Source organism: Plectonema cf. radiosum LEGE 06105, from assembly GCF_015207665.1.
In the GTDB taxonomy this organism is placed as follows: domain Bacteria; phylum Cyanobacteriota; class Cyanobacteriia; order Cyanobacteriales; family Nostocaceae; genus Rivularia; species Rivularia radiosa_A.
The window spans coordinates 1-115,343 of record NZ_JADEWL010000001.1; the positions used below are offsets into that span (position 1 = coordinate 1).

Sequence of the window (115,343 nt, forward strand, 5' to 3'; positions counted from 1 at the left end):
CCCCCCCCATCTCCCCAGTTCCAACTCCCGTGCGGGTGGTGGTAAATAGTAATGCAGATGGTCCGGTAACAGCGGATGCTCAATTAACTTTGCGCGAAGCCATTGAAGTTGTCAACGGAACTTTAACCCCCCAACAACTCAGTAGTGCTGAACAACCTCAAATTACTCCCGCGACTGGTGGAAGTACGATTGCATTTAATTTACCCACTGGGGGGACAACCATCGAGTTACAAACGGTATTGCCCGATTTAGCGGTACCAGGATTAACAATTGATGGAAGTACCCAACCGGGATACGATCCCAACACTTCCGCAACTGCGGAAATTGAGATTCCCATTCCCTTGGTGACAATTAAACCCGCAACGGGACAAGAAGTCTTTCGCGGTTTAACGGTGGTCGCAGATAATATCACCATACGCGGTTTGAATCTTTATGGTTTTAATGCCGAACCCATCAAACAGCAGTTGGGAAGTGCATTAATTTATGACGGTGAACCCGAACCCGCAACCCTGACAACTCCACCGGGGGATATTGTCATTGCTCACCGCTTTCCCCCTCCCGATATCAGTCAGCAAAGACCACCTAACGATGATTTTCCTTTTTATGAAAGGAACGAACCCCCCAAAAATGTAGTTATTGAAAATAACTGGTTGGGAATCACTGCTGATGAACGAGTACCCGAACAAATTTCCGCTTTTGGGGTTTATTTATTTAATAGTCAAGGTGCGACAATTCGCAAAAACCGAATCTCTTACCATGCCGGCAGTGCAATTATTACTTCGGTAAGAGCAGAAAATACTCAGGTAGAGCAGAATATCATTATTGGTAACGGTATCGATGGAATGCCTGATGCTTTGCGGTTTGAAGGGGTTGTGGACAATTCGCAAATTCTAGGTAACTTAATTTGTGCTAACGACGGCGCTGGTGTCTATTTATTCAAACCCCAAGGCAAGATACTCGTACAAAACAATAAAATTACTTATAACGGTAGAAGACTCCGACGAGCAGCAGTTTTCGTGATGGGCAGCGAACATCAAATAATTGGCAACGAAATTGACCATCAAACCGGACCTGGAGTAGTAGTTACCGCATTCCCTCATAACGATATTGGCAAAAGCGGACCTGCGATACGTAACGATATCCGTAACAATAAATTCGCGGCTTTAGAAGGATTAAGTATTGACCTCAACAGTCAGCGAAACTTGGGGGTAATTGACTTTCAGCGGGGAGATGGTCCCAACCCCAGACGTACCTCAGTAAATCGCCGTAAAGAAACCGGAAACGCCGCAATTAACGCTCCCGAATTCACCGAAAAATACTTTTTACCCAGCGGTAGTAGCGCCATCGTCACGGGGAAAGCCGATGAAGGTAGCGAAGTGACATTTTATCGATTGGGCGACTATCAAAGGGGACCAAATGCCATATATCAACCGGGATTCGGCGCATTAACAGAACCCCTAACCATAGTTAGCGTGGGAGAAGACGGTAAATTTACCGCTCAACTAGAAAACGTGCAAACCGGGGATGTAATTAGCGCGATCGCCACCGACCCGCAGTATGGAACATCAGAACCGGCGATCGCGACAATTATTGGTGTTGAGGGGACTATACCCAATGTTAAGGTGCAGGCTCCTATCAATCCAATAAAACCGCCTGAGTGCATTTCCAGACCAGTACCACCACCCCCACCACAACCACCAGCACCACCACCAGCACCACCAGAAGCACCACCGGAACCCATCCGCATTCAAGTACCACGCAACGTCCACTTTGCCTTAGATAAATCTTTCATTAGTGACGAAAGTGCAAAAGTACTAGACCAAGTAGCGGAAGTACTTAAACAATATCCATTCATCGTCATCGAACTGCAAGGTCATACCGACCCCCGCGCTAGTGATGCTTATAACCAAGCATTAGGTAGACGACGAGCATTGTCTACAAGGAATTACTTATTACGTCAAGGAATTGCACCCGAAAGAATGACCATACGTTCCTTCGGTGAATCTCAACGTAAAGTTCCTGGTAGTACCGATATTGTCGATTACGCCAGAGATCGACGTACTGAAATCATCTTCAAAGATGTTAGGGGTATAGACCTGATTATTGAAGACCAAGAACAAGATTTGCAAATTGAAAGAAGAAGATAAAAGGTCAAAGGTAAAAGGTCAAAGGTAAAAGGTTAGGAGTTAACAATTACCCATTACCAATTACCAATTACCAATTACCAATTACCAATTCTTTATTTTTCGTTGTTTAGGAAGCAAAAAATGAAAGCTTTATTTAAGCATTTATCGGCAATTACTCAAGGCAAACCCGGTAAGGTGGTGTTAGGGGAGCGTCTCCGGAGCAGATATCATATTTCACCTGCTGTTCACAACATCTCTATACCCTTTCTTTCTACAACTTTATTAGCAGCATTATTGGGTGTACCTCAAGTACCCATATTTGATTCTGGTAAAGCTATTGCACAAACCACAGGTAGTTGTCCTGCGGGTACTGCACCAGAAACAATACAATTAAATCCTACTGACAACCTATCAGATTTAACACAAGAGTATAATATTGGCGGTATCCGTACCATCTTGACGATTACCGAAGAAGTTCCTGGTCAAGTTATTGATAGAACCGAATCAAGAATTGGTACTGATATTTACGGTGGTATTCCCGGACCGAGTTTACGTTTGAATATTGGACCTGGTAAACCTCCGGAAACTGGTAATCTTTCTCCGGGTAGCGCGACTGTTACTCTTACTTTTGCTCAACCAGTTACCTTAGCATCACCTTTAACTTTATTAGATGTTGACCGCGATGGTCCACGAGATAGCGGTCGAACTTTCCAAGATGTCGTTACGGTTACTGCATCCAGTGAAACTTCCAACGTCCCGGTTAATTTACAATCTCTCGGTCAATTCAACAGAATTTCGGGAAATTCTGCTTTGGGTATTGTCGATAATTCATTTCCCGCTAATAGAGATGGTAACGTTTCCATCACACCGGGAGGTACTGTAGATCAAATCCGCATTGAATATCAAGTGGGAAGGGAGTTCGGTGAACCCGGACAAGACCAAACTATCGGTTTAGCACCATTTACGATTTGTGCGCCAGTTCCTAATGCCGCTACAATCGGTGATACAGTTTATCGTGATACCAACGGTGACGGTAGTCAAAATCCGGATGAACCGGGAATTGGTGGAATAAACTTGACTTTGATCGTTCCAGGTGCGGATGGTCAGTTTGGTACTCCCGACGATACTACCCAGACCACTACTACTGACGATAATGGTAGATACAGTTTTCCTAACTTACCTGCGGGTAATTACCGAGTAATTGTCAGTAATCCTCCCGATGGTTTGACTCCTACTCAAACACCACCACAAACTATTGTTGTCGAAGCAGGTCAAAATTTTGATACTGCTGATTTCGGTTATGCACCATCTGCTGTAGGTAGTATTGGAGATACAGTTTATACGGATGCAAATCGTAATAATGTCCAAGATGAAGGTGAACTGGGTATTGAAGGAGCAACGGTCACTCTGACGCTTCCCGGTCCCGACGGTGAATTTGGTACTCCTGACGATACCACCCAAACTACAACTACTAACGCCGAAGGTAGATATAGTTTTCCTAATTTGCCTGCGGGTAATTACCGAGTTACCGCAACGAGTCCTAGAGAAGGAGATACTGCGACTCAAACCCAACCGAATGTTGTCGCGTTACAACCAGGTCAAAATATCGATACAGTTGACTTCGGTTTTGTACCGGGACAATTAGGTCAAGGACAAAGTAGTATTGGGGATACGGTTTACACAGATACTAACCGTAATAATACACAAGATGCAGGTGAAACTGGCATTCCAGGAGTAACGGTAACTCTGACGCTTCCCGGTCCCGATGGTGAATTTGGTACACCTGACGATACCACCCAAACTACAACTACCAACGAAAACGGTAATTACAGTTTTCCCAATTTAGCAGCGGGTAATTACAGAGTTACTATTACCAATCCCCAAGGTCTAACTCCGACTCAAACCCCACCAGGTACAATTAATTTACCAGCCAATCAAAATTTAGATACCATTGATTTTGGTTTAGCTCCCACACAACAAGGTACGGGTACAATTGGTGATACGGTTTACAGAGATATTAACGGCAACGGTCAACAAGATCCAGGAGAACCGGGAATCCCCAATGTAATTGTCAACTATGCCGGTACCGGACCTGATGGTGAATTTGGCAATAGTCTTGATGATGATGATACCAGTGGTAGAACTAGAACAGATGCCAATGGTCGTTATAGTTTCCCCGATTTACCTGCGGGAATTTACAGAGTTACAATCAACGACCAATCTCAGGAACCAATTCGCGGATTGAGTCAAACTCAAACTCCTAATAATCCAATTACTTTAAATCCTGGTGATAATATAGACACCGCTGATTTTGGCTTCACGCAACCCACGGGTACAATCGGTGATACTGTGTATCGGGATAATAACAGTGATGGCACTCAAAACCCAGATGAACCAGGAATTCCCAACGTTCAAGTTACTTTAATTCGTCCGGGTCCGGATAATCAATTGGGTACCCCCGACGATATTACCGTCACTACCACTACCACCGATAACAATGGTAGATATAGTTTCCCCGATATACCTATTGGTAACTACAGAGTTGTAGTAAATAATCCTCCCAACGGTTTAAGTCCGACTCAAACACCACCAAGTATTATTTCTTTACAACCTAATCAAAACTTCGATACTGCTGACTTTGGTTTCTCACCGCAACAAGTTGGGACAATTGGAGACTTTGTTTTCTACGATAACGACGGGGATAGTACTCCTGATTTAAATGAAACCGGAATCCCCGGAATTACCTTAGTTCTACGAAATACTGACGGAAATGAAGTTGCAAGAACCACTACCGGCGACAATGGAGTCTACAATTTTACCGTACCACCAGGTACTTACACCGTCTCAATTGAGAATCCTCCCCAAGGTTTGAATCCGACTTTGACGCAACCAAACCCAGTTACCTTACAAGCCGGTCAAAATATTGATACAGTTGATTTTGGTTTCCAACCACCGCTTCAGGGTTCTATTGGTGATACCGTTTTTGCTGACGTAAATGCTAACCGCATTCAAGATGAAGGTGAACCGGGAGTTAGCGGTGTTTTAGTTAGATTAATTCGTCCCGGAGAAGATGGTGTTTTTGGTACTTCCGACGACCAAATAGATCAACAATTTACCGATAACACGGAAACTGTCGCTTTCAATGAAAATACCCCAGGTAGATATACTTTTAACAATCTTCCACCAGGAAATTATCGAGTAGAAATAGCGCTTCCTGATGGTAGTATTCTCACCACGGGTGCCAATCCGATTCCAGTAACTTTGCAACCCAATCAAAATTTAGATAGTGCTGATTTTGGGGTGAGAATGACTGGACTACCCGGTTCCATCGGCGATACTGTTTTTAATGATACAGATGGTGATGGTGTACAGGATGAAGGGGAACCCGGAATTCCCAATGTTCAATTAACTTTGAGAGATTCCGAAGGTAGGGATTTTGGAACCACAACCACTAACCAAAATGGTAACTATACTTTTGATAATTTACCTCTTGGTACATACACTGTAGAATCTGCAAGACCTACTGACTTTAGTCCTACTACTGAAACAACCTTAAGTGCTGAGTTAACCCAAGCAAATCCCGACACAGATGAAGTTGACTTTGGTTTCCGTCCCGGTCGTTTGGGTGCATCAGGTCCGATAAACTTACGTTTAGTCAAGCGGATTACCAATGTATTAAGAGGTAATCAACCGATTAGTGGAGTTGCTTTCAACCAATTTGAAGATGACCCCAACGATAATGATGATAATATACTCAATTCCTCTCCACAATCTTCACCTGTAGGTATTACTCGTTTAGAAACACCCGTACAAAGCGGTGACATTGTAGAATATACTATTTACTTTTTAAGCGAAGGTGGGGAAAGCTTGCAAAATGTCAAGGTCTGCGACTTAATTCCTAACAATACAACTTTTGTAGAAGGTAGTATTCTTGTCAATGGAGGTGGTGATGGTGGGGATAACGGTACATTCCTATCACCTTTAGCTCCCGTACCCGCAGATTTCCAGAATATTTGCCGCAACGGTACTCCTACAAATGGTGCGGTACTTACAAATCTAGGTACTTTACCCGCTGGTGGACAATTTGGATTTGTTCGCTTCCGCGTCAGAATCAATTAATTTCAATTTTAGGGAGTAGGGAACAGGGAACAGTAAAAAGTAAACAGTCAACAGTCAGCAATTACCAATTACCCATTACCCATTCCCAATTCCATTCCTTGATACAAAAAAAAGTCCGAAGGATTAGGTATTATGATTTTGACTTTTACTTCGTTTGATTGAAATTAATTTTGAATGTCAATGAAAAAAAATAAATTAATTGATTCAGTTATTCTACCAATTGCGGTGATATTACCCGCTCTCTTTCCTTTGGGTGAAGCAACTGCTCAACAGCAAAAACAGATGCGTCCGATTTCTTTATTGAGAGCTAATTGTGTTAAAAGTGGAATCGGTAGTGTCCGTATGCAAAAACTCGATATTTCTATCGGTAAAGCAGTTTACAACAGTAAATTTTATTTGAGTCCCGGCTATCGTTCGGCTGCTCTAACTTGTAAAATTAAACCGGATAATCGCCCTCAAAATGTATTTCAAGCTTTAAATTTGGGTTTTGGGATGCCCGACAATAATGTAAATAGTCCTAGCGTTCAGCTTCGATTTTACTTGGATGGACAACCAACTCAAACTGTTACTGTTAAACCTACACAAGCAGCCAATTTATCCCTTAATGTTAACAATGTGAGTAATGTTGCGATTGAAGCCACTTGTTCTAGTTCTACTCAGTATTGTAGTCGCGTTTATTTTTACAATGCTGACTTACAACGGAAAACTCCCGTTGTAAATACAAATCCTGTACAAGAACAAATTCTAGAAGCACCTAGGAATAATTAATTTAATTGGTAATTGGTAATTGGGAATAGGGAATAGGGAATAGACTGGTTTGGGATGGGTTTTTATAACCCGATTGGGGACTCTTACTCTTAAGAGAAAATGCTACCCATTCATTCCCTGTTAAAAGTCCCCTTCTTCGATAATTAACCATTATCAATTACCAATTACCAATTACCCATTCTATTTTAAATAAAGGCACGAGTTTTTATTCCTGAGTTTTTTCTCCTTGTTCGGTTTTTTGTGTTTCCTCTACTTTTAATCGAGAAAAACTTTTTTTGGTATTTTCAGCAGCTTCTTGAAGTAAAGGATCAACTTTCTTTCGCCAATAATCAATATCTGGCAATTTTTGCGGATTCTTTTGATAATCCTGGACTTTATCCCATTTTTTTTCGGAAATCGCTGTATTTACATCGTTGAAGAAATCTTCTGCTTTAGCCCAATCTTTTTGCCATTGATTAATCATTTCACTCGCTTCTTTGACATTCTTATCATTGGGAGCAAGAGATTCTAAAATTGCGATCGCGCCTTTTAAATCTCCAGATTCATATTTTTCTCTGGCTTGTTCTACAACTTTATCGTCTTGTTGGCTATTTTCGACTGGCTTGACGTTTTCGTATTCAATAACCGGATTCGGTTGGGGTGGAGCTGCAATCAATCCGCTTTCGTCAACGGTTTTAACGGCAACTCCCTTGTCTCGTAGACAAGTAATCCACTCCTGTGGGTTTTTAATCACATCCGAATGCGCCCAAGCAGAATCGTCGGTATTAGCTTTTAGTTCTACCCAACCTTTTTTTGTTCGTTTACCTGTAACTTCAAAAGCAGTGTCCTTAGATACTTTTTTTAAAATATTATTATTAGTATAAATACTAGGTTCGGAACGAATATTAGAATTAGCCGCAACTATTACCGAACAGTTTGCAGATGCTGTCGTACCAGTAAAATTATTTGCAAAGTTGTTTACATTATTTACGATAACGGGAGTTGCAACAGCAGCGCCGCCAGCTAAACAGAATAAAATAAGTATTTGTAAAAAATCGGGACCTTTAGAACCACGAGGAACCTGTTGGGGAACTGCTCTGACTGGTTGATGGGGATTACTAGGTGCAACAGCAATTGTAGCTATCCGAGAATGTTGGGAGGGAAAAGATTGTGTCCGCAGTTGGGGATATTGTTGGGGTACTACTAAATCGGGAGCAAATGAATTTAGGGCTTGCAGGGCTTCAGTAGCACTTTGGTAACGCTCTTTAAAATGATAGCGAACCATTTTACTTAATACCGATTCTAATTCGGGGCTTATAGGTACTAAATGCTCCCAGATTAATTCTCCCGTTTGCGGGTCTTCTTGTAAATCCATTGGTGCAACCCCCGTAAGCGCTTGAATTGCAATAATTCCCAAGGAATAAATATCGCTATTGTGCCTTGGTCTACCTTGTCCTTGTTCTGTAGGCATATAACCGGGAGTACCAATTGCCACTGTAGCAGAAGGATGTTCCATAGCCTCAAAGCAACCCAAACCGTAAGAAGCTCGTAACTTCTTAACTGCACCAAAATCAACTAAAACTAAACTACCATCACTGTAACGACGAATGATATTATCGGGTTTAATATCCCGGTGAATTACACCTTGGCTGTGAACAAATTCTAAAATTGAGAGAACGGACAACAACATTTGAATAACTTGATTTTCATTCCAACGTTCCCCATGAACTAATTCATCAGTCAGAGGATGTCCTTCAATAAATTCTTGTACTAAAAAAAATTCATGATTATCATCAAAATAAGCCAATAATCTGGGTATTTGGTCATGATTACCCAATTTTTCTAAGGTTTCGGCTTCACTTTGAAACAAACGTTTCGCAGTGTCAAACATTTTTTTATCAGTGGTGGTAGGTTTGAGATGCTTGACAACACAGATCGGATTACCCGGTCTTTTGGTATCCTTTGCAATATAATTTTCTCCAAACCCACCCGTTGCGAGAACTTTTACTATTTGGTAACGAGAGTCTAGTAGTTTGCCTATCATATTTCACTACCCAGTTTTAACACCCAACTAATGCGGGACGTACTAAATATCTCCATCTGTACTGCGACAATATCCGCTTTGTAACCAAGAAGATTTTCGCCGTCAGCACAGTATTCTATAAATACACATTGTGAATATTGATTTCAACATTTCTGTTTACTAACAATGCCACCTAAAATCACAAACTCAGTAGCATGGCAACAGGCTGAACTACTCATGCAACCAGCATTTATTCGTGTTGTTGATAATGTTCGCAAGTTACTTGACAATTCTTCCTGGAAAGGAACTTATCATGACGTACTGGTTTGGGCTGCTGACACAAATGACCAAACTAAAGTAATCGTTACTCAATTGATTCAAGAACTCGAAACTGCAACACCCGAACAAGCCGAACAAATCAAAGAAAGATTACGATTGTTGCCAACGCCCCATCCAGGATATCATCTGTGCTTGCAGCGTCAACAGCAGCAAGTAAATGTGGATTTATGGGAATTATGCTACCAGGTTTGCTTTCTCGAATACACCCTTACTGATGACAAAGTTGATATTGATACTAGTTTACTAGATGAATCTGGGGATGTGGAATGGAATTTACTCGATATTAAAGCAAAGCGAGTTGTTGAGGAAATCTTCGCTAATTTACCACAATAACAGGAAACACGTACAATTAATTAAAATCAGCCATAACTCCATAAAATGAGGAACTATGCAACGTATAATAACCCTCGATAGTGCAAACTCCCGCAACTCCAGCATTTAACATTTGTTTCCACTCTACTTTTTGCGTAATCGGATTATACACACCCGCAACGCCAGATTTGAATGCTTCTTTCCATTCTACTTTTTGTTTAATGGGATTATATACACCCCCAACCCCAGAAAAGGCAACTTCTTTCCACTCTACTTTCTGTATCATCGGATTATATACACCTGCAACCCCAGATTTTACAACTTCTTTCCACTCAATTTGTTGAGTAGTAGGGTTATATACACCTGCAACTCCCCCATGAAATACCTGTTTCCACTCGATTTGTTCAGTAGTCGGATTATATACACCTCCAATCCCCGCATGACGAGCTTGTTTCCATTCTATTTGCTCGGTACTAGGATTATATACACCTGCAATTGATGCATTATAAGCATTCCGCCATACTATATTTTGAGAATCAGATACTTCTGTTGCATTAACACTTGTAGAATCAAAGCAATTGACACAAATCAAAATTATCACAATCCCTATAGCACGCCAAAAAATTATCATCATTAACTGTATTATTCTTTAATTAATATTAATTAAAACTAGTGGCTACAGTAATTATAAATACGATTAAATGTTAATTCTATAACCTCTTGTAACAAGTTTGTACTTAAGATATCGAATTTAAATTTAGAAGTCGGATTTTTACAACAAATATCGGTAACACCACAAAACAATCATCAAAACCGACTTCTTAACTCACAACTTCTAAATCTCCAACCTCCGACTGAATCACAATCTCGATAATGTCTCCCTAAAGTTGGTGTAATTCCAAAATTTGAATTGTTAAATTAATACTGTTTGATAAACTGCAATTTTTTTAATTAAGCAGTTTCAATAATTGAATACTGAGGAAATTATTATGAATGAGAACAACCAACCTTTAGAAAATCAAGCAGAAAATAAGAGCTTAGAGCAACAAGAACAAGAACAAGAACAAAAACAGTCTAATTCTGGGGGTTCTGGTATTGGTGCAGCGGCAGCAGGGGCTGCAATTGGTGGTTTACTAGGTGCGAGAAAAGGAATTCTTGGTGCAGTAGCCGGTGCAGCAGCTGGTGCAATGGTTGGCAAGGGTACATCTGAAGCTGTTGATAAAACTGTAGAAGGTGTTGTTGATGCTGCTGAAAGTGTAGCTGAACACGCAAATAGTGCCATAGATACTGTAGGTCATGTAGTAGAGGATACAGCTGAGGAAGTTAAGCCTTCGATTAAAGGTGTGGTAGATGAAGTAAAAGATACAGTTGAGCAAGCCAAGCCTTCTGTAGTGAATACCGCAGAAGCAATTAAAGATACAGTTCAAGAATCTAAGCCTTCCGTAGTTGAAGCAGTTAAAGGTGTATCGGAAGAAGCTAAGCCTGCTGTCAGAAATATTGCTAATTCAGTACAAAGCACGGTTGATGAAACTAAACCTGCTATCAAGAGTGCTGCAAATTCTTTGAAAGGTGCAGCAGAAGAAGCTAAACCTGCGATGAAAACTGTGTCAAAATCGGTTCAAGATGCTGTTGAGGAAGTGAAACCATCCATAAAAGATACTGCAAACTCTGTTAAGGGTGCTGTAAATGAAGTCAAAGAAGATGTCAAACCATCTGTAAAAAACGCTGCTAACTCTATTAAAGGTGCAGTTGATGATGTGAAGTCATCTACCAAGAAAGCCGGAGAAAATGTGAAGTCTTCTGCAAAAAGTATGGGAGACTCTGCTAAAAAAGCAGGTAAAGATGTTAAACATTCTGTAAATGATGCAGCAAAGTCTGTTAAAAATGCATCCAAAGATAGTAATCCACCCTCAGTAAAAGAAGAGGAGGTTGCATTAAAAACAGATACTAATATTCCTGAAACTGATTTACACGATTCCGAAGTTGCAGAAGTAGAAATTAAGGATAAAAGAACCAATATCTAGTAGTATTCTACGACCAGAGCAACACCAAGGGGAAAAAAATACCGTTACGAACCCTCCTTATTTAAGATTTAAGGGGGGTTTGATCTATGTTCTGGCTCTTTACAATATGTCAACTGTATGATATTGGTTCCTATATCACAGGATAGTCAACGAACGTAATACAGATACTTGTGAAGTTGAATGTGGGAGGGAATTTGGGACATAGATAATTTCCAGAGAAGCTTTACCATATATTCCCGAATCTCCTCCCATACCGAAAGACAATAAATTGCTAGAAACAAGGCAAAGCATACAGGAAACAAAAGAGGTTGTATGAAAAAACTGATTCAATTTATTTCAATTTTTTCTTTCCTATTAGCTATATTTTTTATCCAATCATTTGGAAATGAAAGTATTGCTCAAACTTTAAACAATTCAGATACCAAATTCAATTTGAATCCATCTACTGTCTACCCGATAAAAGATTATGGTTTTTCTCAAGGAGTTATGATTCAAACAGGTAAAACAATTTATCTTTCCGGGCAAGTGGCTTGGGATAAAAATCAAAAAGTAGTTGGGAAAGGGGATTTAGGCTTACAGATCCAGAAAGCTCTTGAAAATTTAAAGTTAACATTAAATGAAGCTCAAGCAACCCCAAAAGATATAGTTGAAATGGAAATGTTTGTAGTTGATTATAAACCGCAATATCAAAAAACTCTTATCGAAACTGTGGGTGATTTTTTACAAGGTAGCTCTCCTGCGGTTACTCTTATTGATGTACCATTAATAGCAGCAGATCAAGATTTGTTAGTTGAAATAAAAGCAATTGCGGTAGTTAATTAAGGGCAACAAGGCGATTTTGTGAAAGCAACCACTAAAATCGCGTTGCTCCTAATAGCTATTAAAAAACAACCTAATACTCCAGGTAGCTTTTTCATTACTTTTTCAGCAAGCCCTAATTATTCTAAAATAAATCTAAAATACATTATATTTTTTCAAAACTAAATCCAGAAATGTCTATATCAGCTATTCAAACAGTAGAAACACAAGTTGGTGTCTACAATCGCAGTCACTGGGGACGTATCAAAGTTACAGATAATGACCGTTTGCGCTTTTTACACAATCAAAGTACAAACGATTTTGAAAATCTCAAACCGGGAGAAGGATGTGATACCGTTTTTGTCACCTCTACCGCTCGTACTATTGATTTAGCAACTGCTTATGTTACCGAAGATGCCGTTTTATTACTAGTTTCTCCCAACCGACGTGAATATTTGATGCAATGGTTAGATAAATATATTTTTTTTGCTGACAAGGTACAACTAACCGATTTAACTGAGGAAACTGTAACTTTTAGTCTCATCGGACCAAAAAGTGACGCTATTGTCGAAAAATTACACGCTTCAGAAATTATCGGTAAACCCTATGGTACTCATATTCCTATTCCCCTTATAAATGAAGATAATACACAAAATATTATCGCTGTCGGCAGTGGTTTAGCTTCCCCAGGGTATACTATGATTTTCAATGCCAATCAACAACAAATTATTTGGCAAAAAATCATCGAAGCTGGTGCTGTTGAAATTAGCGATCGCGATTGGGAAATGTTACGAATATTACAAGGAAGACCGCAACCAGAAAAGGAATTAACTGATGATTATAATCCTTTAGAAGTCGGTTTATGGCAAACAATTTCTTTCAACAAAGGCTGCTATATCGGACAAGAAACTATTGCTAGATTAAATACTTACAAAGGTGTAAAACAAAATTTGTGGGGAATTATTTTAAACGCTGCTGTGGAACCAGGAACAATAATTACAGTAAATGATGAAAAAGTCGGTAAAATTACTAGCTGTACTCAAAATGGCGATCGCTATTTCGGATTAGGCTACATTCGCACTAAAGCCGGTGGAGTTGGGTTGAAAGTAGAAGTAGAAGGTTCTGAAGGGGAAGTTGTATCAGTTCCATTCGTTTCTCACGAATATCCGGAAATTAAATCAGTTGACAGTTGACAGTTGACAGTTGTTAACTACTAATCTATAACCTTTAACCTGTTCCCTATTCCCTGATAAACTAAAACGGAATAAAAATAGCTTCTTCTCTATCCCAACCAGTACCTTGACAAAATTCATCTATCCAAGAAGCAAGATTGGAAACTTTTTTGCTTGATGTTGATTTAATCTGTTCGATTTCTTCTGGCGACGATACTTTCACAATTTTTCCTTGTGCTTCGGATTCTTCACACATCGTTAGTAAAGATAAAATTTCTTGTTCGTTTTCTAATTGAGCAATTATGCTTGCTTCCAAAACAGGTTGATGGGGATTTTCTCTGATTAATTCGGAAAAAATTTGGAATTCTCTTTCTACTGATTCTGATGTAGAAATTATTTTTTGCGAGAGACGAAGGTTTTGTATTTTAGTAATTGCTGTTGAAGTTGATAATGGAGATTCGTAAGTTTCTCCATCTTGTTTATTTTGATGTTTATTTTGATGATTATCTGTATTCTTAATTAAATGTAGCTGTTCATCGGGATTAAAATTAAGACCTAATGCAGCAATAATTTCATCGGGATTATTATTTAATTCGAGTATGAAAGGGAAAATTTCATCGAGTTGAGGTTCTAAAACAGATAAAGTTGCCAAAATAAAACCGCTCGAAGGGCGACGATAACCATTGTAAGTTCCCCAAATTCGCATTTTTGCCAACCAAGGACGATTTTGATGGTAGTACATCACCCACTTGATTTTCAAAGATTCCCGTAGTTGCTTAATATTCATCACCATACAAATGCTGTTTTACTACTAAAGGCACTTCTTGCGGACTAACGTGACTGTACCAAACCATTTCGGGCAATATTAATACCATCGGTCCATTACCACATTGTCCCAAACAACTGCTGCTTGTAACCGTCACTTCAGAAACAACATTAGCTTTAAAAGCTGCTAATACTTTAACAGCACCTTGCTTTTTACAAGTACGATTTTGGCAAACTCGAACCCATTTCATATTATTAATTGCTAGTTAATATATAACATCAACAATTAAACAGTATAACTAAATACTATTTTACAAATCTTAATTTTATGAGAGACGTAGTATGATTACGTCTCTAAAATTGTTAACGTGTTATGTTAACATATTTCAAGACCCTTTGATTTTAACCATTCGGGGTTGAATATCCGAGATTGATAACGAGCGCCGCTATCGCAAAGTATAGTTACAATAGTATGCCCAGGTCCGATTTGTTTGGCGATCGCCATAGCAGCAGCAACATTAATTCCAGTAGAACCACCCATTAATAGACCTTCTTTGTTGAGAAGTTGGTAAACGACTCGTAAAGCTTCCTTGTCATCAATACGGATAGCATCATCAATGGGTACATTTTGCATATTAGCAGTAATGCGACTGTTGCCAATACCTTCAGTAATGGAACTACCTTCAATTTGAATTTCACCAGTTTTGATATAACTGTAAAGTCCACTACCCATCGGATCAGCAACAACACATTTAATATCGGGATTTTTTTCTTTCAAGAACATTGATGCACCAGCAAAAGTTCCACCAGTGCCAGTAGCAGCTACCCAAGCGTCAATTTTACCATCGGTTTGCGACCAAATTTCGGGTCCGGTAGTTTCATAATGGGCTTGACGGTTTGCCAAATTATCAAATTGGTTTGCCCAAATAGCATTTTCGATTTCAGAGGCAATTCTACCAGATAATTTTACATAATTATTGGGGTCTTTGTAGGGTACAGCCGGAACAGCACGAACTTCTGCCCCCAAAGCTCGAAGCGCATCCATTTTTTCCTGTGATTGGGTTTCGGGGATAATAATTAAACATTTGTAACCTTTGGCATTGCAGATATGTGCTAAACCAATACCAGTATTACCAGCAGTTCCTTCAACAACAGTTCCACCAGGTTTGAGTAAACCTTTAGCTTCAGCATCTTCAATGATATATAACGCCGCTCTATCCTTAACAGAACCACCGGGATTGAGAAATTCTGCTTTACCCAAGATTTCGCATCCCGTTTCCTCGCTAAAGCTTTTTAATTTAATTAACGGTGTATTTCCGACGGTACCTACAAAACCATTTTTAATATCCATGTTTAATTGACCAATTTTCTTTATTTTAAGAATTTTGACTGACAGCGGTACTTATAATCTGGATTTCTCACTCCTCACTCCTGACTCCTGACTCCAACTTCCTTCTTGTTTGTGAGAAATGTGGGATAAGTAGTTAACCGTTTCACGCCCTTGATTATTTATATATATTTACTGCTCAGTCATATAACGCTTCCCAAACTAACTATTCTTTATTTAAACAAAATCTTGGCACAAGTAATTATTTAACAATTTACAGTTAACAATTATCAGTTAGTTATCAATTCCCTTCCGGGCGTGTATTCCTGGATTTCTCACAAGTAAGTGGTAAGCATTGAGTGACGGATTGATTTTCCCACTCCAAACTCCAAACTCCAAACTCCAAACTCCAAACTCCAAACTCCTAACTCCTAACTCCTAACTCCTAACTCCTAACTCCTAACTCCTTAAGATGTTCACTGATTTAAGTTGTTTTTTGAGTGTAATGGGTAATGGTTCCGATATTCGATTTAGATTCTGGAATATCTGTACTCTCCGTAACCGTGGCACTGAGAAATTATCAGTAATCAAACTTAGTCAAATTCAACTTTTGAGCGAATAAAAACTATTTATCTTGACATATAACCTAAATAGTGAAGAGAGGAAAAATGCGTACAAATACGTATCTGAGGGGTCTAGCACCTTGTAAATTCAGTGAAACAACGAATGGTGTGAAAAGGGATTAGCTTAGAAAATAATTACAGCTTTGATAAAACTTTACTCGGCTCAGTTTTTTTACAGGAAAAAGAGTCCCTAAAGGAAATTATATGGCAGTAATTCAGTCCTCTCTTCGGTCTGATGGTATGGAATTATTATGTCTATATCACCAGAATCCTTCTGTTAAACTTCGTAACAGACTCGTAAAATTGCATAGTGGTTTAGTACGAAAAATGGCTCATAAATTTAGTCATCAATGTAATGAACCTTATGAAGATTTAGAACAAATTGGTTACTTCGGTTTAATTCGAGCAATTGAACGTTTCGATCCGACTCAAGGATACGCATTTAGTTCCTTTGCTGTCCCGTATATTCGGGGTGAAATGCTGCACTTTTTACGCGATCGCAGTACTTTATTAAAAATTCCTCGTCGTTGGCAAGAACTGTACAATGAAGGACAAAAGGTGCGTAAAGAATTAGCAGATACTTTAGGAAGACAGCCCAAAGATTTGGAAGTTGCTCGCGAACTGAAAGTGTCGGTACAAGAATGGCAAGAAACTAAATTAGCGGTTCAAAATCGGATGCCTTTAAGTTTAGATGCAACTGTTGTGAACTATGTTGATTGTCAAATTACCTTGGGTGAAGCATTGCCTTGTCCTCATACAGCCGCTCAGCAACACTTAGAAGAAGAGCGTCAACAACTTCATGGGGCTATGGGAATGTTAGAAGAAAAGCCTCGGATGGCAGTAGAATTGGTATTCTTAAAGGAATTTTCCCGTAAAGATGCAGCCAAGAAAATTGGTACTAGTCCAATGACAGTAACGCGGTATCTACAAAAAGGAATTGATGACTTAATGGGTTTAATGCAACAACCACAACCAGTAGCAGCTACCGTCCGATGATATGGGTAAAATTTTGCCAAATTAATCGGTTTATATATAGCAATTGATTGGTCAATGAAAATTTTATTGCGCCTCAAAAATTTGTCATATATTCAACCCATATATCAATCAATTGACCAAATTCATCACATGGCGATCGCGTATTCGACTTACTCCCTTCCCAAACATCAGCAACAAACTTTTTAACTAAATTGAATATATTCGGTAATGGGGATAAAACAGTTATCAGTTATCAGTAAACAGTTATCAGTGTAGCGCAGCGTGGCACGTAGTGACATATGATATGCTCTCTATCTTATCTCCCACCTTATATGCGGGGAAAATAACTGATAACTGATAACTGATAACTGTTAGGTAATAACGGTAGGTTTATCTCTTCCGGTATTAGCTTTAATTTGAGCAATCTCGTCGGCTAAGGTAATTAATTCTGCTAATGCTTGTTGCGGATCGAGGTTATGTTTTGTACTATCGGGTTCATAGCTTTCTAAATAAACTCTCAAAGTTGCTCCTTGAGTACCTGTACCGGAAAGTCTAAATACAATTCTCGAACCGTCGGTAAATCCAATTCTAATTCCCTGGTTCTGACTGATACTACCATCAACGGGGTCTGTATAACTAAAGTCGTCGGCATATTCGACTTGATATTTACCAAATTGTTTACCCTTCATCGTCGATAACGAACCACGGAGATTTTCCATTAGGGTATTGGCTTCCAGTGTTTCTACTGCTTCATAATCATGTCTTGAATAATAATTGCGTCCGTAGGTTTTCCAGTGTTCGCGGACAATTTCTTCAACTGATTGCTTTCGTGATGCTAAGATATTCAACCAAAATAGAACTGCCCAAAGTCCATCTTTTTCCCTTACATGGTTAGAACCAGTACCAAAACTTTCTTCACCGCAAAGAGTCACTTTACCTGCATCTAAAAGATTGCCAAAGAACTTCCAACCTGTAGGAGTTTCATAACAATCAATTCCCTCACCCGCAGCTACTCGATCTACTGCCGCAGAAGTCGGCATCGAACGCGCCACACCTGCTAATCCCGAACTGTAAGCTGGTACCAGTTTCGCATTGGCTGCTAATACCGCTAAACTATCGCTGGGAGTTACAAAGAAATTTCGTCCCAATATCATATTGCGATCGCCATCTCCATCGGAAGCAGCACCAAAGTCCGGAGCATTATCCCCAAATAAAATATCAACTAATTCATGAGCATAAACTAAATTCGGGTCTGGATGTCCACCACCAAAATCTTCCAAAGGTTTACCATTATGTACAGTTCCCGCAGGCGCTCCCAAACGCTGTTCAAATAAAGCATAAGCGTAAGGTCCGGTTACAGCGTGTAAGGAATCCATACACATCCGGAAATCTCCCGCAGTTAACAGTTGACGAATACTATCAAAATCAAACAGCGACTGCATTAACTCGACATAATCCGCTACCGAATCAATGACTTGAACTGTCATTGAACCGAGTTCAAAACTACCCAATTTATCTAAATTGACATCTTCTGCTTCTAAAATCTTGTAAGCATCAATGGTTTTACTCCGATTGTAAATAGCTTCTGTCACCTTTTCTGGTGCGGGACCACCATTATCAGTATTGTACTTAATCCCAAAATCTTCATCGGGACCTGCTGGATTATGACTCGCAGAAAGAATAATCCCGCCAAAAGCTTTATATTTACGCACAATACAGGAAAGAGCAGGAGTAGAGAGAATTCCGCTCTCACCTACCAATACCCTTCCAAATCCATTAGCCGCCGCCATTTTGAGGATAATTTGGATAGCTTCACGGTTGTAAAAACGTCCATCACCACCCAAAACCAGTGTTTGTCCTTGATAGCCTTCAAGACTATCAAAAATCGATTGCACAAAATTTTCTAAATAGTGGGGTTGCTCAAAAGTTTTAACCTTTTTCCGTAAACCGGATGTTCCCGGTTTTTGATCGGTAAATGCTTGAGTTGAAACAGTACGAATATTCATAAATCCGAATTCTTGGGTATTAATAAATAAAGTACCAGTGAACAGTGAACAATGAACAGTTAGGAGTTATGAGATTTTTATTTCTTCCCCTCTTCACTGCGGCACTTTCCCCAAAGCTTCCCGCACGACTTCGGAACCAACTCCGAAACGACATGAGTTTTCTGTAATATGCTGCTTCCAAGCGCGACTACCGGGTTTTCCGGCGAAGAGTTGCAGCATATGTCTGGTAATTTTATTGAGTTTCAATCCTTTCGCCGTCCATTTATCTATGTAATCATACATATTTTGTACAACTTCGTGTCTACTTGGAGACGGGGATTTGTCAGTGTAAATTTTTACATCTACGGTAGCGAAAAGGTAGGGATTATCGTAAGCCGCACGTCCAATCATGACAGCATCAACTGAGTGTAAATGTTGAATAACCTGTTCTAAAGTTTTAAATCCACCATTAATTTCAATAAATAAATCAGGAAAATCTTGTTTTAATCGATGCACGTCATCGTATCTTAAAGGTGGAACGTCGCGGTTTTCTTTAGGACTCAGCCCTTCTAACCAAGCTTTGCGAGCGTGAACAGTGAAATGCCGACAACCAGCTTGAGAAACTATATTAACGAAATTTACCATGTCCTCGTAACGGTCTAAATCATCAATACCAATACGATGTTTGACAGTAACAGGAATTTTGGTTGCATTAATCATCGCTGCGACACAATCAGCGACTTGTTGGGGTTGTGCCATTAAACAAGCACCGAAATTACCGCTTTGTACGCGACTGCTGGGACAACCGACATTCAAATTAATTTCGTCATAACCCATACCTTCGGCAATGCGAGCGCATTCCGCCAAATCTACAGGATTATCACCTCCAACTTGTAGTGATAGAGGTTTTTCTTCGGCACAGAAACCTAGTAAATGTTCCTTATCTCCATGCAAAATTGCCGCACTCGTCACCATTTCTGTATAGAGTAAAGTGTGACGGGTAATTTGTCGCATAAAATAACGATAATGACGGTCTGTTCGATCCATCATTGGGGCGATACTTAAACGGTTGGGCATGGGAAGAAAGAGTTAGGAGTTAGGAGTTACAAATTTAATTATGAATCAGCGTTTTGATTTCAAATAAAATATATAAAATTATAATAAGTTGTAGGTTGGGTTAGACGCACGAAAAGATTTAATGATTGACGAATTAATTTATATTGCGTCGTAACCCAACATTAGCGTTTTGATTTATACGAAATTACCCTGAAGCGATTTGTTTGGTTGGGTGTTTAAGATTATTTTAAGTTTAGTTATTTAGTTGAATTATCCAGATGATGTTGGGCTTCGTTCCTCAGCCCAACCTACGAACTAAACCAACCTACAAAATGAATAATTGTATTTATTTATCTAACAAAATAAATGGAATACCGTAGAGCAAAAATAGAGGGAGGTACTTTCTTTTTTACGGTTGTCACTCAGAATCGCCGTAAATTTTTGTGTAACGAAGAAAATATTGTATTACTAAGAAAGATATTCAAACGGGTAATGCAGCAGCACCGCTTTACAATTGACGCAATAGTAATTTTACCCGAACATTTGCATTGTATTTGGACTTTACCACCAAATGATGATGACTTTTCAACTCGTTGGAACTTGATTAAAGGTGGTTTTAGTCGTCTGTGTCATCCGAAATATAAAGGAAAAATATCTGCATCGCGGCAGAGTAAAAAAGAACAAGGAGTTTGGCAGCGTCGTTTTTGGGAACATCAAATCCGCAATGAAGCAGATTTTATTTCCCATGTGGATTATATTTATTACAATCCTGTGCGACATGGATATGTCAAAGCACCCAAAGATTGGAAGTATTCAAGCTTTCATCGTGATGTTAAACGAGGTATTTATGATATTGATTGGGGTGCAGGAGTAGAATTAGAATTTCCTGATTCAGTGGGGAATGAATAACATAGTAGGTTGGGTTAGACGCACGACAATATTTAAAAATCAACCAGTGATTGAAATTGCGTCGTAACCCAACATCAGTTATTTGATTATTGTTATGAAGTAGATTTGGACAGGCAGTTTACTTGTAGGTTGGGTTAGACGCACGAAAAGATTTAATGATTGACTAATTGATTGAAATTGCGTCGTAACCCAACATTAGCGTTTTGATTTATACGAAATTACCCTGAAGCAAGTTGTTTCGTTGGATAGTTAACATTGTTTTGATTTAAATTATTTTGTTGAGTTTTCCAGATTATGTTGGGCTTCGTTCCTCAGCCCAACCTACGAACTACGAACTACTAATTGATTGAAATTGCGTCGTAACCCAACATCAGTTATTTGATTATTGTTATGAGGTAGATTTGGACAGGCAGTTTACTTGTAGGTTGGGTTAGACGCACGAAAAGATTTAATGATTGACTAATTGATTGAAATTGCGTCGTAACCCAACATTAGCGTTTTGATTTATACGAAATTACCCTGAAGCAAGTTGTTTCGTTGGATAGTTAACATTGTTTTGATTTAAATTATTTTGTTGAGTTTTCCAGATTATGTTGGGCTTCGTTCCTCAGCCCAACCTACGAACTGAGGAATTAATTTCTTCAGGTATCGCTCAGATAAATTATCAATATCGTTTTCTTTCTAAGGTAGTAAATAAGTTAAGGAAGGAAGTTAATTGATATGGCTTTCTCTTTACATAATTTACTCAGCAGCAAAGGTGTTTCGGGTATCTTCGAGGGGCAGCAAACTATACAAGGAAAGTTATTTGAGGATTTCTCAATTCACATAGCAAAGAATGACGCTAGCAAGTACGATGTTTTCGTGCGTTTTATGCCTGATGCTAAGAATATTTTTCAAGAATCGGATTTGCAGGAAGAAGATTTAGATGCTGCTATTGATAGAGCAAAAACCGTCATTAAAGAAAGATATCCTCAGTATAACGACGAACAATTTGAGGATTTGATGGATCTACTTACCATAAGTAAGGTAGAACCAACTCCTAAGCCAATAGTATCGCCACAGTTTACCCCACAACCTTTGACAGATAATCAGCAGTTTCCAAAAGAATTAAAAGTTAGTTTTGCCTCTACACCCAAGATAGAAGTAGTTTTCCCTGATAAAAATATTTTATTTGAGAAAAATGAAAGAACAGTAAAGATGCCTTTGTCCGTTATAATCGCAATGGTTTTAACTTTTGTACTTAATATACCAATCAGTTATGTGATTGTAACCTTGGTCATTCGACAGCAAAACCAAATAGAAACTTTGGAGCAAAATAAGTAAGTTGGGGTAAATAAAACAAGATATACGATAACAACCAAAAAGCTTGAAACGATTGGGATTACTTAAAAAGTTGATGTTGGGTTACGACGCAATACCAATTAATCGGTTAATTATCAAATATTGTCGTGCGTCTAACCCAACCTACGAACTAACTCCGGTGGTACTAACTTTTGAAATTTGCGATCGCGCCTTTTGTCATTGCGGCGATGGCTTGATCTGTGGCTTTGGGTAGATGATAATATTTACCTCCGGCGTTTTTGGCTAGTTCTTTAGCGAATCCGGTAGAGACAAATTTACTTTCGGTATCAATCACTAATAATTTAATACCTAAAGCCCGAATTTTAGCGGCAACTTGTAATAATTCCCCTTTAATATCTGGCTTTTCTCCAGGTTCTTGAGGTTCTCCTAAAGAACGGGATAATGAGATGTTACCGCGTCCATCGGTGATAGCGACTATGACGACTTGTCCGATATCTCCGCTTCTTTGAGCATTTAAACCAACGTGAGCGGCTTGGGTTAAGCCGTGGGCTAAGGGTGAACCACCTCCGCAAGGCATTTTCTCTAAACGAGTGCGAGCTAAGGTGATAGAACGTGTAGGAGGTAAAACCACTTCTGCTTGTTCTCCTCGGAAGGGAATTAAAGCTACTTGGTCGCGGTTTTGATATGCTTCTGTTAATAACTGCATGACGGCACCTTTGGCTGATTGTATCCGGTTGAGTGCCATTGAACCGGAAGCATCTACAACGAATATGATTAATGCTCCGGCTTTTCTTGCTAAGCGTTTGGCGCGAATATCTCCTTGTTCTACAATCACGTTTCTACCAGGATGTCTTTGTCGTCGTGCTTTTTGATATGGTGCTGCGGCTCTTAATGTGGCATCTACGGCAATACGACGAACTTTTCCTTTGGGTAACATCGGTTTGATATATCGTCCTCTATCGTCGGAAAAGATTAAACCGCGACTTCCGGAGTTACCTTGACGCTGTGCCATTTGAGCAAAATACAGCACACTTTCATCTAAAATTACACCTTCTGGGTCAAAGATGAATTCTTCGGGAATTCCTGGTGGTTCTTGTTCTTGATTTGATTCGTCATCAATATCTTCATCTTCTTTTTCTTGTTGTTCGTCTTGCTCTTGTTCTGATTCGTCTTCTGATTGTTCTTGGCTTTGTGGAGGAGGTGGTGGTGGTTGTTGTTCTTCGGGGGGTGTTTGAATTACTGTCGCACGGGGTACTATGACTAATTCCACTGCACGACGTAAATCTTCGGGGTTGACTTTATCACGTCCATCAAGTGCTGCGGAAGCTTTGGCTACTCGTACTGCAAATAATTCGGCACGATGTCCTTGGACTACACCGCGAATTGCTTCTTCAACTAAGTAGTTAATTTGTTCATGAGTGATAGTAACTTCTTTCAACCATTCCCGCGCTAAAACAATTTGAGTTTTGATTGAGTCGATATCTTCTGTGTACTGCTGAAGAAATTCTTGGGGAGAACGAGAATAAGCAATTGCTTGTTCTACTGCTTCAACTCGTAAATCTAAACCTAAAACACCATCTGCGGAGAGGGAAATGGCAATTCTGTCAAGTAAATGTTCTCGTAAATTTCCTTCTTCGGGATTATAAGTAGCGATAAATAAGGGTTTACAAGGATGTTGAAAACTGATTCCTTCTCGTTCGATTTGATTGCGTCCTTCGGATAGTACAGTTAAAAGTTGATTACTAATTTGCTCATCTAAAAGATTGATTTCATCTACATACAGCACTCCCCGATGAGCTGCTGCTAATAAACCTGGTTGAAATACTGTATCTCCCTGCTTGACAGATTTTTCCACATCTACCGAACCCAAAAGTCGATCTTCGGTGACTCCCAAAGGAATTTGGATGAACGGTGCGGGGATGATTTCCGTTTCTATATCTGAGACGTTAAATTTAACGTCTCTACACAATAAATCGTCATCCCATTCTTGCGGTTGATTGGGATTACAATTACTAATCGAATTTTTGACAACTTCAATTGGTGGTAATAAAGCGTGAATCGCCCGAGCCATCACTGATTTTGCAGTTCCTCTACGTCCTGCGATCGCGACTCCCCCTAATTCTGGATCGACTGCTGTTAATAGTAAAGCTAATTTTATCGCTTCTTGACCAACGACAGCGGTTAAAGGAAAAGTTGTAACACTAGAAATAACACTGGATGCAGCCATTTTTAGATAATAGTTAGTCTAATTAGTCTAAATTTAGCTTACCTTGTTTTACGAGTCGAGAATCATATAGCTAGGGCGATCGCCATCTTCATTTTCACTGGTATCGTGCTATTGATAGTATAACTAGGCTTTTGAAAGCGATATCTGCTTCTGTTGTCAAAATAGCAGAAGAATATAAAATAAGTTTTACTTTTATTAGTTGCTAAATCAATGGAACCAAAACCCAAACAAGATAACTTTTTAGAAATTATTCAAGAAGAAAAATTTCAAGATAATTCACTTTTGCGTCGTGCATTAACTCATCGTTCTTACGTTCACGAAAATCCTCAATCAGGAGAACATAATGAACGGTTAGAATTTTTGGGTGATGCTTTATTAACCTATCTCAGTGGAGACTATCTTTATCGTCGTCATCCAGATATTGAAGAAGATCAATTAACTCGTAGACGTTCAGCATTAGTAGATCAAAAGCAGTTAGCAAGGTTTGCTTTGGAAGTCGGTTTAGATAAAAAGATGCGATTGGGTAAGGGTGCTATTCGTGAAAGAGGATTTCAAAATCCTAATTTACTTAGCAACACTTTTGAAGCTGTAATTGCAGCTTATTATCTCGATAACAATTTCAATGTTGAAGCAGTACGTGATGTTATTGAACCGTTATTTGATTCTGTACCCGAAGAAATACTTGAATCTCGTTCTCATCTCGATCCAATAAATCAGTTTCAAGTCTGGGTTCAACGACACATTCCCCAAAATCCACCATTACTACCTAACTATGTTCGGACTAAAATCGGTGGCTTACCTCATGCTCCAGAATTTCTCTGTGAAGTATTTGTAGATAATCGAAAATACGGCGAAGGTACGGGAAAAAGTATTCCAGAAGCTAAAAAAATGGCTGCGGAAAATGCTTTAACAATTTTAAAGTCAGAGGGTTTTCTTTAAATTATGATATTGGATATTAAATCGAGTAACGTTAAAATTTCCGGTGATTCTCAGAGAGTAGGGACTAAGGAAGGATAATTATTTTTATTTGTACCTACTTACTGATTAATTATTTCTAAAGGCAAAATTACGGTAAATCTAGAACCAATTTCTAATACAGATTCTACTTTAATTTCCCCTTGAATTAGCTGAACAATTTGGGCAACTATTGCTAAACCTAAACCAGTACCATCGATAAAACAAGAATCTCTTTTGGCATTAGCACGATAATAAGGTTTAAAAATATTTAGTAAGTCTTCTTCAGAAATACCTACTCCGGTATCTGAAACGATAATTTCCCATCTATTTTTATTCACCCTGTGACAGTCGATTTCAATTGTTCCGGATTCGGTATAGCGAATTGCGTTACTTACAAGATTTGTCATCACTTGTTGTAATTTTAATCCATCTGTTACTACTAGTTGAGGAGCATTCTCACAATTAACTATTATTTCTATTTTTTTATTTTCTAAAGAAGGTTGTAACATCTCCCGTACTTCGGCAATTAATTGACGCGGATTTATTGATTCTAATTTTAATTTTACTTCTCCCGCTTCCAGACGAGAAATTTCCAATGCATTATTAATCAAACGTAATAACTGTCTACCACTAGTTAATACACGCTCAATGTGTTCTAAATTTCCATAGGTATCTCTAACTTCCGATTTTTGTTTTTGTAACCGTAAAAATAAATCAGAATATCCAATAATTGATGTTAAAGGACTTTTTAATTCATGGGCTAAAAAAGAAAGATTCTCTTGACTTGTGCGAACAAATCGAGTTAATTCTTGATTGTGCAAAGTTAACTGATTTTGTAAATGTTTTAATTCCGCAATTCGTTGTTCTGTATAACTTTTAAAACAACGCGCAACTGCTTCATCAACTACAGTATCAATTGAACGCATTACTTCAACTACTTCTATCGCTGTTGATTGCAATAAATGTTCTTCTAAAGTCGAAAATATAACTTGACGAAACAAATGATATTCTCTAGCTATTTCTGAAGCATCATAACCTTGTTCGGCACGAAGAATTCCATGGTTTAAACTCGCTTCTACTACCGACTCAAAATCATCTTCTTGATTTTTGCAAAGAACCGTTGCTAAAGCTAGCAAAACATATTCAAGATGATTTACTATGGCTAAACGAGATAAACCGCAGCTACTTTCAATTTGATTGTCCTCATGAACTTTTTTAAGCCAGTTTTCTACAATTATTTCTTTTTTATCAATAAGTAACTGACTAAAATCTTTCATACAATTATGACAAGTTAATCAAAATTATAATATATTTTACTCTTATTGTAGTAGTATAATATCTAGGATTTATCCATGTGAAGTCATAAACCAAATTCATTGTTCGCTATCTACTCGTAAAAATCAAGATTTTGCATAAAACCAGATTTATGCAGCCTAGGTCTTGATGGTAATATTTAATTATCCACATGAATCATATAAATAATAATTCTCACATACATTCCCTGGATTTCTCACAAGTAAGTGATAAACGTTGAGTGACGAATTGATTTTCCCACTACTCATTACTTACTACTCACTGCAACTTCCTTGTTGTTTGTGAGAAATGTGGGATTCAGACATCATATTTTTAAAAGGGAATATCGGGTAAGTAATAAAATAAAAAAACATCCTAAACCTCCTAACTGAAAAAGATATTGTTATGTATTTATGTGAAAAAATCTAAAAATGTTTAATTGCAATATTTATATGACTATTTTTGGCAACCTTGCTTTAAATTGCTTAAAAACAATCTATTTACTGCTTTTCGCTGTTATTTATTCCTGATTGTTAATTCAACATCACAATTACGATGAGTGATATCATGTCTAGTCCCATTCTCAACAATCGGAAAAATCAAGATTTTGATCAACTCAGAGTTTTGTAATAAACCCGCTTTTTAGTCCAGACAACTCAATATTATTAATCAAATGTTAATTAAAATTTATTTATTCTAATTAATAATAGTTGTGCTAATAATAATAATTTCTAATGTATAATCTAATCTCAATCTTAAGGAGGATGTTTTTTTGCTGCTATTTTTACGATGCTACCTAGCTGAGTAGTTAAAAATTGTACCTAAGTGCATGAGTATAAGTTACTACGGATTATTGTAAGGGTGTATGAATAAAATTACGACCTTTTTGGCGGAATAAAAAGATGTTATTAGGAATTTGAAGTATGAATTCGTCGGAAGAACACAACAATAATATTTCGCGAGAAGCAGGACAAATAGTATCAACTAGAGATACTAAGGTGCCTGTAGGATATAGTAATCCTGAGATTCATGAAAATAATAGCTTGCATAAAGTTAGAGATATTTTAGTGGGTTCTCAAATGCGAGAATTGGATAAGAAATTTTCTCGTTTGGAAGAGCGTTTAGTTAAAGAATGTACAGATTTAAGAGATGAGACGAGAAAAAGATTAGATTCCTTAGAAACTTATATTAGAGAAGAAGCAGATGCTTTGGGTGCTAAGACGAAAAGCGAACAAGTCAAGCGTGATGAAGCATTGAAAGTGATTACTGAAGAGCAGAAGAAAGTTGCTGAATCCTTAGAGAAAAAGATGGCTGAAATTGATGAGGAAGCAAATAAAATTCAACGAGAGTTACGTCAGCAAATTTTTAATCAATCTCAAAACTTGCATGATGATATTCGCCAAAAATATGAAGAACTTGTCGGTTTATTAGAGCGAGAAACCTACGAACTCAAGAGTGAAAAAACAGATCGTTCCCAGTTAGCTGCTTTATTTTCGGAATTAGCTTTGCGGTTGAATTCTCAATAATCAGTTAACAGTTATCAGTTAACAGTTATCACGGTTAATTGATAACTGTTAAATAAATGAATGACTTTTTTTTGAATTTATTTAAGTTTAATTATTAGAAAATCACAAAATACCGATGAATAATTATAACGGCAATAGATTAGCAGAAGAACCTTTAAAAAATCATCATAATAATCATATTAAAGAGAATAATCAATTCAATGAATTAGATGAATTAAATGAATTGACTGAATTACGGAGTTTACTTTTAGGAATTGAGCAACCAAAACTTGATAAGTTTTATCAAAAATTGGATAATCCTCAAGTTGATGCTGAAGATATCAGTAAGATGCTGCCTGAAGCGATTATTTTGCGGACAATGAAAGATGATCAGTTGTCTGAAGCGATGATTCCTACTGTTGAGCAAGCGATTGAGTCTTCTGTCAAAAAAGATATTAACATACTTTCCCAAGCGATTTTCCCGATTATTGGTCCTGCTACCCGCAAGGCGATCGCCACAACTTTGGATGAAATGTTGCAGTCGTTTAATCGGGCTTTAGAATATAGCGCTTCACCGCAAAGTCTGAAGTGGAGAATAGAAGCAAGACAAACGGGGAAATCCTTTGCCGAAGTTGTGCTATTACGGACGCTAATTTATCGTGTGGAACAGGTATTTCTGATTCACAAGCATAGCGGATTGATTTTACAGCATATAGTAGCATCCAAGGTAGCGGCTCAAGACCCATCTTTGGTTTCGGCAATGTTAACAGCGATTCAAGATTTTGTCAGAGACTCTTTTGAAGTAAGGAAACACGAGGGGCTGCATACTTTAGAATTTGGGGAATTGACAATTTGGATTGAAGAAGGGCCTACAGCAGTTTTAGCGGGTATTATTCGCGGAAATGCACCGGAAGAGTTAAGAATTGTCTTTAAGAATGTTTTAGAAAAAATACATTTAAAATTAAGTAAAGAAATTGAGAATTTTTCTGGTGATACTCAGCCGTTTGTACCTAGTAAACCCTATTTAGAAAATTGTCTAGAATCCCATTATCGAAATCCTACTAACACTAAATATACTTATGCATGGCTTTCTGTGACAATACTGACAATTGTATTAGGTATTTGGGGATTTAATGTCATTAGAGATAATCAACGTTGGAATAATTACGTCAAAATTTTGGCAGATCAACCTGGAATTTTGGTGACTAAAACGGATACAAGAAATGGAAAATATTTGGTTACAGGGATGCGTGATCCATTAGCAGTTGAACCAAATCAGTTCATGAAACAATTGAATATCAATGAAAAAGCAGTTGTTTATCAATGGAAACCTTTTATATCTTTAGAACCAGAAATTATTGTTAAAAGAGCCGAAAATTTCCTACAAAAACCGAAAACAGTTACTTTTACTCTTGATGATAAGGGTGTTTTAAACGCTACAGGTTTTGCTCCTCGTGAATGGATTTTATCCGCTAGACAACAACAATCATCCCTATCTATTTTGGGAATTAATCAATATCAAGATGAAAATCTGACTAACTTAGATATTGAACAACTTAATACTTATAAAAAAGAAATTGAAGAAATAATCTTGCTTTTTGAAAATAATACAACTCAATTTTTACCCGGTGAAACAGAAAAACTCTTAAAATTATTGCCAAAACTACAAAATCTGATTGATGCTGCTAAATCTTTAGAAAAAGATATTTTCATCGAAATTGATGGATATGCAAATAGTTTAGGAGATAAACAAGCAAACATCAAACTTTCTCAAAATCGTGCGGAGAAGATTTTAACTTACCTTACATCCCAAGGTATTAACAAAAATTATTTTCGCACAAAATCTTTAGACTCTGAAAATATTTTACGTCCTGAATCAACCGAAGAAGAAAAAAAACTTAATCGTAGAGTCTCTTTCAAGGTTATCATAGACGACATTACTAAATATAAATAGAGGAGTAAACTCATGCTCCAGAAAAAAATCTGTATGGTGGGTGCATTCGCTACTGGTAAAACAAGCTTAGTAGCTAAATTCGTTTACAGCATATTTTCGGAAAAATATCAAACCACTGTAGGGGTAAAAATTGATAAAAAAACAGTACAAGTAAAAGAACAAGAATTAAGTTTGATTTTATGGGACTTGTATGGAGAAGATGAATTTCAAAAATTAAGAACTTCTTATTTAAGAGGTTCATCTGGTTATTTGTTAGTAGTGGATGGAACGCGAAAAACAACTTTCGAAAAAGCTCTTGAATTACAACAACGAGTTGAAGAGAATTTGGGTAAAGTACCTTTTATTTTAGTGTTGAATAAGTGGGATTTACAAGATGAATGGGAGTTAGATTCTGCCACGATAGAAACCATTGAAAACAAGGGATGGAGTACGATTAAAACTAGTGCAAAAACTGGATTAAATGTAGAGGAAATTTTTAATATACTTGCTTCTAAAATACTGAAAGGATGAATGCATGGATATCCCTTTCCCTGTCAGTAATTATCTTGTTAATTTTCTGAAAGAAAGTCGTTCTCTAGCATATCTATTTGTGAATAAAGATGGATGTTTATCTAGTTGGGGAGGGAATTTAACAGAATATGGAGTTAACAATTTACAACAAGGAGAAAATGCTAGTCAACAAATTTTCTTTCTGGAAGGACTTTTACCACTTGATGATTTTCCATTGTTTTTACCCTGCATCCAAACTAATAACGGAATTTGTGCGGATGTGCATTTGTTTCCTGAAAAAGATGGAGATTGGGTTTTACTATTAGATGCAACTTGGGATGAAATGCAAATCTTTAAAGTCCAACAACAAGTCAATTCTTCTCGGTTAATGCAGCGCAAATCATAGTAATATTATTTCGGTACTAAATATCTAATATCAGTTATCAGTTAACAGGAAACAATAACTAATCATTAGGACTTGATATAAAATATTAATTCTACGACTGTTTAATTATGAGTGAATCAATAACAGCGGAAATTTTTGCTGCTTTAGATATCTTAGTTTTAGAAAGACTTGATTTTGGTAAATTTAAAATTTCTGGAAATATCCCCAAATGGGTGAGACGATTTTGTCGTAAGATTTTTAAACCAGGAATGGAAATTTTAATTCCTGAAGAAGAGTTTCCTTTCCTCGAAAATTTTCTGATTGATGGGGAAGAATATTGGCAGAATAACCATGAAAAACCTTTAAAATCTGGAATATGGACTGATTTAGATATATCGGGGAATGAATTTCATTTTGAAGCTTCTGTTCTTTTCGCAAATCACAAAAAAATATTACTCGTCGAAATGATGAGTGATGCTTACATCGAGAAACAAAGTCTGATTCAACAAGCTAGAGAAAATAAGCTTAATTATCAACATATTCTTAAAGAAAATCAGAAAAAAGAAGTTTTAATTCACTGCATTATACATGATGTTGCCGGACAGTTAAGTGGTATTAATTGTTGTTTGGCTCTGCTAGAATTAGAAAATTTAACTGAGAAAGGTAAAGAACGTTTAGAAATCGGTAGAAAGCAAACTATTAAACAAGAAATGCTGATTCGAGAAATTTTAAACGCATTTTCTCAAGAAATTCAATCTTTAGAAAACTTCACAGATGATGTTGAAACAGCACCAGATGTTTTAGTATCTGTATCTGATGCCATCGAATTATTCACGCCAAGTTTCACACTCAATCAAATGCGGTTACAACTATCGTCGGATATAGATTTAACCGCAGATTGGCGAATAGTTGGTGATAAATCGCGTTTAGATCGGATTTTAGCAAACTTGATCGAAAATGCTTTTCGTCATAGCCCCTCAAACACCACAGTTACGATCAATTTACAACAACAAGAAGATTATATTCTTGTGAGTGTAGAAGATGAAGGAAGTGGTGTTCCAGAAGAAATTGCCGATACTTTATTTCAAAAGTTTACTCAAGGTAAAAAAAAATTTGGTAAATCTGGACTCGGACTTTATTTTTGCAAAATCACGGTAGAACGTTGGGGAGGAGAAATTGGTTTTACCCCTCGTGAAAATGGAGGTTCTCGCTTTTGGTTTACTTTATTAAAAGCAGTAAGAAGCAATGGGGAGTAATCAGTTGTCAGTTATCAGTTACCAGTTATCAGTAATAAATTCTAACTCCTAACTGTCAACTGTCAACTGTCAACTAACTCCTAACTTCTACTTTGTTGAGTGAATAAATATCGACTCCACGTCCAAAAGCAAAGCGTAAGGAAGCAGGTAAATTTTTACTTGATAAAGTCATAAAAATAATTACTGCGATTAAAGCGATCGCAAAGTTAAATCCGAATATGTTGCGATAACCAATGTGTTGAGCGACTAAACCAAAAATTGGTCCTGCAAGAGCAACACCAATATCAAAGCCTACCATACATAAACTAAATATTCTTCCTCTTTCCTGAGGATAAGCTCTATCTGTAATCATCGCTGCAATCATCGGAATTATTGTCCCACCACCAATTCCCTCGATTATCGCTGCAAATAAGAAATCTTCCGAACTATTGGCTGTCCATAATAATAGTAATGCCAAACTATAACAAACTAAACTCAAAGTGATAAATAAACCCCTACCAAATTTATCACTGGCTTTTCCGCAAAATAACCTCGAACAAAAACTGGCGATCGCCACTACTGTGTAAAATAATCCAGGATTTAGCTCTGCTTCGGTTGATTTGATAAATAATGGTACGAAGGTATGTAAACTACCAAGAATCAAACCTATAATTAACAAGATAAAAGCCGGAATCCTCACTCTCGGACTAATCAATTTTCGCCAAAATGGACTGTCGTTATTAACTACTTGCTCCTCTACTGGAACTATGGGATTAATAATTGGTATGGTACATAATAATGCCAGGCAAGCCAAAGCAGTGGATAATATAAATAATGAAGTATAACCAGCAGCTTCCATTAAATAACCACCTAAAGCCGGACCAATTGCTAAACCAACTGGATTAACTAAGCTCATATAGCCGATTAATTCCCCACGATTTTCTACTGGTGCAATATCTGCAACTAATGCCAAAAATCCGGTGGAAAAGGCTGCAATACTAATACCGTGGAAAGCTCTTATTACCATTAACAATGGTATTGATTGCACAAAATTGTAGCCGATGGGAGCTATCACTGCTGATATAATACCAATTATCAACACGATTTTTCGACCGCGTTTATCTGCTATTTGACCTAAAAATGGGCGAAATATCAATAGCCCAATCGCAAAACTACCCATTATTACGCCTATTTGCTGTTTTGTTGCTCCTATATCTTCAATATAAAGCGGTAAAGTTGGCAGTAATGAAGCCAAACTAGCCCAAAATAGCAAACCTGCTGCAAATAAAGCTAGCAGGTTTCGCCGTACTTGGCTATCTACTGATAATAATACTTTCACGGCAGATGCAATTCTTGTGTGAGGTTTGTGATTTGTAGTTTGTTATTTGCTCTTAAATCACTTCAAATAAACAAACTACTATCTCTATGTTACATTACTTTACATATCTCTTTAATTTACTGAAAAATTATTTGCTCTGCATCAAGTGAGGAAAAATCAACTGGCTGTGATATGATTAAAAATAAATAAAACGATATTTTTATAATCGGGTGTAAGTATTTTTTTTTGAGAGGGCAATATTCCCATTATAAAAATAATCTTTCTATAAAAAATATAATATCAGAAAAACACGAAATCTAAAATTTTTTTTCAAATTTTCAAAAATTTTTGTAAAAATACTTGCTTAAGTTAGATTTTTATTGTATTGGTTTTTTTTGATTGAGGATTGAATTGAGCAAAAAAAACGTGCCTTTTTGTTAAGTCTCGTGTTTCAAACAGCCCTACCCGCCTCGACCAATTTCTTGGTTGTACGGCTACTTTTAATTAATTTATGATGTTTTTTTGTTATGGGTTTTTCACCAACATCATGATTGATTTTACCAAAAATATCGTATTGTTAAAACCTGTTGAGTCGCGTTTCATCCCCTGGATAAATTTCAGGGGTTCTCACGCTCCCACTTTATTTTGATAGTTAAGTGTTCGTAGTAATTAAAATCACAAAAAAAGTTGAAATTAAGTATTTTTATTGAGAAAAATCCGAGGTTTTATGAATGGTGGTTGTATAAACAGGTGAGGTTGATTGCGGCTATATAACAATCCTATTTGTATGTATCGAAATCACGGTGTTGAGATACCCGACTTCTTGAAGAAGTCGGGGGTCTAAATTCTCAGACTTATTTAACTGTTTACTGTTCCCTTTGATTTTGTATAACTTCGCGGATGCGATAAATTGGTCTTCCTTGGGATTCGTGGTAAGTACGCATTAATAATTCAGCGAGTAACCCGAAGCAAAATAGCTGTACTCCGGTGACTAAAAGCAACACAGCTAAAATCAATAAAGGGCGATCGCCAATATTTTGACCTAATATTAATTTAGTCCAAGTTAGATGAAGACTTATTGCGCCACCGGACACCATAAAAATCAAGCCCCACAATCCAAAAACGTGCATCGGACGGCTGAGGAATTTTTTCATGAATGCGATAGTAAATAAATCCATCATGACTCGGAAAGTACGACCTAAACCGTATTTACTGCGACCAAAACGACGAGGGTGGTGACGAACTGGGATTTCGGTAATTCTGGCACCTTCAATATAAGCTAAGGCAGGTAGAAAACGGTGTAGTTCTCCGTACAGGTTCATATCTGCTACAAGTTCGCTACGATAGGCTTTAAGAGAACAACCATAATCATGAATATTCACGCTGGTGATGCGACGAATTAACCAATTGGCAATTTTGGAAGGTAACAAACGGGTGAGAGCGGCATCTTGACGATTTTTGCGCCAACCACTGACTAAATCGTACCCTTCATCTAACTTTGTCAATAACATGGGGATATCTACGGGGTCATTCTGTAAATCGGCATCTAAAGTTACAATAGATTTGCCCTGTGCATGGAAGAAACCGGCTGCCATTGCCGCAGTTTGACCGTAATTGCGTCGTAAAATAATACTTTTGAGGTCGGTGCGGATTTGTGCTTGTTCTTTCAATAATTGAATAGAACCATCAGTGGAACCGTCATCAACGCAGATAATTTGGTAATTTAAATGACTTTCAATTAAAGTGGATGAAATTGCTTCGAGTAAATGAGGTAAACTTTCCACTTCGTTATGAACTGGTACTACCACTGAAACATCGAGAACAGGAGATATGGCATCTTCCTTAACCGTCAAACTTCCAGAAACAAACCCATTTCTCATAATTATTTATCCTTAGCCTTTTTGTGGGATGTAACTGCTTACCACCCTTCCTACACCTCGTAGCTGCTGATAATATGACCGACTAACCTCATCTCCCTGTTCCGAAAGACGATCAATTCCAATACCATTTCGTCCTTTATCTTTTCCCGAACTATGGATATAATAACTATCTCCCAAATAAAGACCTACATGAGTGGCTTTTTGAGGAGTGCCAAAAAATATTAAATCACCTGCTTCTAAAGAATTTAAATCAAAATTCTCCACAGTACAAACTTGTTGAACAAAAGCCTCTTGCTGATAAGCATCTCTGGGTAAGCGAATTTCCACCAAAGCAAAAGCCTTTTGCATCAGTCCCGAACAATCATAATTTGGTCCAACGGTACCACCCCAAAGGTAATAATTTGGTTGTTCCATAGCTTTTTGGGTAAAAGCGATAACTGACGGTAAAAGTTGCTTTATTTGAACTGGGGAAAATGATTTAATTTGTAAAGGTTCAGCCGCTGGAGATAATACCTGTAAATCGTCAATTAACACCCAACCGGAGTAATCATCTTCAGATAAGCATACCTTGACTGAACTTTGATTTAACGTTTCTAGGATTACCTGTAAATATCTTCCCTTTTCCGCTTGAGTTGACAAACCTTGACATTCAGGAGAATCGTAGATATTCAAATCAGCTTGGGTTACATATTCAAAATTTGCTTGCAATTCCTCTTGAGAAACCATAAAACTTTGTAAGTAATAACAACGAAGTTTAAATCAAAATCGGACGGTAACGATGTTTTTCTTTAACCGCGACGAACAACTTGAAACACTTGGTAATAGTATATTAGAAGCTACTTGGGCTGAATTTCCTACGTTAGCTCGTAACCAAATTGCTGTAACTTGGATTATCTACGACCCGCCGGTATCTGTAAATACGGGTGGTGCTTTAACTCCAGATGCTTTTTGGAATCATCCAGTTCGTGGTTTTACTTATCGGGGTGTCGAAACAATTTATCCGGCCTCTGTAGTCAAATTATTTTATTTGCTAGCGATACATGAATGGCTAGAAAAAGGTATGGTAGAAGATTCCCCAGAGCTACAGCGAGCCATACGGGATATGATTGTGGATTCGAGTAACGATGCTACGAGCTTGATTGTAGATGTATTAACGGGGACTACTTCGGGACCAGAATTATCACCCGGACCATTTGAAACTTGGAAACAACAGCGTCATATTGTCAACCGCTATTTACAGTCTTTGGGATGGGAAGAATTACAGACAGTAAATGTTTGTCAAAAAACTTGGGGTGATGGTCCCTACGGACGGGAACGAGCCTTTTACGGACAATTTTTAGAAAATCGTAATATGTTAACTACTAATGCGATCGCCAGATTATTGCACGGGATTGTGGGTGGGGTTGCAGTTAGTGCAAGTCGTTCTCAAGAAATGATGAATATCATGAAGCGCAGTTTGAACCCCGAAGAGTTACCACAAGATGTAGAAGAAGACCAAATCACAGGTTTTTCAGGTGGTAGTCTTCCTGTAGAAGCAAAAATTTGGTCAAAAGCCGGTTGGACTTCCTCAGTTCGTCACGATGCAGCTTATATTGAAATACCGGATAAGCGTCCTTATTTATTAGTGGTATTTACGGAAGGGAAATCAAACGCTAAAAGTAGAGAAATTTTACCATTTGTTTCTCAACAGTTTAGGTCAGCTGTTTGTAGTATGCAGTAAGAGGATGGGGGGATGGGGGGATGGGGGGAAATAAACTGTTAACTGTCAACTCTTAACTTCTAATTCCTAACTCCGGTGGTACTAACTCTTAACTCCTAATTCCTAATTCCCCACTCCCAGCCGGTAGGGTGTGTGACGCTACGATTAAATTTGAACGTAGTAATAAAGTTTGTAGAGAATTTGAGGAATTAGTATGATTCAAGCATTGTCAAAACAACAACTATTAACCATTCAAGAATTTTTGGATCAAAAGCCGGATGGAAATCGCTATGAACTACATAATGGAATAATTATTCAAATGGCTCAACCTTCTGGCAAACATGAAAATGTCACGGGTTTTTTAGGTTTGCAAATTGGTATTGAATTTACTCGGTTAAATCTTCCATACAATATTCCGAAAACGGCATTAGTCGCTTTTTCTGATGGAGAATCTGATTTTGCTTACTGTCCCGATATACTTTTGATCAACCGCAGCAATTTAAAAAATGAACAGTTGTGGGAAAAATATTCTACCGTCGAGCAACCAGAATCAATTCCTTTAGTAATCGAAGTCGTTAGTCAAAATTGGCGTGATGATTATTATAAAAAGTTTGCTGATTATGAAAAAATGGGCATTTCTGAATATTGGATTGTCGATTACGCTGGCTTAGGAGGACGAGATTTTATTGGCAACCCCAAACAACCTGCTATTTTTGTTTGTCATTTAGTGGAGGGGGAATATGTCAAAACTTTATTTCGAGGAAATAATCCGATAATTTCTCGGTGTTTTCCACAATTAAACCTGACTGCACAGCAGATTTTCGACTCAGCACTGTAGGGTTTTTTTATCAGTAAGAGAAGCGAGTAATCGCGATCGCGCTCAATCTCCAGTTTTTAGTATTTTTAATTACTACACGCAAAATAAAATAGTATTAATACTTAAAAAACGGGTTTTTATTTTGTTAAAAAGCATAAAAATATACTAAAAGTCCCATCTTAAAATTTATGTAATTTCTTGGGAAACACATAACCTGTAGCCCATATGGTAAAAAACGGCAAAAAAATCGCGTGAACTAACAGAACAGATAAAGCTATGCCGATAACTTTCCAGTTTTTTCCTAATATTAATGTCAAACTATCAACAGTATCGAAATCTAAAAAAGTATTGGCAATAATTGAAATATTAACTCCCATAAATAAGAAGAGAGTAAATAAACTGGTAAACATGACATTCCATCGTAAATCTAAGTGAGGTTTTCCCACAGCTACTAATAATTGAGATGCTGCATCTGCAAAAGGCCTGGGAATCGCTGATAAACAAATTAATATTAAAATTGGGATGGCACTTATCCACTGTTGACCAAAAACAATGGGAACATAAATAGGAGCTAAACTAGCTTGAAACAATACAAAAGGAATAATGATCAAAGCAATAGTTCTGAGACTGTGGAAATAACGATGTTGGAATTCCAGCCATTCTGTACGTGCTGAACATAAATGAGGTAACATTACCGAACTAATGGCATTAATGATACTTAAACTGATTCCTAAACCAGCATTAAAACCAAAAAAGTAGATTCCTAATTCTTCAATCCCGACAAAACGTCCAACTATTAAATAATCTAAATTATTTCTCAAAGTTTTCAGCAATCCCACACCGAGAATATGTTTGCCAAAATTTAATATTTCATCCCAATATACTGTTGTAAATCCTTCACGAGGTCGCCAGGAATGATATTTGTAATATATGATAATTTCTAAGGGAGCAACTATCACAACCGGCAGTGCAAAAGCCCATACTCCCATACCCATAACGGCGAAGATTGCCGTCAATATTCCCGAAATAGAGTATTGAACTACATTGGTAAATGCGATGACTTTAAACCGATTTTCTCTTTGAATTAAAGTTTTTTGAATACCGTGAATCGGCCAAATTAAATAAGCTATTCCAGTAATAATAATGGGAAAAATAATCTCTTTACTTTGATAAAACCAAGCAATAGGAAATGCAGCAATAGCTTGAATCATGAATAAACTGGCAAAAATCAACCAGTTTAACCAAAAAGCAGAACTACATAACTGCGGAAGTTCTTTCTCATCAGCTTGGATAATCTTTGCACCGATACCAACATCAGCAAAAGTAATTGCAAACTCTCGCACCGCCAGAATAATCGCTCCCAAACCGTAATCATAGCGAGTTAAATACCTGGCGATGATGACTACTAATCCTAAACGTAAGACTCTATAAAATATCTCAGCCATACCCAGCCAGCCAAGATTACGAATGAACTGGCTAGATACTTTTTTCTTAATATACCTGGTAATTGGGTTTAAGGAATTCACAATTTGTTTAGTCGGAAGTTATTTAATTTTGATGTATCGGCTTTAACCGATTAATCAGGATTCCAAGGTATTAGTAACTAAACCTAAAATCCGATTACGTCCAGCTTTCAATTCATCCAATGCTGTTGAAAGTGAGGGACGAACAGTTTTACCTAGTCCTACAACCATCAAAATTCCATCGGCATGAGTCGTTAAAATACTGGTATCTAAACGTCCCAAAATATGGGGAGTGTCGTACACTACTAAATCGAAATCAGCTTGTGATCGCTTGACAAAATTTTGCATTCTCGGTGAAGAAAACAGCTTTGCAGGATTGCGAGGTATCTCTCCTGCGGTGATTACAAATAAATTTTCTTCTTCATAAGATTGTCCAATTGCATCATTTAAATCTAAACCTTGGGAAAGTATTTCGCTTAATCCCTGGGTATTTACCAAACCCAAACTGTGATGTACTTGAGGATTTTGCAAATTAGCATCCACTAACAACACCCGTAAACCAGCTTCTGCGGCTGTTTTTGCCAAAGTTGTCGCTACAGTAGATTTACCTTCTCCTGGAGTAGCTGATGTCACAATTAGCGAACAAATCTTAGTTTGCTCTCGAAAAGCTTGGATTCTGGTATACAAAGAGTAAAAAGCTTGTGTATAAGGAGAAGTTTTGTGCTGTTGATTTCTACCACCACCATTTTGTAGAAGCCAGCGTTCTTCGGTTTCGAGGGTATAAACTAGTTCTTGTTCAGTAGGAGTTAATTGTTTGATTTCTTTTAAGTAAGGAATCGTGACTAATAAAGGTAATTTCGCGCTTCGTTTCACTTCTTGAGAATCGTGGAAAACATTCTGAGCATTCTCTAAAAGAAAAGCAACTAAAACACCTAATAGTAAACCTGCAACTCCTCCTAAAATAATATCGAGTTTACCTTTAGAATTATCTGCGATCGCGTTACCATTTTTATCTTGGGGTAGCCTTGGAGGCATAATTAATTCCCAAGGAACTTCTTGCTGAGCAGCATCTACCCGTAGTGCTTCTTGTTTACCTAAAAGCTGCTTGAGAGTATCGCTAGCAACTTGTAATTCTCGTTGCAAATTGGCATATCTACCACTAACTACGGGATATTGCTTAATTTGTTGATTTAATCCGATTAAAGCATCATCGGTAGCTTTCAAGCTTGCTTCTAATAACTGAATTTGGTTTGCAGCTTCAGCCATTGTCTGGATCAGTTGCCGACGAACGGAATTTTGATAAACTCCTACCTGGGGATTCAGTAATTCTTCGGATACATTGGAACCCAAAGCCAATTGTGCTTCCCGCTTTAATAAAGGTATGAGTTTGCCTCGTCGTTCCCTCAGAGACTGCATTACCGGATTGGCATCACTTAGACGTACCGACTCGGTGGCAATTTCCGCTTCTATATCTCGAACTCGTTTGAGTATCTGTTGATACTGCGGTGATTCACTTAAAGCTGAAGCTGCGATCGCGGTATTTTGAGACATTCCCAACTGTTTTTGTAAGGAAGCATAAAGCGATTTGGTTTCTGCGAGTTTTTTTGACGCTTCTATTTTGCTTGCTTGCAATTGATCGACTCTGTTAAGTAATTGTTCTCCTTGAAGTTCAGGATTAAATAAATTGTAATTCTGCTGAAAAAGCTGCATTTGTCCTTGGAGTGTATTGACTCGTAAGCGCAACTTGGGAATCTGCTGTTCGACGAATTTGATTCCTTGACGTAAATTCGTTTGTTCTTGTTCGAGACTGTATTTTCGATAAGCTTGAGAAACTTTATCTAACACATAGAGAACTTTATCAGGATTGGAATCCTTGTAGCGAATTTCAATGACTCTGGATTCAATTTCACCTTGAGAAAGTCGGCTAATGTGTAAAGTACCATCCTTAACTGCGCTAGGAACTTTCCCAGAACTGCTACCACCAGCCAATTTGCCGTAGGTAACTCCGGGATATTTAGCCTGTATTTCCTCAACTACAGGTTCGATAATTTTCGGGCTTTTTAAAACCTCTACCAAAGCCTGATAATCTAAAGCCGTAGTATTGTCTCTTGTAATTTTATTTACATCTTGCTGAAGAGTTTGAGACAGTAAAACTAGCAGTTCGCTTTCAGAATTTCTTAAAGGTTCAACTAGTAATTGAAATTTGCCTTCATAGGAATGAGTACGAGTGGAACTCCAGTAAGCTGCTCCGGTGGTTGCGATGACAGCGACGCTAGCAATTAAAGCTGCTCGACGACGCAAAGTTGAGAAAATGCGACCAAAAGGAATGTTTTCTTCTTCCAAATTTTCCGGTCTTTTTAATAACCAATATGGCTCTCTAGATAAAGAATCAGTTTTACTTAGAGACTGCAAATCTTCTTCTGTGATTGGCATTTGTGTTTCCATTCAAAATCCCATTTCAAACAATTTAATATACGTTTTCGGTAGATAACGCAATTGTAAATATTGTGTTGCTAACCTGTTAGTAAAGATAATTTAAATACTGACTATGGTTATTTTTCACGTATTACTGATTTTCGGCAGCGTCCATAGCATTGTATTAATACAGTAATTAAATTGAGATGTTTCGCTTTAAGGTATTTGCATATTACTACATCTCAATAATTTCTCTGACAGGCTAGGACATATCTTGTTTGAAACTTAATAATAGAGCGATAGGCTGAATATATTTTTCTGAATTAATCAAAACTTTACTGAAATCGGACTAGCTGATGAAGATTAAGTAAAATCTTGGTTTATTAACATTGTTAAAAAGAGTAAAAACACGCATAATGATTTCAATAATATATTCAGTATATATAAAATGTTCTCTTTGCACCGAACTCTATAAATCATATTTTGCATAGTTTATCAGCTTTTTAAAACTTGATATTTAGAAAATAGATGAAGTGATTAAACATAATTTAAACCTTTAGATAAAATCAAAATCATCTATTGACAAAATCAGCGAATTGATTCATTAATTAAAAAACTTCATTAATTAATTCACTTAAAAAAGTATGAAGTTTAACAATACCTGGAAATTTTAGGTATTTTTATTCATAGAAAAATTATATATTAGGAAATATATTCGGTATGCCAAAGTTACCAAAGCTAACCGAAAAGATATTCGTTGTATTTACTCTTTTTCTTTCTACAAGTGCCTTGATACCTGTACTTATAGAAGGTGGAAGTAGTGGGGGAATAAGTAGTGACCCCTACAGTCCTAAATTCTTTACGGCAATCTATACAATAACTTTCTTGTTAATAGCAGCGCATCAGAAAAATTTTGTTCGTGTTGCACAAAAAGATATTTGGATATGGCTATTTTTAGGAATTGTTATAGCCTCAATCTTATGGACTTTCGCACCGGATGTGACTCCAAGACGTAGCGGATTGCTGTTAGGAACAAGTGTATTTGCTGTATACATGGCAATGCGTTTCACTTTAAGAGAACAATTACAACTATTAGCAGCAGCTTTGGGAATAGTAATTGTACTCAGCTTTATATTTGCCATTGCGCTACCAAAATATGGCTTAATGACAGTCCAAGAAGGAGGAATTCATGCAGGTGCTTGGCGGGGAATCATGACTCATAAAAATATTTTGGGTCGATTAATGGTTTTCAGTAGCATGGTGTTTTTATTTGTTGCGATGAGTAATCCCATTCGTAATATTAAATATCGCTGGATTCCCTGGGCTGGCTATATTCTTTCCATCGCTTTAATCGTACTTTCAACTTCCAAGTCCTCTTTAGTTGTTTTTCTATCTCTAACAGTTATTTTGTTTCTTTATAGAAGTTGGCGAAGTAATTACAACCAATTAATACCTTTGATAATTGCACTAATACTGACAGTTGGCAGCATATCTACATTATTGCTAGATAATTTACCAGTTGTCGCCGATGCATTAGGTAAAGATTTAACTCTAACCGGACGCACCGATATATGGAGTGCAATGTTTGATTTAATCAGAGAACGTCCTTGGTTAGGCTATGGATTTAATGCTGTCTGGAGGGATTGGAACAGTGAAATTACAGCTTATCTTTGGCGTACTCTTGCCTGGGAATGTCCTTACGGACATAACGGCTTTATGGATTTATTTGCAGAATTAGGTATTGCAGGCTTATCGGTATTTTTATTGAGCTTTATTACTACTTATTTCCGAGGAGTAATGTGGTTGCGAATTACCAAATGTATAGAGGGTATTTGGCCTTTGATATATTTAACTTTCTTAGTGATGTACAACATCAGTGAAAGCACCCTTGTAGAAACTAATAGTATTTTTTGGATAGTCTATGTTTCTACTGTTTTTTCCCTTGCTATTGAGTATTCTCTTGCCAAAACTTATCAATACAATAATTCTTCTTTAATAGAAGAACAATGGATAAATATAAAAACATTTCCCGAAAATAACTAACAATATGAAGATGACTTTAGTATGTCATGATATCCCTTATCCTGCTATTCACGGCGGACGGATAGATATGTGGCGCAGAATAAAAGCTTTTGCTCAAATTGGCGTTGAGCTACAACTGATATGCTGGTTTGATCGAGTTCCCGATTATGGCGAAATAGCCGAAATCAAAAAATATGTTAATTCTGCTTATTTTATTCCATTTCAATATAATTTATGTGCTAAAGCTAGCAGAATTTTCAATTTATTTCGCTATCCTTTAGAAGTTACTTCTAGACTTGTTAGGGGGCAAAAATTAAATGATTTAATCTCTCAAGTTCGTGCTTTTAAACCTCATATTGTTTGGTTAGATGGTATTCATGGTGGAGATGTTGCATCTCAACTAAGTCAATATTTTAATATACCGATAGTTACTCGCTGTCATAACATTGAACATCTGTATTATCAAAGATTATTTCATTCTGCAATTGGCACAAGTAAAATTAAAAGATATTTATCAGTTTCTCATTTAGAACAATATGAAAAATCCTTATTAAACAATAGTCTTTTATTCTATGACATTTCCCCAGAAGATTTAAAATTCTGGAAGTCTCATGGATTTAAAAATGGACGTTATTTACCTCCTTTAATAGAATTCAATAAGTCTCAAAACCTAGATAATAATTACCAAAATAATCATCATTATTCTCAATATGAAGTTGTGTTTTTAGGTAATCTATATTCTAATAATAATGTAGCTGGTATTATTTGGTTCTTAACTCAAGTTCTGCCTGAAATTCGTTCTCAATTATCGAATGTAAAAGTTTTAATCGCTGGAGCGAAACCGATAAATAAAATTAGGCAGCTATGTGAAAATATCGATGGTGTAGATTTAAGCATTAATCCATCATCCTCCAAAGAAATTTATCATTCTGGAAGAGTATTAATTAATCCCGTTTTAACAGGTAGTGGAGTTAGTATTAAATCCTTAGAAATGTTAATGGCTCGTAAACCCATTGTCTCTACACCCCAAGGAATAGCGGGTTTACCTCTTTCAGTTAAACAGTATTTCAAAATTGCTTCAGATACACAATCTTTTGCAGCAGCAATTGTTAATTTACTATGCAATGTTCAAAAAAGTTATATCGAGGAAAAAGTACTTGAATCACTATTTGGAAATCAAGTTATACATGAAGTCGTATCGGATATTAAATCATTAATCTAAATTTTTCCTATATTTTTAGTTTACTCAATCAATGAAAATTTTGTATTTAACAACCGTTCTTCCCAGTGGGAAAAAAACTGGTGGTGAAATCGCATCTCAATGTTTTATTAACGCTTTAAAATACTCCGGACATGAAGTATTTGTTGTCGGTTATCAGCGCCCAAATGATATCAATTCTGAAAATAGTCATGAAATTGTAGTTGAACAACGATATATAGAAACAGAAAAATCAAAATATCATCCATTTTTGTGGATGGCTTTAAGCCTAGGTCAACAGCTTCCTTACTCAGCAGCAAAATATTATTCTCAAAAATATTTGACAAAAATCAAAGATATTTTACAGGTCAATGACTATGACATTATCATTATCGACCATGCTCAATTAGGTTGGTTATTACCTTTATTAGGTCAAAAATCCCAAATTATATTTATTGCTCACAATGTAGAACATCAACTTTACGAAACACAATTAAAAGCGGCTAAAAAATATGTTTCAAAATACATATACAAAAGAGAAGCTCGTCTGATAAAAAGAATGGAAGACAACTTAGCTGCTTCCTCAAAACAAGTATGGACTTTAACATCTGATGATTCTAATTACTTTTATACCCAAAATAAAAGTAGTAAAGTGTTTCATCTACCTTCTAGCTGGACAATACCATCAAAAAATTCAGCAACCAAAAACTGCGATATTGGAATCATCGGTAGCTGGACATGGAAAGCTAACAAGTCTGGTTTAGAGTGGTTTTTCCAAGCGGTTTATCCTCATTTACCGACAAATATATCAATTCATGTTGCTGGCTCTGGTGCAAAATGGTTAATCGAACGATATCCCAATGTCAAATATTGCGGATTTGTAACTGATGCACAAGCATTTATGGGATTAGCAAAAGTGATTGCGATTCCTTCTGTTAGTGGCGGTGGAATTCAAATCAAAACTTTGGATGCTATTGCTTCTGGAAGCCCCATAGTAGCTACAAATGTAGCCATGCGCGGTATTTCAACCTATCCCTCTGCTATCAAAATAGCCGATGATCCAAAAAGTTTTGCCCGTAGTTTAATGCAGTTATTAGCGTTTAAAAAAGCAGAACAGGAAAAACTGCTTGATAACAGACTTACATGGTCTGTGCTGCGCCGAGAACATTTCTATGACAGTGTAAAGAGTACAATCATTTCTATGTAAAATAATTATGCTGCTTAACTCACCTGTTATCCGTAGTATCTTCAATAGTTTTAAACAGAGTATATGGAGACTATTTAATATTCCTAAAACAAGCCCAAACTTGAGAAGAACTACAAAACATATCCTAACCGGCTTCATACTTGGATGGTTGTGTATAAGTTTAAGTTTTGGCTTTTTTCAATTAATCGGGACATTTAAAGGTAATACTTCTGTCGCAGCTACTACCATTGTGCCTCCCTTTTCTACACGAAGTTCTCATATAGTTGATAGTACTGGTAAAGTAGTGTCCCTGCGCGGTATTAATTGGTTTGGGATGGAAGTTGAAACCCACGCTCCTCATGGTTTATGGGTAAGAGACTACAAACAAATGCTTCGTCATATTAAAAGTTTGGGTTATAACTTAATTCGCTTACCCTATTCAGTGGAAGCACTGCAATCTTCTCAGGTTACTGGTATAGATTTTTCTATTGGTGCCAATGCAGAATTTTATGGCAAAACTCCTCTAGAAGTGATGGATTTAATTATCCAAGAAGCGGGAAAACAGGGATTGCTGATTTTATTAGATAGTCACTGTCTTAAAGATGGACATATTTCAGAATTATGGTATGGAGATGGTTTTACAGAAAAAGATTGGGTAGACACTTGGATTCTTTTAGCAAACCGCTATAAAAATCAACCCAATATTATCGGTGCAGATTTGAAAAACGAACCCCATGGTAGTGCTAGTTGGGGAACTGATTATACTTCAACAGATTGGCGCTTAGCTGCACAAAATGCTGGAAATAAGATTCTTCAGGTAAATCCTAACTGGTTGATTGTAGTAGAAGGAGTGGAAAAAAATGTACCCAATCAACGACAGCATGGCTACTTTTGGGGTGCAAATTTAGAAGGTGTTCGGGAATATCCCATACATCTGAAAAAACCTCACAAACTGGTTTATTCTCCTCACGAATACGGTGGTGCAAAAGTCTCCTGGTTTCAAGATGCAGCATTTCCCAGCAATCTTTATCAACGTTGGGAAATCGGATTTCACTATATTGCCACAAAACGCATCGCTCCCATTTTTGTTGGCGAATTTGGTGGATATTATGTTGACAGTAAATCTAAAGAAGGTATCTGGCAACAAAAGTTTGTAGATTACATTAAACGGAATAATTTGAGTTTCGCTTATTGGTGCTGGAATCCTAATAGTAAAGGTACTGGAGGCATATTACAAAATGACTGGCAAACAGTAAATGCTCCAAAACAAGCACTTTTAAGTAAGCTACTATCTTAATATCAAATTCTTCAATTCATAGATGCCAATAAACACATTGTATAGATTAACAAAATCTTGTAATAAATATTGTAATTATGTTAGAAACTATCAAGCAAAAACTGGATTTCCAATCAAAGTTTAACTCTAATATCCCAAATAACTATATTAATTCTCATCAACAAACCCGTGTTTTAATAATATCAATGCGAGGTTTTCATTCCGAAGCTTTTCGTTCTGCGGAATACGAATTTGAAGATGTAATTACTAATTTTGATTATGCCGATTTAATCTCACCAGTATATGTATCTAATTTTAAATCTAAAATCATAAAAAAAGCGGCTAACTGTGCAGGTTCAACTTTAGGTCAAAGCAAATTATTACACTCCGGTTGTAAAGAATTAATCATCGATAAAGAATATGATTTATTATTCTTTATTTGTCAACATTTTTGGGATATGACCTGTATTAATGCCATAAAAGGATGGCGCGACAAATGTAAAAAAGCAGTATTATGGATAGATGAAATTTGGGCAAAGGAACTTGAAAATCCCAAAACTGCACTTTGCTTAAAATTAGCAAAAGATTTTGATTATATATTTACCACTCAGAGCAAAAGTGTTGATGCTATAAGTCAGTTAGTTAAACGTCCTTGTTATAGTTTGCCTTATGCCGTCGATGCTGTAAAGTTCTGTCCTTATCCACAGCTTCCTCAAAGACATATCGATGTTTATAGTATTGGTCGTCGTTCAGAAATCACACATAAATCTTTACTAGAGCTAACCGAACGAGAAAACTTCCTTTATCTATACGATTCTCTTAAAGGTTTAGAAATGAGGAATTATCAAGAACATCGAATTTTATATAGTAATTTAATTAAAAGAAGTCGTTATTTTATTGCCAATAAAGCAAAATTTGATAGCGGTAATCAAACAGGGGGACAAGAAGAATTAGGTTCCCGCTTTTTTGAAGGAGCCGCAGCAGGAGCAGTAATGATTGGAACACCACCAGTTTGTGAAGCTTATAATACACATTTTGATTGGTCTGATGCTGTAATTGAGGTACCTTATAAAACTACTGAATTAGTAAATATCATTGCCGAATTAGATGCACAACCGGAAAGATTGCAAAAGATACGAAAACAAAATCTAATTAACTCATTATTGAGGCATGATTGGGTATATCGTTGGGAAGAAATTTTAAGTAAAGTCGGACTTAATAGCACACCTCAAATGTTAGTTAGAAAAGCTTATTTGCAGAATTTAGCTGAAATTATTTCGATAGCATAAATTTACTTATTAAGTTTTTATATCATCTTTGCTAAAAAATAGAACTCTTTTATTACCTCAGTATGTCATTAAAATAATAGAAGTCGGGTTTTTACTAAAAACCCGACTTCTTACTTACTCCCTTCCGGGCAGAAGATTACCGATTAAAAAACCGCAGAGACGCAGAGAGCGCAGAGGAAAGAGGTAAAAAGAGATAGGTAATCTTAGAACGGAATAGGAGTAAAAATGTTTGGCTATTCTCAGCATCTTTCTTTATATACAAATTAAGTTTTTGTTTCAAAATTAAGAACAAAAAAGGAATATCATCTAATAAATATCTTTTCCATAATCTTTTTGGTTCACACAACAATCTAAATAACCATTCTAATCCGATTTCACTCATCCATTTTGGCGCTCTTTTGACATTTCCTGCTTCAAAATCAATAGTTGCTCCTAATGCCATAAATATTTTGATAGATTTTAATTTATCCTTATAGTTGTACAACCATTTTTCTTGTTTTGGCGCACCTAACCCTATCACTAATACCGTAGCATCTGAATTATTAATTATATCTACTATTTTTTGACATTCGGCTTCATCTTTCTCAAAACCAAAAGGTGGAGAATAAGTGTTAACAACAATCTTTCTTCCTACTTTATGATTAATTTTTTTTTGTGCGCGATATGCCACACCTTGAGCAGCACCTAATAAAAATATTTTAATCTCTTCATTGTTTTTATGATAATTACAAAAAGCCGGAAATAAATCAGAACCAGATATTTTTTGTTTAATTGGTGTTCCTAAAAATTTAGATGCGTAGATGAGTATTTGACTATCACAAATTTTATAATCTCCAAGGCTATAAGCTCTAAAAAATTCCGGGTCTCTTTGAAGTTTAATGATATGGTCTACATTTGGCGTGAATATTACTCCTGATTTTAAGTTATCAAGTAATTCTTCTATTGACCAATTATCTATTTCCAAGTTCAAAATCTTAACTCTGTTCATGATAGTTTTTAGTAACTCTAATAACTAGTTTTATATTTTTAATATTGAAGGTATTGCTCAAGAGAGTTGAGAAGCAATACCATTTTTATAACTTTAATTCCAAAAGTAAAAAAATATAGTACCTCTGTAACAGAAAACATAAAATCATTTTTTCAGTCAATTAAATTGCACGGTGCGTCAAATTAAGTTTAAATTATTTCCATCAAAATTTATTTTTTTTACACTAATCATACACAAACACAAATACTAATTAGGTTGATTTGTATAGCCTTAAAAAATCAAAATGTAATTAGCTTATTTTTGGTAATTTATGCTTATTTTATGCTGATAAAAACACGACTCAAATAGCATAAAGATTTTTCAAAAAGCTGATATTAGTATTAAATAAAAATACCATAAAACTCTTGCTTTAAATTGCAACTTTACTTATTTTTTATCAAAAATAAATATATTTACTAAAGATTCCTGTTGATATAAAAAAAATGATTATGATAATTAAAATTTTTATTTTTTATGTAAAAAATCAAGGATTTATATGATTTTTATATAAATAATTAATTAAATTATTTTCACTATAATTGCGACAAAAAAACTCATGCACGGTTTTGACTTATTTCTGTAAATTGCATTTTCAAAATATTTGATCAATCCCTTAGATGAAATCAAAAAATCTTCATGAAAATATGACCATAACCTAAAAAGTAACCTCTCAATAACTTTTCGCTCGGTCAAAAGTGCAGTGTAATTTAGCAACCGAAGAGTTGATTGCGGAGCGCTTTCTATGAAAAATAGATTTTTATATATGTATATTATATTTTTGTCAACCGTTTAACTAAGGATATTACAAAGACTTTAAATGTGGTCAATTTACATAAATTCTCCCTAATTATGGATGTAGCTGTATTTTTTTTGATGTTAAATGTTCAATATCGCCAAAAATAGATTAGAAATAAGCTAGTCAATATTTAAATGGCTATATTGTTTTAGGAGTGGACGTGAATACCATCTTTGTTCGTAAAAGCGTTTTTTCGCTGTCGTTGGCAACCCTTACATTATTAAGTGGTGCATTGTCTGTCTCTGCTCAAATAGTAGATGACGCTGCTGATGGTTCTTCAGTACCATCGATCAACCAAGTTGCTTCTGAAAAGGAAAGCGCGGATGTTGAATATTTCAGTCCCAGCTTTTCGGATGGAAGTTCTGAAGAATCAAATTTATCAGCTAATCCCGAATTAGTAACATCTAATACGGATAACCAAATACCTCAAAATGCCGCACCCTTTCCTGGAACAACAGCAACTTCATCTGCGGAACTTGCTCGTCAGTATCAAGAAACAAATTTACAATATCCACAAGCAAATCTAAAACCATCTATACCCGCTTCTTCAGATTTAGCCCAAGCAGATATTGATTTTGGTGGTTCTACCCGTGGTGGTTCGAGCTATGTCGGTATTGCCGGAAATATTGGTTTGGGTGGTGATTCTGCTTTAGGGGATGGTAACTTTATGGTTATCAGTAAACTTGGATTGACAGATATTTTGTCAGTGCGTCCGTCAATCGTTCTTGGTAATGATACTGTAATCTTAGTTCCCGTTACCTATGATTTTTCTTTCGAGCAAGTAACAGATCCTTTCCGTGAAAGATTACCTTTTGCTCCTTATGTTGGAGCCGGTTTAGCTTTAGCAACTGGAAATGATTCACAATTATCGTTCTTAATTTCTGGTGGTGTAGACGTACCGTTATCAGATAAATTTACCGCTACAGCCGCTGTTAATGCAGCATTTTTTAATGAAACTGACCTTGGTCTTTCTGTGGGAGTTGGTTATAACTTCAGAGGTTTTTAAAAACCACTCGATAGTCATAACATAACAACAATGGTGCGTTTAAACTTTAGTTTAAACGCACCATTGTTGTATTTGCTTAATTTAGAAACTAATTTGAATAATTCAAATTTAGAAACGGAGAGAGAGGGATTCGAACCCTCGGTACGACCTTAATCGTACAACAGATTAGCAATCTGCCGCTTTCGACCACTCAGCCATCTCTCCCGGTCTAACAAATATGAATATTAGCAGATAACAAAGAACAAGTCAATATTTAAATTAAAAAAATTTAAATAAAAAAATTGTATACACACTAGGATAAACTTGATATCCCAGTGCGTTGATGTTCTTTATACCTAAGATATTTGCGATCGCAACCAAGCAAAGGGCAGAGTTCCGATTTTTTTCCACTGTGGTACGTAGGCTCGTTGATTGAACACATCGTAGTCATTGCGCTCAATAACGCTTAAGATGCGACTGTAATGAGTTAAAGCCGCCCAAACTGGTAAACGAGCATCGGGAGAGAGGTAACTAATACCTTTCTCTGCTTGGGCGTAAAATTGCCGCGCTCGTTGAATTTGACATTTCATCAAGGAACGCCACCTATCATCTACTATACCTTTAAGTAAATCTTCCTCAGTGTAATTAAACCGGGCTAAATCTTCTGTGGGAATATAAATTCGCCCTCTTTGAGCATCTTCACCGACATCGCGAAGAATGTTGGTGAGTTGAGATGCTATTCCTAAAGAGATTGCTTCTTCATAGGGAATATAAAGCTGCTTATCACGGTTCCAAGCAGCAGTATTTTGCTCAGGGTCTACTCCCATCACCGCTGTTGACATTAAACCTACAGTACCGGCTACGCGATAACAGTAAAGATATAAATCGTCAAAAGTGGAGTAACGACTGCGGTACAAATCCATACGCTGACCGGAAATCATATCCCGAAAGGGTTGAATATCCATGGGATAGCGCTTTAATGTATCCGAAAGAGCTACATCAACATTTTCTTGGGGGTGTTGAGCAAAAATGGATTCGAGATGCTGCTCCCATAAATCTAGAGTTTCGGGAGTGGTCATAGCAGCACCAGGACCGTCCACCAATTCATCAGTACGACGACACCAGGCGTAAATTGCCCAAATTGCGCGTCGCTTTGCTGGATTCATCAACAAAGTGCCTAAATAAAAAGTTTTGGCATACTTTGCTGTGATTTGCCGACAAATTTGGTAGGACTCATCTACAGAGACCGACGTTTTCATGCATGGGGGGGAATCAGACAGTTGCAGCATTCGTTGCAGGCTGGATGGAAGGCATTTGCACGCTGGAAGAACTCTTTACTGAAAATGATTTATTCACACCGAGCGCTGTTAGTTTACCAGAAAGTACTGCTCCTTCCATACTTCCTAAAAATGGTTGCATGGTGTAGCTTCCACTCAAGAAAAAGTTAGAGATGGGAGTAACTTGCTCTGGACGGTACTCCTGACGACCAGGAATCGCTCTGTAAACTGAGCGCGGTGTTTTTACCACATGGTGTTTCAGTAACTTTGCTGGTTCGGACGAGCCGAAGTGCTGAGGAAACAGTTTGGACAATTCGGCAAGAGTTACTTGCAATATTTCCGCATCAGATTTATTAATCCAATCTTCGGCCGGTGCAAGAACTAATTCCAGCATAGAACGGTTTGGGTCACTATATTCGCGACAAGTATTGCTCATGTCAGCGTAAACGCTCAAAAGTGGCGATCGCGAAAATAATAATTGGTCAATATCTGTAAGTTTACGGTCAAACCATAATTGGATATTAATCACCGGCACACCTTCTAATCCATCCAGCTTTTGGAAGCATTCTATATCCTTCCAAGGTTCTGGTAGCATGACTTTCATCACATCAACCGGCATTGCTGAAACATAAGCATCGGCGGTTTCGATATAGTCCGATGCTCCATGCAAACCGCGCATCAGAAATCCTTTGACGCTACCATCTGGGTTAAGCAAGATTTCTTTCAAAGGCGCATTTATCTTTACTTGTCCACCACCAGCTTGAATATAATCTACCAGTGGTTGACAAAGACGTTCGGTAGGAGATCCATCTAAAAAAGCCATCTTTGAGCCGTCTTTTTGCCTGAGAAACCGATTGAGAGCGGTCAACAGCACAACGGCTGATATTTCATCAGGATTAATAAAATTTAACGATTTAGAAGCAGCAATAAAAATATCTTGCTGTACTTCCTCGCTCACTCCTTGAAGCTTGAGCCATTCAGAAAAAGTATATTTATCTGTGGAATCAACATACTTCTGACCCCGGAGCATAGCCGGAACTAATCCTTTGGCTAACTCAATTTTTTCACCCCAGGTCAACATATCGTTATTTCTCAGAATTGCCACAATTCCATTTAACGGTGCTGGCAAATTCGGAAAATCAAAGCGACTGTAAGTACCTGGCTTTTCCGGTTGGTTGAAGATCATTGTGTGTTTTTTCCACTGCAAACGGTCTTCAATACCGAGTTCTTTTAATAATTGCAACATATTGGGATAAGCCCCAAAAAATACGTGCAGCCCAGTTTCATACCAGTCGCCGTCATTATCTTTCCACGCTGCTACTAAACCACCCAATACGTCTCGGCTTTCCAAGACTACGGGAGTATGACCTTGATCGATTAGATATTTGGCACAGGAAAGCCCTGCCAAGCCTGCTCCGGCGATAGCTACTCGCATTTACCAAACTTTATTTAATATTTTTCAACATTTCGTAGTTTTCATTATACTTTGCATTCCGTTACATTTTGCATTTCTGATCTTATGGTTTTGCCAAATTTTGCTTGGCGATCGCCCTTATTTGCTGTTTTCCCCTGCCAAAGTTTTGGCAAACGGGAACAGACTTAGTGGTAAAAAAAAGAATTATCTGGACTGCCTTCACTTACAATGGATTTTCAAATTTCAAATTAAATTAAGACGTAGTGGTCTTTTTGATTTATTCTGACGGGTTCATTTATCCCCAAAACTATCTAGAGACGCGAAATTTCGCGTCTCTACAACCCCGCAGAATTAATGTGGTGGAGTAGTTACCATCAATTTTCTATATTTATATCTATGCCAAAGCCGGTACGGGAACCGTAAGATGTTCATACAAAGGGAAACTTTGGCATAAATCAGCAACCCTTCGCAAACAATCTTCAGCAACCTCTTGAGAATCAGGATTTAACAAACGGTCGGCAATTATATTACCAATCTCTGTAAATTCTGCTACTCCCATTCCTCGCGTTGTCATTGCAGGCGTACCCAATCTCAAACCACTGGTAACAAAGGGTGATTCTGGGTCAAAGGGAACTGTATTTTTATTCGCAGTGATATTCACACCACTAACTAATTGGTCTGCCGTCTTACCCGTCATGGCAATACACCGTAAATCTACGAGCATGAGATGGTTTTCTGTACCGTTAGAGACAATTTTTAAGTCTCTATTTTGTAACTGATTGGCTAAAGCACGGGCATTTTCAATTACAGCCGCTGAATAATCTTTAAATTCTGGCTTGAGAGCTTCCCCAAACGCTACTGCTTTACCAGCTATTACGTGTTCTAAAGGTCCCCCTTGAGTACCAGGGAAAACTGATTTATCAAACTTTTTACCCATTTGGGGGTCGCGAGTTAAAATTAAACCACCCCTGGGACCACGTAACGTTTTATGGGTAGTTGTAGTTACCACATCACAATAAGGAATCGGGTTGGGATGAAGTCCAGCAGCTACTAAACCGGCAATATGAGCAATATCCGCCAACAAGTAAGCACCAATTTCCGAGGCAATACTGCGGAATTTTTCAAAATCAATAATCCGGGGATAAGCTGAATAACCACAAATCAAGAGCTTTGGACGCTCCCTTAGCGCCAGCTCGCGAATTTGTTCGTAGTCTAGCTGTTCTGTTTCTTGATTAACGCCGTAATGACAAACCTCGAACCACTTACCAGAAACATTTACCGGCGAACCGTGAGTTAGATGTCCACCGTGGGACAAATCCATCCCCATGATTTTATCACCTGGTTCCAATAGCGTTAGAAATACCGCAAAATTAGCTTGCGCTCCAGAATGAGGTTGGACATTTGCGTGAGCAGCGCCAAATAGCTGTTTAGCGCGGTCGATGGCTATTTGCTCAATTTTATCGATTACTTCACAACCGCCATAGTAACGCTTGCCTGGTAATCCCTCAGCGTATTTATTCGTCAGTACCGAACCTTGAGCAGCCAATACGGCAGCAGAGGTAAAGTTTTCTGAAGCAATCAATTCTAAGTGGTCTTGTTGACGTTTTAGTTCGCCATTAATTAACTCTGCCACTGTAGGGTCGGAAGAAGCAAGGAAATCTGAATTAGTTTTAGTCACTTGAGTTATCTTTCCCGTGAAAATTTATGCCATCGCACAGAAGAAGATTTTATCTCTTTTTCTGTTGAGTGTGAGCAGTTAAAGGTCAAAGGTTTACTAAGCTAATGTGCAGCTAAATTGTATAAGACGATAATATCAAACTCTTGTAGTGCGGGCTGTTACCCCGCTACTCCAATACAAATTAAATGCGTAGCAGCTTAAGCCTGGATTTGTCACAAGTAAGTGGTAAGCGTTGAGTGATGGATTGATTTTTCCACTACTCACTCCAAATTCCTTGTTGTTTGTGAGAAATGCGGGTAAGGTCTAAGGTCTAAAAAAATTATGTATTACTTTTTACTAAAAATCTGCAATATTTTCATATTCAACGTATAAAATCAAATTAAATCAAATCAAATTTACTTAATATCGATTGCTGAGCGATAAGCTGTATTCACATTTATCTGAAATCGTGGATATCTAAAAATTTAGTTCAGACAAGGTTTTTTCTTTCTCTGTTTGTTTATTCGTCTTCAGATAAATGTGAGTCACTATTAAAACTCATTTAAACGGGTGGTAAAATGTTAGTAATTTTAATCAAAGAGCAAGTTATTGCCCCGAAAAAAGTTTGCCAATCTTGCGTACTTGCCGACAAAAGCGGTCAGCCTCGTTGGTATAACGGTAAATTAGGGTGTGGGCAAGCTATCAGTAAAATTACTGGAGAAAAACCAGATTGGTACGAATGCATGATGGGCTTTCAGATTGCCAATATAGAATAGTGTAATTTAAATAAAAACCAAGCCAAAAACCAAGTGACTGCGTTATTCTAGGTTCATAAGGTCAGTTAAATTAACTATAGGAGAACGCAGCATGACTTGGCGCGGGTCTATAACTGTTAAAGATAAAATTTTTGGTTGTTTACCTTATTTGCTTCCTTTAGTTGAAGGAATCACTTTTGGTGGCTTCTTATTAAGGCAATTTCCGGCTTTGGGTGTAATTTTCATCCCAATTTTACCTGTGGTAGGAATTTATAATAGCTTCCCTCTTGCTGGACTCATTATCTTCTTCGCTTTATTCTTGTTGGTAGTGCGAAATGAGAAAATCAACCGTTTTATCCGCTTCAATACAATGCAGGCTATTCTTTTAAGCATTGTTCTATCTTTATGCGGTCTTCTAATACGTATTTTAAGTCCAGTTCCGGGTGCTGACTTTGCAATAGAAACTCTTGCTAACACTATATTTATTGCCTTAGTCGTAGCTGTTGTATATTCCGTTGCCCAAACTATCATGGGTCGTTACGCAGAAATTCCCGCAATTAGTGATGCAGTTCATATGCAGGTACGTTAAACAAGTACCTTTAAACACAAATGCATTAAATATATTTGACTAAGTATTTATTTGCTCGCTGTTACAGTATTTTCCAAACGACCAATACCTTCGATTTCTACCCGCACGCGATCGCCAAAATGTAATGGACCAACTCCCAAAGGTGTACCCGTAAGTATGATGTCTCCCGGTAGTAGGGTCATTACCTGAGTTATGTAAGCAACTATAGTCTCCGGAGAGAATACCATTTGGTCGATACAAGCAGATTGAACGGGAGTTGGATCATCATTTAAAAAAGTTTGTAATCTCGCACCAGGGCTTAATTCTCTGACAATCCACGGACCTAAAGGACAAAAAGTATCGAAACCTTTAGCACGAGTCCATTGTCCATCAGATTTTTGTAAATCTCTTGCTGTGACATCATTGGCAATGGTATAACCCCAAATTTTGGTTTGAGCAGTCTGAGGGGTGCATTTAGTCGCTAATTTGCCAATAATTAGCGCTAGTTCTCCTTCATAATCTACCCGTTGGCTAGCAGCGGGATACTCAATTTCAGCTTCTGAAGGAATAACACAAGTCGGAGGCTTCAAAAAAATTAGTGGTTCTTTTGGTACGCTTGTACCCATTTCCGCCGCATGGTCTGCATAATTCTTGCCCACCGCGATAATTTTAGAAGGAGAGCAAGGAGCTAAAATTTGGTAGCTATCTGGTGCTAATTTTAAATTAGTTGGCTGACCCTCTAACCAAGGTGGAGCATCGAGTAATTGGACGTTAAGGTCGAGTTGTAGTAAACCATAGTAGATTATACCGTCAGCATTTTGAACCCGCACATAGCGCTGTGCCATAAGCTTAATTACTTCCTTTTGAATATCTTTTGTCAGGTTGTTTGCACGTTCTTCGGGTGTACGTTTCTGTTTTTAAAGTTGAGCTAATGCTCCTCCTCACCCGAAGTGGGAACCAATTCCATAAGTCATGTTCTATCTTCCTTAAAATTTTGCGATCGCGAATAACTTATTTTTAAATTATTCTTCTGAAAAAAAAAATGACCGGGGAACGCCGCCGATCGCCTTTCTGCCCGCCGAGAATCGGCGGAGTAACGGCGACTTTTGCCAAAGACCTGAATAAACATTGGTTTGATTGGATTTTTGTCGATTTAAGCTACTACGGACACAAGGCACTCAACATGAAAATTTTTTTTCATCGCCATGAATGTAAGCGTTTTTGTCACTACTCCCTACTCCCTACTGACTTACAAGTCAGATTTTTAAAGGTTCGTCAATCAAAATCAAAAACTGGTAAGATTATAATTCCTTGCTGCTTCAAATGTTTGTTTGCTTGAGTATTGTAATTTATTCTACTGAGCAGCTTTGTTTGAAATTAGCAGCCAAATGTCCAAAAGGAGACTACAACAAATGGCTACATATTACGAGACAATGTATATTTTGCGCCCAGACTTGATCGACGAGCAAGTAGAGCAGAATATTTCTAAATACGAGAACTTACTCAAAGAGAATGGTGCTGAAAATCTCCAAATTCAAAATCGTGGTAAGCGTCGTTTAGCTTATGAGATTAACAAGCATCGGGATGGTGTGTACGTGCAGATGAACTACACTGCTAACGGTGATGCGATTGCTCCTATGGAGCGTGCAATGCGCTTGAGCGAAGAAGTAATTCGTTATTTGACTATCAAGCAAAAACAACAAACAGTAGAGCAGGAAACACCCACAGAAGAAGTCTCGATTGCGGCTATCGCTCAAGAAAGATAATTATCTTCTCAGTGCAAATTTTACCGGAAATATGGGTTTAAATCTCCGTCCGGTCATGAGCGGCTTGTTGATATAATTGTTTACACAGCGGCGTATTGTCCGTTGGTTTAGGCAATACAAGACGGAAACTGAGGCTCTCATTGCTGTTTGACACAAGATTAAATTTTGGTAATAGGTATTTTGGATAAAATTATCTCAATCAACCATATCCAAAATTTAATCTGTGAAAAAAGTAAAAAAAAGTAAAAAATATATCTCTTTTACCCTTGCCATTACGGCTAAGGATGTTAAATTAACAGATACTTACCTTTAAGCGATCTATCTATATATTTATTGCTCTAAGCGTGGAATAAGATTTATTAAGTAAACTGTAAGACACTGTGAGCCAAACAGATAACTCCACTATCCAAGCTCTCTCCACTGAAGTATCAAAGTTGCGTCAAGAGTTACAGCTTCGAGACCAATTAGTGCAACAGTTGTCTCAAGAGCTATTTCGACTGGTAAAGGGTAATACCGATTTTATGCCCCAGCCAGCAGTTTCTGAACGTCATCAGAACGAGCTAAATGCTTTACGAGAACAACTACAAGCGGTGGAAGAACAGGTAAATTTTTACCAAGAGCAGATTAGCACTCGCGACAGCGAAATTTATCAGTTACGTCAGTCGGTTCAAGAGTTAACTGACCGTAGTAGGATGTTAGAGCAAGTAGTGCAAGAACTACCCCAAATTTATCGTCAGAAGTTTGAGGAACGGATGGCTCCGGTTAGAGAAAAATTAGCTGTTCTACAGCAAGAAAACCGTCAATTGCAAGCAGAATTGCAAAGCGTAAGCTATCGTTTAGCTCTTAAATCTCGCACGGCTTCTCACAGCGGTATTGATTTACCTTCATTTCCTCGCTCTAATCCCCCAGGTGGTATTTCTACGGTACCAAATGTTTAATCTGCTATATAAAAACTAGACAAGTCTAGACTTTTATTTCTTGTTTCAACGGGGGCATGGGAGCGGTTAACCCTCAACAAGCTTACACGGTTAAGCCATCCGCGTGATTGTTAAACATCTTGATGTAGCTACGGTTTTTGCATATCAATCAAGAAAGCTTTTCTAAGATTTTAGCAAAAAACGAAGCATAAAATACATCAAAAAAATATAGACAATTGTCCCGAATTGACATTGCTTGTCTACAAAAAAGGTTACTAGTCAAAGCTCAGCCATTGAACATTAATAATAATTATTAATTTTTTGTCTGGACGCAGCTAATTAGTTAGAAGATAATTAAGTGATTTATCCTCGGTGATTTATCGAAAAACTAAAACAAAAGATATTTAAAAAAATTAATCTTCATTGGGCTAGATATAGAAACTAGCCCTTTAAACAAGAAAGGGCTGGTAGTTGAGATTTATTTTAGCAAAAAGAACCTAAACTCATAAAAAACAGTACATTTTTCATCAGAGAGCGAAGAATTACTTGGGTAAAACGATAAAAATGAGTAGTTATCAATTTTACCCATTAATGAATTCTTCTATTGCTTTAGTATTCAAAATGGAAGAACATTCCATCAACTTAACGGCATCTCTAGCTATTGCTGAGTGCAGTTTATCTGTATGGAAAGTGAATTAGCATGGCGGTTGATATATAATATTCGCTAAGAACAGCCTCAAAGCGTTAGTTTGATTGCTGATGTGTTTAATTACTTACCGGGGCTAAAATAGCTAAAATAAAATTAAACCTCAGCATTTTGATTTCAAATTAACAAAAATTAGTTCGCTACAACCAATTTTTTGTTTTCACAAGATGTTCAAAACGTCTTCGTAAGTATTGAAAATTTCAAACACAGAATCTAGATGAGTAAGTTCCAAAACTAAGCGAACTGGTGCAATAACATTGCAAAGAACAAGACGACAATTCGATTGACGCGCTGTTTTAAGTCCTTTGACCAAGCCAACTAAGCCAGAACTATCCATAAAATCTACCTTACCTAAGTCTATAACCCAAAATTGCCCTGGCTGGGGTACAACTTGATTTATCTTTTCACTCAAGGTATTTCCACCTTGTAAATCCATCGGTCCTTCGGGCTGGAATAGAATAACTTGACGTTCTATTGTGAAAGTCATAAATTTAACTAGGTAGTTGAAGTACTTAAAAAACAAAAACAGACACAAATACTACTTGTTTCTTAACTAGAAGCTCTTCGTGCTTACCTACATATTAGTTCGGGTTTTGAGCAATGCAGTTGAGACAACTTAAATCAGTATTTATGTCGTATAATTTTTCCAAACAATTCTCAGTATATGCATAAGGTATTTGGTTTTTCCGTAACAATCGTTTCTTTTACAAAATTTTTATAATTTTCCCAGAGATTTATGAATTTCTGGTGAAATTTTTATTCTAAATGTTAGAAAATATAAGGCTGTGGTAAATTAATATCTATTGTAAATGTATTATTTATTGCATATAGTTTTGCAAAATAAAAAAAGTAAAACCTTAAAACATATAGCTAATCAAGAATTATTGAATAACTATTTTTGCAAAAAAATATATTTACGTATGATTTTTAGTATAATAAGTAAATTATAAGCTTGTAAGTACTTTATTCAAAATAAATTAAATAAAATAAACTGTAACTTAATTGACACCTCATCTAAAAAAGAGTCAAGATGTAGATATGTAAAATTATGTAAATATGGAAAGGCTGGATGTCTCTCGATTTCATATCATTAGAGAATATTCAGGAAATTGCTCATCAATACGGTTATTGGGCGATTTTTGTGGGGATTTTATTAGAAAATTTAGGTATTCCGCTTCCTGGTGAAACTGTAACTTTGGTGGGCGGTTTTTTAGCTGGTAATGATGAACTTAATTACTGGTTAGTTTTAGCAGATGCAGCATCGGGTGCTGCAATTGGTGGGACTTGTGGCTATTGGATTGGTCGAATTGGTGGTTGGTCTTTGCTGATGAAACTTGCAAGCCTCGTGCGAATTTCTGAAGTTAAGGTTTTGGGTATTAAAGAAAAATTTAGCGAAAATGCTGCTAAAGCCGTATTCTTTGGCAGATTTTTTGCTTTACTACGAATTTTTGCTTCACCATTAGCCGGTATTGCTGAAATGCCTTTTGCTAAATTCCTGCTGTACAACTTTTTAGGCGCTGGTGCTTGGGCTGGTACGATGGTTTCCTTGGCTTTTTTTGCTGGCAAGGTAGTTTCTTTAGAACAGTTGGTAAAGTGGGTAGGTCAATTTACTATTTTGGCATTGTTGATTCTGGTTGCTTTGATAGCCGTACCTTTGTGGCTAGAGTCGCGTCAGGTTGAGGAGGTAACTACTGACAGGTCAAAGGTTTAAGGTTAAAGGTCAAAATGTTGAGTGAGAAGTCGGGTTTTTATAAGGGTTGTCTGATGTTACAGATAATTATCCTAAAAACCCGACTTCTGTTATTTCTGTTGAGACCAAATGCGGGTGGGTAATCCCCAGATGTAAATAAAGCCTTCGGCAGCTTTATGATCGAATTGGTCTTCAGATCCGTAGGTTGCTAATTCAGGATTGTACAGAGAATTATCGGAACGACGACCAACAACGATCGCGTTACCTTTAAAAAGTTTCATCCGCACTGTTCCGGAAACTCGCTCTTGTGTCTTCTCAATAAAAGCATCAAGTGCAGCTTTGAGCGGACTAAACCACAAACCGTTGTAAATTAATTGGCTGTAAGTTTCTTCAATACCCCGCTTATAGTGGCTGACATCTGCTGTCAAAGTTAAACTTTCCAAATCGCGATGGGCTTGAATTAACGCTACCATTGCTGGTGATTCGTAAATTTCCCGCGATTTGATACCTACTAAACGGTTTTCGATCATGTCAATGCGTCCGACACCGTGATTTCCTACCAATTGATTGAGTTGAGAAATTATCTCAATTGGGGTTTTGGATTCACCGTTGAGAGTTGTAGGAATACCTTTGGTAAAACCGATTTCGATGTACTCTGGTTCGTCGGGAGTATTGGCGATCGCCTTTGTCATCTCGTAGATTTCTTCGGGAGGTTCGTATGACGGATCTTCTAACAAACCAGCTTCGATACTCCGACCAAGCATATTTTTGTCAATACTGTAAGGGGAAGATTTTTTGACTGGTGAGGGAATACCAAACCGTTCCCCATAAGCGATAGTTTCTTCCCGACTCATTCCCCATTCCCGTGCTGGTGCGAGTATTTTTAAACGGGGATTCATCGCTGCAACCGCTACATCGAAACGAACTTGGTCATTACCTTTACCAGTACAACCATGGGCGATCGCATCGGCTTCATATTTATGAGCTGTTTCTACTAATGCTTTAGCAATTAACGGACGTGCAAGAGCAGTTGCTAGGGGATAGCGATTTTCGTAAATAGCATTAGCTTGAATGGCTTTAAATGCATAATCTTTGATAAAGGTTTCTCGGACATCGGCTATTAGCGATTCACTTGCACCTGACTTGAGCGCTTTTTCACGAATTGGTTCTAATTCTTCACCTTGACCTAAATCTGCTGCTAGGGTAATAACTTCTTCTACTCCCCATTCTTGTTTGAGGTAGGGGATACATACAGATGTATCTACTCCACCGGAATATGCTAACACAACCTTTTTGGCGCGACCCATTGATTACTTCTCGATGCTGCAAAACGACGATGGTTTATTATCTAATTAATTTAGGTATATTCTCCTCCGTATTTCTACTAGTTAAGTATTTTCTACAGGGTATATATAGGAATCTGGTTTGCTTTTTTAATCAGTTATAGGGGCTAGAGAATCAGGAACAGTTACTTTAAATTATTAAGAAGTCGGGTTTTTTTAGATTAAATATTTATAGATTAAAAATAATCATTGTAAAAACCCGACTTCTCTCCTCACAAGACGGCTATTTAATTACGAGCAAGAAATTTATTTTATATCTGATTGATACGTCACACCACAATAAAGATACAAAAAAGTATTTTTAATGAAAGATTTCAAATTTTTACCTAAAATTTATATTCTTTACAGTATTTATCCGGATAATTAGAAATAAATCAAATTTCAAGGTCAAAAGAGGTTATTTATCATGCATTCGCAAATTAAATGGTTGATTCCATTAGCTTTGACTTGCTTTAACATTGGGTCAAATTTACAAAAGGCTGCCGCAAATACCATATTTCCATTTGATACTGTATACGACACAGAACTAACTATTACACCTATTCCTGATTCAGATGTTGTAAAAGCGTTTGTTACAGCTACGAACAGTAATGCTCCTTACGGTCTAACTAACTTTACGAGCGAAAACTATAGTCGTATAGATCCTGAGACTGGTATAGGCACCTTTAGTGCAAATCCAGAAGATTTAGGTTTAGACCCAGCAGTTTTCCCTTTCCTTTCAGAAGAATACTTTGGTAGTGGTGATGATAAGCTGTTTGGATTTAGTAAAGCTACAGCTGTATTTGACTTTGAAAACCTTACAGTATCAGGTAGAGGTACTATAAATATCACTGGTGGTGCCGGTAGATTTATTGGTGCTACTGGTACGTTGACTTTTACACAAGAAGACGAATTTAATCCAAATCCAACTGCTCCGATTGTAGGTGAGGCTTTTATCAGCGGTTCTTTCCAAGTTCCCCACCAAATTCCAGAACCAAGAGATACTTTTGGATTAGCTATAGGAGTGGTGGGTAGTGGTTTGTTCTTACAGAAGCGTCGTAAATCGATTTTGAAGCGATAAGAGTTAATTATAATTATTTGATATTTTACACCAATTTTTGTTGGTGTAATTTAATTAGTTTATATGAAAAAAATCCTAGATTTAGCTAAAAAATAAATAAAAATTATCGACTTAACTTTGTGAGTTTTTAATGTTGATGATTAATAATATTAAATGCAATATGTAAATATAGGAGTCCGGTTTCATTTTTGAATAACTTGTAAGGACTAGGGGACAGGAAGAAGTTAAGTATACTGATTTTTTCAATATTCAATTAGAATTCCTATATAAAAATAAAAAATATTTTGTTGCAAGTAATATATATTTGAATTTAATGAATAATTGAATTATTTTTAGATGTTTTTGAGAAAAATTTAGTTACCCAATAATTTTTATTTAAAGTAAATATATAATTAATTTATATTAATTTGAGCATTTAATTAGATAATTATAAATAAGCAAAATTACTTTTTGATTAATCCAATATTACTGATTAACGAAGAAAAGGATAATTAACTATGTTGCATTCACAGATAAAATGGGTGATGGCCGTAGCTTTAACTAGTGCGGTATTTGGGTCAAATATACAAAGCGTTAAAGCACAAACAAGCGTCAATAATGAATTTGAGATTACATACGATGCCCTAACTGTAATAGCACCAATTGAAAACCAGCCTGGTTTTTTCACAGCTAATATTGCCGGTACTTCTCAAGATAATAGTCCTTTCGGTTTAACTAAGTTTGAAAGTAATGCATTCGGGAAATTAGTATCTCAGGAAACTGTTACCGATGAAAATGGAAATATTTCTGAGGTACAAAAATTAGAATTCAATGCAAATCCCGATATTTTAGGACTAGCGAACCCACCACAATCTATCATCGATAGACGTATTGAACTGGGAATACCAAACCCAGAAGAAAATTCTGATATATATTTTGGTGACAGCGGTAATAAATTATTTGGACAAGCTGCTGATCAAGCTACGCTTAACTTGTTTCCTCCCGGTTCTCCAGACTTTCCAGGTACAATTAGGGGTGGAGGTATTATTACTATTACCGGAGGAACAGGTATATTTGAAAATGCTAGTGGTGAAATAACTTTTGAGCAGAGCGATCGACTTCCTGAAGATCCAACTGCTCCAGCACTAGGTAAAGCAACATTGAAATTTACCGTACAAACTCCTCAACAAGTACCAGAATCAGCTAATGGTTTTGGGTTAGCGATGGGAATAGTTGGAACCAGTTTAATTGTGCGTCAAAATCGTCGTCAAGCTAGATTCAAGCAATAAACAAGTTAAACAGGGAATCTTATAGATAATTTTAGAGTGCGAAGGGAGTAATTACCTAGTTATCAATCAACAATTCCCTACTCCCTACTCCCTATGTGTATCATTCTCAAATAACAAATTCCGTAACCGCAGTCAGTTAAGGAACAGCAGTATAGTTGTAGCTGTCCTATGCTGAAGGGAATAGTGTTGGGGGTGAAACTGTGTTTTTTAGTGTTGTTATTCCGACTTACAATCGCAAACCGATTTTAGAAAAGTGTCTCAAAGCTTTAGAGGTACAAGTTTTGAGTCCGAAGAGTGTGGTATCAGATTACGAAATTGTGTTGGTTGATGATGGTTCTACTGATGGTACCTTAGAGTGGTTGGAAACACACAAAGATGAATTTCCCCATGTCCGAACCTTCGAGCAAGAACACATGGGTCCGGCTGCGGCGCGTAATTTGGGAGTAGAAGAAGCCAAAGGTGATATAATTATTTTTATTGATAGTGATTTAGTTGTTACAGAAGTGTTTCTTCAAGCTCATGCGGATGCGCTGACTGAGGGACAAAAAAAGTTAGGAAATGATCGGTTTTTTACTTATGGTGCGGTAATTAATACTGCCAATTTCGAGAATCCTACTTCTGAGCCATATAAATTAACTGATTATTCTGCTGCTTTTTTTGCTACAGGAAACGTGGCTATTCCTAAACATTGGTTAGAAAAAGCTGGACTTTTCGATACTGGTTTTCAACTTTATGGTTGGGAAGATTTAGAATTAGGTGTGCGGCTGAAAAAGTTGGGATTAAAGTTAATTAAATGTCCGGAAGCTGTGGGTTATCATTGGCATCCAGCTTTTAATTTAGAGCAAATTCCGAATTTAATTGATAAGGAAATTCAACGGGGACGAATGGGAGTTTTGTTTTATCAAAAGCATCCTACTTGGGATGTTAGGATGATGATTCAAATGACTTGGTTACACCGTTTACTTTGGGGTGTGCTTTCGTTGAATGGTGCGGTAAATGAGCGGACAATGGCTCCATTATTGCGGCAGTTAATTAAATCGGGTAAATCACAATTAGCTTTGGAATTGGCTCGGATTTTCTTAAATTGGTATAACGTCCAAGGTGTTTATGCTGCTTATGTAGAAGCGAAAAAGGAACAGAAAATATAGTTAGAATATTATTAAAATTGCGGATATCGTTTGCGATGCATTTAGAAAAAGCTCTGTCTTCTGTTAATAGGAAAGGTAGAGCTTTACCAATTGTGATAAGAAAGCAGAAGAAAAATATTTTTGATAATTACTTAACGTAAATCCTCGATTACTGAATCAGAAACGAAAAAGTATCGGTTTCAACAATTGACAATTGATCATAACATCTCCCGATACCGGGTAGAGGATTGGAATAAAAAACAATTGATAACTGACAATTATCCATTATCAATTGGTAAAAGCTTAATTTTTCGTCGGGTAAGAAGTCGGGTTTCTATGACTGTTTTCTGATATTACGGATATTTATCGTAAAAACCCGACTTCTCAGCAATTGAAATTAAACTCAAGTTTGTTCGCTGTCAAGTCGAGCAAAAATAGGATTAACAGTGAAATTCGGTTTTCCCCCTCAAAGGCAGCATTTTTATGTGGTAAATTAGAAAAGTTTTCTAATCTCGCACATCTAGTAATTCGGGTGTTTCCAACAAGGAAATGCAACTAGATGGAGGTTTAACCCGAATAGGAGAAAAAATATGCCTGTTGTTTCATTGGCTCAAATGATGGAGTCAGGAGTTCATTTCGGACATCAAACCCGGAGATGGAATCCGAAGATGTCTCCTTATATTTACACTTCTCGCAATGGAGTGCATATCATTGACTTGGTGCAAACAGCCCAGTTGATGGAAGATGCATATTCTTATATGCGAACTAATGCAGAACAAGGTAAGAAGTTTCTGTTTGTTGGCACTAAGAGACAAGCTGCGGGAATCATTGCTCAAGAAGCAAGTCGCTGTGGAGCGCATTATATCAACCAGCGCTGGTTGGGTGGAATGCTCACCAACTGGACGACGATTAAAACGCGAGTAGATCGGTTAAAAGATTTAGAGCGTCGTGAAGACAGCGGTGCGCTGGATTTATTACCGAAGAAAGAAGCTTCAATGCTGCGTCGGGAATTATCAAAGCTGCAAAAGTACCTCGGTGGGATTAAAAATATGCGGAAAATCCCCGATGTGGTGATAATTGTAGACCAACGCCGGGAGTATAACGCAGTTCAAGAATGTCAGAAGTTGGGATTGCCGATTGTATCTATGTTAGATACAAATTGTGACCCAGATGTGGTAGATATTCCCATTCCTGCCAACGATGACGCTATTCGTTCGATAAAATTAATCGTAGGTAAATTAGCGGATGCTATTTATGAAGGTCATCACGGTCAATTGGATAGTGATGAAGAGTACGATTATGAAAGCTCTGAAGAAGAATACGATTACGAAGATGAAAGCGAATCAGGTGATGATTCCTATGGTTATAGTGACGACGAAGATGATTCTGAAGAATAAAGTTTAAAGTTTAAATAAATTTTATTAGTTCAGCAATCAGCAACAAAGCACTCAAGATGAAATTTTTTTTCATCGTCATGAATGTAAACGTTTTTCTCACTACTGACTACTCCCTACTCACTTACAAGTCAGGAGGAGCGATAAAAGTATTAAGGTTTTCGGTTTGACATCATCAACAACAACAACCTACTCTTTAAATTCCTCCTGCTTTTTATACTTTTGGTTTGGATAAAAAAATTTTTGGATATCCCACGGCACGAGTAATATAGAAATACTCAATACCCCAGAGCTATTACAACTGTCATTGACGTACTCCGGGGCATGAACGCACGCACGGGCGAGGCTTTAAACTCATTAATGTTGGTAAAGTAGAAATTGAGGCAATATGGCGGAAATATCTGCAAAATTAGTCCAGGAGTTACGGCGGAAAACTGGCGCTGGCATGATGGACTGCAAAAAAGCACTGAAAGAAACCGACGGTGACATTGAAAAAGGTATCGAATGGTTACGTCAAAAGGGCATTGCTGGCGCAACTAAAAAAAGCGATCGCATTGCTGCTGAGGGTTTAATTGAGACTTACGTCGAACCAAATGGTCGTGTTGGCGTATTATTAGAAGTTAACTGTCAAACTGACTTTGTTGCTCGCAATGAAGCTTTTAAGGCTTTAGTCCAGAATTTGGCTCAGCAAGCGGCTACTGCTGATAGCGTCGAGTCTTTATTAGCTCAACCCTATGCAGAAAGCAAAGATAAAACGGTTGAACAATCTATTGCTGAAACAATTGCCACTCTAGGTGAAAATATCAAAGTCCGACGTTTTGTTAATTACTCTTTATCCGGAGATAAGCAAGGTGTTGTAGACAGCTACATTCATACTGGTGGTAGAGTTGGTGTGCTAGTTGAACTGAAGTGCGATTCGGAAGCTGCTACTACCAACGAAGAGTTTCAAACTTTAGCAAGAAACGTGGCGATGCAGGTTGCTGCTTGTCCCAATGTTGAGTATATCAGTGTAGACCAAATTCCTGCCGAAATCTCCGAGAAAGAAAAAGAAATCGAAATGGGACGGGATGATTTAGCGAAAAAACCTGACAATATTAAAGAAAAGATTGTTCAAGGCAGAATCGATAAGCGTCTTCAAGAAATGACTTTGTTGGATCAGCCTTACATCCGCGATCAAAGTACTTCGATTGAAGAATTAGTCAAACAAACTGGTTCTAAAGTCGGCGGAGAAATTTCTATCAGTCGCTTCGAGCGTTATATTCTTGGTGAAGGTATTGATAAAAAAGAAGAAAACTTTGCTGAGGAAGTTGCCGCACAATTAGGCAATAAATAATTCAGCTCAGAGTAGTTTAGTTTTTATACGGGTCAATCTTCCGTTCGGTTGGCCTGTTTTTTATATATTAACTATTAATAACTATTAATTCAAATCTTAGAAGCGATTACCTGGGAATAATTGCGTACTTTTGTACCACAACTAAGATAAAATGGAAAAAATATATGGCAAGACCAATTGAGCGAATAGAACAGGATATTGTGGAGCTAGAAAAAGCCATCAGCGCCATCGCAATACAATTGAAAAATGCTTATGAGAGTTATTTGTCGGTTTTGGGAAAAGCTGTATGTCAGCAATTGATTTTAGCAAGCTATCATTTGTGTACTCAAGGTTATCCAGAAAAATTTCTGAAATTATCTTTAAATCAACGCCAGAAATTGCAGCAAGCTATGCGTAATTTAGCAAAATCTGCATCCCAAGATATGCAAGCTTTAATTGATGATGAGGAGTTAAAAGAAGAAGAAGAAGAAGAAGAAGAAGAAGAAGAAGAAGAAGTTGTTGATCAACATGAGCCTAAAGAAACAATAGAAGAAAATAATCAAGAACATCTAGAGGAAAAATTAGAGATTGAGGAAGAAGATTTAGTAGGAATTATTCAAGAATTGGATATGGAAGATGATGAAGATTTAGCAGAAATTGCCCGAGAATTAGAAGCAGAAGATGATGCACAATTGACAAATAATTTGTCTCAAACTGCTCCCTATACTTCAATTCCCCCAAATGTTAAAATACCATCTTTTTCTGAGAATTTTTCTTTTCCCATGTTGTCCTTAGAACCCTCACTTAGTAAAGATTGGAAAAACTGGTTTAGCCCCAATACTTCCAATCCTATGGAATTAGCTGCTTGGCAAAAAAACTTAGAAAGAGCTATTAGTTATATATTGAAAAGTTTGTCCCGCGATGGCAATCGTTTATTACAAAAGGCTAATATTTTACCTCAGAAATTGCCTGAACCTATTTTAGAAGCAGCAGCAGCCTCAGTCGAAGCATCTACGGAAATGATTCCTGGGCCTCCAAATTTGCTTAGCTTGGTTGTTGGAATTGAAAGTGAAGAAAAGCAATTGGATGCGGAAAGCTTGACTCAAGTCATGGCTTTAAATCTACGGTTAGTTGAAATCGAGTTTGCTGATGTTAAACTTTCTTCTGAACGCAAGCAGATTCGCAATATTTTGAATCAATTAGCCAAATTGGGTAGAGAATATCAAAAGAAACAGCGAGAGCGTTCTGTAGCTAATGCAGAGGCTGCTTGGCGTGCTAGTTGGTATGAGGATTAGATCAAAGGTTATAGGTTATAGGTTAGAGGTTATAGGTTATAAATTGGTAATAAACAACTAGTAGTTCACCACATAAGTTATGAGGGGTTTGTTCGTCTACCGACGTGCTGTAGAGACGTTATACATAACGTCTCTAGACAATTTTGGGAAAAACTAACCATTCAAAATTAATGTGGTGAAGTACTAGTAGTCCACCACATAAGTTATGAGGGGTAATCAATGTAATATTGTAGGTTGGGCTGTTCGCGCAAGCGTTGCGAAGCAAAACGTAGTGGAGCCTCGGCACCCGCGTTGGGTTAAGCGAAGCGCAACCCAACCTACGAAGAGGTATTTTAACTCCTCAAAATTAATGTGGTGAAGTACTAGTAACTGTCAACTGTCAACTATCGCAGATGAATAATGACAAACCAGATTGGATAAGATTGCAAAAAGCCTTGACGGTGGAAACGGAACAAGGTTTTATTAACTTGCAGGGTAGACAATATCTATTTAATGAGTTTCTGACTTTAACTTTTGGTCAATTCCCCGTCGGCTTACCTACAGATGAACGTCGTCGGTGGCAGGAGTTTGCTATTAAATTTGCAAATTATCCTAATCTGGAAACTGAAGATAGGCAGCATTTGGTGGCGGAAACTCGCCGATATCTTTACAGGTTGCAACATCAAGGGGAAGAGGAAAGCACTGTCAATAATGTCAATAATTATGATTCCCAGTCAAAAGTCCAAATTCCTAAAACTAAAATTGTCGCTGAGGTAAATCGCCGACTTGTACCGGATTTAGACCAAAAACTCCACGATTTACCCCAAATTGGCTTTAAAAAAGCCGGTCAATTACAGCGTCTTGGTTTGGATACGGTGCGCGATTTACTATTTTACTTTCCCCGCGACCATATTGATTACGCCAATCAAGTATGTATTGGTGAACTACAAGCAGGTGAAACAGTTACTTTAGTGGCAACGGTGAAGCGCTGTAACTGTTTTTGTAGCCCTAAAAATAAGAAATTATCGATTTTAGAAATTCACTTAAAAGATAACTCCGGTATTTTAAAAATTAGTCGTTTTTACGCAGGCGCTCGTTACAGCAGTCGCCCTTGGCAAGAAAGTATGAAGCGTCGCTACGCTGTAGGTAGTACTTTAGCTGCTTGTGGATTAGTCAAGGAAAGTAAGTACGGTTTAACTCTTGATAATCCAGAATTAGAAGTTTTAGCAAATCCGGGAGATGCGATTGAATCCCTGACTGTCGGTAGAGTTGTGCCAGTATATTCCTTGACCGAAGGATTAGTTGCAAATACGCTGCGACAAGCGGTAATTGCGGCTTTACCGGCAACCGCGCAGTTGAAAGAACCTTTACCAAAAGGTTTATTAAAGAAATATCAATTAATGGAATTAAAAGACGCAATTAATAATATCCATTTTCCCCCCGATAGCGACAGTTTACGAGCCGCACGTCGTCGTTTGGTATTCGATGAATTTTTCTACCTGCAACTGGGTTTACTACAACGTCAACAAAAAGCGCGTCAAATTCAAACTAGCGCAATTCTAGCCCCCCAAGGTGAGTTATTAAAACAATTCCATGAAATATTACCGTTTCAATTAACAGGAGCGCAACAGCGAGTTATCCAAGATATTCTCAAGGATTTACAAAAACCTACACCAATGAATCGTTTGGTACAAGGAGATGTGGGTTCTGGTAAAACTATTGTCGCGGTGATTGCAATTATTGCGGCGATTCAATCCGGTTATCAAGCTGCTTTGATGGCTCCCACAGAAGTCTTAGCAGAACAACATTATCGTAAGTTAGTTAGCTGGTTTAACCTGTTGCATTTACCAGTAGATTTACTGACAGGTTCGACAAAAGTGGCAAAACGGCGACAAATTCACGCTCAGTTAGAAACGGGAGAATTACCGCTTTTAGTCGGTACTCATGCTTTAATTCAAGACCCAGTAAACTTTCAGCGATTGGGTTTAGTGGTAATTGACGAACAGCATCGCTTTGGAGTACAGCAACGAGCGCGGTTACAGCAAAAAGGTGAACAACCTCATGTCTTAACCATGACTGCAACTCCGATTCCACGAACTTTAGCCCTGACTATTCATGGTGATTTAGATGTGAGTCAAATTGATGAGTTACCACCGGGAAGACAGAAGATTAAAACTACAGCTTTGAGGGGAAGTGAACGCAGTCACGCTTATGACTTGATTCGCCGAGAAATTGCTCAGGGAAGACAAGTTTATGTCGTTTTACCCTTGGTAGAAGAATCGGAAAAATTAGACCTACGCTCCGCAGTAGAGGAACATAAAAAGTTGCAGGAAGCAGTATTTCCCGAATTTCAGGTGGGATTGCTTCATGGTCGCATGACTTCCGCTGACAAAGACGCAGCAATTACGAAATTTCGCGATCGCCAAACCCAAATTTTGGTTTCTACTACCGTGGTAGAGGTAGGCGTAGATGTCCCGAATGCAACAGTAATGTTAATTGAAAATGCGGAGAGATTTGGCTTGTCGCAACTGCATCAATTACGGGGACGTGTTGGTAGAGGCGCAGCGCAATCTTTTTGTATTTTAATCAGCGGCTCTCGCAGCGCTGACGCTCAACAAAGATTGAAAGTATTAGAACAGTCTCAAGACGGGTTTTTTATTTCAGAAATGGATATGCGTTTTCGAGGTCCTGGCGAAGTTTTAGGAACTCGACAATCGGGTGTACCAGATTTTACTTTAGCAAGTTTAGTCGAAGACGAAGAAATATTAGTTTTAGCTCGTCAAGCTGCGGAAAAAATTATCGAAATAGATGGAACTTTAGAGCAATGGACGTTAATGAAAGATGAGTTGAAATGCCGTTATGAAAAGTTAATGGGTGGTACGATTTTGACATGATTTCCAATCATATTATTGTCAGTTTTTCTTATTCTCAAATTAGTAAATCATTTTATATATTGCATAAATAATCTTGATTGATATTTTTTGGGAAAGAATCTGTTTGATTAAAAAACACAAAATAAGTCCAGACAGATTGTACACAGTACTTTATTCTACACTATAAAAGTGACTTATGTCACGTCCCGAAAACAACGTAATTTCGTGGATTTAATGACTAAATTCGCATTATTAATGACCCAATTCTCAATTATCACGAATTTTGCCTTTTTTGATAACTCAGCACTGAGAAAAAAGTTATGTTTATATGTAGATTTATTACTTACTGACGATTTTAAAGTATTTCATATCACCTAAAAAATAATGATACCGTATATTGACTGAGAATAATCTCAAATCTGAAAAATTGAATTTAAAAAAATTGAGTTATTTATAGTAAAGAGTTTTATTTAGTATGAGTAGCTGCGACAAGGTAATTTTGGGAAGATGAGCAGAAAATCATTAGAAGTCGGGTTTTTAGGATAAATATCTTTAACGGGAGACAACAGTTATAAAAACCCGACTTCGATATTTAAAAGGTCGTTTTTTTAGCGATTTAACAATTAGATATAAACTGATAAAAATCACGTAAAAATACAAGTATTTTATATTGCACATAAAGCTTAAAATACGTATTTATATTGAGAAAAATCGGCTTTTATATCAATGCTATATGTAAAAATTGCTGCAAATAAATTTATTTTCATAAGTCACAAAATCATCCTTATAAACCTATATGGCAAAGATTAGATATTATCGAATTAGAATATTGCGATCGCGATATAGATTGAGGAGTACAAAATAATTAGGTGAATAGTTGTTGGTTTAGATGATCACGAATGAGGCTTTTTCATGGATATTTGATGATAAAAACAATGATTTTCCATAGAAACCGGGTTGATGGAGGGTAAATCCTAATTATTTGACGGTAGGTTTTTAGATGTGAAAAATCTGTGGTGAAGGGGTTAGATTTTTTAGGTAAACTAGCGCATCCTCAAATGATAGATTTATAATTCTAAAATATTAGAAAAAGGAATAATATGAAATTGTTTATCAAAGAATATAAATTGAGTAAGTAAGAAGGCGATTTATTTTTAAAAACCACCCTCTATCTCAAGGAATATTTGGCGAAACTTCAATTAAAGTCAATAGTATCGATAAAGTCCAAAATTATTTGCTTGAGTGCAACAGCTTCTTCTTTCATAAAGCTAGGAGTTTTGCCATCTAAAAATGTACGTTGACTGCTAACTATATAGAGAAATTCACCGTTAATAAATGCGATTAATCCTCTATAAGCATCTAATTTTGTGGCAGTACCATTATTTCCTGTTTTATAAATTCTGGAACCTCCAGGCATATAAAGTAGCACGAAATAAGAACCTTCTAAGGTTTTTGCCATATATTCACTGTATTCGACTTCAGCTTCTGGCAAATTAGCAACTATCTCTTTAGGAACATATTTATTCACAAGAGTAGATTTGAGATATTCTTCTTGTCCAATGGCTTCCATTTCCTCCATCTGTTTGGTAGGTAAAGGATAATAATCTATTCTTAAAAAAGTACCTTGATCATCAGAAAAACTAACTGCACCTTCTTGACTTTGAACTTTACCACCTTGATGAGGATCTACAGGAATTGGCACTGTAAAATTGTCCGATGGTGATTCATATTCTTCTATACTAAAAGCTATATCTACTATTGTTTCATCTTCATCTTCAAGTAATTCTTCTAACTCAGCTTCCTCGAAGGCAGCAATGACATCTTCTATGATTTCTTGGGCTTCTTCATCATCAAGTTCTAAAGCTTGCTGCAAACTTTTTAGTAAAGGTGTTTTGCTTTTAGGAATATGCATTTCTTCTTCGTCTATGATTACACTTACCCCAGCCGCAAAAGCATCCTCTAAAAACTCATCTTCAAGTTTATCGTTAGCAGCATTAAACAACGCTCCGGCTCCTTGTTGTTCGGCGAGATTGAGAAGTTTATCAAGCATTTCTAATAAATCTTCATCGGAATATTCTTCAAAAATCTCGAATCCCCAAAGTATATCCACCAAAAATTCTATATCTACATCTTCTAAGGAAGAATCAGCAACTGTGGTTACAAGTGCAATGGCAGCTACTGCTTCTTCTGGAGTCAATGACTCTTTCAATGTTTTTTTTGAACTAAAAAATTTATCGTATTTGCCCATAACTCTTACCTCCGTGGATGATTTTGAGTCTAAATAAAAATTAGTATATGTTAAAGTTGTTGCTCAAAAACTCTTTGTATTATAAAGCCAAAATTATTCTTGTATAACGGTGTCAAATTATATTTAATCTCTATATTACTAAAATAAAATAACTCGTCCTAAAAACGATAAAAAATACGATGTAAAATTGAAATCCGTATTTTATATGCTTTGGCTGCATTTTGACTGATTGCGAATACTTTGTTAATTTTTGTTTCTACTTGACAATTATTTATTTCTATAGTTTTACAATCCTAATTTTTATGCTTCTAAGGCACTTTAATTTATTATCTCGCGTTTTGCTCATGACTAATCAGAAATCCGCAATTAGTCATGAATTATTTTTGTTTAATATTCTTGATCTTACTTAGTTAAGCCTGCTCTAAGTACTGATTGATATCTTCTACAATCCGGGTAAGTTCAGCTTCGGTTGTCAAACGAATGGTGTCAGAGCGGACAGTAAGTAAAACTTTTGCTGCGAAAGGACTAGCCCAGATGTTAGGATTACAAAAAATTTCTATAAATACTTCTCCGGTATAGCGATATTCCATACTCGATTGGGGAGTTGCTCTACCAACCCCACCATTCGTTTTAGCCGCAACTGCTTTGAGTTTTTGCATCAATTCATCGATAGCTGCTTTTAATTCCCTTGCTGCTGCGGGTGAAAAGCTAAAAGATACGGAACCTTCAATCAGATTAAGTGTCAAATGATTTGCAGACATGAGTGATTTATCAAAACATCTCGTTACATTTTTATTTTGCCTCTTTATGGCGCATCATAATTAGTAATATGCCCTATTCCCCTCCCACCCTACTGACTTGTAAGTGAGTAGTGAGTAGTGAATAGCGAGAAAAACCCTTACATTCAGGGCGATGAAAAAATTTTTCATGTTGAGTGCCTATCTAAAGAAAATGTGTAATTAAATGTTCGCATAAGTATTTATAATTATTTTTATCATAATATTATAAAAAATTTATTTTTTAAAGGTTTCTAGTTGCTTTTAATTATAAAAAATCTCAATAAACTAGTTGATATTTTGTAGTGAAAAAAATATTTATTCTTGAATAAGTAACAATTTTATACATCCAATGCTGGTCTTAAGTTTTACATTAGAATGTAAGACCCCAGATATTAAAAATACTCTATGATTAAGGATAATCGCGCAGTAGTAAGAAAGGTTTTAATCGTGACTCTACTGCTTAACTTATTTGTGATGGGATTAAAAGCCTCAGTAGGAATTGTCACAGGTTCTCTGAGTTTAGTAGCTGATGCTTTACACAGTGTCACCGACAGTGCAAATAATGTTTTAGGTCTAATTACTACTCAATTTTCTTCTCCATTACCGGATCGAGAACATCCCTACGGACACCAAAAATTTGAAGCTGTAGGAGCTTTAGGAATTGCGGCATTTTTAGCAATTGCTTGTTTTGAAATTCTCCAGGGTGCAATTGAAAGAATTATTCAAGGAAGCAAACCAGTTACTATTTCTGGTCCACAATTGTGGTTATTACTGTTAGTATTGGGTATAAATATTTTTGTTGCTTTCTACGAAAGAACTGTGGGAAAACGAGTTGGTAGCCCAATTTTAATTGCTGATGCTCATCATACTATGAGTGATGTTTGGGTAACTATTTGTGTAATGCTCGGTTTAATTGGTGTTTGGTTGGGCTATCAATGGTTGGATGTAATTTTAGCTTTTCCTGTGGCTTTACTAGTGTTTTTTAGTGGTTGGACTGTAATCAAAGAAAATTTACCTTGGCTAGTAGATTCTATGGCGATCGCGCCGGAAAATATTTACGATATTGCTTTAAATGTTCCTGGTGTTGTCAACTGTCATGATATCGCTTCTCGCGGGATTGTTGGTCGTCAAGTTTTTATCGAAATGCATTTAATTGTTGATGCTAAAGATGTAGAAACTGCTCATCGTATTACTGAAGAAGTGGAAACTAGTTTGGAAGCAAAATTTAGTCCAGCCAGAATTTTGATTCATGTGGAACCTCCTGCTTATAAATCCAATCAAATTAGCTTTTAAAATTTTTAATGGTTTGCTTAAGTCTAAATAGTTTGAAGAATATAGTCTTTATTAAGAAAAAATTACTATTTTTTACAAATGTTCAGGATTATACTAAGATAATGTAAATATGAATATTAGTTTTTAGTTAATCATAAGTTTTCACCAGTTTAAGGAAACGCGAATTCGATGATTTGTCAATACTCCAAAAGATACTTTGTGTAAACAGCGTTCCCTGGGGCAAGAAAGTTTAAAAACCGGATTTTTCTGTTCGAGGAGAAATCGGGTTTTTATGAATTGTGTCTGATTTTACGAATATTTAAGGCAAAAACTTGAATTCTGAATGGTGGTTTTTGAAAAAATCGAACTCATGTAAAAAAATATTTAAAGCTTGTTTGTGTTTCTATTAGTATATTGTTGAGCAAAAAAATAATTTAGATATTGTTGTTTAATGATTATTTGTAAATTGTCAAGTTTTTCAATTTAATTTACTGATTATAAAAGAGAATTCAAGAGGATTAATTATATATTAATTATTAAATAATTGATTGCTGGATTTTGTAGTTACTTCCAATATTTTTAAATATATTTGATTTGCAATGGTACAGCAACTAACGGTTTTAATTATTGACGATAATTTCCAAGATTACCAAAAGTATGAAGGCTATCTGCGGGACAATTCTCAGCGAAGTTATGTAATTTTGTCAAAATCAACCGGGAAAGCTGCATTAGATTTGTGTAAAAGTGTCGAGGTTGACTTGATTTTAATAGAATACCGTCTGCCAGATATGGATGGATTGGAATTTTTCTGTAAATTAAAGCAGCAGCAACCAACGCCATCGATAATTATGCTCACCGAATATGGAAATGAAAATATTGCGGTGCAGGCAATGAAAAGCGGTTTTCAAGATTATTTAGTTAAGCAACAGGTAACAGCAAAAATTTTAAATTCTACAGTTGAATCTGCGCTGTTAAATGCTGCCAAATTTGCACCTCAATTAATTGATATAGAGTTAGAAATTAGTAATCTCAAGCAAACTCAAGAAGAATTACGTTTAAGCAACGAGAGATTTCAATTAGCATCCCGTGCGGTGGAGTGTGTAATTTACGATTGGGATATTACTTTTAATAGTGTGATTAGAACCCAAGGAATCACTTCTATTTTGGGTTACTCTTTAGAAGAAATAGAACCGACTATTGAATGGTGGATGGAATTAGTTCATCCTGAAGATAAAAATAGTTTATTCCAACCTTTACAAATTGTACTTGCCAATCAAGATTACTATAGTTTCGAGTATCGGGTGCGTCATAAAAACGGTGAATATCGTTACGTACTTGATAGAGGTTTAGTAGTGCGGAATGCTATGGAACACCCGGTGCGGGTAGTAGGTTCGATGAGTGACATTACCGAAACTAAACAAGTTGAAGCTGCATTACGTGAGAGTGAAACGAAGTTTAAAGCAATTATTGAATCAAATATTGTAGGAATTTATTTTGGTGACTTTACGGGTAAAATTTACGAAGCAAACGATGCTTTTCTAGAAACCTTTGGTTACACTCGTGAGGAATTAGAAGCAGGTTTGCTTTATTGGAATCGGATGACTCCTGGGGAATATTCCCAACTCGATGCTCAGAGAATGCAAGAATTACGAGTTAATGGAGTGTGTAAACCTTTTGAAAAAGAGTATTTCCACAAAAATGGAACTCGCATTCCGATTTTATTAGCAATTGCCACCATCGAAGGTAGAAAAGCATCCGGTTACAGTGTTTGTTTTGTTCTTGATATCAGCAAGCGTAAACAAGCGCAAGCAGAGTTACGTCAAAGTGAACAACGCTATCGTTTTTTATCCGAAGCTCTACCGCAAATAGTTTGGTGTTGCAATCCTCAAGGAGAATGCGAGTATATAAGTCAACGTTGGTTTGAATATACCGGACAACCGATTGAACAAGCGATGAATTTCGGGTGGTTAGAGTTGTTGCATCCAGATGATGTGGAGTCAGTGAGCAAACTATGGAATCAAGCACTGGGTAAAGGCGAAAATTACGAAGCAGAAATGCGCTATCGTCGTAGTGACGGGGTATATCGCTGGTTTTTAATACGAGCGTTACCCATGAAAGATCAACAAGGAAAGATTTTAAACTGGTTTGGCACTAGTACTGATATTCACGAGATCAAACAGTTAGAAGCCATACGTAGGGAGATTTTACAGCGCGAACAAACCGCCCGCACCGCAGCCGAAGCAGCTAACCGCAGTAAAGACGATTTTGTGGCTATGGTATCACACGATTTGCGATCGCCATTAAATGCGATTCTCGGTTGGGCAAAATTGCTACGAACTCGTAAACTCGATCAAGCTGGGACTATTCGTGCTTTAGAAACTATTGAACGCAATGCCAAATCTCAAGCCAAACTTCTAGAAGACTTGTTAGATAGTTCTCGTATGCTGCGAGGAACGATACAGCTTGACATAACTCAAATTAATCTTATTGAAGCAGTCGAAATCGCGATTGACAGCGCATATCCTGTTGCCAATGTCAAGTCAATTTACATAGAGTTTAATATAAAATCCATTCTGAATAATTCAGTTGCATTAATACAAGGTGATTTTAACCGTTTACAGCAGGTTTTAGGAAATTTACTTTCCAACGCGATCAAGTTTACACCAGAAGGGGGGCGAATTGAGGTGAATTTGTCGGTGGAAGAGATGGAAAAACAAGGTTTGGGAATACAAAAATCAACTTTCTCAAACTATGCTCAGATTACTGTCACCGATACGGGAATTGGGATTAATGGGGAATTTTTACCATATGTTTTTGAACGCTATCGTCAAGCAGAAGGAACTAGAAAAAAAGGTGGTTTAGGATTAGGTTTAGCAATTACTCGTCATATTGTTGAACTCCACGGGGGAACGATTGAAGTTTTCAGCCGTGGAGAGGGGCAGGGGAGTACTTTTACGATTAAGTTACCGATTTGAGTTAGGGATGGGTAATGGGTGATGGGTAATGGGTAATGGGTAATGGGTGATGGGTAATGGGTAATGGGTGATATACCAATTCCCAATCCTAATCACGGATTAAAAAAGATTACACGGATTTTTATTCCCAATTACCAATTACCAATTACCAATTACCAATTACCAATCCTAATCACGGATTAAAAAAGATTACACGGATTTTTATTCCCAATTACCAATTACCAATTACCAATTACCAATTACCAATTACCAATTCCCAATTACCTATTCCCATTCAATAGTTCCAGGTGGCTTGGATGTAATATCAAGCACAACCCTATTAACACCTTTTACTTCATTTACAATCCGATTAGAAATGACTTCGAGGATATCATAAGGTACCCGCGCCCAATCTGCGGTCATTCCATCTTCACTGGTAACTATCCGTAATACTACTGGATAAGCATAAGTTCTTTGGTCGCCCATAACACCTACGCTCCTGACTGGTAGCAGTACAGCAAAGGCTTGCCAGTATTTGTTATACAGATTATTACGGTTAATCTCTTGACGCACGATTAAATCAGCGTCTCGTAAAATATTTAACCGTTCGGCGGTAACTTCCCCAATAATACGAATAGCTAAACCTGGACCAGGAAAAGGATGACGTTGTACAATTTCTTCTGGTAAACCAACGCAAAGCCCTACCTTACGAACTTCGTCTTTAAAAAGTTTTCGTAGGGGTTCTACTAATTTAAAACGCAAGTCTTTGGGTAAACCACCAACATTGTGATGGCTCTTAATTTTGACTGCTACTCGTTCTCCAGTTTGCGGATCAACATTGGTATCTGCTGATTCAATTACGTCGGGATATAAGGTTCCTTGGGCTAAATAATCAAAAGGACCGAGATTTTTGGATGTTTCTTCAAATGCGTGGATAAATTCACGTCCAATGATACGTCGCTTTTCTTCTGGATCGGTGATTCCATCTAAGGCTTTAATAAAGTGTTCGCGAGCGTTCACATATTCAACCGGGATGTGAAACTGTTCTGAGAATAATTTGAGCAAGCGTTCCGGTTCTAACTTCCGCATAAAGCCTTGATCGATGAAAACGCAAGTTAGTTGATCTCCAATGGCTTTATATAGCAAAAATGCCAGTGTCGAAGAGTCAACTCCTCCGCTGAGCGCTAACAACACTCGCTTTTCACCAACTTTAGCGCGAATTTCTCTAATCGCTTCTTCTACAAAAGCATCGGTTGTCCAGGTAGGTTCGCTTTCACAAATTTGATAAACAAAATTCTGGATTAACGAGAATCCACCCACGGAATGCACTACTTCTGGGTGAAACTGCACACCGTAAAGTTTCTTTTCATGATTGGCGATCGCAGCAGTTGGAGTATTCGCTGTATGGGCTAATAATTCAAATCCGGAAGGCATTGTAATTACCGAGTCACCATGACTCATCCACATGGTAGTACCATCTTCAACGCTGGTAAGCAAGTTTGTCGCGTCGTCTATATACAAAGCGGCTTTACCATACTCACCACGTTCGGATTTTTTAACTTCTCCACCGAGTTGCTGCACCATCAACTGCATACCGTAGCAGACACCCAAAATCGGAATTCCCAAATGCCATATTTCGGGATCGCAATGGGGAGCTTTGGCATCATAAACCGAACTCGGTCCACCTGAAAGAATGATTCCTTTAGGATTAAGTTGACGAAGCTGTTCGGCTGTGGTGCGATAGGAAATAACTTCGGAATATACTTGAGTTTCGCGGATTCTACGAGCAATTAGTTCGGAATACTGAGAACCAAAGTCGAGAATCGCAATCATTTGACGATTAATTTGTTTTTTTAATTCTACTTTTTGAGCTTGAGGAGCATCTTTCGTTAGTAGACTCACCGCTGTGTTCATAATGGGGAAATTAGAAGAGTAAGGATTTACGATAGCTTCCGATTTGGCTAAATACCACAAGGGCCAGCTGCATTCGGGCAAAATTCTTTAACAACTTTCACATCAAACGCAAAATCGATATATGCGCCTGCTGTAATTCTTATATCTGTTAATGCTATTAAGATTAAAAAGTTACCTTAAACTGGCTCCAAAAAGATATATTTATTTATTTGGATTTCTTATGTTTATTTTTATTAACTTACCATAATTTCGTCATTTTGCGTAAAAGAGACTTTGTTTTTTTTGCAAAGAATCCTAATTTTGCAAGTCTATTATGGTTGTATTGTCTAGCTATAGGTTAGTTTTTGAGCAAAATCAATTGAAAACAGACGGAAATTAGACAAAGAACGGTGACATTTTCTTTAAGACATTTTGGGTAATATATCAACCCATAAGAGGGGTATTATCTCTTGTATAAACATAAATATAATATAAATATAATATATAAGTGGAAATTTTCAATTTACCTAAAGAATTTTAAATTTTTTACACATTGACTTGTGCGAGTAAGCTTTGCATCTTTTCTATGGAAAGTCCTTGTTCGATATATTGAGGTGAGTCTGGATTATAAGGACTTTTTAAACGGTCGATACTAATAATATTTGCCTGTTGGGGTATGACGGGAACATCGGGATCGAAAGCAGTTGGACGCATTAAAGAACTAGAAAAGCCTTTAAAAATAGCAACTTCGTCTCGTTCACCGTTTATTTCCACCGTTACAAGTAAGACTTCTTGAGGACGTTTAGTCGTGTATTGTTCAAGTCGTTTATTAATTGGATTGTTCATGGGAATTGTGAGGAGTTAGGAGTTAGGAGTGAGGAGTTAGGAGTGAGGAGTTAGGAGTGAGGAGTGAGGAGTGAGGAGTGAGGAGTTAGGAGTTAGTGGTTGATAGCTTTTCGAGAGAGGCACTGTCAACTGTCAACTGTCAACTGTTTCCCCATCTCCCCATCTCTTCTACTGCGGTGCAGCAGAACGTCCTTGCTTGCCGAGCTTGACGGCTACGAAATAAATCAAGCAAAGAACGTAGAAAACTAAGCCAATAATACCTAGAAAGCCTAATAATCCGGTATTGGTGTTGGGATGGAAATACTCTTTGAATAATAATGGTGCTTCCAGCCAAACTTTGCAGTAAGAAGACTGGAGAACCGTTTCGGAAAAAGCACAACCTAGGAATGGAATGGTTGCAAGCGCTCCTAAAATACAATAAATGCTTGTAGCCCAACGCCAAGAGGTAAAAACAAATTTTAATGCTCCCTCGGAACCGTACTGAATTTCATCATTCAAGTCTATCCAGAACCATAATGCAAGTGGGATCAAGATACGCGCCATTAAAGATGAAAGAAAGCTGACCCCAAAACCACCAATCATCAAATAAACTGTAATTGCAAGTAAACTTGAGACTCGCCAATAAATAGTCAATAGACGTTGCATTGCTTCAGCTTTTTCAACGAATGCCCAAATAAGTAAAACTAAAGGAATCAACACCGTAAATAAAACCGCCAAACGGTAGTCCATCCAAACTAACGGGCGAAACCAAACATCATTCATAATTATTCACTGTATACAATTTAAGACTTTAACCAAGAAAGCCAATATTTAAAAGTAAAGTATCTAAAATATTGTGAGTATTTTGAGCAATTGATGATTTTGATCCGGCAATTGTCATCTGTGGGTTATTTGGTTTCACAGTCGAGTTTGTCTGTAACAAAATGAATCTGCTACACAATGAAAAGCTTGATTCGTGCCAAGTTCAGGGAGAGCTAAAAAACTAGCCCGTCAGCGCAGGCACCGCCCTACAACGGCGGTGTACCGCTGACTATCCCAAGTTGCTAATTCCTTTGGGTTGTTTTGAGAGGAAATAGTACCCTTGCGCTCCTCATGCTGATTTATGGGGGATAAAATTGCGATCGCAATGAGATTTCAAACTTTTGTGAGTTTAAAAACGATTATCTAAAGCATGAGGGCGAATCTGGTTGCTTGGGTGGGAAAAGAAATATACATCAATGACGAACTTAATTTTTAGTCGTCGTAAACTCTGCACTCATCAGCTTCAGGGTTTTCATCACAGTACTTCTCTAAGGAGTTTTTGGGCTTAGATTGACGCTGATGAGAAGCTTCTGCTTGTAATTCTTCTACTGCATCCCAAGCAGCAGCGCACTCTGCGGAGTTGCTTCCTGAAGTATCGCAAACAGCGCGAGCTTCTTGGAGTTCTTCTTGGATTTTATCTTTGATATCGCTCATGGCTTTTATTGTGTTAGACGGTTCTTAATACAAGTATAGAAAAAGTTTGGCAAAGACAGTTTGACGGTATTAATCATTTTACCTACCTTTGCGCGTCAGTAAAGGCGATGTAGTCAAGCGGCACTATCAAAATACCGCGAATATTCTGATGTATGGTGCCTCCAACTTAAACTTTTAAGATTTTGAAGATTTTTGCAAAGTTTTCATACCCAGTTTCCGAATAAATCCACCGAAACAGTCAATTATTGTAAGATGCAGTTAAGGTTCCTGGGCATAGAAGAGAAATAAAAATAAAAAGTATGATTCCTCAAAGCATCAAAATATAACAATTTTTAAACTCATGGTAGATAAAATGCAGTGGATAAACGTCTTGTCAACCCGCCCTTCTCTGGAAGCAGCAATTTCTGAAGTTGTAGAAGAAGCTTTAATCAAATTATCGGCAAAACCAAATTTAGGACTAGTGTTCATCTCGTCTGCTTTTACAAGTGAGTATTCGCGACTTTTGCCTTTACTTGCACAGCAACTAAACGTACCCGTATTAATTGGCTGTAGTGGAGATGGTATTGTGGGTACAAACGGTTGGGGACAAGCTCAAGAATTGGAAGCACAAGCGGGTTTATCGCTCACTTTAGCCTGTTTACCATCGGTAAACATTCGTCCGTTTCATATTATTGCTGAAGAGTTGCCGGATTTAGACAGTTCGCCCGATGCTTGGATAGATTTAATCGGTTTACCACCAAACCCTACACCTCAATTTATTTTGCTTTCAAGCAACTTCGCAAGTGGTATCAATGACTTGTTAAAAGGTTTAGACTTTGCTTATCCTGGTTCTGTCACCGTCGGAGGACAAGCAAGCGGTGGTGGAATGGGAAATAATATCGCCTTATTTTGCAACAATAAACTTTATCATCAGGGTACCGTAGGAGTAGCTTTAGCTGGCAACATTAAATTAGATCCAATTGTCGCTCAAGGTTGTCGTCCAATTGGTATTCCCTACCAAATTAGCCAGTGCGATCGCAACATAATTTTAGAACTTGACGAACAAGTGCCATTAATTTTGTTGCGCGATTTGATTGCGAGTTTAAGTGAAGAAGAAAAAATCCTCGCTCAAAACTCTTTGTTCGTGGGTGTAGCGATGGACGAATTTAAACAAGATTTACATCCAGGAGACTTTTTAATTCGTAATATTTTGGGAGTAGATCCAACAACTGGTGCGATCGCCGTTGGTGATTACCTGCGTCCCGGACAAAGACTACAATTTCACCTGCGTGACGCTCAAACTTCCGCTCAAGATTTAGAATTTTTGCTCAAAAGATATCGAGAAGAAAAAATTTCAGATCCATCACCTGTGGGTGCTTTAATGTTTTCCTGTTTGGGTAGAGGTCAAGGACTTTATCGAAAGCCTAATTTTGATTCTACATTATTTCGGCGTTATATCAAAGATATACCCGTGGGAGGATTTTTCTGTGGAGGTGAAATCGGTCCAGTTGGTGCTAGTACTTTTCTCCACGGTTACACCTCGGTTTTTGCGATATGTAGAGAAATCGGGAATAGAGTTGGGGAAAGACGATGAAATGAGTCATTAGTAAATATCAACGTTCGATAACCAAAGTTAAATCTGGCTTTTCCCGCTTCTGACTTGTAAGTGAGTAGGCAGTAGTGAGTAGTGAGAAAAACTCTGACATTCATGACGATGAAAAAATTTTTCCTGTTGAGTGTCTTGCTTGTCTGCCCTTCAGAAGAATATGCCTTTTGTTCTGTATTATCGCAGATGGAGCTTAATCAATCATCAGAAATAACAATAATCCGATGGTAGATTTACATTAAAGAGCCATTATTGTGCGTAAGTTTCTACATCATCTTTTTGCTTTTAATAGGTAAGCATTTACATGAGTAAATTAGTTGTCATCAATCTGGGATATGGTGACTTGGAACAAGGATTTAAGCAAGTAACTGCTCAATTATGGGAAGTAGGTAATCCTCTTCCAGAAAAATTTGTAGCTTCCTTACCTCCAGCAACAGAAATAATTATACTGTATCAAAATTGGCAGATGGGTTATCAAACCTTGTGTAATCGTCTGCCTTCACGTTCAATGGATGAAGATGACGAAATAGAAATTGATGCCGCTGGTATTACTAATGTTTCGGATACCGATTTTAATCAGTTAAGTCAAAAATTAGAAATATCTCTAAATGATTGGCTAAAATCTGTAGACTTTCTCAACATTGATCGGAAACTGCGATCGGCATTAAACTCAACAGAAGAAATACAAGTAATTATTGAAACTAATAATATATTACTACGACGATTACCTTGGCATTGCTGGGATTTTGTTGATGATTATCCTGATTCGGCAATTGCTCTTTCTCAACTGGAATATCAACGGATCGCAAACTCAAAACAGTCAAAATTCCCCAGACAAAAAGTGAGAATCTTAGCAGTTTTAGGGAATAGTCAAGGTATTAATTTGGAAGCAGAAACCAGATTTTTAGAAAGCTTAAAAGATGCAGAAGTTGAGTTTCTTGTTCAACCTTCACGGACTATATTTAATAACTATCTTTGGGATTCTCAAGGTTGGGATATTCTCTTTTTTGCAGGTCATAGTCAAACTGAAGGAAAAACCGGGCGAATTTATATTAATGATAAGGATAACAACAATAGTTTAACTATTGAACAGTTAGAAGAAGCCCTTAAACAAGCAATTGAAAAAGGTTTAAAATTAGCAATATTTAATTCCTGTGATGGTTTGGGATTGGCAGATCAATTACTTCTATTGCATATCCCTACAGTTATTGTGATGCGGGAACCAGTACCAAATCTGGTTGCTCAAAAGTTTTTTGAGTATTTTCTCGAATTTTTTGCGATTGAAAAATTTTCTTTATATTTAGCAGTAAAACTTGCACGCAGAAAACTACAAGGATTAGAAAATGAATTTCCTGCTGCTTCTTGGTTGCCTGTAATTTGTCAAAATCCCAGTACAAATCCATTAAATTGGTTGGATTTAGGTCGTCGTCCTAGTAAAATTAGTCCATATCGCGGTTTGTTCAGTTTTCGCGAAGTTGATGCACAGTTCTTTTTTGGACGGGAAACCTTCACCCAGATGTTGCTAAATGCAGTACGAAATCAACCTTTGGTTGCGGTGATTGGTTCTAGTGGTAGTGGTAAATCTAGTGTGGTGTTTGCTGGTTTGGTCAAGCATCTGCGGGATACTGGAGAATGGCATATTCTTGATTTTCGTCCGGGTTCAAGACCTTTGTTTAATCTTGCAACTGCGATTATTTCACACAAACAAGCTGACAATCATCATCGCACTCAACGATTGCAGGAAATTAGAAATCTTGCCACGAACTTGCAAAACTGCCAAAATTACCTACTCGATGTGGTGGATGATATTCTATTTGAAAGTCCTCAACAACGTTTATTGTTAGTCGCAGACCAATTTGAAGAACTTTATACTCTTTGTCGAAACTCACAAGAACGTAAAGCCTTCTTGGATAGATTACTAGAAGTAATTAATCATTGTCCTAATTTTAGTTTTGTCATCACTCTCAGGGCAGACTTTTTAGGACTTGCTTTGTCTTATCGTCCTTTCGCTGATGCTTTGCAATATGCAGACTTAAAACTGGCTCCGATGACGGACGAAGAACTGCAAGCGGTGGTAGAAAAGCCTGCTAAGTTGTTGGGGGTAAGAATTGAAGAGGGATTAACAGAACGTATTATTTCTGCGGTAAGTACCGAACCAGGATATTTACCCTTACTGGAGTTTGCTTTGACTCAACTGTGGGAAAAACAGCTTTCGGCCCAGTTAACTCATGCTGCTTACGATGAAATTGGCGGAGTAGAAGCAGCATTAGCTCGTTATGCCGATCAAGTATATAATCAACTCAATTTTGAGGAAAAAGAAAGAGCGCAGCGGATTTTTATTCAATTAGTATATCCAGGACAAGGGACAGAAGATACCCGTCGTGTTGCTACTCGCAAAGAAGTGGGTGAAGAAAATTGGGATTTGGTAACTCGCTTAGGGAATGCTCGTTTAGTAGTCACAGGAAGAGATGAGAAAACTGGCTGGGAAACCGTGGAAATTGTCCATGAAGCGCTAATTAAAAATTGGCTGCAACTCAATTTGTGGATGCAATTAGACAGGGATTTTCGTCATTGGCAAGAACAGTTGCGTTCAGCAATGCGTAATTGGGAGAGTAGTGGTTGTGATGAAGGAGCGCTCTTAAGAGGAAAGCCACTTGTAGAAGCACAAGATTGGCAGAGTAAACGCTTTGTAGAATTGAGTGCTGTGGAGAGGAGTTTTATTGGGTTGAGTGTGGAACTGCGCGATCGCACAATTAAAATCCAAAAGAACAGGCGAAAATTAACGATTTGGGGATTGTCTATTGGTTTACTGTTGGCGTCGAGTTTGGCTGGAGTGGCTTGGTGGCAATGGCAGAATTCAGTAAATAATGAGATTAAGGCTCTGAGTGCATCTTCCCAAGCGTATTTAAGCTCAAATCAACAGTTGCAGGGACTGACAGCAGCAATAAGGGCAGGGCAACAATGCAAACGATTGAAATTATCTTGGGTAGAAGCAGATACGCAGACAACGGTTGTCAAAGCGCTACAAAATATGCTTTACAACATTAAAGAGTACAACCGTTTGTTAGGTCATAAGGGTTCAGTTGACGCAGTTGCAATCAGTCCTCAAGGTACCATAATTGCCACTGCAAGCCAGGATAACACTGTCAAACTTTGGTACCCAGATGGCAAGCTATTGAAAACACTCGAAGGGCATGATGCTCAGGTTTATGCAGTTGCTTTTAGTCACGATGGTCAAATAATTGCATCAGGTGGTGAGGATAAGACTATCAAACTCTGGAAGCAAGACGGTACATTATTTAAAACAATCCCAGGTCACAAAGATGCGGTTAAAGGAGTTACTATCAGTCCCAACGGTAAGTTGATTGCATCAGCAAGTTGGGATGGAACAGTTAAAATCTGGAAGTTTGATGGCACATTGCTAAAAACCATAATTCCAGATGGAGATTTTCGTCAACAGACGACAATAGCTTTCAGCCCCGATGGCAAAATGATTGCCTCCGGAGGTTGGGATGGGACAGTTCAACTTTGGAAACTTGATGGCAGCTTGCAAAGAATCTTAGAAGTAAATAAGGAAAAAGGTGAGGTTTACAAAGTAGCTTTCAGCCCCGATGGCAAAATCATTGCTACATCTGCTGACGACAAAACTGTAAAACTTTGGCGAGTCAGCGACGGTAAATTGCTCAAAACATTTGAAGGACATAGTGCTGCGGTTAGAGGAGTGGCTTTTAGCCCCGATAGTAAAATCATTGCCTCAGTCAGTGATGACGCAACCGTAAAAATTTGGAACCCAAACGGTATTTTATTACACACCTTTTTCGGACATAATGGTGAAGTTCACGGTGTTGCTTTCAGCCCTCAAGGTAATATAATTGCTTCCGCTAGTGAAGATAAAACGGTTAAACTCTGGAAACTTGATGGCACATCACTAAAAACTCTCTCTGGATTTAGCAGTTCTGTTTACGGAGTTTCCATCAGTCCAGACGGTACATTCATTGCTACAGCAGATGGGGACAAGAAAGTCAAACTGTGGGATAAACATGGAAATTTATTGAAAATACTCGAAGGACATAGCGATCGGGTTTTTGCAGTTACTTTTAGCCCCGACAGTCAAATAATTGCCTCTGCTGGTGGGGAAGGAATGGTGAAGCTTTGGAAGCAAGATGGTACATGGCTTCAAGATTTAAATGAAGTTAATAAACATGATGCGTTTCGCACAGTTGCTTTTAGTCCAGATGGCAAAATGATTATAGCTGCGGGTGACGATGCAACCGTGAAACTGTGGGAACTTGACGGCACGCTGAAGAAGATTATATCACAGAACACTCTCCGAGGTCATAGTAGTCGGGTTTGGGATGTAAGTTTCAGTGATGACCAACAACTGATTGCTTCAGCTAGTAAAGACGGTACAGTGAAATTATGGAAGCCAGATGGTACTTTGGTAAACAACATAAATGTACATGATGGGGAAGTTTACGGAGTTGCAATTAGTCCCGATAGTAAAATAATTGCCACAGCAAGTGAAGACGGAACAGTTAAACTCTGGAAGCGAAACGGTATTTTGCAAAAAACTATACTAGTTGAGGGTAAAGGTAGTAAAGTCAAAAAAGTCATTTTTAACCCTCAAGGTAATACGATTGCCACAGCTAGTGAGAATGGAACAGTAAAACTTTGGAAGCAAGATGGTACTTTGCAAAAAAACCTGGATTTGCATAAGGATGAAGTTTCAAGTATCAGTTTTAGCCGCGATGGTAAGACGCTTCTCTCAGGGAGTCGCGACAAAAGCGTGATTTTGTGGAATATTCAGCAAGATTTAAGTGTAGATGAGCTACTTAAGTTAGGTTGTGATTGGGCTGGTGATTATCTGAAGAACAATTCTGGGGTTAGTCAGAGCGATCGCTATCTGTGTAATTGAACGTGAATTCGACAGCGATCGCAGAAGTCGGGTTTTTCCGCAGTACCAGACAATCTTGATAAAAACCCGACTTCTAAACCCACAAAAAATCAAAGTTTGCCAACTTCTTTCTTGTAGGAACAGTTCTGGAGAAGTCCAGATCGAACTAACGTTAATTGAATGCTCAAATTGATTAAAGTGCATAAGAACAAAGAGTTTGCAACTATTTATCTGATGTAATTTGATTTACTGCACTTGGAGAAGAGAAAAATGTCTAGTGTTTCAAATATTAAGTGGACAGGTGTACGTTCATCCCCCTACGGGATTGAGCCGTTTCCTCAACCAGAATATTGGGATAAAGCTATGAAAACTATGACTGGATACTTCTCCGGTTCCACTCCAGTAGCTGTCTGGGGAATTGGAGAAATTATTTTCGATGATACAAATAGCGGTATGAAAATGGGTTTCCCAAATCCTGCTGGCAAGTATGATGATGATAATGGAAAAATTCGTTTTTCAGAGGAAGATAAGTACGAAAACTATTTTAGTTATTTTGATAGCCAGGGAATTCAAGTTTTTTTACAAGTTGAATCGGGCTTTGCTGATATTGGGCTTCTAATTGACGCAACCTTCCAACAGTATGGACATCATCCAAGTATCATCGGGTTTGGTGTTGATGTAGAGTGGTATCGGAGCAAATGCGATGGCTGTAAAAATGAACCAGTCACAGACGAACTGGCGAAAGTTTGGGAAGAGAAAGTAAAATCATACAATCATAGCTATCAACTTTTTCTCAAGCACTATGATAAATTTCAACTACCCCCTACTTACCGGGGCGATATTATCTTTATTGATGATACTCAGAAATTCTCCAGTTACGAAGAATTTTTGAATGAAATGATAGATTTTGCCGATTACTTTGGTACAAACTCGGTAATGTTCCAGATTGGTTACAAAAGCGATAAACCCTGGTGGGAGCAGCTACCTCAACCAATTCCGCAAAAAATAGGTCAAGACTTGGCTCAAAAATCCAGCAATCGAGATGTGGGAGTGATTTGGGTTGATTTTACCCTCAAAGAGATTATCCCTTAAACTTAGTGAAACTGGCGAAAGTGCAATAATTTTGTATTCACCAGTTCCGACATCTTCGTTTTACCCCCACTTTACTCGGACTTCTAAGATGGGGGAATTTAAATTTCTACAGTTACCTAAATCATTTATTGAGGAATACAAAGCTTCCATCCCGGTTCAATTTGTTCAGGTACGCTAATTAAATCTTTATTCGCTTCATAAATTTTCCTCCACGATTGTTCGCTGCCATCTCCATAAAATTTTTCGGCTATTTTTGATAAATCATCACCAGATTGTACTTCGTAAATTTGAGAATTTGGCGGACATTTTCGCTGAGGAGGTTGTGTTGTAGACGATAGGAGTTGTTCAATAGTGACAAAACTCAGCCCTCGTTGTTTTAGTTGGGGAATAGCAATATCAACTGCTTTGACTGTATCCTCTCCCCGTGGTTTGTTCCCCTCCCCAGGTAAATCGTGACACAGAATAATCGAACCATTTTTAGCAGATAGCAAACTTTCAACAATTGAGCCTACTCCAGGACTTTCCCAATCTTTCGTATCACCACCATCTGACCAGTGAATATGAGTGAGTCCAAGAGTTTCTGCTAATTTAGTTACTCGGTTGCGATCGTCACCTCTGTTATCCCCAAAAGGAGGTTCACCCATCGGGGGACGAAAATATTTGGGGGTATATCCGGTTACTTGTTTAATTACTTCGTTAGTATCGCGTAATTTATTGAGAATTGTATTATCATCCAACGTCCGAAGACTTTGATTATCATTAGAATGGTTTGCGATCAGATGACCTTCTTTATAGGTCTGCTGGACAATTTCGGGAAGCTCTAGAATACGTGGAGCAATGCAAAAAAAAGTGGCTTTAACGTCGTGTTTGCGGAGTACATCAAGCAGTTTTCGGGTTATTTCATAGGGGCCGTCGTCGAAAGTGAGAGCAATGTAAGGTTTATTCGGATCACCTGAGTAAATTGGTTCTGACATGATAGTTTTTTTCTCACTAATACCATAGGAATTACTAGATACCAGCGTTTTCAACTTATGCAGTTGCAACAATAAAATCAAATAAGAGGTTGTAATGCAACGTCTCTACATTATTATTCAACCATCTTTCCAACTACCGTGAAAACCGGGAGGAATGACGCTGGGTAAACTCAATTTACAAACGGGTGGTTTATCTAAATAATCAGCATCAAATATCCATACTTCACTACTATCAGAATTACCATCATAGACAACTGTTAAAATCCAACCTTGTGCGTAAATTGGTTCGGAAGGATAGAGATTATCACCAAAGTTTGCTTCTATCAAAGTATCAGTTTGATGGTTAAAGCAAGCAATACTATTTAATATCTCTTGACTAATATATGTACCTTCCTTAACTGTAGAAAGATAGGTATATCGAGAATATTTCCCGACATTTTGCTGCGGTACGATGGGAAATTCGCAATGTCTATCAAATAATCTTTCTATATTATTTAATTTACCAGTTTGCGGATTTAAAGTTACTCGCGTTAAGCTACTTTTTGCCGCAGTATGAGTTTCACCTGTGGCAACTTCTTTGAGATATTGATTAGTTTGAAAGTCTTGATAACTAGCGATATCAACAATGACTGCGCCACTATTATCTACATAACCATTAGAAAAATGCCATTGAAACCAAGATTCTGTTTCACCACGACTGATAATATTTAAAGTATCACGGTCAATAATTAAAATTTGAGTTCCTTTACTTGGTTGCCATTCTAAGGCATCACTATAGCAACTTAATCCTATTGCTGGCATCAATAAATTTAACCGCACTGGAGGAATAAAAAAGATTAAATATCCTCCTGCTAAAACAAAATCATGTACTAAAGGTACTCCATCAATTTGATGTGCTACTTTTTTGAGAATTCTTCCTGTAGCATCACTTTTATAAATATTAAGAGTTGCATTTAATCCAGGTGAAATCCCAAAATTAAAAATTTCTCCTGTCTGAGAATCAACTTTCGGATGTGCAGAATATGCTAAACCATTATCCAATCCGCCTAAATCATCTTTCCCAAAAGTATCGAGATTCTCTAAATCAAGTGCGTGGGGGTTGTCACCTTCCCACAATGCTAAAAGTTTATCAGGTAGCGCTAATACCGAAGTATTTGCCGCATTTTTAATCGGTTTTAACCACTGATTCCAAATTGCTCCCGGTGCTGTCATCCCATAATTACCGTAAAGCAATTTACCCGCACTCGCTTCTTGTTTAAATTCCTCGGTTTGTACATAACGGTAAACAGCTGATGCATTATTCTCTCTCAAATGCACCGCCAGAATTGCACCATCCCCATCAAACCAGTGTCCAACAGAAATACCCCCACGTTCCAATCTTCCTGGTCCGTTGCGGTAAAGGGTACCATTTAAACTTGCGGGTATTTCACCATCAATTATTGATAATGGAGTTAAGGGAAATTCCGTCGCGGGTTTTTCTAAAGCTTTAGCCCAAGCTTTTTTTGCGGATTTATCAATTGTTTGCATATTATAATTAAAAATATAGATTGTTTCTTAACCCTATTACTATCTAAATTTTACAAGTAATTCCTCACGAGACAATTGCATAATCAAAAAACTCTAGCTACCTCGGCGCTTCCTTTGCGTGCCTCTGCGTTCACAAATACATAATTCCATAATTCCGATGCCAACGGATTTAATATTCTCAATTACTATTATTCATAATAATTCTTTAAGCTAGTCATGAGATGATGTTTATAAATGATAAAGTTTGTTAAAGTATCTTAAATACAAAAAGCATTATGTCACAACTAGAATATTTTTTATTAACTCGCGTTTTACTGCATTTCGAGCAGAATGCTAGCGATATTATTAGCGATATTTCTGCTGGGACTTTTAGTGATGATGGTAGTCTGTGGGTTGGTTCTGATGAAATGGTTGGAATTGAGCGTCTTTCTCCTATCGATTGTCATTTTTATGGTAAACATCAACGGTTTTTGTTAAAGGATTACATAGATTTATTTGATGACGATGAAATTGATATTGAAGGTATGGATTTTAGGGATGGTTATCTGTGGTTGACTGGTTCTCATAGCACTAAACGAAAGAAACCCAAAGGTAAAGATAAGATAACTGATTTAGAAAGACTTGCGACTGTTACTACTGACTTGAATCGTTTTATTTTGGCAAAAATTCCTGTTATTAATGGTGAATTAATTAAATCTTATGTTCCTGTTGAAGGAGAAACCAAAACCGCAGCTTGTTTGCAGAAAATCGACGAACGTAATTTGTTATTTGAAGTGTTAAAAGAAGACGTACATTTACAGCCATTTATTACGGCAAAAATACCTTCTAAAGATAACGGTTTGGATGTTGAAGGTTTAGCGGTAGCAAGTAATAATCGGTTGTTTTTAGGATTACGAGGACCTGTATTACGGGGATTAGCTGTAATTTTAGAAATACAGATTGCAGAATCCGAACCTGGTGTTCTCGTGCTTGAAGAAATCACCGACGAAGGAAGAAAATACAAAAAGCATTTTCTCGATTTGAATGGTTTGGGAATACGAGAATTATGTTTACAAGATTCAGATTTGATTATTTTAGCAGGACCGACGATGGCTTTAGAAGGAGAAATGGAGGTATTTCGCTGGAAAAATGCTGTCAATAATTCCAGTAACAGCGATGATATTCATCAACAGCACGAGGATAGCTTGTTTCCTTTATTTGACTTACCTTTTACCATTGGTTCCGATCATGCTGAAGGTTTAGCATTATATCCTTGTTGGGGAGAACAAAATAGCTTGATGATATTTTACGATTCTCCTAGCGATCGCCGTTTACGAGGAGATAAACAAATATTTGTTGATGTTTTTGAAATTTAGTTAAATTCCTCAACTATCTTATCTTCTCCATTATGCAATCGATTCAAATTGCTTTCCACAGTCTTCGTATAAGGATGTTCTTTCCCTAACACTGAAAGACAAATATCTAATGCTTGTTGAAAAATCGGTTCGGCTTTGACTGTAAACCCTTGACAAAAGTACATTTGTGCCAAATTATTTAAAGTTGTAGCCGTGTGAGGATGCATTTCTCCAAAGTTGTTTTGGCAGATTTCTAATGCTTGCTCAAAAAGAGGTTCGGCTTGTTGATATTTTCCTATGCAGCAGTATAATGCACCTAGACTATTCAAGCTGTTAGCTGTGATAGGATGTTGCTTTCCAAGCATTTGAGAACGAATTTGCAGCGCTTTTTTTAAACAAGCTTCTGCGGTATCATATCGTCTTTGAGATTTGTAAATTAGTCCTAAATTGTGGAAACTTTCGGCTGTCTGAGGATGGTGTTTGCTGAGTATTTTACAATTAGTCTTTAGCGCTTGCTTTAATAATTTTTCTGAAGAAGCATAGTTTCCATGTTGGTATAGTAAGTAACCAATTTTATTAAGTCTGTCAGCAACAGCAGATATTTCTTGAAAGTAACTAATTTCCATGTTGACATGGCAGCGTTGTATGAGAAAATCTACTGTATCGCATTCGCCACAGATACGGGAAAAATTTATCATCGCAGTAATTAATTGTAGCGTTTGAGGATGTTTTAAACCAAGGCTAATTTTGACAATTTCTAAACCTCGTTTGTCTTCTTCACTGTTCTTAGTGATGTGTTAAGTAATCCAAATTATTGTAAATATTGGCTAAAATTTATTGACAGAAAAACTCTAGGGGGTGATTTCGATCTGCGTGCAATTTGTAGGATATTCAAAGTCTGTTTCAACTGCTTTGACCCTCTATTCAAATTTTTCTTGTTCGCGTTTAATCAAGCAGTAGTAAACTTGGTTTGAGCAAGCTGTAGATATTGGATATTTTGATGAGATTCAAATGTCTATAAAGCCTTTTGACTTAACTTTAACAGGAACGCAGGTTATAAAGTAAAGCTAAGGTTGAACTTTGAGTTGTTATTTATACGACAAATTATATGCAAATTCTTGGATAGTTGTTAAGGTGTAGGGTAGCTTGCCTGGAACCAAATCAAGGACTGATTATACTTTCATGAGAATAATAATAACAGCTAATGTCCAGAAGTACTACTTTTAGTTGATAAATTATAAGTTGGGAAGGTTTGGCATTAATCCCAACATATCCTGCATCACCCAATCCCAATTTTTTCACTCTCCAAAATCAAGTAATTTTTTTATATAAAATTATTAGTATTAAAGGAAACAGACAAAAAAATAAAAAGAGGTAATATTACTAAGAGATAAATCAAATACGACTTTAACTTCTCACAAGGAGGCAACAGGGAAGACCTGTGAGTTTTAGATATGGGAGGAAAGTTGCTTCTATGGTCATTAAGTAGGACAAGTTCGCATTTACGTACCGTGTCCCGTTTAGGTACATTGTCTATCCTTGAACTCTTCTCACGGCTCTAAATAGTGAGATGAGTTAATAATAATGTAATTATTTGAAAACCTCGGAGATAGTTCAGCGATATAAAACTTTATACAGAACAGGATTCTTAATGTTGACAACAGGATTAACAAATAAAGCAAAAGACTTACCAGAAGTCGGACAATCCTCCCTAGGAAAGATGTCTCAAGCGGGAAAGGACAAAATAATTGAGAAGCTTGCCATTGCCGCATCCTTTACCAGTGAGCCTGTAAAGGATTCTCTTGACTTTTGGATGCAAGAAATAGGAATCTCCTGTTTAATTGAGTTTGCCCCTTATAATCAAATATTCCAACAGTTACTTAATCAAAAAAGTATCATATCACAGAATGAGCAAGGCGTAAATATAATTCTGATACGATTTGAGGACTGGTACCAAGATGAGGAAACTTTTAAGGACAGCGTAGAGGAATTCTTGTTGGCTATGCAAGGTGCTACACAAGCTTGCAAAATTCCTTATCTAGTTTGTATTTGTCCGTCTTCTCCCCAAGTACTTGTAGATAGCAATCGGGTGCAATTATACCGAGATACCCAAGCTGAGTTGATAGCTGAATTAAACAACATCAGCAATGTGTATGTGGTGACATCTGAAGAGTTGAATGCGACTTATCCAGTTGTAGATTATTATGACCCTTACGGGGAAGAAGAAGGAAAAATTCCTTATACTCAATCTTTTTTTTGTGCCTTGGGTACAATGTTGGCAAGAAAAATCTATGCTTTGCAAAGTTTACCTTATAAAGTGATTGTCCTTGATTGCGATAATACTTTATGGAGTGGAGTTTGTGGTGAAGATGGTGCAACTGGGGTGAAGATTAGCCCTCCATATGAAGCGTTACAACAATTTATTATCAACCAGCAGGAATCAGGAAAGCTGATTTGTTTGTGCAGCAAGAATCAAGAAAATGATGTTTTTGCGGTGTTTGAACAACATCCAGATATGTTATTAAATAAGCATCATTTGGTAAATTGGCGGATTAATTGGCAACCTAAGTCAGAGAATTTGCAATCCCTGGCTGCGGAACTTAATTTAGGTTTGGATAGTTTTATATTTATTGATGATAACCCGGTCGAGTGTGGGGAAGTTAAGGCTAATTGTCCCCAGGTTTTAACCCTACAACTTCCAGAAGAATGTCAGCAAATTCCTCGATTTCTCCAGCATATTTGGGCATTTGACCAGATACAAGTAACTAAAGAGGATAAGAAAAGGACTGAACTTTATCAGCAAAATGTCCAGCGTCAGCGTTTACATCAAGATTCACTTACTTTTAATGATTTTCTCGCTAGGCTAGGTTTAGAAATTGAGATTAACCAGATGAAACTGGAAGATTTATCAAGGGTTTCTCAATTAACTCAACGTACTAATCAGTTTAACTTTACTACTATTCGACGGTCAGAAGGTGAGATTCAACAACTTTGTGATTCTGGTGTTTTAGAATGTCGAGTTGTTAGTGTTAAAGACAGATTTGGGGATTATGGTAAAGTTGGTTTACTGTTGTTTTCATCTAATGATGAGGTGCTAAATGTAGATACTTTTTTACTTAGTTGTCGGGTACTTGGTCGAGGTGTAGAGCATCGGATGCTTTCCTATTTGGGGGAAATAGCGCAACATCGGGGATTGAGTAAAGTTAATATTTTATATCAAGCAACTCAGAAAAATAAACCTGCTTTGTTATTTCTTGAAGGTATTAGCGAGAAATGTAAGCAGGATGAATATAACGAGGAAAAGAATGCTGGCTGGTTATTTCAATTTTCATCCACTGCTTTGACTGGCTTAATTTTTAATCCCACTCAAGTCGAAACTGCATCTCCACAAGATTTTCAGCAGAATAATTCTTTTCAAAGTAAAACTATAAATTCTTCAGAGCTACAGGCTGACTCGGAAATAGTTGTTTTGGAACGTATTGGCAAACAATTATATAGTCCTGAAATTATACTTAAAGAAATTTTATACCGACAAAAACGCCAACGTCCAAACTTAGAAATAGAATTTGTTGCTCCTCGTACTTCTGTGGAGGAAGCAATCGCTAGTCTGTTCGTTGAAATTTTAAAAATAGACCGAGTAGGGATTGATGACAACTTTTTTGAGTTGGGTGGAAATTCCTTGTCTGCTACCCAGTTAATTTCTCGATTGCGGGATGCTTTTAAACTAGAATTATCTCTAAATCTTTTATTTGAATTTCCTACAGTAACCGGCTTAGCTGAGAGTTTTGAGGTTCTACAAACTACAACAAAAAATATAGATATTACTTCTATTAATGATAATGAAGAAGAGTATGAAGAAGGTATTTTATAGGTGATAAAACTGGAATAAATGTATATAAATACCATTAACATATTAAAATAATGGTGTTTTTAGGATGCGTTATAACTAAGTTCGTAACGATGAGGAGAATACACACCGCGTTTTGCCTTCCCTACAAAAATTTCTCCCTTCTTTATGATTAATTATTGATTAAAAAAACCTCACAGACAAGGCACTGCGTTGCGGAGGTTCCCTGCGTTGTTGTAGCAATTACCGTGCAAAGGACGCAGAGGAAAGAGATAAACAGAGATAACAACTAACAACTAACAACTAATGACTATAGTTAAATTTTTATCTAACTTAAAAGGTTTAGGAATTAATGTCTGGGTTGAAGATCAACAGTTGCGTTATCGTTCTCCCAAGGGAGTAATGACATCAACCCTGAAACAAGAATTAATCGAGCGAAAAACAGAAATCCTGGCTTTTCTCCAAGAAGCTCATATTGCTAAAGAATCCTCAAACACAGCAATAGTAGCTGTTCCCCGAAAAGGAGACTTACCTTTATCCTTCAGCCAGCAAAGGATGTGGTTTAGCTATCAATTAGATAGTAACAACCCTTTTTACAATGAAAGTTTCCAAGTGCAAATTACAGGGAAGCTAAATATCCCTGCTTTGGAGAAAAGTATTAATGAAATTGTCCTTCGTCACGAAGCTTTACGAACAAGTTTTCCGACTGTAGAAGGAAAACCCTTACAACAGATTAACCCTAGCTTAAGGGTACCTTTACCAGTAATTGACTTCCAAGGTTTATCAGAAGCAGAGTTACAACAAATTATTAGCAATGAAGCAAGGAAACCTTTTGACCTTAGCAATGATTCTTTGTTACGAACTACTTTACTACACCTTGATTCAGAATCCCATGTGCTGATATTAGTCATGCACCACATCATCACAGATGGTTGCTCAATGGGAGTGTTTTTTCAAGAATTATCTGCCTTTTATCAAGATACAATATGTCGCGTCTCTACAAATTTACCAGAATTACCCATCCAATATGCAGACTTTGCAGTTTGGCAACGTCAATGGTTAACTGGGGAGATACTGGAAAGACAACTAAACTATTGGAAGCAACAGTTAGCTTCAGTTCCACCATTGTTGGAGTTACCAACTGATAAAACTCGTCCTCCCGTACAAACTTATTGTGGAAAGATAACTCAATTTCAACTTGACCAAAATTTGACCAAACAACTACAAACCCTCAGCCAAAAGTCAGGAACAACTTTGTTTATGACTCTATTGGCGGCTTACAGTATTTTACTCTATCGCTATAGTGGTCAAGAGGATATTTGTGTTGGTTCTCCCTTTGCTAACCGCAATCGTCGGGAAATAGAAGCATTAATTGGCTTTTTTGCTAATACAATAGTTTTACGTACCCAAATTAAAGATAATCCCAGCTTTGCTGAATTCTTACAACAAGTACGACGGGTTGTTTTAGATGCTCACGCACATCAAGATGTACCCTTTGAGCAAGTTGTAGAAGTATTACAACCAGAACGCTCTCCCAGTTACAATCCGTTGTTTCAGACGATGTTTGTACTGGAGAATTTTTCCATAGATACATTCGATTTACCTGATATTTCCTTGACTCCCCAGTTAGTAGAGCGGGGTACATCTCAGTTTGATTTAAGCTTGTCGATGTGGGAAACACAAGAGGGACTTAGAGGTTATTGGGAATATAATACTGACTTGTTTGAAAGTACTACGATTGCGAGGATGACAGGTCATTTGCAAACTTTGTTATCAGCGATTGTTGCGAATCCCCAGTCTATAATTAGTGAATTACCTATCCTCACAGAAAAAGAACAGCATCAGTTATTAGTTGAGTGGAATTCTAAGCAGAGTGATTTTCCTCATGACAAATGTATTCATGAGTTGTTTGAGTTACAGGTAGAAAAAACACCATTTGCGATCGCGGTGGAATTTGGCTCTCAAAAACTGACCTACGCACAATTAAACATCAAAGCCAACCAACTAGCACATCATCTACAAACTCTGGGTGTAAAACCTGAAGTGCTGGTTGGTTTATGTGTAGAGCGTTCCTTAGAAATGGTGGTGGGATTATTGGGAATACTCAAAGCTGGTGGTGCTTATGTTCCCCTAGACCCAAATTATCCCCCAGAGCGTTTAGCGTATATGTTAACTGATTCTGGGGTGTCGGTGCTACTAACTCAACAGAAGTTAATCAATGCTTTACCTGAAAGTAGTGCAAAAGTAATTTGCTTGGATACAGATTCAATATGTAGAGACGTTATATGTAACGTCTCTACAGAGGTAAAATCGAATAATTTAGCTTATATAATTTATACTTCGGGTTCTACAGGAAAACCAAAGGGTGTAATGATAGAACATCAGTCTTTGGTAAATTTCATTGAAGCCGCAAAGATAGAGTATGAAATCAGTTCCAGGGATAGAATTTTGCAATTTGCATCAATTAGTTTTGATGTAGCAGCAGAAGAAATTTATACTTTTTTGACCTCTGGTGCAACAGTGGTATTACGCAGCGATGAAATGATCGGTTCTATTGCTAAATTCCTCCAAAACTGCTGGGAGTTGCAGTTAACGGTATTAGATTTACCCACAGCCTATTGGCATCAATTAACCTCTGAATTAGCAACTACAAATCAAATATTACCGCCATCAGTACGATTGGTAATTATCGGGGGAGAAGCAGCATTGCCAGAAACATTGAATCTGTGGCAAAATTATGGGTCAAGCAAGCTCACAAAACCTCCCTTATTAATTAATGCTTACGGTCCGACGGAAGCAACTGTAGAAACAACAATATGTAAATTGTCCGAGTTGCGATCGCCTGACATCAAGGAACACTTACCCATCGGACGACCACTGAATAATGTAGAAGTATACATTCTAGATAAATACCTGCAACCAGTTCCTATTGGTGTACCGGGAGAATTGTATATTGGTGGCGCGGGTTTAGCTAGAGGTTATTTCAACCATCCAGAGTTAACGGTTGAAAAATTTATTCCAAAACCTTGGGAAAAATCCCAAAGACTCTACAAAACCGGCGATTTAGTTCGTTATTTACCTGATGGTAATATTACCTTCATTGGTCGAATTGATAACCAAGTTAAAATTCGTGGTTTTCGGATTGAATTAGGAGAAATCGAAACCGCGATCGCCACACATCCCCAGATCAAAGAAGCTGTAGTTATCGTCCGAGAAGATGAACCAGGGAAAAAGCGTCTTGTTGCTTATGTAGTAGAACAATCCTCAATCCAAAATACATTGCGGGACTTCCTCAAACAGAAGTTACCCGACTACATGATACCTAGTCTTTTTGTGACGTTAGATTCATTACCTCTTACCCCCAGTGATAAGGTAGACCGTCGCGCCCTTCCGGTTCCATTAGTAAATATTGATTCAGAAAACTTTGTTGCTCCCCGTACTAATACTGAAGAAACATTGGCTGTAATTTGGCAGGATGTCTTAAAGTTAAAACAAGTAAGTATTTATGACAACTTCTTTGAACTGGGTGGAGACTCTATTATCAGTATTCAAATTATCGCTCGCGCTCATCAAGCTGGTTTAAAACTGACACCAAAACAATTATTTCAATATCAAACTATTGCGGAATTAGCAACAGTTGCTGGTACAGCTACTAATAATCTACAAGCACAACAAGGTTTAGTGACTGGAGAAATTCCCCTAACCCCAATTCAGCATTGGTTTTTCGAGCAAAATTTTGCTCAACCCCACCACTTCAACCAAGCAATGCTACTGGAAGTACCATCTAATATTAAACCAGAGTTATTGCAGCAGGTACTACAGCAGTTGTTGATTCATCATGATGCTTTGCGTCTGCAATATATCCAGCATAATAATTCTCAATGGCAGCAAATTAACGGCGATGCTAGCTCTTCTGTACCCTTCGAGGTTGTGGACTTATCAAACCTGACATCAGAAGAACAAAAAATCGCGATCGCGCAAAAAGCAAACGCACTACAAAGGGTACTAAATCTCTCTACAGGTAACTTAATCCAGGTAATGTTATTCCAGTTGGGTGTCTCTTCACCGGGACGTTTACTGATTATTATCCATCACCTCGCTGTTGATGGTGTTTCATGGCGAATTTTACTGGAAGACTTGACAACAGCTTATTACCAAATTTTGCAGGGAGAAAATATCCAATTAGTAGCTAAAACTACATCTTTTCAAGATTGGTCATATCGACTCCAAAACTACGCTCAAGAGCAAAAATTAAGATTAGAGTTAAAATACTGGTTGCAAAATTTTGATACTTTTGCTACTGTTTTACCTGTAGATTATGCTTATGAAAAATCTGCTAACACTGTCGGCAGCAGCAAAATTGTATCTGTATCCCTGAGTAGGGAACAAACTCGCAATTTATTGCAAGATGTGCCTTCAATTTATAACACCCAAATTAATGATGTATTGCTTACTGCCTTAGTGCAAACCTTTGCTCAGTGGGGTGGTTGTAATTCTTTACTCGTTGACTTAGAAGGTCATGGAAGAGAAGATTTATTTGAGGATGTGGATTTATCCCGCACCCTAGGGTGGTTTACTAGTGTGTTCCCTGTTCGATTAAAACTAGAAGACTCAATCCATTCTGGAGAAGCTCTCAAATCAATTAAAGAACAACTGCGAGAAATTCCCCAACGAGGTATTGGCTATGGCATTTTGCGCTATCTCAGTCACGATCAGACTATCTGCGAACAATTACAAGCACTTCCCCAAGCCGAGATAAGTTTTAATTACTTGGGTCAATTTGACCAAACACAGTTCGGTGATGGGTGGAAATTTGCTCAAGAGTCGAATGGTGAGATTCATAGTCCTTTAGGACAGCGCTCTCATTTATTAGAAATAGATGGGTTAATTATTAACGGTAGACTGCAATTGGATTGGAGGTATAGCCAAAATATTCATAGACAGTCTAGCGTAGAAAATTTAGCTAATTATTATCTACAAGCTCTAGAAGCAATTATCGCTCATTGCCTGTGCAAAGAAGCAGGAGGATATACTCCTTCAGATTTTCCAGAAGCAGGATTAAGTCAAGATGAGCTTGATGCATTGCTGTCAATCCTTGATTGATAAAGTCAGCCTTCTTACTGTAAGCCCCTGTCTAATCGCTGAAGTCCTCAGAGGACTACTAGTACTTGATTGCATTAGTTTTGCTGGGTTAAATATTTGTAGTGGGAGCGTCTCGCTCCCTGGTAGTAGCTAGCGAGCTAGATGCCACCAGCGAGCTTTCCGGTATGCCCCTCCGGGGCAGGCTACGCCAACGCACTACGAATTTCTTACCCATCATAATTAATGAAAAGGACCACTAGTAGTCCATTGCATTAAATTTGATGGGTAACGCGCTCGTTACAATCAGCGAGCGGGACGCTCGCACTACTTCTACCCCTCAGAACTAATGAAATGAACTACTAGTACTTGATTGCATTAGTTTTGCTGGGTTAAATATTTGTAGTGGGAGCGTCTCGCTCCCTGGTAGTAGCTAGCGAGCTAGATGCCACCAGCGAGCTTTCCGGTATGCCCCTCCGGGGCAGGCTACGCCAACGCACTACGAATTTCTTACCCATCATAATTAATGAAAAGGACCACTAGTAGTCCGCCACATTAATTTTGAGGGGTATTACTTCAGTCCTATTTATAGGACTTTCGCTATTAGACAGGGACTTACAGTCCCTGGCGAGTTGGATACCCACCCCTCAAAACTTGTGTGGTCAAGTACTAGTGGTTTATGTCATAAATTCTGACGGGTTCGTTTATTGTCGAAACCATGTAGAGACGCGATATATCGCGTCTCTACAACCTTCCTCCCTATATTTCTCAAAAAATAACTGGTAACTGAAATGACACTTAACGTTCCAGAAAATAAAAGTAAAAATATTGAATCCATTTACTCGCTTTCTCCAATGCAGGAAGGTTTGCTCTTCCATACCCTTTACGAAGGAGAATCGGGTGTTTACTTCGAGCAACTGAGCTTTAATCTGAGTGGAAACTTAAATGTTACTGTCTTTGAACAAGCTTGGCAACGAGTAGTGGAACGACATCCAGTATTACGTACTCTTTTTGTATGGGAAAATAGTAAAAAACCACTGCAAGTAGTACGCAAAAAGGTAAATCTACCTTGGGCTAATTATGACTGGCGAAATTTATCAGCAGTTGAGCAAGAAGAAAAATTTCAAACCTTTCTACAAGTAGATAGAGATAAGGGTTTTGAACTTGACAAAGCACCACTGATGCGGAACACCTTAATTCGATTGAGCGAGCAAACTTATAAATTTATCTGGAGTTCTCATCACCTGTTAACGGATGGTTGGTGTCTACCGATTATCCTTAAAGAGGTCTTTACTTTTTACGAAGCATTGAATAAAGGCGAAGATTTATACTTACCTTCTCTGCGTCCCTACAAAGACTATATTAATTGGCTGCAAAAGCAAGATTTCTCTACAGCAAAAGCATTTTGGCAACAAACACTCCAAGGTTTTACTGCTTCTACTCCCTTGGTTGTAGACCAAGTGGTACAGCTTTCTTCACAACATAAAAGCACTTACCAAGAACAGCATCTACGATTATCAGAAAAGACTACCAGCGCTCTCAAATCTTTAGTAAAGCAACATCATCTCACCCTTTCTACCTTATTGCAAGGAATTTGGGCATTGCTACTCAGTCGTTATAGTGGTGAGTCGGATGTAATATTTGGCGCTACCGTATCCGGTCGCCCTCCCACTTTGTCCGGTGTAGAATCTATGGTTGGGCTATTTATTAATACCTTACCTGTACGTGTGCAAGTGTCGGGCGATACAGAACTATTTAAATGGTTAGAACAGTTACAGTCACAGCATTTGGAACGAGAACAATATTCATGGTATCCCCTGGTCGAAATCCAGCGCTTCAGTGAAATACCTGGAGGAAGACCTTTATTTGAAAGTCTTGTAGTGTTTGAAAATTATCCTGTAGGTTCTTCCTTACTAGAAGACACAGCAGGTTTAGAAATTGACCAAATAAAATCCTACGAACGCACAAATTATCCTCTGACATTGGTAGTAATACCGGGGGAAGAATTGTTAGTGCGAATGCTTTACGATTGTAGTCGTTTCGATGCAGATACTATTACTAGGATGGGGAATCACTTCCTGACTTTGTTAGAGGGAGTGGTTATAAATCCAACAAGTCAATTACAAGACTTATCTTTGATCACTGAAGTAGAACGACATCAGTTATTAGTGGAATGGAATGACACCCATACAAAATATCCTGACAAATGTATTCATCAGTTGTTTTCAGAACAAGTACAACGCACTCCTCAAAACATAGCGCTACAGTTTGATTGCGAAACATTAACTTACGAACAATTGAATAATCGCGCTAATCAGTTAGCAGATTATTTAATTACTTTAGGTGTCAAACCAGATGTGTTAGTTGGTTTGTGTGTAGAGCGTTCTATAGATATGGTTGTGGGGTTGTTAGCAATTCTGAAAGCTGGTGGAGCTTATGTACCCCTAGATCCAAGCTATCCTCAAGAACGCTTGGCTTATATGTTGAGTGATTCTCAAGCGTCGGTATTGCTGACTCAAAATTCATTTCTCGACTATTTACCCAAACACGAAAAAGTAGTTTGTTTGGATAAAGATATGATTACAGTTCCCTTTCTGGAGGAAATATCTAATATATCTACAGATGTAAAACCGGAAAATTTAGCTTACGTAATTTACACTTCTGGTTCCACTGGTAAACCCAAGGGAGTGGCGATGAGTAACCGTTCCCTAGTTAACTTATTAATGTGGCAAATTGAAAATGGAATTGCTAATCGGGATGCCAAAACCCTGCAATTTTCACCGATAAGTTTTGATGTCTCCTTCCAAGAAATTTTCTCTACCTTGTGCGCTGGTGGGACATTAGTTTTAATTCCCGATGATGTGAGACGAGATGCGATCGCTTTATTAAAGTTACTCACAGAACAAAAGATTGAAAGATTATTTCTACCTTTTGTTGCTTTACAGCAGTTAGCTGAGGTTGCTGCTAGTAGCGATTATTTACCTGTGAGTTTACGGGAAATTATTACCGCAGGGGAACAGTTGCAAATGACAACTGCTCTGACTAACTTTTTGACAAGGCTCCCTAATTGCACACTCCAAAATCAATATGGACCATCAGAAACTCATGTAGTCACAGCTTTTACCTTAGAACCGAATGCTGATACTCAAAAATTTTCAAGCCTTCCTCCCATTGGTCGTCCTATTGCTAACACACAGATATACATTCTCAACTCTCATCACCAACCCGTACCCATTAATGTTCCAGGAGAACTATATATTGGGGGTGTTGGTTTAGCCAGGGAATATCTCAACCGTTCAGATTTAACTACCGAAAAGTTTGTTCCCAATCCGTTTGTTGAAACAAGTAGGGGACACAGAGAAAGCCCAACGCCTAAATTATACAAAACAGGTGATTTAGCACGTTATTTACCTGATGGTAATATTGAATTCCTGGGACGAATTGATAATCAAGTAAAAATACGAGGTTTCCGCATTGAGTTGGGAGAGATAGAAACTGCACTGACAGCACATCCACAAATATCGGAAGCAGTAGTTATGCTTCGAGAAGATGAACCAAACAAAAAACGTCTTGTTGGCTATATCGTAATCCAAAATCCAAAATCTAAAATCCAAAATATATTACGGGACTTTCTCAAACAGGAATTACCCGAATACATGGTGCCTAGTGTTTTTGTATTTTTAGATGCTTTACCTTTGACTCCTAGCGGTAAGATAGACCGTCGTAGACTACCTGTTCCTTCTGTAAGCCATGACCTAGAAAGTTTTGTCCCACCCCGTACTCCTACTGAGGAAAATTTGGCACAAATTTGGCAGGAAGTTTTAGGATTAGAGCAAGTAAGCATTCACGATAACTTCTTTGAATGCGGAGGACATTCTTTACTCGCAACTCAAGTAATTTCCCGGTTGCGCCAGAATTGGAAAATAGAATTACCCCTACGTCGTTTGTTTGAAAAACCGACTGTAGCTCAACTAGCTGCGAGTATTGACCTTCTGCTGTCAACAGCGCAAAAACTCACAGAAGCATCTCCTAGCCATTTATTAGAAAACCAAGCAGAACGGGAAGAAATTGAACTGTGAAAAACATTGAAGAATTTTTGTTAGACCTTTCCTGTTTAGATATTAAGCTATGGGTCGAAGAAGGTCGTTTGCGCTGTAATGCACCGAAAGGAACACTAACACCAGAAATACGTACCCATTTATCTGAGCGTAAAGCAGAAATTATTAGTTTCTTGCAACAAATTAATCTCAATTCAAACTCTAGTTTTGAGTCTATTAGTCCGGTTCCCCGCAACCAAGAGCTACCTTTATCCTTTGCACAACAGCGATTATGGTTCCTTTATCAATTGGAAGGGGGAAACAGCACCTACAATTTACCCTTAACACTAGAAATTACTGGCAATCTGAATATTGCAGCCCTAGAACAAGCAATTAGAGAAATCCTGCGTCGTCACGAAATCCTGCGTACCCATATTGTCATAGTTAATGACAACCCCATGCAGGTAATTGACCCAGAAATCGATTTCAATCTAGAATTAATTGACTTAGAGGATTTACCATCCGCTTCCAAATTCACTACCGTAAAACAATTAGCCACAAAAGAAGGTGACAAACCCTTTGACCTGATCAACTCTCCTTTGGTGCGTTTCCATCTCTGGAGACTGAGCGAACAATCCCACGTATTGGTGATAAATATGCACCACATCGTTTCTGATGGCTGGTCAATGGGAATTTTTATGCAGGAGTTGTCCGCTTTCTATCAAGCTTTTACTTATGGAAACGCGACAAATATTTCTACAGTTTTACCGGAATTATCTATACAGTATGCAGACTTTGCCGTTTGGCAGCAACAGTATTTGCAAGGTGAAATTCTCGAAAAGCAACTGAACTACTGGAAGCAACAGTTAGCTGACGCACCACCATTGTTAGAACTACCTACAGACCGTCCCCGTCCCCCAGTTCAGAGTTTTCGCGGTGGTGTTGTAGAATTTCAACTAGATTCAGATTTAAGTGCCAAGTTGAAAATCCTCAGTCAAAAGTCAGGAGCCACGCTGTTTATGACAATGCTGGCGGCTTTTGTAACTTTACTTGAACGCTATAGCGGTCAGGATGATATCTGTATCGGTTCTCCCGTTGCTAACCGCAACCGTAAAGAGATAGAATCATTACTTGGCTTTTTTGTCAATACTTTAGTGTTGCGATTTCAGCTAGGTGAAAATCCCAGTTTTTCCGATTTACTCAATCAAGTCAAAAAAGTAGCTGCTGATGGTCAAACTCATCAGGATGTACCTTTTGAGCAGGTGGTAGAAGCATTACAGCCAGAACGAAATCTCAGTTATAGTCCTTTGTTTCAGGTGCTGTTTGACTTGCAGTATGACTCAAGGTCACAACTCGAATTCCCTGGTTTAACTGTAACTCCTTTACAAACAGAAATTGTTACCTCAAAATTTGATTTAAGTTTAGTAATAGAAGATACAATAAATGGTTTGAGAGGTTGGTGGGAATACAGTAGCGACTTATTTAATGTAGATACCATTACCAGGATGACTGGTCATTTCCAAACCTTATTAGCAGCTATTGTTGAAAATCCGCAAACACCAATCAGTATATTACCAATACTCACACAAAAAGAGCAGCATCAATTATTAGTGGAATGGAATTCTACGAAGAGTGATTTTGCTGAAGACAAATGTATTCATGAGTTGTTTGAGTTACAGGTAAAACGCAATCCTGAAACTATAGCGCTAGAGTTTGGTTGCGAAACATTAACTTACGCACAACTAAATAACCGTGCAAATCAGCTAGCAGATTATTTAATAACTTTGGGAGTTAAACCAGATGTTTTAGTAGGTTTATGTGTAGAGCGTTCTGTGGAAATGATCGTGGGATTATTGGGGATATTAAAAGCTGGGGGTGCTTATTTACCCCTTGATCCCAACTATCCCCCAGAACGTTTAGCTCATATGGTGGATGATTCTGGGGTGTTGGTGCTATTAACTCAGCAGAAGTTAATTAATTTAATTAATTTATTACCTGAAAGTAAAGCCAAGGTAGTTTGTTTTGATAGTGACCTGATTTTTACAGACGGGATATATCCTGTCTGTACAAAGGTAAAGCCAAATAATTTAGCTTACATAATTTATACATCTGGTTCTACGGGGAAACCGAAAGGAGTGATGATTTCCCATTCTTGTGTAGTTAACCACGCAACCAGCGCGATCGCAGAATATGGTTTGACTAATTGCGATCGAGTATTACAATTTGCTTCGTTCAGTTTTGATGTAGCAGCAGAAGAAATTTTCCCTACCTTATTAAGCGGTGGAACCTTAGTAATGCGCCCTAGAGAAATGTTCAGTTCTTTTGCTGATTTCTCCAGATTTATTGAGCAGAAAAGCTTAACAGTTGTCAATATACCAACACCATACTGGCAAGAGTGGGTTTTGGAAATATCTCAAGGTAAGTCTGTGGTACCAAACAACCTGCGTTTGTTAGTTACAGGTAGCGAACAGGTAATACCCGAACGACTAGCTTTATGGCAGCAATTGGTTGGGGATAGGGTAATGTGGGTAAATGCTTATGGTCCCACAGAAGCCACTATTACAGCTACAGTCTATAAACCACAATCATCATCAAAGCATAATTATACTAATGGAGTATCTATAGGTCGTCCCATAGCTAATACACAAATTTACATCTTAGATAAAAATCTCCAACCAGTTCCGATTGGTGTACCAGGAGAACTACATATTGGTGGTGTGGGTTTAGCATCTGGTTATCTCAATCTTCCAGAATTAACAAAACAAAAATTTATTCCTATTCCCTACTCCCTACTCCCTACTCTTTGCTCCCGACTTTACAAAACAGGTGATAAAGCACGTTATTTACCAGATGGTAATATCGAGTTCTTGGGTAGGATTGATAATCAAGTGAAAATTCGTGGTTTTCGGATTGAATTAGGGGAAATTGAAGCTCTGTTAGCTCAACATCCTCTAGTTCGAGCATCTGCGGTAATTGTCCGAGAAGACCAACCCGGAAACAAGCAAATTATCGCCTATATTGTCCCAAATCATCAACCCTCAATCCAAAATCAACTAAGGGATTTCCTTAAACAAAAGTTACCCGATTACATGGTTCCTTCCATATTTGTGATGTTGGAGGAACTACCTTTAACTCCTAATGGTAAAGTAAACCGTCGCGCTCTCCCAAAAGCGTCTATTTCTCAATCAGATAATTTTGTTAATCCTCGGACTGATACAGAAAAAACTGTAGCCAAAATCTGGAGTAATATCTTAGGTGTCAAACAAATAAGCATTCACGACAATTTCTTTGAATTGGGAGGACATTCCCTACGTGCTACTCAAGTAATTTCCCAGTTGCGGGAAACTTGGAAAATAGACTTACCTCTACGTTACTTGTTTGAAGAACCAACTACTGCCGGATTAGCAGAATTAATTGATAAAATTATCGCACAAGATAATTCTGCTAAAATCACCACAAATACAGAAGAAGATTTCCGTAAAGATGCTGTCTTAGACCCAAATATTCGACCCCAAAAATTATCTTTTGATGGGAAAAGTCAGCCTCAAAATATCTTATTAACTGGAGCTACTGGATTTGTCGGAGCTTATTTAATCCATGAATTATTAGAAAAAACAGAAGCTAATATATATTGTCTTATCCGTTCTCAAAATCTCGAACAAGCTAGACAAAAGCTACAAAATAAGTTGAAAATCTATGGTATTTGGGAAACAAATAAAAATACTAGAATTATTCCGATAGTGGGAGATTTATCGAAAAAACTTTTGGGTCTTTCTCCATCCCAATTTCACGATTTAGCAAATAAAATTGATATTATCTATCATAATGCTGCGTGGATAAATACAATTTATCCTTACTCTGTACTCAAACCCAGCAACGTTTTAGGAACTCAAGAAATTCTCAGATTAGCGAGCGAAATTAAACTCAAACCCGTACATTATATTTCCACCACCTCTGTTTTTTCAGCTATTGCTTATTCCCAAAACAATTGCATTTTAGAATCAGATCCATTAGATAAAACAGAAGGTCTTGAAAATGGATACTGTCAAAGTAAATGGGTAGCTGAAAAATTAGTCATGGAAGCACGAGATAGGGGACTTCCAGTTAGTATCTACAGATTAGCCAGAGTCACAGGACATAGCCAAACTGGCATTTGTAACACAGATGACTTGTTTTGTAGATTAATTAAAGGTTGTATACAAATGGGAATTGCACCCCAAATGGATGATGCTTTAGATAACTTGACACCTGTTGATTATGTAAGTAAGGCTATTGTCCATCTATCACAACAAAAAGAATCTTTAGGGAAAGCATTTCACTTGCTTAATCCCCATCCTACCCCAATGAACGAACTGTTTAACTTGATTCCAACTTTAGGCTATCCTTTACAACAAGTTCCCTATCAACAGTGGTTAGAGCAACTGGTTAAAGAATCACAGTTAGATTCAGATAACGTTCTTAAACCATTGCTACCTGTATATTCTCAAAACACAACGGATTCAACACCAGAACCAGAATTTGATCTCACAAATACTCACCAAGGTTTAGTGGGTACAGATATTATATTTCCTTCTATGGAACTACAACTACTAGAGACTTATTTTTCTTACTTTATCAAGAGTGGTTATTTAACTGCTCCATTATCAACTAATCAACTTACAGCACTTTGTAGGTAAATTAAATATAATTCCTAGACTAAAACTCTTGTGGGATGGGCTTCGGTTGCCTCGTTCAAATATACTTTACTCAAATAAAATATGCTCTACCTTTTGTTGCAAGTAGGTTGATGGTGTGTGACGCTACAAACCTTATTACTACGTTCAAATTTAATCGTAGCGTCATATCCTTTACCCTTACATCGGAATGATAAAAAGTATGTGCAAAAAAACTCTGCGTTCCTCTCTCTTGAAAAGTTGCTCATGGGGGGAACCCCCAAGACCGCACTTTCCGCTGCGCTTACCTCCGCGTCACTTTGCGTTAAAAATATATAATTCCGATACAAACGGATTTGATATCACACAACGGCAATAATGCCCGAAGTTAATCTACACCGCCTAAACCGGCTCCCCTACAAGGAAAATGTGACAATTGCGTAAGTCCTGTTTATT

79 protein-coding genes and 1 tRNA gene are annotated in these 115,343 nt (G+C 37.5%); 49 read left to right on the plus strand and 31 right to left on the minus strand.

Translation table 11 applies throughout. The features are described 5' to 3' along the window. From IQ247_RS00005 to IQ247_RS00015, 3 genes are all read left to right on the plus strand, one after another. A partial coding sequence (locus tag IQ247_RS00005; RefSeq protein ID WP_193915398.1) for an OmpA family protein occupies nt 1-2,147 on the plus strand: 2,147 nt, incomplete at its 5' end. A gap of 120 nt (nt 2,148-2,267) precedes the next feature. Continuing rightward, entirely contained in the window at nt 2,268-6,245 is a 3,978-nt protein-coding gene (locus tag IQ247_RS00010) for an SdrD B-like domain-containing protein (protein WP_193915401.1), read from the plus strand. Between the two features lie 180 nt (nt 6,246-6,425). Next, the gene (locus IQ247_RS00015; RefSeq protein ID WP_193915405.1) at nt 6,426-7,013 is read left to right on the plus strand and encodes a hypothetical protein; all 588 of its coding nucleotides are present in this window, start codon (nt 6,426-6,428) and stop codon (nt 7,011-7,013) included. Between the two features lie 205 nt (nt 7,014-7,218). On the opposite strand, the gene IQ247_RS00020 is transcribed toward IQ247_RS00015, so the two are convergent. After that, nucleotides 7,219-9,036: a protein kinase domain-containing protein gene (locus IQ247_RS00020; RefSeq protein ID WP_193915408.1), complete on the minus strand. Its 1,818-nt coding sequence runs from the start codon at nt 9,034-9,036 to the stop codon at nt 7,219-7,221. Between the two features lie 165 nt (nt 9,037-9,201). Here IQ247_RS00020 and IQ247_RS00025 point away from each other — a divergent pair, with 165 nt between their 5' ends. Further along, entirely contained in the window at nt 9,202-9,687 is a 486-nt protein-coding gene (locus IQ247_RS00025; protein WP_193915411.1) for a hypothetical protein, read from the plus strand. Between the two features lie 16 nt (nt 9,688-9,703). Here IQ247_RS00025 and IQ247_RS00030 read toward each other — a convergent pair whose 3' ends face one another. Then, nucleotides 9,704-10,300 (minus strand): hypothetical protein, encoded by a 597-nt coding sequence (locus IQ247_RS00030; protein ID WP_193915414.1) that lies wholly within the window; start codon nt 10,298-10,300, stop codon nt 9,704-9,706. A gap of 355 nt (nt 10,301-10,655) precedes the next feature. Between IQ247_RS00030 and IQ247_RS00035 the strand changes: the two genes are divergently transcribed. From IQ247_RS00035 to ygfZ, 3 genes are all read left to right on the plus strand, one after another. After that, nucleotides 10,656-11,690: an NADH-quinone oxidoreductase subunit E gene (locus tag IQ247_RS00035; protein WP_193915417.1), complete on the plus strand. Its 1,035-nt coding sequence runs from the start codon at nt 10,656-10,658 to the stop codon at nt 11,688-11,690. A 312-nt stretch (nt 11,691-12,002) separates the two neighbouring features. Continuing rightward, nucleotides 12,003-12,512: a RidA family protein gene (locus IQ247_RS00040; RefSeq protein ID WP_193915420.1), complete on the plus strand. Its 510-nt coding sequence runs from the start codon at nt 12,003-12,005 to the stop codon at nt 12,510-12,512. A gap of 170 nt (nt 12,513-12,682) precedes the next feature. After that, nucleotides 12,683-13,681, plus strand: a complete 999-nt coding sequence (gene ygfZ / locus IQ247_RS00045; RefSeq protein WP_193915424.1) for a CAF17-like 4Fe-4S cluster assembly/insertion protein YgfZ — start codon at nt 12,683-12,685, stop codon at nt 13,679-13,681. 61 nt (nt 13,682-13,742) lie between these two features. On the opposite strand, the gene IQ247_RS00050 is transcribed toward ygfZ, so the two are convergent. From IQ247_RS00050 to IQ247_RS00060, 3 genes are all read right to left on the minus strand, one after another. After that, a complete protein-coding gene (locus IQ247_RS00050) occupies nt 13,743-14,447 on the minus strand; it encodes a DUF5331 domain-containing protein (RefSeq protein ID WP_193915427.1) in 705 nt (234 codons plus the stop codon). Beyond that, on the minus strand, nt 14,437-14,676 hold the full coding sequence (locus IQ247_RS00055; protein WP_193915430.1) for a (2Fe-2S) ferredoxin domain-containing protein: 240 nt from the start codon (nt 14,674-14,676) through the stop codon (nt 14,437-14,439). Before IQ247_RS00055 ends, IQ247_RS00050 begins: the two co-directional genes overlap by 11 nt. A 125-nt stretch (nt 14,677-14,801) precedes the next feature. After that, nucleotides 14,802-15,776 carry a cysteine synthase A gene (locus tag IQ247_RS00060; RefSeq protein ID WP_193915434.1) on the minus strand — a complete coding sequence of 325 codons (975 nt, stop codon included), beginning with the start codon at nt 15,774-15,776 and terminating at the stop codon, nt 14,802-14,804. An 803-nt stretch (nt 15,777-16,579) separates the two neighbouring features. On the opposite strand from IQ247_RS00060, the gene IQ247_RS00065 reads away from it, so the two are divergent. Further along, on the plus strand, nt 16,580-17,371 hold the full coding sequence (locus IQ247_RS00065) for an RNA polymerase sigma factor SigF (protein WP_193915437.1): 792 nt from the start codon (nt 16,580-16,582) through the stop codon (nt 17,369-17,371). Nucleotides 17,372-17,425: 54 nt separating this feature from the next. Continuing rightward, complete coding sequence (locus IQ247_RS33010; RefSeq protein WP_265579651.1) at nt 17,426-17,557, plus strand: hypothetical protein; 132 nt, start codon at nt 17,426-17,428, stop codon at nt 17,555-17,557. A 164-nt stretch (nt 17,558-17,721) separates the two neighbouring features. Here the strand turns inward: IQ247_RS33010 and IQ247_RS00070 are convergent, their stop codons facing one another. Both IQ247_RS00070 and dusA read right to left on the minus strand, forming a co-directional pair. Further along, the gene (locus IQ247_RS00070; protein WP_193915440.1) at nt 17,722-19,356 is read right to left on the minus strand and encodes an alpha-D-glucose phosphate-specific phosphoglucomutase; all 1,635 of its coding nucleotides are present in this window, start codon (nt 19,354-19,356) and stop codon (nt 17,722-17,724) included. Nucleotides 19,357-19,449: 93 nt separating this feature from the next. Further along, the gene (dusA, locus tag IQ247_RS00075) at nt 19,450-20,412 is read right to left on the minus strand and encodes a tRNA dihydrouridine(20/20a) synthase DusA (RefSeq protein ID WP_193915443.1); all 963 of its coding nucleotides are present in this window, start codon (nt 20,410-20,412) and stop codon (nt 19,450-19,452) included. A 345-nt stretch (nt 20,413-20,757) separates the two neighbouring features. On the opposite strand from dusA, the gene IQ247_RS00080 reads away from it, so the two are divergent. Both IQ247_RS00080 and IQ247_RS00085 read left to right on the plus strand, forming a co-directional pair. Then, on the plus strand, nt 20,758-21,300 hold the full coding sequence (locus tag IQ247_RS00080) for an REP-associated tyrosine transposase (RefSeq protein WP_193915446.1): 543 nt from the start codon (nt 20,758-20,760) through the stop codon (nt 21,298-21,300). Between the two features lie 720 nt (nt 21,301-22,020). Continuing rightward, nucleotides 22,021-22,623, plus strand: a complete 603-nt coding sequence (locus IQ247_RS00085) for a hypothetical protein (protein ID WP_193915449.1) — start codon at nt 22,021-22,023, stop codon at nt 22,621-22,623. A gap of 163 nt (nt 22,624-22,786) precedes the next feature. Here the strand turns inward: IQ247_RS00085 and bchD are convergent, their stop codons facing one another. Next, nucleotides 22,787-24,829: a magnesium chelatase ATPase subunit D gene (gene bchD, locus IQ247_RS00090; RefSeq protein WP_193915452.1), complete on the minus strand. Its 2,043-nt coding sequence runs from the start codon at nt 24,827-24,829 to the stop codon at nt 22,787-22,789. A 210-nt stretch (nt 24,830-25,039) separates the two neighbouring features. Between bchD and rnc the strand changes: the two genes are divergently transcribed. Further along, nucleotides 25,040-25,768 carry a ribonuclease III gene (rnc, locus tag IQ247_RS00095; protein ID WP_193915457.1) on the plus strand — a complete coding sequence of 243 codons (729 nt, stop codon included), beginning with the start codon at nt 25,040-25,042 and terminating at the stop codon, nt 25,766-25,768. Between the two features lie 98 nt (nt 25,769-25,866). Here the strand turns inward: rnc and IQ247_RS00100 are convergent, their stop codons facing one another. Further along, nucleotides 25,867-27,063 carry a sensor histidine kinase gene (locus IQ247_RS00100; RefSeq protein WP_193915459.1) on the minus strand — a complete coding sequence of 399 codons (1,197 nt, stop codon included), beginning with the start codon at nt 27,061-27,063 and terminating at the stop codon, nt 25,867-25,869. Between the two features lie 939 nt (nt 27,064-28,002). Here IQ247_RS00100 and IQ247_RS00105 point away from each other — a divergent pair. The 5 genes from IQ247_RS00105 to IQ247_RS00125 all read left to right on the plus strand — a co-directional run bounded on the left by IQ247_RS00105 (nt 28,003) and on the right by IQ247_RS00125 (nt 32,668). Then, nucleotides 28,003-28,605 carry a hypothetical protein gene (locus tag IQ247_RS00105; protein ID WP_193915462.1) on the plus strand — a complete coding sequence of 201 codons (603 nt, stop codon included), beginning with the start codon at nt 28,003-28,005 and terminating at the stop codon, nt 28,603-28,605. A 115-nt stretch (nt 28,606-28,720) separates the two neighbouring features. Beyond that, entirely contained in the window at nt 28,721-30,538 is a 1,818-nt protein-coding gene (locus IQ247_RS00110; RefSeq protein WP_193915465.1) for an OmpA family protein, read from the plus strand. 12 nt (nt 30,539-30,550) lie between these two features. Next, nucleotides 30,551-31,048 (plus strand): Rab family GTPase, encoded by a 498-nt coding sequence (locus tag IQ247_RS00115; protein WP_193915468.1) that lies wholly within the window; start codon nt 30,551-30,553, stop codon nt 31,046-31,048. A 4-nt stretch (nt 31,049-31,052) separates the two neighbouring features. Continuing rightward, a complete protein-coding gene (locus IQ247_RS00120; protein ID WP_193915471.1) occupies nt 31,053-31,433 on the plus strand; it encodes a hypothetical protein in 381 nt (126 codons plus the stop codon). A gap of 107 nt (nt 31,434-31,540) precedes the next feature. Further along, the gene (locus IQ247_RS00125; RefSeq protein WP_193915473.1) at nt 31,541-32,668 is read left to right on the plus strand and encodes a sensor histidine kinase; all 1,128 of its coding nucleotides are present in this window, start codon (nt 31,541-31,543) and stop codon (nt 32,666-32,668) included. A gap of 73 nt (nt 32,669-32,741) precedes the next feature. On the opposite strand, the gene IQ247_RS00130 is transcribed toward IQ247_RS00125, so the two are convergent. The 3 genes from IQ247_RS00130 to IQ247_RS00140 all read right to left on the minus strand — a co-directional run bounded on the left by IQ247_RS00130 (nt 32,742) and on the right by IQ247_RS00140 (nt 36,571). Continuing rightward, the gene (locus IQ247_RS00130; RefSeq protein WP_193915475.1) at nt 32,742-33,986 is read right to left on the minus strand and encodes an MFS transporter; all 1,245 of its coding nucleotides are present in this window, start codon (nt 33,984-33,986) and stop codon (nt 32,742-32,744) included. An 845-nt stretch (nt 33,987-34,831) separates the two neighbouring features. Then, the gene (locus tag IQ247_RS00135; protein WP_193915477.1) at nt 34,832-35,845 is read right to left on the minus strand and encodes a glycosyltransferase family 2 protein; all 1,014 of its coding nucleotides are present in this window, start codon (nt 35,843-35,845) and stop codon (nt 34,832-34,834) included. Nucleotides 35,846-35,857: 12 nt separating this feature from the next. Then, nucleotides 35,858-36,571 (minus strand): C40 family peptidase, encoded by a 714-nt coding sequence (locus tag IQ247_RS00140; protein ID WP_193915479.1) that lies wholly within the window; start codon nt 36,569-36,571, stop codon nt 35,858-35,860. A 52-nt stretch (nt 36,572-36,623) separates the two neighbouring features. Between IQ247_RS00140 and IQ247_RS00145 the strand changes: the two genes are divergently transcribed. Both IQ247_RS00145 and IQ247_RS00150 read left to right on the plus strand, forming a co-directional pair. After that, on the plus strand, nt 36,624-37,565 hold the full coding sequence (locus tag IQ247_RS00145; RefSeq protein ID WP_193915481.1) for a serine hydrolase: 942 nt from the start codon (nt 36,624-36,626) through the stop codon (nt 37,563-37,565). A gap of 193 nt (nt 37,566-37,758) precedes the next feature. Further along, complete coding sequence (locus tag IQ247_RS00150) at nt 37,759-38,382, plus strand: Uma2 family endonuclease (protein ID WP_193915483.1); 624 nt, start codon at nt 37,759-37,761, stop codon at nt 38,380-38,382. Between the two features lie 158 nt (nt 38,383-38,540). Here the strand turns inward: IQ247_RS00150 and IQ247_RS00155 are convergent, their stop codons facing one another. Both IQ247_RS00155 and IQ247_RS00160 read right to left on the minus strand, forming a co-directional pair. After that, nucleotides 38,541-39,887, minus strand: coding sequence for a lipopolysaccharide biosynthesis protein (locus IQ247_RS00155; protein WP_193915485.1), 1,347 nt, complete (start codon nt 39,885-39,887; stop codon nt 38,541-38,543). 54 nt (nt 39,888-39,941) lie between these two features. After that, nucleotides 39,942-42,269: a GumC family protein gene (locus IQ247_RS00160; RefSeq protein ID WP_193915487.1), complete on the minus strand. Its 2,328-nt coding sequence runs from the start codon at nt 42,267-42,269 to the stop codon at nt 39,942-39,944. Nucleotides 42,270-42,959: 690 nt separating this feature from the next. Between IQ247_RS00160 and IQ247_RS00165 the strand changes: the two genes are divergently transcribed. From IQ247_RS00165 to IQ247_RS00185, 5 genes are all read left to right on the plus strand, one after another. Further along, nucleotides 42,960-44,282, plus strand: coding sequence for an O-antigen ligase family protein (locus IQ247_RS00165; protein WP_193915489.1), 1,323 nt, complete (start codon nt 42,960-42,962; stop codon nt 44,280-44,282). Nucleotides 44,283-44,292: 10 nt separating this feature from the next. Next, the gene (locus tag IQ247_RS00170; protein WP_228059354.1) at nt 44,293-45,483 is read left to right on the plus strand and encodes a glycosyltransferase; all 1,191 of its coding nucleotides are present in this window, start codon (nt 44,293-44,295) and stop codon (nt 45,481-45,483) included. Between the two features lie 31 nt (nt 45,484-45,514). Continuing rightward, entirely contained in the window at nt 45,515-46,666 is a 1,152-nt protein-coding gene (locus IQ247_RS00175; RefSeq protein WP_193915494.1) for a glycosyltransferase, read from the plus strand. Between the two features lie 100 nt (nt 46,667-46,766). Further along, nucleotides 46,767-47,942, plus strand: a complete 1,176-nt coding sequence (locus IQ247_RS00180; RefSeq protein ID WP_228059355.1) for a glycoside hydrolase family 5 protein — start codon at nt 46,767-46,769, stop codon at nt 47,940-47,942. A 77-nt stretch (nt 47,943-48,019) separates the two neighbouring features. After that, nucleotides 48,020-49,210, plus strand: a complete 1,191-nt coding sequence (locus IQ247_RS00185) for a glycosyltransferase family protein (protein ID WP_193915500.1) — start codon at nt 48,020-48,022, stop codon at nt 49,208-49,210. A 136-nt stretch (nt 49,211-49,346) separates the two neighbouring features. On the opposite strand, the gene IQ247_RS00190 is transcribed toward IQ247_RS00185, so the two are convergent. Beyond that, nucleotides 49,347-50,198, minus strand: a complete 852-nt coding sequence (locus tag IQ247_RS00190; protein WP_193915503.1) for a WecB/TagA/CpsF family glycosyltransferase — start codon at nt 50,196-50,198, stop codon at nt 49,347-49,349. 995 nt (nt 50,199-51,193) lie between these two features. Here IQ247_RS00190 and IQ247_RS00195 point away from each other — a divergent pair. Next, nucleotides 51,194-52,039, plus strand: coding sequence for a hypothetical protein (locus tag IQ247_RS00195; RefSeq protein WP_193915506.1), 846 nt, complete (start codon nt 51,194-51,196; stop codon nt 52,037-52,039). Between the two features lie 115 nt (nt 52,040-52,154). Here the strand turns inward: IQ247_RS00195 and IQ247_RS00200 are convergent. From IQ247_RS00200 to glyA, 4 genes are all read right to left on the minus strand, one after another. Continuing rightward, nucleotides 52,155-52,243, minus strand: a tRNA-Ser gene (locus IQ247_RS00200). A 131-nt stretch (nt 52,244-52,374) separates the two neighbouring features. Beyond that, on the minus strand, nt 52,375-53,307 hold the full coding sequence (gene crtB, locus IQ247_RS00205) for a 15-cis-phytoene synthase CrtB (RefSeq protein WP_193915509.1): 933 nt from the start codon (nt 53,305-53,307) through the stop codon (nt 52,375-52,377). After that, a complete protein-coding gene (gene pds, locus IQ247_RS00210; protein WP_193915512.1) occupies nt 53,291-54,730 on the minus strand; it encodes a 15-cis-phytoene desaturase in 1,440 nt (479 codons plus the stop codon). The genes crtB and pds overlap by 17 nt, the downstream gene beginning before the upstream one ends. A gap of 373 nt (nt 54,731-55,103) precedes the next feature. After that, nucleotides 55,104-56,387, minus strand: a complete 1,284-nt coding sequence (gene glyA / locus IQ247_RS00215; protein ID WP_193915515.1) for a serine hydroxymethyltransferase — start codon at nt 56,385-56,387, stop codon at nt 55,104-55,106. A gap of 557 nt (nt 56,388-56,944) precedes the next feature. Between glyA and IQ247_RS00220 the strand changes: the two genes are divergently transcribed. Together IQ247_RS00220 and IQ247_RS00225 are read left to right on the plus strand one after the other, a co-directional pair. Beyond that, entirely contained in the window at nt 56,945-57,142 is a 198-nt protein-coding gene (locus IQ247_RS00220; RefSeq protein WP_193915520.1) for a hypothetical protein, read from the plus strand. Between the two features lie 91 nt (nt 57,143-57,233). Then, nucleotides 57,234-57,710, plus strand: a complete 477-nt coding sequence (locus IQ247_RS00225) for a Tic20 family protein (protein ID WP_193915525.1) — start codon at nt 57,234-57,236, stop codon at nt 57,708-57,710. A 47-nt stretch (nt 57,711-57,757) separates the two neighbouring features. On the opposite strand, the gene IQ247_RS00230 is transcribed toward IQ247_RS00225, so the two are convergent. Beyond that, on the minus strand, nt 57,758-58,534 hold the full coding sequence (locus IQ247_RS00230; RefSeq protein WP_193915530.1) for a fumarylacetoacetate hydrolase family protein: 777 nt from the start codon (nt 58,532-58,534) through the stop codon (nt 57,758-57,760). Nucleotides 58,535-58,731: 197 nt separating this feature from the next. Here IQ247_RS00230 and IQ247_RS00235 point away from each other — a divergent pair, with 197 nt between their 5' ends. The 4 genes from IQ247_RS00235 (at nt 58,732) to IQ247_RS33015 (ending at nt 61,071) form a co-directional block, all read left to right on the plus strand. Further along, a complete protein-coding gene (locus tag IQ247_RS00235; RefSeq protein WP_193915534.1) occupies nt 58,732-59,028 on the plus strand; it encodes a hypothetical protein in 297 nt (98 codons plus the stop codon). 73 nt (nt 59,029-59,101) lie between these two features. Beyond that, nucleotides 59,102-59,455, plus strand: a complete 354-nt coding sequence (gene rpsF / locus IQ247_RS00240; RefSeq protein ID WP_193915537.1) for a 30S ribosomal protein S6 — start codon at nt 59,102-59,104, stop codon at nt 59,453-59,455. A 380-nt stretch (nt 59,456-59,835) separates the two neighbouring features. Next, on the plus strand, nt 59,836-60,393 hold the full coding sequence (locus IQ247_RS00245; RefSeq protein ID WP_193915542.1) for an Npun_F5560 family protein: 558 nt from the start codon (nt 59,836-59,838) through the stop codon (nt 60,391-60,393). 543 nt (nt 60,394-60,936) lie between these two features. Then, nucleotides 60,937-61,071, plus strand: coding sequence for a hypothetical protein (locus IQ247_RS33015; RefSeq protein WP_265579652.1), 135 nt, complete (start codon nt 60,937-60,939; stop codon nt 61,069-61,071). Nucleotides 61,072-61,238: 167 nt separating this feature from the next. Here IQ247_RS33015 and IQ247_RS00250 read toward each other — a convergent pair whose 3' ends face one another. Beyond that, a complete protein-coding gene (locus IQ247_RS00250) occupies nt 61,239-61,565 on the minus strand; it encodes an STAS domain-containing protein (RefSeq protein ID WP_193915546.1) in 327 nt (108 codons plus the stop codon). A 582-nt stretch (nt 61,566-62,147) separates the two neighbouring features. Here IQ247_RS00250 and IQ247_RS00255 point away from each other — a divergent pair. Beyond that, nucleotides 62,148-62,789: a DedA family protein gene (locus IQ247_RS00255; protein WP_193915551.1), complete on the plus strand. Its 642-nt coding sequence runs from the start codon at nt 62,148-62,150 to the stop codon at nt 62,787-62,789. Nucleotides 62,790-62,878: 89 nt separating this feature from the next. On the opposite strand, the gene IQ247_RS00260 is transcribed toward IQ247_RS00255, so the two are convergent. Next, entirely contained in the window at nt 62,879-64,075 is a 1,197-nt protein-coding gene (locus IQ247_RS00260; RefSeq protein ID WP_193915556.1) for an argininosuccinate synthase, read from the minus strand. 442 nt (nt 64,076-64,517) lie between these two features. Between IQ247_RS00260 and IQ247_RS00265 the strand changes: the two genes are divergently transcribed. From IQ247_RS00265 to recG, 7 genes are all read left to right on the plus strand, one after another. After that, a complete protein-coding gene (locus tag IQ247_RS00265; protein WP_193915559.1) occupies nt 64,518-65,171 on the plus strand; it encodes a hypothetical protein in 654 nt (217 codons plus the stop codon). Nucleotides 65,172-65,668: 497 nt separating this feature from the next. Then, complete coding sequence (locus IQ247_RS00270) at nt 65,669-66,439, plus strand: hypothetical protein (protein WP_193915563.1); 771 nt, start codon at nt 65,669-65,671, stop codon at nt 66,437-66,439. 200 nt (nt 66,440-66,639) lie between these two features. Then, nucleotides 66,640-67,587 (plus strand): glycosyltransferase family 2 protein, encoded by a 948-nt coding sequence (locus tag IQ247_RS00275; protein WP_193915567.1) that lies wholly within the window; start codon nt 66,640-66,642, stop codon nt 67,585-67,587. Between the two features lie 569 nt (nt 67,588-68,156). After that, the gene (rpsB, locus tag IQ247_RS00280; RefSeq protein WP_193915571.1) at nt 68,157-68,963 is read left to right on the plus strand and encodes a 30S ribosomal protein S2; all 807 of its coding nucleotides are present in this window, start codon (nt 68,157-68,159) and stop codon (nt 68,961-68,963) included. A 385-nt stretch (nt 68,964-69,348) separates the two neighbouring features. After that, nucleotides 69,349-70,293, plus strand: a complete 945-nt coding sequence (gene tsf, locus IQ247_RS00285) for a translation elongation factor Ts (protein WP_193915574.1) — start codon at nt 69,349-69,351, stop codon at nt 70,291-70,293. Between the two features lie 164 nt (nt 70,294-70,457). After that, nucleotides 70,458-71,567 carry a hypothetical protein gene (locus IQ247_RS00290; protein WP_193915577.1) on the plus strand — a complete coding sequence of 370 codons (1,110 nt, stop codon included), beginning with the start codon at nt 70,458-70,460 and terminating at the stop codon, nt 71,565-71,567. Nucleotides 71,568-71,959: 392 nt separating this feature from the next. After that, nucleotides 71,960-74,440 (plus strand): ATP-dependent DNA helicase RecG, encoded by a 2,481-nt coding sequence (recG, locus tag IQ247_RS00295; RefSeq protein WP_193915580.1) that lies wholly within the window; start codon nt 71,960-71,962, stop codon nt 74,438-74,440. 1,174 nt (nt 74,441-75,614) lie between these two features. On the opposite strand, the gene IQ247_RS00300 is transcribed toward recG, so the two are convergent. After that, complete coding sequence (locus IQ247_RS00300) at nt 75,615-76,667, minus strand: tellurite resistance TerB family protein (protein ID WP_193915582.1); 1,053 nt, start codon at nt 76,665-76,667, stop codon at nt 75,615-75,617. 410 nt (nt 76,668-77,077) lie between these two features. Beyond that, on the minus strand, nt 77,078-77,428 hold the full coding sequence (locus IQ247_RS00305; RefSeq protein ID WP_193915585.1) for a hypothetical protein: 351 nt from the start codon (nt 77,426-77,428) through the stop codon (nt 77,078-77,080). Between the two features lie 423 nt (nt 77,429-77,851). On the opposite strand from IQ247_RS00305, the gene cdf31 reads away from it, so the two are divergent. Both cdf31 and IQ247_RS00315 read left to right on the plus strand, forming a co-directional pair. Beyond that, complete coding sequence (gene cdf31 / locus IQ247_RS00310; RefSeq protein ID WP_193915587.1) at nt 77,852-78,739, plus strand: CDF family zinc efflux transporter Cdf31; 888 nt, start codon at nt 77,852-77,854, stop codon at nt 78,737-78,739. A gap of 578 nt (nt 78,740-79,317) precedes the next feature. Then, the gene (locus IQ247_RS00315; RefSeq protein WP_193915589.1) at nt 79,318-81,693 is read left to right on the plus strand and encodes a PAS domain S-box protein; all 2,376 of its coding nucleotides are present in this window, start codon (nt 79,318-79,320) and stop codon (nt 81,691-81,693) included. Nucleotides 81,694-81,957: 264 nt separating this feature from the next. On the opposite strand, the gene guaA is transcribed toward IQ247_RS00315, so the two are convergent. From guaA to IQ247_RS00335, 4 genes are all read right to left on the minus strand, one after another. Then, complete coding sequence (gene guaA / locus IQ247_RS00320) at nt 81,958-83,574, minus strand: glutamine-hydrolyzing GMP synthase (protein WP_322745359.1); 1,617 nt, start codon at nt 83,572-83,574, stop codon at nt 81,958-81,960. 537 nt (nt 83,575-84,111) lie between these two features. Beyond that, a complete protein-coding gene (locus IQ247_RS00325; protein ID WP_193915593.1) occupies nt 84,112-84,411 on the minus strand; it encodes a DUF7734 family protein in 300 nt (99 codons plus the stop codon). Nucleotides 84,412-84,579: 168 nt separating this feature from the next. Next, nucleotides 84,580-85,173 (minus strand): DUF3177 family protein, encoded by a 594-nt coding sequence (locus IQ247_RS00330; protein ID WP_228059356.1) that lies wholly within the window; start codon nt 85,171-85,173, stop codon nt 84,580-84,582. A gap of 471 nt (nt 85,174-85,644) precedes the next feature. Beyond that, on the minus strand, nt 85,645-85,866 hold the full coding sequence (locus IQ247_RS00335; protein ID WP_193915596.1) for a Calvin cycle protein CP12: 222 nt from the start codon (nt 85,864-85,866) through the stop codon (nt 85,645-85,647). Between the two features lie 352 nt (nt 85,867-86,218). On the opposite strand from IQ247_RS00335, the gene IQ247_RS00340 reads away from it, so the two are divergent. The 3 genes from IQ247_RS00340 to IQ247_RS00350 all read left to right on the plus strand — a co-directional run bounded on the left by IQ247_RS00340 (nt 86,219) and on the right by IQ247_RS00350 (nt 93,437). After that, nucleotides 86,219-87,439, plus strand: coding sequence for an FIST signal transduction protein (locus IQ247_RS00340; protein ID WP_228059357.1), 1,221 nt, complete (start codon nt 86,219-86,221; stop codon nt 87,437-87,439). Nucleotides 87,440-87,755: 316 nt separating this feature from the next. Then, complete coding sequence (locus IQ247_RS00345) at nt 87,756-92,366, plus strand: nSTAND1 domain-containing NTPase (RefSeq protein ID WP_193915605.1); 4,611 nt, start codon at nt 87,756-87,758, stop codon at nt 92,364-92,366. A 249-nt stretch (nt 92,367-92,615) separates the two neighbouring features. Then, on the plus strand, nt 92,616-93,437 hold the full coding sequence (locus IQ247_RS00350; protein WP_193915608.1) for a hypothetical protein: 822 nt from the start codon (nt 92,616-92,618) through the stop codon (nt 93,435-93,437). A gap of 125 nt (nt 93,438-93,562) precedes the next feature. On the opposite strand, the gene IQ247_RS00355 is transcribed toward IQ247_RS00350, so the two are convergent. Both IQ247_RS00355 and IQ247_RS00360 read right to left on the minus strand, forming a co-directional pair. Continuing rightward, entirely contained in the window at nt 93,563-94,411 is an 849-nt protein-coding gene (locus IQ247_RS00355) for a polysaccharide deacetylase family protein (protein ID WP_193915611.1), read from the minus strand. A gap of 117 nt (nt 94,412-94,528) precedes the next feature. Then, entirely contained in the window at nt 94,529-95,938 is a 1,410-nt protein-coding gene (locus IQ247_RS00360; protein ID WP_193915614.1) for a carotenoid oxygenase family protein, read from the minus strand. A 275-nt stretch (nt 95,939-96,213) separates the two neighbouring features. On the opposite strand from IQ247_RS00360, the gene IQ247_RS00365 reads away from it, so the two are divergent. Beyond that, the gene (locus IQ247_RS00365; RefSeq protein WP_193915617.1) at nt 96,214-97,293 is read left to right on the plus strand and encodes a DUF3616 domain-containing protein; all 1,080 of its coding nucleotides are present in this window, start codon (nt 96,214-96,216) and stop codon (nt 97,291-97,293) included. On the opposite strand, the gene IQ247_RS00370 is transcribed toward IQ247_RS00365, so the two are convergent. Next, nucleotides 97,290-97,970 (minus strand): tetratricopeptide repeat protein, encoded by a 681-nt coding sequence (locus IQ247_RS00370; protein ID WP_193915620.1) that lies wholly within the window; start codon nt 97,968-97,970, stop codon nt 97,290-97,292. The two genes, IQ247_RS00365 and IQ247_RS00370, sit on opposite strands and share 4 nt — an antisense overlap. Before the next feature lie 953 nt (nt 97,971-98,923). On the opposite strand from IQ247_RS00370, the gene IQ247_RS00375 reads away from it, so the two are divergent. The 4 genes from IQ247_RS00375 (at nt 98,924) to IQ247_RS00390 (ending at nt 114,911) form a co-directional block, all read left to right on the plus strand. Then, nucleotides 98,924-101,143 carry an HAD-IIIC family phosphatase gene (locus IQ247_RS00375; RefSeq protein ID WP_228059358.1) on the plus strand — a complete coding sequence of 740 codons (2,220 nt, stop codon included), beginning with the start codon at nt 98,924-98,926 and terminating at the stop codon, nt 101,141-101,143. Between the two features lie 282 nt (nt 101,144-101,425). Beyond that, nucleotides 101,426-106,222 carry a non-ribosomal peptide synthetase gene (locus IQ247_RS00380; protein ID WP_193915623.1) on the plus strand — a complete coding sequence of 1,599 codons (4,797 nt, stop codon included), beginning with the start codon at nt 101,426-101,428 and terminating at the stop codon, nt 106,220-106,222. A gap of 767 nt (nt 106,223-106,989) precedes the next feature. Beyond that, a complete protein-coding gene (locus IQ247_RS00385) occupies nt 106,990-110,277 on the plus strand; it encodes a non-ribosomal peptide synthetase (protein ID WP_193915626.1) in 3,288 nt (1,095 codons plus the stop codon). Then, nucleotides 110,274-114,911: a non-ribosomal peptide synthetase gene (locus tag IQ247_RS00390; RefSeq protein WP_193915629.1), complete on the plus strand. Its 4,638-nt coding sequence runs from the start codon at nt 110,274-110,276 to the stop codon at nt 114,909-114,911. Before IQ247_RS00385 ends, IQ247_RS00390 begins: the two co-directional genes overlap by 4 nt. Nucleotides 114,912-115,343 lie beyond the last annotated feature (432 nt).

What these genes read in the sequence shown, in the direction of transcription:
- IQ247_RS00010 (WP_193915401.1), top strand. Translation starts at nt 2,268, where the DNA reads ATGAAAGCTTTATTTAAGCATTTATCGGCAATTACTCAAGGCAAACCC.
- IQ247_RS00015 (WP_193915405.1), top strand. Translation starts at nt 6,426, where the DNA reads ATGAAAAAAAATAAATTAATTGATTCAGTTATTCTACCAATTGCGGTG.
- IQ247_RS00020 (WP_193915408.1), bottom strand. Translation starts at nt 9,036, where the DNA reads ATGATAGGCAAACTACTAGACTCTCGTTACCAAATAGTAAAAGTTCTC.
- IQ247_RS00025 (WP_193915411.1), top strand. Translation starts at nt 9,202, where the DNA reads ATGCCACCTAAAATCACAAACTCAGTAGCATGGCAACAGGCTGAACTA.
- IQ247_RS00030 (WP_193915414.1), bottom strand. Translation starts at nt 10,300, where the DNA reads ATGATGATAATTTTTTGGCGTGCTATAGGGATTGTGATAATTTTGATT.
- IQ247_RS00035 (WP_193915417.1), top strand. Translation starts at nt 10,656, where the DNA reads ATGAATGAGAACAACCAACCTTTAGAAAATCAAGCAGAAAATAAGAGC.
- IQ247_RS00040 (WP_193915420.1), top strand. Translation starts at nt 12,003, where the DNA reads ATGAAAAAACTGATTCAATTTATTTCAATTTTTTCTTTCCTATTAGCT.
- ygfZ (WP_193915424.1), top strand. Translation starts at nt 12,683, where the DNA reads ATGTCTATATCAGCTATTCAAACAGTAGAAACACAAGTTGGTGTCTAC.
- IQ247_RS00050 (WP_193915427.1), bottom strand. Translation starts at nt 14,447, where the DNA reads ATGAATATTAAGCAACTACGGGAATCTTTGAAAATCAAGTGGGTGATG.
- IQ247_RS00055 (WP_193915430.1), bottom strand. Translation starts at nt 14,676, where the DNA reads ATGAAATGGGTTCGAGTTTGCCAAAATCGTACTTGTAAAAAGCAAGGT.
- IQ247_RS00060 (WP_193915434.1), bottom strand. Translation starts at nt 15,776, where the DNA reads ATGGATATTAAAAATGGTTTTGTAGGTACCGTCGGAAATACACCGTTA.
- IQ247_RS00065 (WP_193915437.1), top strand. Translation starts at nt 16,580, where the DNA reads ATGGCAGTAATTCAGTCCTCTCTTCGGTCTGATGGTATGGAATTATTA.
- IQ247_RS33010 (WP_265579651.1), top strand. Translation starts at nt 17,426, where the DNA reads ATGAAAATTTTATTGCGCCTCAAAAATTTGTCATATATTCAACCCATA.
- IQ247_RS00070 (WP_193915440.1), bottom strand. Translation starts at nt 19,356, where the DNA reads ATGAATATTCGTACTGTTTCAACTCAAGCATTTACCGATCAAAAACCG.
- dusA (WP_193915443.1), bottom strand. Translation starts at nt 20,412, where the DNA reads ATGCCCAACCGTTTAAGTATCGCCCCAATGATGGATCGAACAGACCGT.
- IQ247_RS00080 (WP_193915446.1), top strand. Translation starts at nt 20,758, where the DNA reads ATGGAATACCGTAGAGCAAAAATAGAGGGAGGTACTTTCTTTTTTACG.
- IQ247_RS00085 (WP_193915449.1), top strand. Translation starts at nt 22,021, where the DNA reads ATGGCTTTCTCTTTACATAATTTACTCAGCAGCAAAGGTGTTTCGGGT.
- bchD (WP_193915452.1), bottom strand. Translation starts at nt 24,829, where the DNA reads ATGGCTGCATCCAGTGTTATTTCTAGTGTTACAACTTTTCCTTTAACC.
- rnc (WP_193915457.1), top strand. Translation starts at nt 25,040, where the DNA reads ATGGAACCAAAACCCAAACAAGATAACTTTTTAGAAATTATTCAAGAA.
- IQ247_RS00100 (WP_193915459.1), bottom strand. Translation starts at nt 27,063, where the DNA reads ATGAAAGATTTTAGTCAGTTACTTATTGATAAAAAAGAAATAATTGTA.
- IQ247_RS00105 (WP_193915462.1), top strand. Translation starts at nt 28,003, where the DNA reads ATGAATTCGTCGGAAGAACACAACAATAATATTTCGCGAGAAGCAGGA.
- IQ247_RS00110 (WP_193915465.1), top strand. Translation starts at nt 28,721, where the DNA reads ATGAATAATTATAACGGCAATAGATTAGCAGAAGAACCTTTAAAAAAT.
- IQ247_RS00115 (WP_193915468.1), top strand. Translation starts at nt 30,551, where the DNA reads ATGCTCCAGAAAAAAATCTGTATGGTGGGTGCATTCGCTACTGGTAAA.
- IQ247_RS00120 (WP_193915471.1), top strand. Translation starts at nt 31,053, where the DNA reads ATGGATATCCCTTTCCCTGTCAGTAATTATCTTGTTAATTTTCTGAAA.
- IQ247_RS00125 (WP_193915473.1), top strand. Translation starts at nt 31,541, where the DNA reads ATGAGTGAATCAATAACAGCGGAAATTTTTGCTGCTTTAGATATCTTA.
- IQ247_RS00135 (WP_193915477.1), bottom strand. Translation starts at nt 35,845, where the DNA reads ATGAGAAATGGGTTTGTTTCTGGAAGTTTGACGGTTAAGGAAGATGCC.
- IQ247_RS00140 (WP_193915479.1), bottom strand. Translation starts at nt 36,571, where the DNA reads ATGGTTTCTCAAGAGGAATTGCAAGCAAATTTTGAATATGTAACCCAA.
- IQ247_RS00145 (WP_193915481.1), top strand. Translation starts at nt 36,624, where the DNA reads ATGTTTTTCTTTAACCGCGACGAACAACTTGAAACACTTGGTAATAGT.
- IQ247_RS00150 (WP_193915483.1), top strand. Translation starts at nt 37,759, where the DNA reads ATGATTCAAGCATTGTCAAAACAACAACTATTAACCATTCAAGAATTT.
- IQ247_RS00160 (WP_193915487.1), bottom strand. Translation starts at nt 42,269, where the DNA reads ATGGAAACACAAATGCCAATCACAGAAGAAGATTTGCAGTCTCTAAGT.
- IQ247_RS00165 (WP_193915489.1), top strand. Translation starts at nt 42,960, where the DNA reads ATGCCAAAGTTACCAAAGCTAACCGAAAAGATATTCGTTGTATTTACT.
- IQ247_RS00170 (WP_228059354.1), top strand. Translation starts at nt 44,293, where the DNA reads ATGACTTTAGTATGTCATGATATCCCTTATCCTGCTATTCACGGCGGA.
- IQ247_RS00175 (WP_193915494.1), top strand. Translation starts at nt 45,515, where the DNA reads ATGAAAATTTTGTATTTAACAACCGTTCTTCCCAGTGGGAAAAAAACT.
- IQ247_RS00185 (WP_193915500.1), top strand. Translation starts at nt 48,020, where the DNA reads ATGTTAGAAACTATCAAGCAAAAACTGGATTTCCAATCAAAGTTTAAC.
- IQ247_RS00190 (WP_193915503.1), bottom strand. Translation starts at nt 50,198, where the DNA reads ATGAACAGAGTTAAGATTTTGAACTTGGAAATAGATAATTGGTCAATA.
- crtB (WP_193915509.1), bottom strand. Translation starts at nt 53,307, where the DNA reads ATGCTGCAACTGTCTGATTCCCCCCCATGCATGAAAACGTCGGTCTCT.
- pds (WP_193915512.1), bottom strand. Translation starts at nt 54,730, where the DNA reads ATGCGAGTAGCTATCGCCGGAGCAGGCTTGGCAGGGCTTTCCTGTGCC.
- IQ247_RS00220 (WP_193915520.1), top strand. Translation starts at nt 56,945, where the DNA reads ATGTTAGTAATTTTAATCAAAGAGCAAGTTATTGCCCCGAAAAAAGTT.
- IQ247_RS00225 (WP_193915525.1), top strand. Translation starts at nt 57,234, where the DNA reads ATGACTTGGCGCGGGTCTATAACTGTTAAAGATAAAATTTTTGGTTGT.
- IQ247_RS00230 (WP_193915530.1), bottom strand. Translation starts at nt 58,534, where the DNA reads ATGGCACAGCGCTATGTGCGGGTTCAAAATGCTGACGGTATAATCTAC.
- IQ247_RS00235 (WP_193915534.1), top strand. Translation starts at nt 58,732, where the DNA reads ATGACCGGGGAACGCCGCCGATCGCCTTTCTGCCCGCCGAGAATCGGC.
- rpsF (WP_193915537.1), top strand. Translation starts at nt 59,102, where the DNA reads ATGGCTACATATTACGAGACAATGTATATTTTGCGCCCAGACTTGATC.
- IQ247_RS33015 (WP_265579652.1), top strand. Translation starts at nt 60,937, where the DNA reads ATGAGTAGTTATCAATTTTACCCATTAATGAATTCTTCTATTGCTTTA.
- IQ247_RS00250 (WP_193915546.1), bottom strand. Translation starts at nt 61,565, where the DNA reads ATGACTTTCACAATAGAACGTCAAGTTATTCTATTCCAGCCCGAAGGA.
- IQ247_RS00255 (WP_193915551.1), top strand. Translation starts at nt 62,148, where the DNA reads ATGTCTCTCGATTTCATATCATTAGAGAATATTCAGGAAATTGCTCAT.
- IQ247_RS00260 (WP_193915556.1), bottom strand. Translation starts at nt 64,075, where the DNA reads ATGGGTCGCGCCAAAAAGGTTGTGTTAGCATATTCCGGTGGAGTAGAT.
- IQ247_RS00265 (WP_193915559.1), top strand. Translation starts at nt 64,518, where the DNA reads ATGCATTCGCAAATTAAATGGTTGATTCCATTAGCTTTGACTTGCTTT.
- IQ247_RS00270 (WP_193915563.1), top strand. Translation starts at nt 65,669, where the DNA reads ATGTTGCATTCACAGATAAAATGGGTGATGGCCGTAGCTTTAACTAGT.
- rpsB (WP_193915571.1), top strand. Translation starts at nt 68,157, where the DNA reads ATGCCTGTTGTTTCATTGGCTCAAATGATGGAGTCAGGAGTTCATTTC.
- tsf (WP_193915574.1), top strand. Translation starts at nt 69,349, where the DNA reads ATGGCGGAAATATCTGCAAAATTAGTCCAGGAGTTACGGCGGAAAACT.
- IQ247_RS00290 (WP_193915577.1), top strand. Translation starts at nt 70,458, where the DNA reads ATGGCAAGACCAATTGAGCGAATAGAACAGGATATTGTGGAGCTAGAA.
- recG (WP_193915580.1), top strand. Translation starts at nt 71,960, where the DNA reads ATGAATAATGACAAACCAGATTGGATAAGATTGCAAAAAGCCTTGACG.
- IQ247_RS00300 (WP_193915582.1), bottom strand. Translation starts at nt 76,667, where the DNA reads ATGGGCAAATACGATAAATTTTTTAGTTCAAAAAAAACATTGAAAGAG.
- IQ247_RS00305 (WP_193915585.1), bottom strand. Translation starts at nt 77,428, where the DNA reads ATGTCTGCAAATCATTTGACACTTAATCTGATTGAAGGTTCCGTATCT.
- cdf31 (WP_193915587.1), top strand. Translation starts at nt 77,852, where the DNA reads ATGATTAAGGATAATCGCGCAGTAGTAAGAAAGGTTTTAATCGTGACT.
- IQ247_RS00315 (WP_193915589.1), top strand. Translation starts at nt 79,318, where the DNA reads ATGGTACAGCAACTAACGGTTTTAATTATTGACGATAATTTCCAAGAT.
- IQ247_RS00325 (WP_193915593.1), bottom strand. Translation starts at nt 84,411, where the DNA reads ATGAACAATCCAATTAATAAACGACTTGAACAATACACGACTAAACGT.
- IQ247_RS00330 (WP_228059356.1), bottom strand. Translation starts at nt 85,173, where the DNA reads ATGAATGATGTTTGGTTTCGCCCGTTAGTTTGGATGGACTACCGTTTG.
- IQ247_RS00335 (WP_193915596.1), bottom strand. Translation starts at nt 85,866, where the DNA reads ATGAGCGATATCAAAGATAAAATCCAAGAAGAACTCCAAGAAGCTCGC.
- IQ247_RS00340 (WP_228059357.1), top strand. Translation starts at nt 86,219, where the DNA reads ATGCAGTGGATAAACGTCTTGTCAACCCGCCCTTCTCTGGAAGCAGCA.
- IQ247_RS00345 (WP_193915605.1), top strand. Translation starts at nt 87,756, where the DNA reads ATGAGTAAATTAGTTGTCATCAATCTGGGATATGGTGACTTGGAACAA.
- IQ247_RS00350 (WP_193915608.1), top strand. Translation starts at nt 92,616, where the DNA reads ATGTCTAGTGTTTCAAATATTAAGTGGACAGGTGTACGTTCATCCCCC.
- IQ247_RS00355 (WP_193915611.1), bottom strand. Translation starts at nt 94,411, where the DNA reads ATGTCAGAACCAATTTACTCAGGTGATCCGAATAAACCTTACATTGCT.
- IQ247_RS00360 (WP_193915614.1), bottom strand. Translation starts at nt 95,938, where the DNA reads ATGCAAACAATTGATAAATCCGCAAAAAAAGCTTGGGCTAAAGCTTTA.
- IQ247_RS00365 (WP_193915617.1), top strand. Translation starts at nt 96,214, where the DNA reads ATGTCACAACTAGAATATTTTTTATTAACTCGCGTTTTACTGCATTTC.
- IQ247_RS00370 (WP_193915620.1), bottom strand. Translation starts at nt 97,970, where the DNA reads ATGATAAATTTTTCCCGTATCTGTGGCGAATGCGATACAGTAGATTTT.
- IQ247_RS00375 (WP_228059358.1), top strand. Translation starts at nt 98,924, where the DNA reads ATGTTGACAACAGGATTAACAAATAAAGCAAAAGACTTACCAGAAGTC.
- IQ247_RS00380 (WP_193915623.1), top strand. Translation starts at nt 101,426, where the DNA reads ATGACTATAGTTAAATTTTTATCTAACTTAAAAGGTTTAGGAATTAAT.
- IQ247_RS00385 (WP_193915626.1), top strand. Translation starts at nt 106,990, where the DNA reads ATGACACTTAACGTTCCAGAAAATAAAAGTAAAAATATTGAATCCATT.